Origin of the sequence: Citrobacter sp. Marseille-Q3906 (assembly GCF_916618775.1) — a bacterium.
Lineage (GTDB): Bacteria > Pseudomonadota > Gammaproteobacteria > Enterobacterales > Enterobacteriaceae > Citrobacter > Citrobacter murliniae.
This window is the reverse complement of sequence record NZ_CAKAKA010000001.1, coordinates 115,343-230,685: the sequence shown is the minus strand read 5'-3', so window position 1 is coordinate 230,685 and position 115,343 is coordinate 115,343. Positions and strand designations below refer to the sequence as shown.

The window sequence follows — 115,343 nt, the reverse complement described above, 5'->3', positions numbered from 1 at the left end:
ATAAAGAGGCTCCCACTGCTTGTACGTACACGGTTTCAGGTTCTTTTTCACTCCCCTCGCCGGGGTTCTTTTCGCCTTTCCCTCACGGTACTGGTTCACTATCGGTCAGTCAGGAGTATTTAGCCTTGGAGGATGGTCCCCCCATATTCAGACAGGATACCACGTGTCCCGCCCTACTCTTCGAGTTCACAACACGTGTGATTTTGTGTACGGGACTATCACCCTGTACCGTCGGACTTTCCAGACCGTTCCACTACCACACATGCTGATTCAGACTCTGGGCTGCTCCCCGTTCGCTCGCCGCTACTGGGGGAATCTCGGTTGATTTCTTTTCCTCGGGGTACTTAGATGTTTCAGTTCCCCCGGTTCGCTTCATTACGCTATGTATTCACGCAATGATAGTGTGTCGAAACACACTGGGTTTCCCCATTCGGAAATCGCCGGTTATAACGGTTCATATCACCTTACCGACGCTTATCGCAGATTAGCACGTCCTTCATCGCCTCTGACTGCCAGGGCATCCACCGTGTACGCTTAGTCGCTTAACCTCACAACCCGAAGATGTTTCGTAAAACACCATCGTGTTGCGAAAATTTGAGAGACTCGAACACACCGCTTATCTGTTCTTATTACGGAGAACAGACACAGTGTGTCGTTTCAATTTTCAGCTTGATCCAGATTTTTAAAGAGCAAAACTTCGCAGTGAACCTTTTCAGGTACACTCTGAAGTTTTCTTGGTATTTTTGCAGTAAGTAATGGTGGAGCTATGCGGGATCGAACCGCAGACCTCCTGCGTGCAAAGCAGGCGCTCTCCCAGCTGAGCTATAGCCCCATCGAAGTCATCTCATGTACCGATAATTTTTCCTGAGACAAGGCGTGGAATAACGAAGCATACTGAAGTATGTGAGTTATTTCACAACGCAGTATTCAGGTAAAATTTGGTAGGCCTGAGTGGACTTGAACCACCGACCTCACCCTTATCAGGGGTGCGCTCTAACCACCTGAGCTACAAGCCTGCAGAGATTTCTTACTGCTAATTTTCATCAGACAATCTGTGTGGACACTACAAGGAAAGGTTCTTTAAGGTAAGGAGGTGATCCAACCGCAGGTTCCCCTACGGTTACCTTGTTACGACTTCACCCCAGTCATGAATCACAAAGTGGTAAGCGCCCTCCCGAAGGTTAAGCTACCTACTTCTTTTGCAACCCACTCCCATGGTGTGACGGGCGGTGTGTACAAGGCCCGGGAACGTATTCACCGTGGCATTCTGATCCACGATTACTAGCGATTCCGACTTCATGGAGTCGAGTTGCAGACTCCAATCCGGACTACGACATACTTTATGAGGTCCGCTTGCTCTCGCGAGGTCGCTTCTCTTTGTATATGCCATTGTAGCACGTGTGTAGCCCTACTCGTAAGGGCCATGATGACTTGACGTCATCCCCACCTTCCTCCAGTTTATCACTGGCAGTCTCCTTTGAGTTCCCGGCCGAACCGCTGGCAACAAAGGATAAGGGTTGCGCTCGTTGCGGGACTTAACCCAACATTTCACAACACGAGCTGACGACAGCCATGCAGCACCTGTCTCAGAGTTCCCGAAGGCACCAAAGCATCTCTGCTAAGTTCTCTGGATGTCAAGAGTAGGTAAGGTTCTTCGCGTTGCATCGAATTAAACCACATGCTCCACCGCTTGTGCGGGCCCCCGTCAATTCATTTGAGTTTTAACCTTGCGGCCGTACTCCCCAGGCGGTCGACTTAACGCGTTAGCTCCGGAAGCCACGCCTCAAGGGCACAACCTCCAAGTCGACATCGTTTACGGCGTGGACTACCAGGGTATCTAATCCTGTTTGCTCCCCACGCTTTCGCACCTGAGCGTCAGTCTTTGTCCAGGGGGCCGCCTTCGCCACCGGTATTCCTCCAGATCTCTACGCATTTCACCGCTACACCTGGAATTCTACCCCCCTCTACAAGACTCTAGCCTGCCAGTTTCGGATGCAGTTCCCAGGTTGAGCCCGGGGATTTCACATCCGACTTGACAGACCGCCTGCGTGCGCTTTACGCCCAGTAATTCCGATTAACGCTTGCACCCTCCGTATTACCGCGGCTGCTGGCACGGAGTTAGCCGGTGCTTCTTCTGCGAGTAACGTCAATCACTAAGGTTATTAACCTTAATGCCTTCCTCCTCGCTGAAAGTACTTTACAACCCGAAGGCCTTCTTCATACACGCGGCATGGCTGCATCAGGCTTGCGCCCATTGTGCAATATTCCCCACTGCTGCCTCCCGTAGGAGTCTGGACCGTGTCTCAGTTCCAGTGTGGCTGGTCATCCTCTCAGACCAGCTAGGGATCGTCGCCTAGGTGAGCCGTTACCCCACCTACTAGCTAATCCCATCTGGGCACATCCGATGGCAAGAGGCCCGAAGGTCCCCCTCTTTGGTCTTGCGACGTTATGCGGTATTAGCTACCGTTTCCAGTAGTTATCCCCCTCCATCGGGCAGTTTCCCAGACATTACTCACCCGTCCGCCACTCGTCACCCAAGGAGCAAGCTCCTCTGTGCTACCGTTCGACTTGCATGTGTTAGGCCTGCCGCCAGCGTTCAATCTGAGCCATGATCAAACTCTTCAATTTAAGTTTGATGCTCGTGAATTAAACTTCGTAATGAATTACGTGTTCACTCAGAGACTTGGTATTCATTTTTCGTCTTGCGACGTTAAGAATCCGTATCATTGAGTGCCCACACAGATTGTCTGATAAATTGTTAAAGAGCAGTGCCGCTTCGCTTTTTCTCAGCGGCGCGGGGTGTGCATATTACGCCATCCCGCTTCAGAGTCAAGCATTTATTTTTGCTTTTCTCCGCGAAGTTCTCAGTGGAACCCCGCTGACCCGGCGACCTGTAGTCCGTTGTTCCGTGTCAGTGGAGGCGCATTATAGGGAGTTATTTCAGGCTGACAAGGGGAAATTTAAAATAACTTTCTGAGTGCGTGTTTTTTCACCAAAACTGATTAAACCGTCAGCTTTTCGAGCGTTTTGAAGCCATAACGCTGCAAAACGGGCAATAATTGCTCAGCTTCTGTCGTCATTGCCATGCAGAAGGCAATGTTCTCATCAGTTGATTTCGCATCAGGCGCTTCATGTTCTAATAACCAAGCCGTTCGACGCGCAATCGCTGCTCCTGAATCCACCAGTCGCGTCCCTTCAGGAAGAACCTGCAAAAGTTCTTCCTGTAATAGAGGGAAATGCGTACATCCCAGGACCACCGTATCCGGTGGCTCTGGCATCCGTAGCCACGGCCGCAGAATACGACGCAGTTCCTCCAGGGAAACGGGTTCACCGTGGAGCTTCGCTTCAGCCAGCTCTACCAGCTCAGCAGATCCCAGCATTGCAATCTGGCATTCGTTAGCAAACCGCTCAATCAGTTCGTGCGTATAAGAACGCTTTACTGTCGCACGCGTAGCCAGTAACCCGACGATGCCATTAGCCGTGAGTCTCGCCGCCGGTTTAATAGCAGGTACAACACCAACTACAGGGAAGGCGAACTTTTCGCGTAAGGCGGGGAGTGACACCGTACTTGCGGTATTACACGCGATGACAGCAAGTGAAAGGGGGTAGCGCTGCTGAACCGCAGTAACTATCTCAACGACACGCTCGACAATAAACTCCTCGCTCTTCTCTCCATAAGGAAAGGCAACGTTATCGAAAGCGTATATATAGTGGAGATCCGGCAAGAGATTCCGGATCTCATTGTAGACCGACAACCCACCGACGCCGGAATCAAACACCAGCACGGTGGGACGTGGATCAGAAGGTGTAGCTGCCAGACAAGGTGTATTCCCGTCCTGCAGTTTGGTAGCCATATACTGTCTCGTAATCTTTATCGAACAGGTTGGCGATTTTACCACGAACTGTCAGCTGTGAGGTGACCGGATATGAAAGTCCAATATCCCACAGACTAACACCACCTAGTTTAACCGGATGAGAAGTGCCGGTTGCTTCGTCATAGGCGTTGTCATTGCGCTGCCCCATATACTGGTAAGCCACATTCCAGCCGAGATCATAAATCTGCCCCGTCAGCTCATACTTCACCTGCTGTTTCGCACGGCGAGCAAGGGTCTTATTGGTTTCATCATCGCGCGGATCAACATATTGCAGCGTCAGGTGATGTTCCACCGGGCCGGTCGTCACATTCCCCGTCCACTCAAGCCCCTTAATAGTTGCCGACTTGACGTTGACATACTGGTTGAGGCCATTAGTGCTTTTATAGTCTATCAGGTTTTGAATTTCATAACGGTATGCCGAGAGACGCCAATCCAGTGGCCCGGTTAAACCATCAATCCCCGCTTCCCACTGTTTAGACTCTTCTGGCTTCAAATCCGGGTTGGCAGAGATACCAGAATAATATTCCGAAGCATAACGTGTAGCGCCAAACTGCTGACCCAGAGACGGCGCCAGGAAGCTGGTTCCGTAGGAAAGCGTTGCGCGATAGCCGTCCACAAACTCCCAACCGGCGGCGGTCTGCCACGTACCATGCCAGCCAAACTGCTCGTCGTGGTCTTCACGGCCTGAAGCTTCCAGCGTCACACTATCGATCTGCTGTTGCCCGGTCAGGTAAAGCCCGGTGGTATCGCGTTTGTAGACATCGGATTTTGTTGTGCTGCTGGATGTCAGCTTTTCCTGTTTCCAGTCAACACCACCATTAATCGCCCCATGCCCGACCTCAACGCTATTACCCCACTGGATATAGCGCTGTTCCATGTCATCCAGCGTGGCATCACCCGCATAGCGACCAAGATTATTGGTGTAGTTGTAATTTTTAAGATGTTGGTAATTAGCGATCAGTTGGGAAGAATAGATACCAGAATTGTAGCGCAGACCTGTATCCCAGGATTGGTTGTAATTCTGGCCTTCTTCATTACCTTTAGCAGAACCATATGCTGAACCCTGGTCGTAATCGCTGTTAGCGGTATAGCTATAGCCGCGGAAGAAGCCAGAGAGGTTATCGTCAAACTTGTGCTGCACGCCACCCCAGAACAGCTTATTACGGTAGCCATCACGATCGCTGTCACCGCTGTAAGGAGAATTAGGCTGGATATTAAAGCCTTTAGTGGTCTGGTACGCGCCGGCCGCTGTCACCATCGTGTCGCCAAAACGCTTGTTAACCGCACCATCATAGGTCTGGTAGCCGTGCGTTCCCATCCCTGCATTAATTTGCGCGCGCTCATCATCCGACATGGTAATGATATTGACCACACCACCAATCGCGCCAGATCCGTACACCGCTGAACGCGGTCCGCGAATGTATTCAATGCGTTGCACCAACGATACCGGAATCTGACCAATATCAATCGCGTTGCCAATACCCGCACGCGCCATTGGCACACCATCAATCAATACCAGAACATGGCGCGATTCAGTGCCACGGACATACAGAGAAGAACTACTCCCCATACCGCCACTCTGCGAGATGTCCACACCAGGAAGGCGGCGCATTACGTCATTGAGATCTTTTGACTGCCAGCGCTGAATATCTTCATGTGTCACCACATCGGTAGGCGCCAGAACAGTATTAACAGGCTGCTGAAAACGGTTCGCAGTGACGACGAGTGTATCCGGGCTAGCGTCCTGCGCCCAACCAGAAGATGCCGCGACGGAGAGTGCCGTCAACAGCAACGATTTTTTAATCATTGTAAAGCATCCACAATATAAGAAGGATGCCGCAGGCCCCACCGATAGTACGCGATGGTGAAAACCAGATGCGACGTTAGCCGGCAGGTCTTCGGGCTTGGAAGGTTATTCAGGATATAGAATAAAAAGAAATGAAGACTTCCCACCCGCAGGCAGTGTCTGCTTACGCTCTCATCTCACCTTTCTTTACCGCTGCGCGTCAGCTCCAGATTCACACTGGATTCCCTATTAACTCACAGGACCGGAACGCGGATGCTACAGTCTGTTACAACCTTGTGTCCAGACCGTATATCACAATATCGGAAATCATCAATAACTGGACATCTACTGAGCAATCCCTACAATCCCCGCGTACTTTTATTTTTCAGGATACATCATGACCCCCGAACACCTTCCGACAGAACAGTATGACGCGCAGTTAGCTGAAAAAGTGGTGCGTTTGCAGAGCTTAATGACACCATTCTCTGATCAAGCTCCGGAAGTGTTTCGCTCACCGGTCAGTCATTACCGCATGCGCGCTGAATTCCGCCTGTGGCATGACGGTGATGATTTGTATCACATCATGTTCGATCAACAGACCAAAAACCGTATTCGCGTCGACAGCTTTCCGGCGGCCAGCGAACTCATCAACACGCTGATGACGGCAATGATTGAAGGTGTTCGCAACAACCGTATCCTGCGTCACAAACTCTTCCAAATTGATTACCTCACCACCATGAGCAATCAGGCGGTGATATCTATGCTGTATCACAAAAAGCTGGATGACGAATGGCGCCAGGAAGCCAAGGTATTGCGTGACGCGTTGCGTGCACAGAATCTGAACGTGCATCTGATTGGTCGGGCAACCAAAACCAAAATCGAGCTCGATCAGGATTATATCGACGAGCGTTTGCCGGTTGCGGGGAAGGAGATTATCTACCGCCAGGTTGAGAACAGCTTTACACAACCCAACGCCGCCACGAATATTCAGATGCTGGAATGGGCGATTGATGTCACCAAAAATTCAAAAGGCGATCTGCTCGAACTTTACTGCGGCAACGGTAACTTCTCACTAGCCCTGGCACAAAATTTCAACCGCGTACTGGCAACCGAAATCGCCAAGCCATCTGTTGCAGCCGCACAGTACAACATTGCGGCCAACCACATAGATAACGTACAAATTATTCGTATGGCAGCTGAAGAGTTTACTCAGGCGATGAACGGTGTACGTGAATTCAACCGTTTGCAGGGAATCGATCTGAAGAGCTACCAGTGTGAAACCATTTTCGTGGACCCACCGCGTAGCGGTCTGGACAGCGAAACGGAGAAGATGGTGCAGGCGTATCCGCGAATTCTGTACATCTCTTGCAACCCGGAAACACTGTGTAAGAACCTGGAAACATTAAGCCAGACGCACAATGTTTCACGTCTGGCTCTGTTCGATCAGTTTCCGTATACGCACCATATGGAGTGTGGTGTATTGCTGACAGCAAAGTAGTTTGCAGTCCTGTAGGCCCGATATGCACAGCACCATTGGGCCTACAGAGCGGAGAAATTATTCAGAGATCTCCTGCTTACGGTTACGCACTTTGAAGCCGATCCAGAACACCAGAATTACCGACAGTACCGCCGGGAAGAAGTTAGAGCCGATATCCGGATATTCAGCCCGCACTACGGTACTGTACAGCAGGACGCCGAGAATGAAACAGGCAGCAGCCAGACCCGGCAATCCCACAGGCATGGTGCGATTTTGGTAACGTTGATGCAGGCAGTAAACCGTCAGCACCAGCGAAATAATCGGGAATACAGAGAATGGCACAATGGAGCTAAACAGCGCCGCGAATGTGCCATTGATCGATAAGCCAGCAACCAGCGCCAGCAGCAGAGTACCTTTATCTTGACCTGACTGTTTCATTGCTCGTCCTTCTCGTTACTCGGAGTGATGCGTCATCTTCTCTTGTTCACGGCGGTACCAATAAAATGCGCCTTTCGCGATCATGCGCAGCTGCAATACCAACCGCTCTTCCAACTGCCGGCGCTGTTCTGCGCCAACATCCAGTGCCTCTGCCCCCGCACTGAAAACAATCGTCACCATGGCTTCAGCTTGCGCTTCAGTAAACGCACGAGGCATATGGTTTTCGAGTTCCAGATAGTCCGCAAGTTCCGCAATGAAATGCTGAATTTCACGCGCTACCGCTGCACGAAACGCTGCGGAGGTACCAGAGCGCTCGCGCAATAATAAACGGAAGGCGTTGGGATTGTTGCCAATGAATTCCATAAATGTTGAGACCGAGGTACGGATCACACTACCGCCCTTGGCGATACGCTGACGCGCCTGGCGCATTAGCTGGCGCAGCATCAGACCACTCTCGTCTACCATCGTCAGGCCGAGTTCATCCACATCGCGAAAATGGCGATAAAAGGAAGTTGGGGCAATGCCCGCTTCACGAGCGACTTCTCGTAAACTGAGGCTGGCAAAACTACGTTCTGCGCTCAGTTGACTAAATGCAGCTTCTACCAGCGAACGCCGGGTTTTTTCTTTTTGTTGCGCTCTAACGCCCATCACGATGTCTGAATCCTTCCATATACCTTGCTGGCACTATACCAGAGATTAGGTTGTTGGCATGGCTTTGTGAATGTTTGTTTACGCGCAGTTTGTGCTTCGACTTCGCAAAAAAGCACAACGATAATTGGGTTATCCCGACAACGATGTTACTATTCTGTTGCTTTTATGTATAAGAACAGGTAAGCCTGACCATGTCACATTCCTACGATTACGATGCAATAGTAATAGGTTCCGGTCCCGGCGGCGAAGGCGCTGCAATGGGTCTGGTTAAGCAAGGAGCTCGCGTCGCGGTTATTGAGCGCTATCATAATGTCGGCGGCGGTTGTACCCACTGGGGCACTATCCCGTCTAAAGCGCTCCGCCACGCAGTCAGCCGTATCATTGAATTCAATCAGAACCCCCTTTACAGCGACCATTCCCGACTCCTCCGCTCCTCCTTTGCCGATATTCTCAATCACGCTGATAACGTGATTAACCAGCAAACGCGCATGCGGCAAGGGTTTTACGAGCGTAACCACTGCGAAATTCTGCAGGGGAATGCCCGCTTTGTTGATGAACACACCATTGCTCTGGAATGCCACGACGGCACAGTGGAAACGCTAACGGCAGATAAATTTGTTATCGCCTGTGGCTCACGCCCTTACCACCCTGTTGATGTCGACTTCTCCCACCCGCGCGTTTACGACAGCGATTCTATCCTCAGCCTGCACCATGAACCTCGCCATGTGCTGATTTATGGCGCTGGCGTGATTGGCTGTGAATATGCGTCGATTTTCCGCGGAATGGACGTCAAAGTTGATTTAATCAACACCCGCGACCGTCTGCTGGCGTTCCTCGACCAGGAGATGTCCGATTCGCTCTCTTATCACTTCTGGAACAGTGGTGTTGTTATTCGCCACAACGAAGAATACGAGAAGATTGAAGGCTGTGATGATGGCGTCATCATGCACCTGAAATCCGGCAAAAAGCTGAAAGCCGACTGCCTGCTGTACGCGAATGGTCGCACCGGGAATACAGATTCACTGGCGCTGGAAAACATTGGCCTGAAAACAGACAGCCGCGGGCAGCTCAAAGTGAATAGCATGTACCAGACAGCGCTGCCGCATGTGTATGCCGTGGGAGATGTTATCGGCTATCCGAGCCTTGCATCTGCAGCCTACGATCAGGGCCGCATTGCCGCCCAGGCGCTGGTGAAAGGTGAAGCTAACGCACATTTGATCGAAGACATTCCGACTGGCATTTACACCATTCCGGAAATCAGCTCTGTCGGGAAAACCGAACAGCAGTTAACAGCAATGAAAGTCCCTTACGAGGTTGGTCGTGCTCAGTTTAAACATCTGGCTCGCGCCCAAATCGTCGGGATGAGTGTAGGAACGCTGAAGATCCTGTTCCATCGTGAAACCAAAGAGATTTTAGGGATCCACTGCTTTGGAGAACGCGCTGCCGAAATTATTCATATCGGTCAGGCGATAATGGAGCAAAAAGGTGGTGGTAACACCATTGAGTACTTCGTTAACACCACCTTTAACTACCCGACCATGGCGGAAGCCTATCGGGTAGCGGCGCTAAATGGCCTAAACCGCCTGTTTTAACGCACTGTCGAAATGGCCATCCATTGCTCCACGGATGGCCTCTGCCAGCTGTTCATAACGGCTGCGCAGCGGCGAGCCAGGACGATACACCAGGCCAATCGTACGGCGTGGTTCAGGCTTAATGCACGGCAGATAGACAACACCATCACGCTTACGCTCCTGTGGAACCGCCAGCGCGGGCAGTAAGGTAATACCGCTGCCTGCCGCCACCATGTTACGCAGCGTTTCCAGGCTGGTAGCCCGGAAATGGGTATCTTCATCAGCACCCGCTTCAAAGCAGAACCCCATCGCCTGGTCACGCAGACAGTGGCCATCTTCCAGCATCAGCAGTTTTTCACCCGCCAAATCGGACATCGGAACGCACTCGCGATTTGCCCATGAATGTTCTTCATAGATCGCCAGCAACATCGGCTCATCAAATAGCGGAACTTCGATGAATGCCTCACTCTCTTTCACCAGCGCCAGAATTACGCAGTCAAGCTTACCGCTATCCAGTTGCGCCAGCAGCTGATGCGTCTGCGCTTCATGCAGGTACATTTCCAGTTTCGGGAAGGTCTGGTGCAACATAGGGATAATATGCGGCAGCAGATAAGGTCCCACCGTTGGGATCAAACCAATATGCAGAGGACCAGACATTGTCTCGCCTTGTTGGCTTGCCATCTCCTTGAGCACTTTGACCTCACGCAGCACAGTGCGCGCCTGATCCACCAGCAGTAAACCCGCCTGAGTGAACAGCACTTTACGACTCGTACGCTCCAGCAGCATGACGCCAAGCTCATCTTCCAGCTTACGGATTTGCCCGCTAAGCGTTGGCTGGCTGACGTGGCAGGAGTCCGCCGCTCGTCGGAAGTGACGATGTTCGGCTAGCGCTACCAGGTATTCAAGATCACGAATATTCATTATTCATCCTCCATTGCCACGATAGTTCATGGCGATAGGTAGCATAGCAACGAACGATTATCCCTATCAAGTTTTCTGTTTAATAATGCACCACAGAAACGGAGCGGTACCCTTTAACCCTTGAAGTCACTGCCCGTTCAGAGAGTCTCTCTCATACTCGAAATAACTAAAGCCAACGTGAACGTTTGCGGACCTCTGGTCCGCTTTTTTTTTGCGTAAAAAAGCCCGGCTTAATGCCAGGCTGGATTGATACAACAATGTGCTGTTGTTACGTTGCTACCGTGCTCAGTGCATCAGCGACACGTTTGAACCGTTCGAATCGGCTCCGCAACATACTATGTTTCGCCGCATCCGGCTCCAGGCGAATCACTGGTGGCAGGGTCGCTTTAATCGCCTGTTCAAAACCTGAATAATCACCGGTTCCCACGGCAGCACACATTGCAGCCGCCCGGCAACCGGACTGTTCAATATCAACAATCTCAATCGGCAAGTTACTGGCATCGCAAAACATTTGCATCCAGATGCGCGAATGCGTTGGACCACCGGTAAAACGAATTGATTCCGTGCCGTCACTGAGCTGCAACAATTTGTCCTGATGCAATAAATGCGAAAAAACGACACCCTGATAGATTGCGTAAACCATATCCGCAACATCGTGATGGCCTCCTAACCCGAGAAATCCACCACTCAATGAATCGCAGTAGTTTGAGCCGTACAACCAGGGGAAAAATAGAATGCAGTCCTGTTTCTCGTAGCCACGAGCCGCCCATTGGTTGAGCGTGTCATGATCGTCCAGTAAATCCGGGAAAAAACGATTAATAAACCAGGTCAAATTACTGGCAGAAGTAGGGCTTCCTTCATGGGCAAAGTATTGCCCTGGGATACTGAATTTCCCCCACACATACGGATATTCTGCTGGAATGATGTTATCAAAAACGCGGGTGGCAATAGACCATGTTCCAGCAACAGCGCTGAGTTGCGTATTGTCATACACTCCGGAGGTCATTGCTGCGCCAACAACATCAAAGACGCCGCCAAAGACCGGCGTTCCCGGTTTTAATCCACACAATGCGGCAGCGTCTGTCGTAACGACTCCTGCCAGATCGGCGGAGCCGATCACCTTAGGCATACACCCCATCATCTCTTCAATGCCAAATATCGAGAACAATTCAGGATCGAATTCATTACGTTGCAGATTGAATAACTGGCTACCCGAAATATTAGTCTCTTCACAGGTAAATTCAGCCGTAAGGCAGTAACGTATGTAATCGTGAGCCATCAAAACATAGCCCGTACGTGCGTAACTCTCCGGCTCATGCTGCTTCAACCACCCCAACAACGCGACCGGATGAGAAGGCCATAGTTGTTGGAAACTGCGTGGATAAGCCAAACGATCGATATCCTGCGCCTTCCAGGCAGTAACCAAGGGCTGGGCCCGAGAATCAGAGGACACAATACCATTGCGTACCGGGTGCCCTGACTTATCGACCAGATAAAGCCCCTTACCGTGTGAGGAAAAACCAATCCCGCGAATCTGTTCCGCTGAAAGATGGCTCTCTGTCAACGCTCGCCGGATAACTTCACAGGTTGTCATCCAGAGGTCAGTCATATCACGTTCACAAAACCCCGCCTGCGGACTCAATAATGGTAAGGTCTGGGCGGCCACAGTGATTTCCTTACCCTCGGCAGTGTAGAGCCCCACTTTGGTAACAGTGCCGCCCAAATCAATGCCCATATAGTAATGGTCCATCGTATTCTCCTTATCCGGCGATAAGCGACCGCTCGTCATACCATCCAGCCGCCTGCATCTTGCTCTCTATCCACTGGCGTGCGTGAATAATTTCCAGTAATGGCTCTGCAGATTTTTCCGTCCACATTTCTATCAAGAAGGTTCCCCGATAGTTAAGTTGGCGTAATATTTTGAATAATTTGATAAAATCTACGCAACCTTCACCAAAGGGAACATCGCGGAACTGCCCTGGGGAATCCGGTGTCACTGGAAATGTGTCTTTAAGATGGATTGCGGCAATCCGATCAATACCTTTTGCCAGTTCACTCTCCAACTCGTTGCCCCATGCAGTTAGATTGCCGACATCAGGATAAACGGCAAACCATGGAGAGTTAATTTTGGCATCCAGCAATTTCCATTTACTGATGGAGTTAATAAAAGGTGTATCCATAATTTCCACAGCGCACATAACCTGTGCAGCCGCAGCTTGTTCCGCCGCCCAAGCCATCGCATCTTCAAACCAGGCAATAGTTTCATCATTTTGCGGCTCATAATAAACGTCATAACCGGCAAGCTGGATGGTTCTAATCCCCAGATCCTGCGCCAGTCGTAGCGCTTTTTGCATAATAATTCGCGCTTGCTGTCGGGTATCACTATCGCGACTGCCAAACGGAAAACGTCGATGGGCAGAGAGGCACAAGGTTGGAATACGTACCCCTGTCTTCTGAATGGCGCTGATAATTTCCATACGATCCGCAAGGGACCAGTCCAGGCGAGCCAGCCGGTCCTCACTCTCATCCACCGACATTTCAACAAAATCAAAGCCGCATGATTTAGCCAGTGCAAGCTTCTCGACCCAACTGGTGTTCCTGGGGAGCGCCTTTTCATAAATACCTAACGGGTGGCTACGCATTATCTTCCCTCACGAGTTGCCAATTGTTGTTGAAACGCTTTCCGACTGTTATTCATGGCGCGCCGTGCCTGCCATTTTTGTTTGAAGAACTTAAATGCCAGTGCGGCAATCAATGTAATCCCCCATACAGCCAGATTAAAATGCAGGCTAAGACCTAGCAGGCTAAGCCCGGTAGCGATAACCTGGAGCACCAATAGTGCGCAAAATACATGAGCAACTTTGCCTACCCCACCGAACGGATCGGTGCCGCCCAAAACAATGGCCAGTACTGTGAGCAGAAGATAAGAATCGCCATATCCCATACGAGCGGAATTGAAGCGGGCAAGCATAATCAGCCCCGCCAGGACGCATAACAGACTGGAGATAGCATAAATAGCAATCAGCACGCGCTCGGTGCGAATGCCGCTAAACCAGGTTGCATTAATATTGCTGCCGCACATATAGATGACTTTTCCAGTGCGCGTTTTTCCAAGGAATAGTGCCAGCGCGAGAGTCGTAATGATAAAAATCACCATCGGAACCGGCATCCCATAAATGACCTCTGACCCAATGCTACGGACTATCGGTGGCATACCACTTAAGGCAGCGCCTTTAGTGAGGTAAATACCAATACCACTGATAATCGTCATACTGCCCAGTGTTACCAAAATTGGGTGTGCGCCAACACGAGAGATGATCATTCCTGTCACAGCGCCAATCGCGACAGCGATCATCATCGCTCCCACTATCGCCAAAAATAACCACCCTAACTGCATACTGGTAGAAGCATCAGCAGGTACAAATTGGATCAACAGCCAGGCCATAAACAGGCTGGTTAGATTAGCGGTACCAATAATAGCCAGATTCAGCCCACCGCTCAGCATTGGCACAAACATCGCAAAAGTGAGCAATCCCAACTCGGGTAGCTGGAAGGCAATACTCAGAAAAGTATTATCGGTAAAAAAACGTCCGGGCATCGCCAGGCTAAAAGCCACTACTGCAAAGAAACATATCGCCAGTAAGCCGGAGCTGGTGCCATCAATTGGTAAAAATGCCTTTTTTTTCATTTCACGCCCCCTGTCAGACAAATCCAACGTCCGTTTCTTTACGCTTTTTGTAATGGGTGACGCAGATAGCCGAAACAATCACCACACCGATGACGATATTGACGAAGTAGCTGGACACGCCAATCAAGTTGAGACCATTTTTAAGTATGCCGATGAGGAAGACCCCCATAAGCGTACCGATCACCGAACCACGACCACCGGATAAGCTAGCACCTCCCAGTACAGCAGCGGCCAGAACATCCAATTCACCGCCAACCAACGCATTGGGAACAACCTCGCTCATGCGGTAAGCCTGCAGAATTCCGCCGATCGCCGCCGCCGCGCCAAGATAGCCGTAGGCGAACAAATAAATCAGTGAAACCCGGATACCAATACGCCGCGCCGACTCTGTACTGCCACCCACAGCATAAAGCTGACGTCCAATATGGGTTTTCGTCATTACAATCCATGTAAAACAGGCCATGCCCAGCATCACTATCAGAGGCAATCCAACCTGATAAACCTCCCCTTCAAATTCGAAGCTAAAAAGGGAACGTTGCGTTATCCACCAGTCAGGTAAGTCATAGATGCTGTGACCATTAGTCAGCCACATCAACATGCCGAATAACAACGACTGCATACTGATGGTGATAATGATGGAAACTACGTTGAGGTAATAAATGAGGATCGCATTGATCAGGCCAAACAAAACACCCAGAGAAATAGCAACCCCGAGACATAGCAGTGGATTGGCTATTGTTTCGTTAAGCAGTAATGACGCCACCACATACTGAACAACTGAGGCTACAGCAGCGAATGAAATATCAATTCCTCCTGTCACCAGCACAACAAATAGCCCGAGGGCAAAGATCCCTGTAACGGCATAGCTTTCTGTCAGATCCAGCAGGTTTTGAATTGACAGAAATTGATCATTCATAAGAGAAAACAGTACCAGCATCAGGGCGATAACCCATCCCAGCCATCCTTCGACTGAACGTGGAAACCGTAGGTGCAATAAACTAGCCATTAATCACCTCCGCTAGCTGTTGTTCGGTATAGAGAGAAGGCTGCAGTTCGTTAATAATCTTCCCACGCCGCATATGAAAAATACGATCGCAGTTGTAATACGCTTCTGGCGCTTCATCAGTAATCAGCAAGACTGAAATACCTACACCGGAGAGCCGGTGAATAAGCTGATAAATACTGTCTTTCGCTCCTATATCGACACCAACTGTAGGGGCATCAAGAATAAGTACTTTTGGACGCGTTAAAATCCATTTCGCCAGCACCACTTTTTGTTGATTACCACCAGAAAGTGTTGAAAGTGGGTTATCAGGATTGGTGACTTTAATATCCAGATCCTGAATCCATTCTTTAACCAAGGCGTCCTGGCGTTTTTCATCAATAAATTGCCATGGTGTTTTTAACCGGTTAAGAATCGAAAGTACCATATTGTCACTGACTGACTGGGATAAAACTGCTCCCAATGTAAGACGATCTTCAGAGACATAGGCAATACCTAATTTCGCTGCCTGGGTATTATCTTTAATCACAACTTTTTTACCCTCCAGATAGATATCTCCACTATCTGGATGAGTAATACCAAATAGGCTCAACGCCAGCTCTGTTCGTCCCGAACCTAACAAACCGCACAATCCCAGAACCTCACCCTGATGAAGTTTCAGGGAAATATCTTCAAATTGTCCTTTCCTGCTCAACTTTTTCAGCTCAAGGACAACTTTACCTTCAACACTATTCGGTAATTTTTTCTGGTGAACAATGGTCCTGCCGGTCATCAGTTCTGTGATGCGTCCCGGAGACAACTGTTCAGCCGCCCAGGTACCTATAATTTCACCATCGCGAATAACCGTGATACGGTCGGAAATCTCTTTGACCTCATCCAAGCGGTGGCTAACAAAAACTACAGTGATATTTTTATGACGGAGATAATTTACCGTACGTAGTAGTTGGTTAACTTCGGTACGAGTAAGTGAAGCTGTTGGTTCGTCCATTATCACCAGTCGGGCTTCTGCGACCAGAGCACGACAAATGGCAACCTGCTGGCGCTGCGCAATAGGCAAATGCTGAACCAATGCGTCAACATCGAGGTTAAAATTTAATTCCTGTATAATCTTCTCTGATACCGCTTTCAGATGTGCTTTTTTGTGCCACCTAAAATAGCCCTTAAGGTTATATTCAAAGGCTATGTTTTCTGCCACCGTCAAATTAGGAAATAATGAGAGATCCTGATAAATAACCTGGATACCTAACTCGCGAGCTCTATCTGGTGAAAGTCTGGACCAGGATCTATTATCAATAATAATTTCGCTACCCGTATCCGGGGTATACACACCACTCAGCGTTTTTATTAATGTACTTTTACCACAACCATTTGCACCAGCAAGACAGTGGACTTCACCTTTATTTAGAGTGAGATCAATATTTTTTAATGCCCGATGACCGCCGAAGCTTTTAGTTAACGATTTTAACGTCACTAACGGTTCACCTGTATTTTGCTCTGTAATATGAGGCATCATACTGTTCCTAAACGACCAAAGGATTTCCGGGCCAGTTTAGGCCCGGTGATGCAAACTAAAATTACAAACCTAACTTCACTAAACGTTGCGTATTTTCCAGATCGAGTTTTTCAGGGTTATCGCTGAGAATGGTGTTGTTCTGAACTTTAATTTCTCCCATATCACCGATTTTTACACCATCCTTAATTGGCTCACCGTTCATCATCGCCGTGGCGACCTGAACAAACACTTTACCTGCAGTCATCGGGTTAGAAATGTAGCCGCCATCAATAGCACCTTTTTCCAGCAACTTAATGCCCTGGCCTGGGGTGAACGTACCAAATACGCAAATTGCATCATTTTTCTTACGTTTATCAATAGCACGGCCTGCACCGATTGGTCCCTGCGAACCAAAAGACATGATGCCTTTCAGATCTTTGTATTTAGACATCAGATCATTGGCTGTACGCATAGAGTCATCTACAGACTCCGCTACACCAAAGCGATCCTCAACGAGCGTCATTTTAGGATAATGTTCTTTTTGATAAGCAATGGCGGCATCAGCCCAGTCATTCACCAATGGAACCGTCAGACTGCCTACAAACATTGCGTACTTCCCTTCTTCACCCATGCATTTCGCCATGTCTTTCATGTGATTGGCGCCCATCGTTTGGGTGTTAAGCAACTCAAAGTCCCAGTCAGCATTGGCCTGGTTCGGTGACTCATGAGTAATGACTTTAATACCAGCCTCCTGGGCGCGCTTTAACACCGGTTCCAGAACTTTCGCATCATTTGGAACAACGCCAATCACATCAACTTTCTTGGCGATTAAATCTTCAATAGCTCGCACTTGCTCGGCGGGATCCGCAGTTGTCGGTCCTACTTGCCAGGCATCTACACCTAATGCTTTACCTTCTTCCTTAATGCCTTGTTCCATCACGTTAAACCATGGAATACCACCAACTTTTACCACGACGCCCATCGTAAAAGGTTTATTCGCTTTTTGCGCTGCTGCAGGTTGTTCTGCCCATACAACAGATGATGACAAAGCTGCAGTAATCAGACAGGGTAAGATTAATTTTTTCATCGTAAATTCCTTAAGAAATATTCTTCATATGTCAGGAAATCCCGATAAAAATATCAGCCTGACTTTTTATTTATTTCAACTTTCCTCTGGTATTGGCTAAATAATCGGGCACAGCCTTAATTATTTAGTTAACGACTAACATCTATTACTTATCGACTTCTACTACATTTAATTGCGGGTAAAGGCTACGATAACGTTCGTCAATACAATTATTAGTAACCATGACGTCAATTTCATCTAACATACAAATTTTACTGAATGCATACTGCTCAAACTTACTGGAGTCTACCATTAATATTTTTTGAGCAGAGACCTGAAGCATCACCTGTTTTAATCTGGCATTTATTTCGCTGCCATCTCTAACTCCATTCTCCAAATTCAGCCCCTGACATGAAAAGAAAAAGCTATTAATCTGGAAATTCCTGATCGCACTCTCTGCTACTGGTCCATGAAAGTCATCATGACGCTCTGAATACTCTCCGCCGATACCAATAATGCGAACTTTATCCCGGCACGCTAATGCCTGGATAATCCGTAACGAATTCGTCACAACCGTAATATCAATATCCGGAATCTGCCGGGCAAGAAACCAACAGGTGCTACTGTTATCCATCAAAATACAATCGCCAGAGCGAATAAACTGCAACGCCGCCTTGGTTATTTTGGCTTTAACATCGGGATGTGCTTCAGTACGCTTGCGAAATGACTCTGCGCGATCCACGCTATTTGTTTGCCAGGTTTTATCTTCTGTTATAGCCGTAGATATTAAATCAGGAGCATCCAAAGATACGGCGCCGCCAAAACTGCGGGTGAGTTTCTTTTTTTGTTCAAGTTTTGTCAAATCTCTTCGAATAGTTTCCTGGGATACCTGGCATAATTTCGACAGTTCCGTTACACGCACAGCGCCCATTTGTTGAACGTGTGCGCAAATTATTTTATAACGTTCTGCCTGCAACATAATTTCAGCCCACCAAGACAAAATTCACTGTGTCTACATAATTAATCTTTTTGCCTTAACTTAAAGTGATTGGTATCAAGAATTGCTTTACAGAAATAATACACAATTAACAGTGTGATCTAAGTTTAATTTATTGATGTAATAAATGAATTTTATAACGCAATAGTGAGATTTTCATCACAGAATTAATCTCTTTTCTTATTTAACTATCACAGCATAACGACTAAACGGGCATATACGGGCATCAATAAAATAGAAAAACACGCCCGAATACTTCCGAATTTGACCGTTTTAGCCGTTTTATACATAAGTATCGTCTGCTTGTATTTTACATCTTATGTATTCGGCGTAATTTAAATAGCAACATAATTTCCCAGCAAAATTAAAGAACTCATTTTTATAAAGCTAAATAATATTTCTGGAGTCAAGAATGGATACACTGAAGGAAAAAGTATTTAACGCTAATTTATCCTTGCCAGCCCATCATCTGGTGACGTTTACATGGGGCAACGTCAGCGGCATTGATCGTGAAAAAGGCATAATGGTCATTAAACCTTCTGGTGTCGAATATGACAGCATGAGCCTGGATGATATGGTTGTTCTCGACATACAAAGCGGGAAGGTTGTTGAGGGGAATAAAAAACCTTCATCTGATACCGACACACATCTGGCTCTGTATCGCGCCTTTCCAAATATCGGTGGGATCGTTCATACCCATTCCCGTCATGCCACCATTTGGTCACAAGCAGGAAAAGACTTAATGCCGCTGGGAACAACGCATGCGGATTATTTCTACGGTGCGATTCCCTGTACACGAACGATGCTTGATGACGAGATTAATGGGCATTATGAACATGATACCGGCAAGGTAATCATTGAAACATTTAAACAACGTGGAATATCTCCCGACCATATCCCGGCAGTGTTGGTTAACAGTCATGGTCCTTTTACCTGGGGAACTGATCCCGCCAACGCGGTTCATAACGCTGTCGTGCTTGAAGAAATTGCCTATATGAATTTGTTCACACAGCAACTGCAACCCCATTTGACTGCCATGCAACAAACGTTACTGGATAAACACTTTTTAAGAAAGCACGGTGATAATGCTTATTATGGTCAGTAAAAAATAGGTCTTTTGACAAAAAGCCTGGCACCACGCCAGGCCTTATAATGATCAATGCCGTTACGCGAGACGTGCCTTCGCGTAGTCAATCGCTTGTGCGACTTGCTGCGGTGAAACACCACCTTTTGCCGCACGTTTATCGAGACACGACTGCAGCGACAGAATCGGGTAAACATCATCGCTAATTACGCTGCTGAACTTCTGTAAATCAGCAAGCGGCAACGCTTCCAACGGTTTGCCCTGACGAATCGCCTCTACGACCGTTTCACCCACAATATGGTGCGCTTCACGGAACGGTACGCCTTTCGCTACCAGATAATCTGCCAGTTCGGTGGCGTTAGCATAGCCCTGCTGCGCCGCTTCCTGGCAGCGTGGGCGTTTCACCTGAATACCGTCCAGCACCAGTGCAGCCATATGCATGCAGTCCAGCCAGGTATCAAGAGCATCGAACAGCCCTTCTTTGTCTTCCTGCATATCTTTATTGTAAGCCAGCGGCAGTCCTTTCAGCGTCATCATCATTCCGGTCAGCGCGCCCTGTACACGACCGCACTTGCCACGAATCAGCTCTAACGCATCCGGGTTTTTCTTCTGCGGCATCAGCGATGAACCAGACGTCACGCGATCGGACAGCTCAACAAAGCCCGCTTCGCCGGTATTAAAGAAAATCAGGTCTTCGGCGAAGCGCGACAGATGCACCATACCGATAGAGGCGTCGGAGAGCAGCTCCAGCACGTGGTCGCGGTCAGACACACTGTCCAGGCTGTTACGGGTTGCCGAAGCAAAGCCCAGCCAGTCGGCCAGTTGCTCACGATCGATTTCATAGGCGGTGCCAGCCAGCGCGCCGCAGCCTAACGGGCTAACGTCCAGGCGCTTGAGCGTATCCTGCAGGCGGCTCTCATCACGTGCCAGCATTTCTACATAGGCCAGACACCAATGAGCAAACGTCACCGGTTGCGCGCGCTGCAGGTGAGTGTAACCCGGCATTACGGCGTCCTGGTTGTTCTCCGCCGTAACCACCAGCGCACTTTGCAACTGTCGGTTCGCGGAAAGCAATTCAATCACTGTGTCTTTGCACCACAGTTTGAGATCGGTCGCAACCTGGTCATTACGGCTACGACCAGTGTGCAGTTTTTTACCGAGTTGACCGACTTTATCGATCAGCTTACCTTCCACCCAGCTATGAATGTCTTCGGCATCGCTCTCAAGAATTTGCTGCGGATTCACACGAACCTCTTCCAGCAAAGTGTTCAGCGCCTCTTCCAACTGGAGTTGTTCATCCGCAGTCAACACGCCTACCGTTACCAACGCTTTGGACCAGGCGACAGAGCCAGTAATGTCCTGCTCCGCAAGGCGATAGTCGAAGCGCAAAGAGTCATTGAACTGTTTGAACCGTTGATCCGCAGCCTGTGTAAAACGCCCACCCCAAAGTGCCATAACTTTTTTCCTTAAGTTCTTCGATTTCAATGCCGCCGGATGATGCTATGTTCATCCAGCCTTCGGTCTTGTAGGCCCGGCAAGCAAAACGCCGTCGGGCATAAAGTCTTAAGCCAAAATACGTGTGCCAATCGGCGTGCCGTTAAACAGCGCCGGAAGCTGTTCTGCATGACGCCAGGAAGCGATATCCACCGGACGACCCAGCGTACGGGCAGCATCCAGCGCGGCGTTCACCTTCACTATCATGCCATCAGTAATAATGCCCTGCTCGATCAACTGTTCCGCTTTCGCAGCGGTCATTTCGCCAATACGCTGGCCTTTGCCATCGAGGATACCACTAACGTCAGAAAGCAGGATCAGATCCGCGCCCAGCGTTGCCGCCAATGCCGTCGCCGCCTGATCGGCATTGACGTTCATCAGTAACCCATCATCTGTTACGCCAATGGAGCTGACGACCGGCAAAAAACCGCTTTCCAGCAGGGTATTAATCAGCTTAGGTGAACCCGGTTGCGCCAACCCAACGTGGCCTAACTCTTTATCAAGCGGGGTTACTTTAACGCTATCACCATCGCCAAGATACAGACCCACTGAAGAAATACGATGTTTTTTCGCCCATGCCAACAGCGTTTTATTCGCGGTTCCCGCCAGCGCACCGGTGATGATGTCAATCTGATCGGCAGGCGTCACACGCAGGCCATTTTTCTTTTTCACAGGCAGGTTAAGCTGTTTCATCAGCTCATCGACCACGCAGCCACCACCGTGCACGATGACCAGTGGACGCTGATTCGACTCGCGATAATTCACCAGCGCGGTAAACAGACGCTCCAGCGCCTCTTCGCTATCCAGTAACACACCGCCCAGCTTGATAATTAATGGATTCATCATTGCACCCTTAAATAAGAGACTGCGTCTCAGCAAAGCCGAAACGGATATTTGCACACTGCATGGCCTGTGCTGCCGCGCCCTTCAATAAATTATCTTCTGTCGCTACCACAATCAGATGCTCACCCTGAACGGCGAATCCGATATCGCAGAATGGTAAACCAACCACGTTTTTCAGTGCCGGTACACCTTTGTCATACAGACGTACCAATGGCTTATTGCTATACGCCTGCTGTAACACATCGGCGACCTGGGCGTGGGTGATACCCGGCTGCAAACGGCAGGTGATGGTTTCCAGAATCCCGCGCGGGAAGTTGCCCAAATGTGGTGTGAAAATAACGTCCGCCCCCAGATGAGTAGCAATTTCTGGCTGATGGCGATGGGTAAACACGCCATACGGCTGCAGACTGACCTCGCAAAAACTGTTCGATATTGCCGCTTTACGGCCCGCGCCGCTCACGCCACTGGTGGCGTTAATCACAGGCCACTGGCTGAGATCCAGAAGATCGGCATCAATCAGCGGCTTGAGTGACAGTTGCGCTGCTGTCGGGTAACAACCGGGGACGGCAATCAGATTCGCGTCTTTCAGTTTGTCTGCGCTCCACTCAGCCAGGCCGTACACCGCCTGCTCCAGCAGGTCCGGGTGCTGGTGAGTAAAGCCATAATATTTTTCATAGAAGGCGCCGTCGTTTACACGGAACGCACCCGAGAGATCGAATACCACACAACCCGCTTGCAGAAACTGTGGCGCCAGGTCATGGCTCACTTCATGCGCTGTTGCGAGGAACACAATGTCAACCCCTGCGCTAAACTCGCTAATATCCGACATTGGCTGCAATGGTAAATCAACAATGCCCTTTAACTGCGGATGTAAATCAGAGATTAATTTTCCTGCATCATTGCTTTGCGCTGAGACAGTCAAAGCGGTTATGGTCATATCAGGATGGCGATTTACATAGGTCACAAGCTCTGCGCCAGCATAGCCACTGGCGCCCACAATCAGCGTATTCAACATCGGGGCTGTTCACCTTCTTATATTCGGTTGCCAGGTATAAGCCTTTATCACCTCACCTTACACTTGGTGGGTTTTATTACGCTTAACGTTAGTGTATTTTTATTCACAAATAATGCATGAATATTGATACTATCATGACCCGAGGTGTGTCAACAATGAAAAACAATTTACCGCCATTTATCGAGATTTACCGCGCTCTGATTGCCACACCGTCGATTAGCGCCACGGAAGAAGCGCTCGATCAAAGTAATGCAGGTTTAATCACTATGCTGGCGGACTGGTTCAAAGAATTAGGCTTCAGTGTTGAAGTCCAGCCTGTTCCCGGTACGCGCAATAAATTCAATATGCTGGCAAGTATCGGACAAGGTGCAGGTGGTCTGTTGCTTGCGGGCCATACCGATACCGTACCGTTTGATGACGGACGATGGACGCGTGATCCATTCACCCTGACCGAACACGACAATAAGCTCTATGGCCTGGGCACGGCGGATATGAAAGGCTTCTTCGCCTTTATCCTCGATGCGCTGCGCGATGTGGATGTCGCAAAACTGAAAAAGCCGCTCTACATTTTGGCGACCGCCGATGAAGAAACCAGCATGGAGGGGGCACGCTATTTCGCTGAAACCACCTCGTTACGCCCGGACTGTGCAATCATTGGCGAACCGACCTCCCTGCAACCGGTTCGTGCGCACAAAGGTCATATTTCTAATGCGATACGTATTTTGGGGCAGTCTGGTCACTCCAGCGATCCGGCGCGTGGCATTAACGCTATCGAGCTGATGCATGACGCGATTGGCCACATCATGAAGCTGCGCGATGACCTGAAAGAACGTTATCACTATGAGGCGTTTACGGTTCCGTACCCCACGCTCAATCTCGGCCATATCCACGGGGGCGATGCCGCTAACCGCATTTGTGCATGCTGCGAACTGCACATGGATATTCGTCCGCTCCCGGGCATGACGCTCAACGACCTCAATGGGTTACTAAACGATGCACTGGCTCCGGTCAGTGAACGCTGGCCGGGTCGTCTGACGGTATCCGAACTGCATCCACCCATCCCTGGCTACGAATGTCCGCCAGATCATCAATTGGTGGAAGTGGTTGAAAAACTGCTGGGCGCGCAAACGGAAGTGGTGAACTACTGCACTGAAGCGCCGTTTATCCAGACGTTATGCCCAACGTTGGTACTCGGACCGGGTTCAATTAATCAGGCGCACCAACCAGATGAGTATCTGGAAACACGCTTTATTAAACCAACTCGCGAATTGATAACCCAGGTTGTTCATCACTTCTGCTGGCATTAATTTATATTGCCCGGTGGCGTAACGCTTTCCGGGCCAACAATCGCGTGCATGCCAGCCGTGATCGTTTTGTGCTCAGTTTTGTATATTCCCATAAGCATTTCTTATCTGGCAGGTTGTGAATTAACTTTCGTAAATTCCCGCCATTTATTCGTTTGCTGAACCGATTTCGCAGCAATTGACGTCAGGGGTTTTACGTGGCTTTATAAAAGTGAATAAAGTTGAGCCTGAAAGATTTCGCAGCGCAGCAAGACGGCAAGCAAGCACATCCCAGGGAGCATAGTGACCAGGGTGAGCAAACGCAGCCAATACCGCTGTGCGTGAAAGCTACAGGGCAATCAAATTAAAGATGGGGTGTCTGGGGTCATATGAACGAACAATATTCCGCGTTGCGTAGTAATGTCAGTATGCTCGGCAAAGTGCTGGGAGAAACCATCAAGGATGCGCTGGGAGAGAACATTCTTGATCGCGTAGAAACAATCCGTAAGTTGTCCAAATCATCTCGCGCTGGCAATGAAGCTAATCGCCAGGAGTTGCTCACCACGCTACAGAACCTGTCTAATGACGAGCTACTGCCAGTTGCCCGCGCGTTTAGCCAGTTCCTGAACCTGGCCAACACCGCCGAGCAATACCACAGCATTTCGCCAAAAGGCGAAGCTGCCAGCAACCCGGAAGTGATTGCTCGCACCCTGCGTAAACTGAAAGCCCAGCCCAACCTTGATGAAGCCACCATCAAAAAAGCAGTGGAGGCGTTGTCTCTGGAGCTGGTACTGACCGCACACCCGACCGAAATTACCCGTCGCACGCTGATCCATAAAATGGGTGAGGTCAATGCCTGCCTCAAACAACTGGATAACAAAGACATCGTCGATTACGAACGCCACCAACTGATGCGCCGCCTGCGCCAGTTAATCGCCCAGTCCTGGCATACGGATGAAATCCGTAAAATACGTCCCAGCCCGGTTGATGAAGCCAAATGGGGCTTCGCCGTGGTTGAAAACAGCCTGTGGGAAGGTGTGCCGAACTATCTGCGTGAACTGAACGAACAGTTGGAAGAGCATCTGAACTATAAGCTGCCCGTCGATTTTGTCCCGGTCCGATTCACCTCCTGGATGGGGGGTGACCGTGACGGCAACCCGAACGTGACGGCGGATATCACCCGTCATGTACTGTTGCTCAGCCGCTGGAAAGCGACCGACCTGTTCCTGAAAGACATCCAGTTTCTGGTTTCTGAGCTATCGATGGTCGATGCCACTCCGGAGCTCTTAGCGCTGGTGGGTGAAGAAGGGGCGGCAGAACCTTACCGCCACCTGATGAAAATGCTGCGTTCACGCCTGATGACGACCCAGGCCTGGCTGGAAGCGCGTCTGAAAGGCGAAAAATTGCCAAAACCTGCAGGCTTGTTGACGCAAAACGAGCAGCTATGGGAACCGTTGTACGCGTGTTACCAGTCTCTGCAAGCTTGCGGTATGGGTATCATCGCCAATGGCGAACTGCTCGATACCCTCCGCCGGGTGAAATGTTTTGGCGTACCGCTGGTGCGTATCGATATTCGTCAGGAAAGCACCCGTCATACCGAAGCGCTGGGCGAACTGACCCGCTATCTGGGAATTGGCGACTACGAAAGCTGGTCAGAAGCAGACAAACAGGCCTTCCTGATCCGCGAACTGAATTCCAAACGTCCACTGCTGCCACGCAGTTGGGAACCGAGTAACGAAACCCGTGAAGTGCTCGACACCTGTCGGGTGATTGCCGAAGCACCTTATGGCTCTATTGCCGCCTACGTTATCTCGATGGCGAAAACGCCGTCAGATGTGCTGGCCGTTCACCTGCTGCTGAAAGAAGCTGGCATTGGTTTTACCATGCCGGTAGCACCGCTGTTTGAAACGCTGGACGACCTGAACAATGCTGACGATGTTATGACTCAGCTGTTAAATATCGACTGGTATCGCGGTCTTATTCAGGGCAAACAGATGGTCATGATCGGCTACTCTGACTCGGCAAAAGACGCAGGCGTGATGGCGGCCTCCTGGGCGCAATATCAGGCACAGGATGCGCTGATCAAAACCTGCGAAAAAGCCGGCATTGAGCTGACGTTGTTCCACGGCCGTGGCGGTTCAATTGGACGGGGTGGCGCACCAGCCCATGCCGCGTTACTCTCCCAGCCGCCTGGCAGCCTGAAAGGCGGACTGCGTGTGACTGAGCAAGGTGAGATGATCCGCTTCAAATACGGTCTGCCGGAAGTCACCATCAGCAGTCTGTCTTTGTACACGGGCGCAATTCTGGAAGCCAACTTGTTGCCACCGCCAGAGCCGAAAGATGCCTGGTGTCATATTATGGACGAGCTTTCAGATATCTCCTGCGAACTGTACCGTGGTTATGTTCGCGAAAACAAAGACTTTGTTCCGTACTTCCGCTCTGCAACCCCGGAGCAAGAGCTGGGTAAATTACCGCTCGGCTCACGTCCGGCAAAACGCCGCCCAACTGGCGGGGTAGAGTCTCTGCGAGCCATTCCGTGGATTTTTGCCTGGACCCAGAACCGCCTGATGCTTCCGGCATGGTTGGGTGCAGGTACCGCGCTGCAAAAAGTGGTTGAAGATGGTAAACAAAGCGAACTTGAAGCAATGTGCCGCGACTGGCCTTTCTTCTCCACGCGTCTTGGCATGCTGGAAATGGTGTTCTCGAAAGCTGACCTGTGGCTGGCAGAGTACTACGATCAGCGTTTGGTCAAAAAAGAGCTGTGGCCGCTGGGCGAAGAACTGCGTCACCGTCTGGAAGCTGATATCAATGTGGTGCTGGCGATTGCCAATGACTCACATCTGATGGCCGACCTCCCGTGGATTGCCGAGTCTATTCAGTTAAGAAATATTTATACTGATCCGCTAAACGTTCTACAGGCAGAGCTTTTACATCGGTCGCGCCAGGCGGAAGAACAAGGTAAAGCACCGGATCCACGCGTTGAACAAGCGCTGATGGTCACTATCGCAGGTGTTGCTGCCGGTATGCGTAATACAGGTTAAGTTAATCCCCCGTCACCCTCGTGCTATTGCGCGGGGGTGGCCTCGAAAACGCTTGTCATAACCACTTCATTTCAAATATATTTCCAGCCTGATTCATTCATTTCATGAATGAATCATCAACAAAACGCGATATTTACGTCGCGAAGCTTCAGTTCCTCTTAATATTTAGCCGCTACTCTTGGCGCTACGATTAAAGACAGGCTCACACTATGCAATCCTTACTACTCCAGTCTAAACCCAAATTTAGCTGGAAAGCCCTGGGTTGGGCACTCCTCTATTTTTGGTTTTTTTCCACCTTACTCCAGGCAATTATATATTTTAGCGGCTACAGCGGAACTAACGGATTACGCGACTCATTGCTGTTCAGTTCGCTGTGGTTGATTCCGGTCTTCTTATTTCCAAACCGTATTCGCATTATCGCCGCCGTTATTGGCGTGGCACTATGGGCTGCTTCACTGGCTGCGCTGAGCTATTACGTTATTTACGGGCAGGAGTTCTCGCAGAGCGTTCTGTACGTAATGTTTGAAACTAACGCAAACGAAGCCAGCGAATATCTGAGCCAATACTTCAGCCTGAAGATTGTTCTTATCGCATTGGCCTACACGGCAGTTGCTATTCTGCTGTGGACCCGTCTGCGCCCGGTCTATATTCCGTCACCCTGGCGTTATCTGGTGTCGTTTGCGCTGTTATACGGTTTGATTCTGCATCCAATGGCCGTAAATACGTTCATCAAGCACAAGCCCTTTGAGAAAACGCTGAATGGTCTTGCTTCACGTATGGAGCCAGCCGCGCCGTGGCAGTTTATCTCAGGCTACTATCAGTATCGTCAGCAACTGACCTCATTGAATAGCCTGCTGAATGAGAACAATGCGCTGCCGCCACTGGCTAACTTTAAAGATAACTCAGGTGATGCCCCGCGCACGCTGGTACTGGTGATTGGTGAATCAACTCAGCGTGGACGCATGAGTTTGTACGGTTATCCACGTGAAACCACGCCTGAGCTGGACGCATTGCACAAATCTGATCCTAATTTAACCGTGTTCAATAATGTCGTGACCTCACGTCCGTACACGATTGAAATCCTGCAGCAGGCGCTGACCTTCGCTAACGAGAAGAATCCGGATTTGTATCTGACGCAGCCGTCACTGATGAATATGATGAAACAGGCGGGGTATAAAACCTTCTGGATCACCAATCAGCAAACAATGACTGCGCGTAATACCATGCTGACCGTATTTTCTAAGCAGACGGACAAGCAGTTTTATATGAATCAGCAGCGTACCCAAAGTGCGCGCGAATACGACAGCAACGTGCTGGCTCCATTTAAAGAAGTCATGGCTGACCCGGCACCGAAAAAGTTCATCATCGTTCATCTGCTGGGTACGCACATTAAGTACAAATTCCGTTATCCGGAAGGTCAGGGCAAGTTCGATAATAATATCGACAACGTTCCTCCGGGTCTGAGCAGCGATGAACTGGAGTCATATAACGATTATGACAATGCCAATGTTTATAACGACCACATCATTGCTAGCCTGATCAAAGATTACAAAGCGACCGATCCGAACGGCTTCCTGCTCTATTTCTCTGACCACGGAGAAGAGGTATATGACACACCGCCGCATAAAACGCAGGGTCGAAATGAAGACAACCCAACTCGCCATATGTATACGGTTCCGTTCCTGCTGTGGACCTCTGAAAAATGGCAGGCCGCGCATCCACGAGATTTCTCCCAGGATGTGAATCGAAAATACAGCAGCTCTGAGCTTATCCATACCTGGTCTGATTTAGCTGGCTTCACTTACGATGGATTCGATCCGACCCGTGCTATTACCAACCCGCAGTTTAAAGAAACAACCCGCTGGATTGGTAATCCGTACAAGAAAAACGCCCTGATTGATTACGATACCCTGCCGTATGGGGATCAAATCGGGAATCAGTAATAGAATGCCTTATCCGGCCTACGATCCACTCAGTCCCGTAGGCCGGAAAGCGCAGCGCCATCCGGTAATTTATCACTTGAGACTCCCCGCTTTCGACGCTACTGTTTCCCTGTCTGCGATCTGCAAGGGATTAACATGTATCACGACATCAGCCATCTTCTCTCCCGCCTGATTAACGGCCCGACACCACTGTGCAAGGTGTATTTCCCCAGTACTAATGGTTCAATGCCAGAGCTGGCATATCAGGTTGATTTTCCGCGACTGGAGATTGTGCTGGAGGGCGAATTCACCGATAGCAGTGTTGCAGGCGCATCCACTACGTTAACGCCTTATGATGTTCTGTATATCCCGGCAGGTGGCTGGAACTTCCCACAATGGCAAACACCGGTAACGACACTAAGCATCTTATTCGGCAAACAACAACTGGGTTTCAGTGTCGTGCAGTGGGATGGTAAGCAGTATCAAAACCTCACAAAGCAACACGTCGCACGACGCGGGCCACGTATCGGTTCTTTCCTGTTACATACACTCAATGAAATGCAGATGCAGCCTCAGGAGCAGCAAACGGCCAGACTAATCGTCTCCAGTCTGCTCAGCCATTGTCGCGACCTGCTGGGAAGCCAGATCCAGACGGCGTCACGCAGCCAGGCGCTTTTTGAAGCCATTCGTGACTATATTGACGAACATTACGCCTCTCCGCTCACCCGGGAATCCGTAGCCCAGGCGTTCTACATCTCTCCAAATTACCTTTCGCACCTGTTTCAAAAAACAGGGACCATTGGCTTTAACGAATACCTGAACCATACGCGGCTGGAGCACGCAAAGACGCTGCTAAAGGGTTACGATCTGAAAGTCAAAGAAGTGGCCCACACCTGTGGATTTGTTGACAGCAATTACTTCTGTCGCCTGTTTCGAAAAAATACCGAGCGTTCACCTTCAGAGTATCGTCGGCAATATCACAGCCAGTTGACGGACAAGAAAGTTAGTCCAGAATAAGATGAGTATGTTGTGGTGCCGACAGTACTTTACGTACGGCACTCATCACCCGTTGAGGTTCCCGCAAAAAAGCGCTAATTCCCGACTGGACGTAGCGACTTTGCGTAAATCGCTCAGCACCTGCCAGCTCAATATCGGTAATCAGCAACACCACATCGGCGCGACTAATATCGTCTTCCGTCAAACGATTCTCCGTTCCCAGCGCCCCCTGAGTTTCAATCTTGATGTTCCACTTGTCCTGCTGAAAGAGTTTTTCCAGCCGCTCGGCAGCCATATAGGTATGTGCGACGCCGCTGACGCAAGCGGTCACTGCAACCAGATATCGAACAGATGCGACTGCCATATCAACCTCCTACGGTTACCTGAAATCCGGCGTCTTCTGCCATCTTACGCAACGTCGCCACCTCTTGTGCTGACGGGGCGGGCACATCCTTCATCGACCACTGCTGCCCAAGAAGGCGATATTTCGGCTCACCATACTGATGAAACGGTAGCAGATGTACTTGCTTTATATCTAATGATGACAATAAGGTCAGCGCACGCTGCATGTTCTCCACGCTGAGCGTAAAGTCCGGAATCAGCGGCAGACGAGGGATCACATTGACCCCCTCACCAACTAATAGCTGTAAATTCTTTAGTACGCGCGGCAGATTCATATTCCCCCCCTCGCGAGCCTGGCTTTCATCCATAATTTTAAGATCGAAAAGCCCCTCATCGCATAACTTTGCCAGCGGGAGCAGACGACTGGGGGGAGCATCCCCCGCCGTTTCAATCGCGCACTGCACACCGTTGCGTCGCAGACGCTGTAAAAACCGGATGGCGAAAGCGGCCTGCATCAGTACTTCGCCACCAGAAAGCGTCACCCCGCCACCAGAGGTTTGAAAGAAAATATCATCTTTCATTACCTCACGTTCCAGCGCATCAAGGGAGATATCACGACCAATGTGCTCAAACGCGCCGGAAGGGCATTCATCGACATCTCGCAGACACGGCGCGCAGTGCAGACATTTACTCTCCCGCCGTACTGTTTCAATACGCGGGGAAATAGATTCAGGATTAGCACACCACGGGCAGGTGTGCGGGCAGCCTTTAAAAAAGACTACAGTGCGGATCCCCTGCCCGTCATTCAGCGAGTAACGCTGAATATTGAAAATGCGTGCAACCTCCTCGCCGGATATCTCCACAACCTCACAGTTGATGTGCGGTCCGGCGAATAATGTCATCCTGAATCTCCTTCGATAATTCGACAAAGAAAGCGCTGTATCCAGCCACGCGAACCACTAGTCCGGCGAAGTCCTGCGGACGCTGCTGGGCTTCCCGCAACGTATCGGCATTCACCACGTTAAACTGGATATGCTGTAGTTTAAGCTGGGTAAACGCCCGCAAGAAATCCGCCAGCTTGCGCAAACCAGCCTCACCTTCCAGCGTGGCCGGTGTGAACTTCACGTTCAATAACGTGCCGTTCGACAGCAGGGTGTTGTCCAGCTTACTAACTGACTTCAGCACCGCTGTCGGCCCCTGCATATCCTGACCGAGCATCGGCGATAAGCCGCCATCAGCCAGCTGCTCCCCGGCATAACGACCGTCCGGCGTCGCCCCAACGACCGATCCCAGCGGTACGTGTGCAGATACAGTATATGAACCGGGTGTAAATTGCCCACCGCGCGGATTCTGGTATTTTTCCACCTCTTTACAATAATGACGCAGCAGTTCGGCACTGATGTTATCCACATCATCAATATCGTTACCGTATTTCTCAAATCGGTTAATCAGTCTGGCGCGAATTTTCTCGCCCTCCGTCGTAGCGAAATTACGCTTCAATACCGACAACAGCTCGTCAAAACTTAAGCGCTGCTGTTCGAATACCAGCCCATTAAGGGCATGCAGAGAGTCACTCAGGTTGGCAATACCGATCCCTTGTACGCCGGAGAAATTGTAACGCGCTCCACCATCGGTGATATCGCAGCCCTTCACCAGACAATCGTTAATAAACGAGGAGAGCAACGGTACCGGAGCCCAGTCACGATGACCGATGTCGCAAATATTACTCCCCTCCACCATCAGGGTAATGTAGTGGCTGATTTTGGCTCGAATGTGTGACAGCAGACCTCCGAACGTCAACTCGTGGTTACCCTCATTCTCATACAGGCTGATTTCCATCACTTTCAGCAAATTAAACATGGCAATATCGTGCAGACCGTAGGTTCTACCCGGGATCGACAGCTCCACACAGCCCACCACCGCGTAATCTCGCGCATCTTCCAGCGATACGCCCCGGTTCAGGAAAGCAGGCACCACCACTTCGTCGTTAAAGACTTGAGGAATACCGGTGCCCAGGCGGATGGTTTCCGCCGTTTTCATCAGGAATGGCGTATCAATTAACGCATTGGTGCGTACACCGAGATTTGGCTGTGGTAGTTGCACACTCTGGTAGGCATCAAGGCAGAGGAAAGAGAGCACGTTTACCGCACTGCGCCCGCTCTCCGTCAACCCACCAAGCAATGCGGTATACCCCGTCGGGAATCCGGCGAAGTAGCGCGCGCTACTGGTGGAACGCAGCAGCACGATGTCATTGCATTTCACCCACAGCGATTCGAGCAGCTCTTTTAAGAAGGCTGGATCGTCTCCCTGGGTCAGGGAAACCTGGTAAAACGGCAGCATATACTGATCAAAACGTCCCAGCGAGAGCGAGCTGGCATTGGATTCATACTGCAGAATGATGTTCATGTACCAGAACAACTGGCACGCCTGCCAGAAAGTTTGTGGCTTATGTTGCATGTTATGACGAGAGTTAGCAGCAATAGCGAGCAGTTCCTGACGACGATGCGCATCCGGACAGCTTTCCGCCATTTTCTCTGCCAGTGTGGCATAACGTTGAATGTGGTTTTGCGAGGCCTCAAGTAACAACAGCGCCGCCTGATAAAAATGGTTATCCGGATTCAGTCGACTATGTGTACGCATCTGCGATACCAGTTCACCCAACCCGTGTTTCAACAGGTGCGGATAATCAATAATGATATGCCCCTGTCCTTTATCCGTTTGGTTAATGCTAAAAATCTGTGTACTGACTGCCGCCTTCACCTCATCGGTCATCTGGCCGTTGATGAAATCTTTCATCGAGCGTTTTTCCCAGTAGGGAAACAACACCTCGCGATAGAGACGCTTATCTTCTTCGCTGATGTCAAAACGATCCTGCGGACGAGTCGGGAACTGATCCAGCTCCTTAAGCAACCAGTACGGGTCCATTTCCGGCGACATAATACCTGCTCGCGGCTTCACGGTACGGTTCCCGGCAATCAGCTCCTCATCACGAATCGATATTTCAACATGCTCAAGGATATATGCGGTTGCTTTAGCCCGACGCAGAATAACCGGCTCCCCCTCTGTCTGCTGATGGCTGGCGGTATACAGCTGCGCACGCTCGAGCGAAATCTCACGATGGTTTTTAAACAGAGCGGCTTTGAGGCGTTGAATACGATTCGTCATGAGGCAGGCTCCCTGGCATATAAAGTTACGCGGTTTGCGCCAAATGCGCGCCAATCTTGTTCATGATGGCATCGGCACGTTTTACCGCATCGCTAATGTTGACACGAACGATGGTTTTCCCCGCAAAGCGCTCCTCAAACTTGATACCGATATCTTTGGTCAGAATCACCATATCGGCATCTGCCACATCCGCTGCGGTCAGTTCGTTTTCCAGACCAATCGAACCCTGTGTCTCAACTTTTATCTCCCAGCCCCTGGCCTTCGCTGCGTTTTCCAGCGCTTCGGCTGCCATATAGGTGTGTGCAACACCAGAAGGACATGCTGTTACTGCGATAATTTTAGTCATAGCTCATTCCTCACTTAATTCGTTTCAAAATCCAAATCCAGATCGTCTTCATTCTCGTCAACCAGAGATACTTTCTTCCTTGCCAGGCTTTTCAGCACGTTAACGCAGAGCGCCGTCACCACTGCCCCAACCACGACCGCCGCGATATAACCCAGTTTTCCTTCCACAACGGGCAGAACGATTAATCCCCCCCAACCGGCATAACACTGTGCGCCAAACAACGCGGCCGTTACTGCACCACAAGTCGAACCGACCATAATGGATGGAATTACGCGCAGTGGGTCAGCAGCAGCAAAAGGAATCGCCCCTTCCGTAACACCAACACACCCCATCACTAATGCGGCTTTACCCGCTTCGCGTTCTTCAGAAGAGAAATTTTTACGACTCATTAGCGTCGCTAGCCCTAATCCCAGCGGTGGTACACAGATCCCCACAGCCGCTATCGCTACCACGGTATAAACACCCTGCGCTACGCAAATCAGCATGAACGCATAAGCAACCTTGTTAATCGGGCCACCCATATCAAAAGCCAGCATCAGACCCATAATGACCGCTAACATCACGACACTGCCCTGCTGCATTCCCTGCAACCATTGCGTCAAATTGGCGGTTAACGCACCGACCGGTTCACCCAGTCCCCACATCATGATGCCCGCAGTAATAAAGGTGCCGACAATAGGAATAACAAAGATGGGCATTACCGAGCGCAACACCTTATGCACCGGAATCTTCTTCAGATAGTGAACAACAATACCGCCGATGACCCCGGCAATTAGCGCGCCAAAGAATCCAGCGCCAAAGCTGTTGCCCACCCAGGCACCAATCGCACAAGGTGCCAGCGCAGAGCGCTCGGCGATCGAGTACCCGATGTACGCCGCAAGAAAAGGCACCATTAAGGTCAGCCCGGCGACACCAATATCGAATAACTTCTTGAGATTGGGATCGGTCACAGCATCCGGTACCGCTCCTTTGCCATACAGCATGACGGAGACCGCCAGTAAAATACCGCCCGCTACGACGAAGGGGATCATATGCGAAACACCTGTCATCAGGTGCTGACGGGTGTTTTTCAGGATCTGCACCAACTCTTTCATAAGTCGCTCCCGGGCTTTTTGAGGCCCATGTCCATAATGTTGTTGCGGAAACAATAGGCAATCCGATGCAGCGCAGACAGTGGATAAAAAGGCCATTTACTGGATTTTTGTAATATCAGTACAAAAATGCGATCCGCCTCATAACTTGCGGAATACCAGGAATTCTTAAATGGATTAAGACTTGTGAGGTATATCCCACTTTGAAACTTACATTACATTTGTCCAGTTTTTGACAGATTTGTCACATGGCAGGCCTGGGCATTGCCCTTTTATTCTGTAGTCAGAAATCGTTATGGGAGAGAGGCTATGGCCCTGATTGTGGAATTTACTTGTGAGCTACCCAATGGCGTACATGCCCGTCCGGCAAGCCACATTGAAACGCTGTGCAACAGCTTTATCTCACGCATTGAGTGGCATAATCTTCGCACTGACCGAAAGGGCAACGCCAAAAGCGCGCTGGCGCTGATTGGCACCGACACTCTGACAGGTGACAACTGTCAACTGCTGATCTCCGGTGCCGATGAGGAGACTGCTCACCAGAGATTGAGTCAGTGGTTACATGATGAATTCCCTCACTGTGATGCCCCGATGGAAGAGGTCAAAAACAGTGAACTGGAACTGCTTCCGAAGTCACTAACGAATCTTAATCCTCAGCTTTTTCGCGCCAGGGCAGTCTGCAGCGGCAGTGCAGGCGGCATGCTGACACTTCTCTCTTCACTGGATCTTAACGCGCTCGGCGAACTCCCCACTGCCAACGATGTGGAAGCCGAGCAATCCATGCTCGATAATGGCTTGACGCTGTTGATGAAGAATATTGAGTTCCGCCTGCTCGACAGCGATGGTGCAACCAGTGCAATTCTGGAGGCTCACCGCTCACTGGCCAGTGACACCTCCCTGCGTCAACATTTGCTGACAGGCATTTCTCGTGGTTTAAGCTGCGCCCAGGCGATTGTCGAAAGCGCCAACCATTTCTGTGATGAGTTCACCCGCTCCAGCAGCAGTTATTTACAAGAACGCGCACTGGACGTACGCGACGTCTGCTTCCAACTTCTGCAACAAGTTTATGGCGAACAGCGCTTCCCTGCACCGGGAAAACTCAGCCAGCCAGCAATCTGTATGGCTGATGAACTCACACCCAGCCAGTTCCTCGAACTGGATAAAACATTCCTTAAGGGCTTATTGCTAAAAAGCGGTGGCACGACTTCCCATACGGTTATTCTTGCACGCTCATTCAATATTCCCACGCTAGTGGGCGTGGATATTGAAGCCTTAACGCCGTGGCAACAACAAACCGCCTACATCGACGGCAACGCAGGCGCGATCGTCGTCGCGCCGACTGAACCCGTTGCCCGCTACTACCAACAGGAAGCCCGCGTACAGGAGGCCTTGCGCAAACAACAGCGTATCTGGCTGACTCAGGAAGCTCGTACTGCAGATGGTATACGTATGGAGGTTGCAGCCAACATTGCTCATTCCGTGGAAGCACAGGCGGCTTTTGGCAACGGTGCAGAAGCCGTTGGCTTGTTCCGTACAGAAATGTTGTATATGGACCGCACCAGCGCTCCCGGTGAAAATGAGCTGTACAACATTTTTTGCCAGGCACTGGAGTCCGCACAAGGACGCAGCATTATTGTGCGGACCATGGACATCGGTGGTGATAAACCCGTTGACTACCTGAATATTCCAGCCGAAGCGAACCCGTTCCTCGGCTATCGCGCAGTCCGTATTTATGAAGAGTACGCTTCGCTGTTTACTACGCAGCTCCGGGCGATACTTCGAGCCTCTGCACACGGCAGCCTGAAAATCATGATCCCAATGATCTCCTCAATGGAAGAGATCCTGTGGGTCAAAGAGAAGCTGGCAGAAGCCAAACAACAGTTGCGTAATGAACATATCCCGTTTGATGAGAAGATTCAGCTCGGCATCATGCTGGAAGTACCATCAATAATGTTTATCATCGATCAGTGTTGCGAAGAAATTGATTTCTTTAGTATTGGCAGCAACGACCTGACCCAGTACCTGCTGGCGGTCGATCGCGACAACGCCAAGGTTACGCGCCACTACAATAGCCTGAATCCAGCCTTCCTGCGCGCTCTGGATTTCGCGGTACAGGCGGTACATCGTCAGGGTAAGTGGATTGGCCTGTGCGGTGAACTTGGCGCAAAAGGATCGGTGTTGCCGCTACTGATTGGCCTGGGATTAGATGAAATCAGCATGAGCGCACCATCCATTCCTGCCGCCAAAGCACGGATGGCGCAACTGGACAGCCGCGCCTGCCGCCAGTTACTGAATCAGGCGATGGCCTGTCGCACCTCGCTGGAAGTGGAGCACTTGCTGGCCCAGTTCCGCATGTCTCAACAGGATGCCCCGCTGGTTACGGCGCAATGTATTACTCTGGATAGCGACTGGCGCAACAAAGAGGAAGTGATCAAAGGAATGACTGACAACCTGCTGCTGGCAAATCGTTGTCGCTACCCGCGCAAGCTGGAAGCCGATCTGTGGGCACGTGAAGCGGTCTTCTCCACTGGATTGGGCTTTAGCTTCGCCATTCCGCACAGCAAGTCTGAACATATTGAACAATCCACGATTAGTGTGGCGCGCCTGACAGCACCTGTACGCTGGGGTGATGAAGATGCACAATTCATCATCATGCTTACGCTCAACAAACACGCCGCCGGTGACCAGCATATGCGTATTTTCTCACGCCTGGCGCGCCGCATTATGCATGAAGAATTCCGCAACGCACTGGTTAACGCGGCATCTGCCGATGCTATTGCCAGCCTGCTGCAACACGAGCTTGAACTTTAAGAGGGTATTTATATGGAACTGTATCTGGATACCGCCAACGTGGCGGAAGTTGAACGTCTGGCCCGCATCTTCCCTATCGCAGGTGTGACCACCAACCCGAGCATTGTGGCGGCAGGTAAAGAGCCCATCTGGGACGTACTGCCACGCCTGCAAAAGGCCATTGGCGAAAATGGCGTTCTGTTTGCCCAGACGATGAGTCGGGATGCGGATGGCATGGTGAAAGAAGCCAAACGCCTGAGCAACGCGGTACCGGGCATCGTGGTGAAAATTCCGGTCACTTCCGAAGGTCTCGCAGCTATCAAACAATTGAAAAAAGAAGGCATTACAACACTCGGCACTGCCGTATACAGCGCGGCGCAGGGACTGCTGGCAGCGCTGGCCGGGGCAAAATATGTCGCACCGTATGTTAACCGTATTGACGCTCAGGGCGGCGACGGTATCCGCACTGTACAGGAGTTGCAAACATTGCTGGAGCTGCATGCACCAAACAGCATGGTGCTGGCAGCCAGTTTTAAAACGCCACGTCAGGCACTGGATTGCTTACTGGCAGGATGTGAGGCAATCACCCTGCCATTAGATGTAGCGCAACAAATGCTCAACACCCCTGCGGTAGAGTCAGCAATAGAGAAGTTTGAGCAGGACTGGAACAACGCATTTGGTCACATCAACCTGTGAAGAGGATTAAAGTATGGATCGCATAATTCAATCACCTGGTAAGTACATCCAGGGGGCAGATGTTATTACCCGTCTTGGCAGCTATCTCAAACCACTGGCAGAACGCTGGCTGGTCGTTGGGGACAAGTTTGTCTTAGGTTTTGCACAACCCGCTGTAGAAAAAAGCTTCCATGATGCCGGTTTATCACTGGAAATCGTGCCATTTGGCGGTGAATGTTCACAAAACGAAATCGACCGCCTGCGCGGTGTGGCTGAACAAGCGAAGTGTGGCGCGGTTCTCGGTATTGGCGGTGGTAAAACGCTGGATACCGCGAAAGCGCTGGCTCACTTTATGGACGTGCCCGTCGCCATTGTGCCAACCATTGCTTCAACCGATGCGCCATGCAGCGCGCTGTCCGTGATTTATACCGATGCTGGCGAATTCGATCGCTATCTGCTGCTGCCCAACAATCCGGACAGGGTTATTGTTGACACCAAAATTGTGGCGGACGCACCGGCGCGTCTGTTAGCTGCGGGTATTGGTGATGCGCTGGCGACCTGGTTTGAAGCACGCGCCTGTTCACGCAGTGGCGCCACCACGATGGCGGGTGGTCAGTGTACTCAGGCTGCGCTGGCGCTGGCTGAACTGTGCTACAACACGCTGATTGAAGAAGGCGAAAAAGCCATGCTTGCCGCCGAGCAGCATGTGGTTACCCCGGCACTGGAACGCGTCGTAGAAGCCAACACCTATCTGAGCGGCGTCGGTTTTGAAAGCGGTGGTCTGGCTGCCGCGCACGCAATCCATAACGGCCTGACGGCAATCCCGGATGCACATCACTACTACCACGGAGAGAAAGTGGCTTTCGGCACGCTAACGCAACTGGTACTGGAAAACGCACCGGTAGAAGAAATTGAAACCGTCGCCGCATTGTGTCATTCCGTTGGTCTGCCGATTACGCTGGCGCAGCTGGACATCAAACAGGATATTCCAGCCAAAATGCGCATAGTGGCACAAGCAGCCTGTGCCGAGGGCGAAACAATTCACAACATGCCTGGCGGTGCGACACCCGATCAGGTTTATGCCGCCCTGCTGGTGGCAGACCAGTACGGTCAGCGTTATCTGCAGGAATGGGAATAAAATCTGACCAAGACTCCCGGCTCACGCCGGGAGTCTTTTTGAATGCCCTTCCTGTCTCTTCATTTTCCATCCGCCTGCGTTTTCCGGCTCACAAGCGCTAACGCCAGTACAATCAGCACAATGCCGCCGCCTTCAATCGGTCCTGGATTTTCACCAAGCAACCACCAGGAAAACAGCACACCGCATACTGGCACCGCCAGCGTACTTAAACTGGCAATGCTCGCAGGAAGATTTTTCAGCACAAATAACCACAGGCTCCAGGCCAGCGCAGTGGCCAGAATGGCGCTATAGGCCAGTGCCCAAAAGACAATAGGTTGCCAGTTAACTTCCGGTTGGGGCACCCACCAGGCAACGACGCTCATGACCAGCGCGGCATACAGCATTTGCCACGCCGTGAGTGAGAGCAAATCAATCCTGGGATGACGAGCGTACATTCGCTTGGCGACAATTGCGCTCGCCCCCCAGCTCACACCGGAAAGGATCGCCAGCAACGCACTTTTCATCGAGGTGAAATCAAGCTGCCACGGTTGCATCACCAGCACCAGTCCAACAGCGGCAATGCCGATTGCCGCATATTGCATACGTCGAAACCGCTCCCCCAGAAACAACGCCGCCAGGATCACCACCCAGAATGGCATGGTATAAGTGAGGATGGCGACCTTTCCCGCCCCGCCGCTGACCAGCGCCCATTGCGCCAGTCCGATCATGCCACAGGTCTGTAACAACGCTATCGCCAGGGTAAATTTAAACGGCGTCGGTCTTAATCCACGACCACGCAAGAGCAAAACAAGAAATAAGACGAGGGTGCCGAAAATACAGCGAAGAGATGTAAAGTCGAACGCGCCAATATAGCTCGTGACTTGCTTCATGAAGATCCAGCTATAACTCCAGATAAGAGTGAGAACGAGAAGACCACTGACAGCCAGTGGGTTGCTCTTTCCTGAGGCAGACATGATAAATCCCGTAGAGTGACGTTTCCTTTATGTACTATACCCTAAATAATTCGAGTTGCAGGAAGGCGGCAAAGGAAGAAATCCCCAGGGGCATAGATAACTATGTGACTGGGGTTTCTGAATGTAGCCAACACACCGGCAACTTGAAGTATGACCGGTATATACGCCTCAAAAAAACTTCAGCGACTGCCGGGAAGCAGCCGCTGAAGTGTTAGACGTTGAGATTACAGCAGATCAAAACGGTCCAGATTCATCACTTTCACCCATGCCGCGACAAAGTCCTTCACGAACTTCTCGTGGGCATCGCTGCAAGCATAAACTTCTGCCAGTGCACGCAGTACCGAGTTAGAACCGAATACCAGATCGGCGCGGGTAGCGGTGTATTTCACATCACCGTTCAGGCGGTCGCGCCCTTCAAACAGTTCTTGCGACTCATCCACCGCTTTCCATTCGTTGCGCATATCCAGCAGATTGACGAAGAAATCATTGCTGAGCACGCCAGGACGATCGGTAAAGACGCCATGCTGGCTACCATCAAAGTTGGTTCCCAGCACACGCATACCGCCCACCAGCACGGTCATTTCCGGTGCGGTTAACGTCAGCTGCTGCGCTTTATCAATCAGCAGCGATTCGGTGGTTGATACGTCAGGACGGGAACGATAGTTACGGAAGCCATCGGCAATCGGCTTCAGCAATTCAAACATCTCAATATCGGTTTGATCCTGACGCGCATCCACGCGGCCTGGAACAAAAGGTACAGTGATACTGACGCCCGCTGCACTTGCTGCCTTCTCCACACCGACAACACCGGCCAGCACGATAATATCGGCCAACGAGGCTGTATGGGCAGATTTATAGATACCTTCCAGCACAGGCAGAACACGTGCAGCAGTGGCATTCACATCCCAACCACGTTGTGGATTCAGCGCCAGGCGAGCACCGTTAGCACCGCCACGTTTGTCACCACCACGGAATGTAGAAGCCGAAGCCCACGCCACCGATACCAGCTCGCCTACGGAAAGTCCGGATGCCGCGATGGTCGCCTTCAGGTTAAGAATATCTTCTTCGCTTGGGTTGAAGAACGCATGCGGCAGCGGATCCTGCCAAATCAGATCTTCTTGTGGTACTTCCGGTCCAATGTAACGCGCTTTCGGCCCCATATCACGGTGCGTCAGTTTAAACCACGCACGGGCAAAAGCTTCGTTGAACGCCTGCGGATCGTTAAGGAAACGACGAGAGATTTTCTCGAACTCAGGATCAAAACGCAGCGTCAGGTCGGTGACCAGCATCGTCGGCTTACGTTTTTTCGACGGATCAAACGGATCAGGAATGATTTCTGGCGCATCAACCGCTTCAAACTGGATGGCACCAGCCGGGCTGCGAGTTTGTACCCATTCGTATTTAAACAGGTTCTCGAAGAAATAGTTGCTCCACTGGGTTGGTGTTTGCGTCCAGACCACTTCCAGACCAGACGTGATAGCATCTGCGCCCGCACCGCTACCGTAGCTGCTGGCCCAGCCTAAACCCTGTGCTTCAATCGGTGCTGACTCTGGGTCGGCCCCGACATGTGACGCAGGTGCTGCACCGTGAGTTTTACCCAACGTATGACCACCACCGATCAGCGCTACGGTTTCTTCGTCGTTCATCCCCATGTTGCCGAATGTCGCACGAATAGCTGCAGCTGCAGAAAGCGGCTCACCGCTGTGATCCGGACCTTCCGGGTTTACATAGATAAGCCCCATCTCGGTCGCGCCCAATGGCGCTTTTGCCAGCTCTTCAGGGTGGCGGTGAGTCAGCCAGGCTTTCTCATCACCCCAGTTTACGTCAAGATCCGGTTCCCAGACGTCTTCACGACCAGCACCAAAACCGAAGGTACGGAAACCTGAGTTTTCCAGCGCTACGTTACCCGCAAGGATAAACAGATCAGCCCAGGAAATTTTCTGACCATATTTCTGCTTAACTGGCCACAGCAGACGGCGTGCCTTATCAAGACTCACGTTGTCCGGCCAGGAGTTCAGTGGTGCAAAACGCTGCTGTCCACGACCCGCTCCACCGCGTCCATCAATAGAGCGATAGGTACCTGCGCCGTGCCATGCCATGCGGATAAATAAACCGGCATAAGTGCCCCAGTCAGCGGGCCACCACGGTTGAGATTCGGACAGGAGGGCTCTGAGATCCCCTTTCAGGGCAGAATAGTCGAGTTTGCTAAATTCTTTGCGGTAGTTAAAGTCCTCACCCAGTGGGTTCGAACGGTTGGAATGTTGGTTCAGCAGATCTACACGGAGTTGATTAGGCCACCAGTCGCGGTTGCTCGTTCCTGCTCCCGCGCTCTGGTCGTGACCGCCTTGATGAAAAGGACACTTACCGGCAGTTGATGCGTTATGGTTATCGTCGGACATGCTCATCTATATGCTCCCTTTACAGTGTTCTGACTACGATATACACCACCAGAGATAAGATATAGTCGAAATAACCCACAGATTCGATAGCTAATTCCTTTTATATTTTAAGTTACAGAGATGTAGATCAAAATGATCAATAAAAAGCCCTCCGTAGAGGGCTGGGGCATCTGTTTAATTCGGTCTTACACCCAGCGTGTGGCAAATAGCGTAGCTCATTTCCGCACGATTGAGGGTATAGAAGTGGAAATCTTTCACCCCTTCACGACTTAAAATCTTCACCATATCCATGGCGATATTCGCCCCCACCAGCTTACGGGTCTCGGCATCGTCATCCAGGCCATCAAACATTGTCGACATCCACGCCGGAATGCGAACGTTAGTCATGTCAGCAAATTTTTTCGCTTGCTTAAAGTTGGAAACCGGCAGAATGCCCGGGATAATCTCCACATCGATCCCCGCAGACACACAGCGATCGCGAAAACGCAAATAGCTTTCCACATCAAAGAAAAATTGGGTGATCGCGCGGTTCGCTCCGGCATCGACCTTACGCTTCAGGTTGAGCAAATCAGCCTGTGCGCTTTTCGCTTCAGGATGCACTTCCGGATAAGCCGCAACTGAGATATCAAAATCTGCGACATCTTTCAGCAAGGTCACCAGATCAGAAGCGTACATATCCGGCTTACCACCACCTGCCGGCAAATCACCGCGCAGAGCAACAATATGACGAATACCGTTGTTCCAGTAATCCTGAGCAATAGTGCGCAACTCATCACGGGTAGCATCAATACAGGTCAGGTGCGGAGCCGCTTCGAGGCCCGTGCGATCCTTAATTCCCTTAATAATGCTGTGCGTGCGGTCACGCTCACCCGAGTTTGCACCATAGGTGACGGAAACAAACTTAGGTTTCAGACTGCTCAGACGATCGATGGAGTTCCACAGGGTTTGCTCCATTTCACTGGTGCGCGGCGGGAAAAACTCGAACGAAACGTTAATCTGACCCTGCACTTCTGCCAGGCTCTGATTCAGGGCTTCCCGCTGGTTGGCGTGAAAAAAGCTCATACCTTACCTCATCAATCTTTTGTCGTTATATGTTGTGTTGTGAACTGCTATACGTTTAGACGTCTAGATGTAAAAATGACGGAAAAGCGCAGTGACGTCAACTGAAAAATCATTGTGGAAGGTGAGGAATACTCAGCGAAGGTGAAATAAATTCATTCTGGTTTGCTGGCAGAAGAGATTTTATCAACGCCGGGAGCCATTTCAGGCGATCTTCCTGCCCTGGTGATATCACCAGACCAGTGTTGATACGCAAATCACAGCCATTCAGCGGGCAAAAAGTCACGCCCTGACGCTGAATAGCCGCAAAAGAGGCGGGGAGAATACTCAGGCCATCGCCATGCGCAATTCGGGCTAACAAAACATCATGTTCAAGAGGTTCTTCAATGCAGGCAGGAGAATAACCTGCGCGTCTGAATATCTGGTGGGTATAGTCGAAAAAGGCCGGATTACGCTCTCTCTTAAACCAGAACAGCGGCCTGTGATTGAGCGTCCTCAGTGACAGCGATTTCTCAGCCGCTTCTGGCCAGGAGGCTGGCAACGCGGCAATCAGCGGCTCATGCCAGGGTAAATCCGTCACCGTAACCCCCGCCGTTTCCAGCGGTAATGCCACCAGCGCAGCATCCAGTTTACCCCGGCGTACCTGCCGCACCAGTTCGGTCGACGCGTGACGTACAATGTGCAGCGTCTCGACACGCTCAACCAAATGCGACTCAAACGATGCAAATATACCTTGCTCAAACGCAGTGCTTAACCCCAGTCGTAGCGCTTGCCCATCCGCTTTCGCCAGTTGGCTCAACGCAAGATAGGTTGTGTCCTGTAGCGTCAGCAGCGGGCGAACCATCTCCAGTACACGCAACCCATCTTCCGTCAGCGAGAGTCCACGGCTATGACGGGTAAAAAGCGTCACCCCCAGGCGAACTTCAAGCTGGCGAATATGGCGACTGAGCGGAGGCTGCGACATAAACAGGCGCTGTGCCGCACGGCTCATGTTGTTCTCTTCCGCTACCACGACGAAATAGCGTAGCAGGCGGATATCCAGAGAATTAAGCGGTTGGGTTGTCATACCGAAAAGGTATCACGAAAACGGTATTATCTATAGAAACGCCCACAACCTATCCTCACGTCATATACCAGACAAACGAGGGATAAACCATGTTTTCAGAACGCTATATTACCGGACAAAAAATGCTGCAACAGGTGGATGGCAAAAGCGGCGACGCAGTGCTGGAAAGCCTGAAAGATATTGCGCCAGATTTCGCCCGCTATCTGCTCGAATTTCCTTTCGGTGATATCTATTCCCGACCGGGACTCGATTTACGCAGTCGGGAAATTGCGACCGTCGCCGCATTAACCGCTCTTGGCAACGCGACGCCACAGTTGAAAGTACACATTGCCGCTGCTCTGCATGTTGGATTAACGCAGGAAGAGATCATTGAGGTGATAATGCAGATGGCTGTATATGCAGGTTTTCCAGCCGCGCTGAATGGCCTTTTCGCTGCAAAAGAGGTCTTTTCAGCTCACGAATAGCGAAGCTGCCCGCCGGATAAGATGCGTTAACATCTTTATCCGGCCTAACAATCACACTGGCCGGATAAACTCAGCGTCATCCGGCAACAAAACTACAGCAGTTGCGCCAGGCGATTGATATCCGACTGAATAGCGCCAGCAGTCACATCGCGACCCGCCCCCGGTCCGCGAATCACCAGCGGGTTATCGCGATACCAGCGACTTTCAATGGCGAACACGTTATCGCACGGCAGTAGCGCCGCCAGCGGATGTTCTGGTCGCACCGCTTCAACACCGACGCGTGCTTTGCCGTTAGCATCAAAACGCGCCACGTAGCGTAGCACCAGCCCCATTTCACGGGCGGCTTCCAGACGCTGTACCATCTGCTCGTTCAGCTCATCGCCATTTTCAAAGAAATGATCAATGGAGCCTTCTTCACAGTGCGCAGGCACCAGTGACTCCACGCGTACCTGATCTGGTTCGATATCGTATCCCGCCTCACGCGCCAGGATCACCAGCTTGCGCATCACATCTTTACCAGAAAGATCCACGCGCGGGTCAGGTTCAGTCAGACCCTGCTGCCACGCCTGATCCACCAGATCGGTGAACGGGACAGAACCATCAAATTGCAGGAACAACCACGACAACGTGCCGGAGAAGATCCCGCTGATCGATAAAATGGTGTCTCCACTGTCAATCAGATCGCGCACGGTATGGTTGATCGGCAATCCGGCACCCACGGTGGCGTTATACAACCAGTGGCGACCCGTTTTCTCGAAGGCATCGTGAATTTGGCGATATTTATTACTGGTGCTAGCTCCCGCCAGTTTATTGGCGCTGATAACGTGAAAACCGTGGCTGGCGAAATCCAGATACTGATCCGCCAGCTGTTCGCTGGCGGTCACGTCCAGCACAACTAAATCATCATACGGGTGGGCGCGCATCCACAGGAACAGCGACTCTTCATCCTGTTCCACTGCTTCGTCATCGAAGAAGGCTAATGCGCGGCTGGCATCCAGTCCTTCATAGTTCAGCAGGCTACGGCGGCTATCCACCACGCCTGCCAGCACAAACTCAAAACCAGTACGTGCAGAAAGCGTGCTTTGTTCACGGGCGAACAGTTCCAGCCAGCGAGAACCAATATTCCCCTTCCCGAACAACACCAGACCAATACGTTTTTCTGCGCGGAAGATAGACTGGTGCAGTCCCTGAATCAGGCTTTCAGTCGGACCGGTACGCAGTACGGCAACCAGACTGATGCCCTCTTCCGACTGCCAGGTAAACTCTACCGGCTGACCTTTCAGTTGCTGCCAGAAACGGTGGCAGTGCAGCGGATTGCGTGTCACGCCAGCCCCAACCATCGCCACCAGCGCCAGCCCCTGACGTAAACGCAGCTCGCCAGGTAAACCGGCCTCATCAAGAATTTTCAGTGCGCCGTCAGCGACTTCTGAGGTGTAGCAAAATTGCAGGAGTTGGCGATCGGGATGCACGCCAACCGCCAGCGGACGCACCTGTGTGCGTTTTAAAATCTGATCGATCTCTTTATACGCCAGCTTAAAGTCCTGGCCGCCTGGAACCAGGAATTCAATCAGGCAGACATCGTCATGGCTGGTCACAATACGCGCTCCGGTACCGGAAGCCAGCACGCGTTCAATGCGCGTCGATCCCTGATCCGGCGTATAGCTGCAGCGCAACTGAAGGTCGATATCGCTGCCAGAAACCGGCTGTAAAGTCCGGGCATGCAGAACCGGAGCGGCCAGACGAGCCAGTTCGCTGGCTTCGTCCAGACGCAGCAATGGCAACAGACAGGCATCCTTCACTTTTCGTGGGTCCGCACTGTATACCCCGGCGACATCGCTCCAGATGGTCACCCGGGAAACACCCGCCAGCGCACCGACTTGCGTCGCAGAGTAGTCAGAGCCGTTACGCCCCAGCAATACCGTTTCGCCCGCATTGCTGCGACTGATAAAACCGGTCACTACCAGGCGCTTGCCCGGATGCTGAGCCAGCAGTTGTTGTAATAATGGGTAAGAGAGACCTTCATCCACCTGCGGTTGAGCGCCGCGCTCAGCACGCAAAAACTCACGCGCATCCAGCCAGGTCGACTCCAGCCCCTGCTGATTAAGCACGGCAGACATCAGGCGTGCCGACCACACTTCGCCATGCCCTACGACTTCGGCGTAGACCGCATCGTTCACGCCACTGTCGAGCAAACCGGCCAGGCGCTCCAGATCGTTGATAAACGCGCCGATCAACCCATCGGCCACGTCTGGCGGCAATAAGCCGCTAATAAGTTCGCTCTGATAGCGGCGTAACGCCTGCTGAACCTGATGCGCAGAAAGACGATCGGTCTGGCTTAACTTCAGCCAGCTAATCAACTGGTTAGTGGTGCTGCCTGCAGCTGAAACAACCATCATATCGTCAGGCTGCGAGTACTCCGCCATAATACCTGCGACACGCAAATAACATTTCACGTCTGCCAGACTACTACCACCAAATTTGTGCAGTTGACGACCCTTCGCCCCTGCCTGCGCAATCACACTCATGTTTACCCCTTGTTTGCAGCCCGGAAGCCATTTTCCAGGTCGGCAATTAAATCTTCGCCATCTTCAATACCGGTGGAGATACGCAGCAGCGTTTCAGAAATTCCGGCAGCAGCACGCGCTTCTGGTGCCATACCCGCATGTGTCATGGTTGCGGCGTGGGAGATCAGACTTTCAACTCCCCCTAATGATTCCGCCAGCGTAAACAACGACAACCCGCCCAGGAAGCGACGCAGCGTTTGCTCATCACCATCCAGTTCAAAACTCAACATCGCGCCAAAACCTTTTTGTTGGCGCGCGGCAATCTCATGCCCCTGATTATCCGGCAGTGACGGGTGATACAGTTTTTTCACCAGCGGCTGGGTTTGCAAATAGTCCACAATCGCCTGAGCATTACGTTGTGCCACTTCCATACGCGGTGACAAAGTACGCAGGCCACGCAACAGCAGATAGCTATCAAATGCGCCGCCGGTTACGCCAATATTATTCGCCCACCATGCCAGCTCAGTGACCGTTTCAGGATCTTTCGCAATCACTACGCCAGCCACCACATCAGAGTGACCGTTTAAATATTTCGTGCATGAATGCAACACCAGATCGGCGCCCAATGCCAGTGGATTTTGCAGTGCAGGGCTTAAAAAAGTGTTATCCACAACACTCACCGCGCCAGCTTCACGCGCCAGCTGGCAGATTTTCGCAATATCCACCACGCGTAACAGGGGATTACTCGGGCTTTCCACCAGCACTAACTGCGGTTTTTCCGCCAGTGCCGCCTTGAGTGCCTGCTCATTACCCTGATCGACAAACAGGACGCGATAACAACCGCGCTTCGCCAGACTGTCAAACAGACGATAGCTGCCGCCGTAACAGTCGTGTGGCGCCACCAGTAAATCACCAGGCTTCAGGAACACCGTAGTCACCAGATGGATCGCCGACATGCCAGTATTGGTCAGCACTGCACCAGCCCCTCCTTCCAGCTCAGCCAGCGCGCGCTGGACGACATCACGCGTCGGGTTGCCGCGACGTGAATAGTCATGGGCTCGCGGCTCATTAAAACCGGTAAAGTTATAGGTACTGGAAAGGTGAATCGGCGGGACAACGCAACCGTACTGCTCGTCGTCATTTAATCCGCTACGCACTGCGATGGTGGCCTGTTTACGCGTCATATTGAGGAGTTCCTGGCTGAGCCGGTGAAAAGTCAGGCACCAGAGTAATCATTGTTACAATAGCCGTCAATACATCTGGACATCTAAACTTCTTTGCGTATAGATTGAGCAAACTGGAAATAGCCGTTAAAATTATATGCATTAGCGCACATCTGCGATGGCTAACTTCGTGTCAGGGCCTCGCCACTACGATAAACTACGCGCAATGAAATTATGGCTCGGGCTCAGTTTCCGGCCTCAATATAAATGACAAAGAGGATTAGGTATCTCATGGCTGAATGGAGCGGCGAATATATCAGCCCATACGCTGAGCACGGTAAGAAGAGTGAGCAAGTCAAAAAAATTACGGTTTCCATTCCTCTGAAGGTGTTAAAAATCCTTACCGATGAACGCACGCGTCGTCAGGTGAACAACCTGCGCCACGCCACCAACAGCGAACTGCTGTGTGAAGCGTTTCTGCATGCCTTTACCGGGCAACCGTTACCCAACGATGATGATCTGCGTAAAGAACGCAGTGATGAAATTCCTGAAGAGGCGAAGGTAATTATGCGTGAACTGGGGATCGACCCGGAAACGTGGGAATACTAAACGCCGGATACAAAAAAAGCGCCGTAAGGCGCTTTTTTTTGACAGCAGAAAAACTTATTTGCTGCCCGGGATGCTGAAACGCTTGTTGAAGCGATCAACACGGCCACCGGTAGCAACATCACGCTGCTTGCCAGTATAGAACGGGTGGCACTGACCGCACACGTCCAGGTTCAGATCGTGACCGACGGTAGAGCGGATTTTCATGACGTTACCGCAAGAGCAGTTTGCAGTAATTTCTTCGTATTTCGGGTGAATATCTTTTTTCATGGGGAAACCTCGGTTTAAGGCCGCGTCGCTCTTCCAGCCCTAACGCCAGACACCACGCGATGTTAATAGTATAGGTCAGTGATACAAATTTGTATCAAAGGCGGCGAATCATACAGAAATTAACCTGCTCATGCAAACTGATCCGCATTCCGCTTCTCACTAATGTGTATACTAACCCGCCAGAATTCAAGTCAGGATGATTAAATGCCCGTTGCGCACGTTGCCTTACCCGTCCCGCTACCCCGCACCTTTGACTACCTCTTGCCGGAAGGCATGAACGCCAAAGCCGGGTGTCGCGTACGTGTGCCCTTTGGCAAGCAGCAGGAGCGTGTCGGCATTGTCCTGTCGGTAAGCGAGCAAAGCGAACTGCCGCTGAATGAATTAAAAGCCGTGATTGAGGTACTGGACAGCGAACCGGTCTATTCCTCCTCCGTCTGGCGTTTACTGCTGTGGGCTGCTGATTATTACCACCACCCTATTGGCGACGTGCTGTTTCATGCTTTGCCTATTCTGCTACGCCAGGGCAGACCTGCCACTAACGCGCCAATGTGGTACTGGTTTGCCACCGAAGAAGGTCAGGTTATTGATTTAAACAGCCTGAAGCGCTCCCCCAAACAACAGCAGGCGCTGGCAGCGCTACGCCAGGGAAAAATCTGGCGTGACCAGGTGGCTGAACTCGAATTTAATGACGCCGCATTACAAGCACTGCGTAAAAAAGGTCTCTGCGACCTGGCGAGCGAAACGCCAGGTTTCAGTGACTGGCGCACGCACTACGCCGTTTCCGGTGAGCGGTTACGGCTAAATACCGAACAGGCCACTGCCGTTGGAGCGATTCACAGCGAATCAGACTGTTTTAGCGCCTGGCTACTAGCAGGCGTGACGGGTTCTGGCAAAACAGAAGTCTATCTGAGCGTACTGGAAAATATCCTCGCCCAGGGCAAACAGGCGCTGGTGATGGTGCCGGAGATTGGTCTGACACCACAAACCATTGCCCGCTTTCGCGAACGCTTCAATGCTCCGGTAGAAGTATTGCACTCCGGTCTGAATGACAGCGAACGTCTTTCTGCCTGGCTGAAAGCGAAAAATGGTGAAGCGGCGATTGTCATCGGTACGCGTTCATCACTGTTTACACCGTTTAAAAATCTCGGCGTAATTGTCATCGACGAAGAGCATGACAGCTCCTATAAACAGCAGGAAGGCTGGCGCTATCACGCCCGCGATCTGGCGGTTTACCGCGCCCACAGCGAGCAGATCCCCATTATTCTCGGGTCGGCCACTCCGGCGCTGGAAACGCTGTGCAACGTGCGGCAAAAAAAATACCGTATGCTGCGCCTGACGCGCCGCGCCGGAAATGCACGTCCTGCCATTCAGCACGTACTGGATCTAAAAGGTCAGCAGGTACAGGCCGGACTGGCTCCTGCGCTTATCACCCGCATGCGTCAGCATCTGCAGGCGGATAATCAGGTAATTCTCTTTCTTAATCGCCGGGGATTTGCCCCTGCACTGCTATGCCACGACTGCGGCTGGATTGCCGAATGCCCGCGCTGCGATCACTACTACACGCTGCATCAGGCGCAGCATCATTTGCGCTGCCACCACTGTGACAGTCAGCGTCCCATACCGCGTCAGTGTCCTTCCTGCGGTTCTACGCATATGGTACCGGTCGGACTCGGCACCGAACAGCTTGAACAGGCTTTAGCCCCCTTCTTCCCAGGTGTACCGATTTCGCGTATTGACCGCGATACCACCAGCCGTAAAGGGGCGCTGGAGCAGCATCTGGCAGAAGTGCATCGCGGCGGCGCACGAATTCTTATCGGCACACAAATGCTGGCAAAAGGTCACCACTTCCCGGACGTCACACTGGTGGCATTACTGGATGTGGACGGGGCGCTATTCTCGGCAGATTTTCGTTCAGCAGAGCGCTTCGCCCAGCTTTACACACAGGTATCCGGGCGTGCAGGCCGTGCCGGTAAACAGGGTGAAGTGGTGCTGCAAACGCACCACCCTGAACATCCACTGCTGCAAACCTTACTGTATAAAGGTTATGACGCCTTTGCCGAACAGGCACTGGCCGAACGCCAAACGCTGCAGCTTCCACCGTGGACCAGTCATGTGATCGTACGGGCAGAAGACCATAACAATCAGCATGCGCCGATGTTCCTGCAGCAACTGCGCAATCTGATTCAGGCCAGTCCGCTGGCCGACGACAAACTCTGGGTGCTCGGCCCGGTTCCTGCACTGGCACCCAAGCGTGGCGGCCGTTATCGCTGGCAAATTTTGTTGCAACATCCGTCACGCATTCGACTGCAACATATCGTTAGCGGGACACTGGCGTTAATCAATACGCTGCCTGATGCACGCAAGGTCAAATGGGTGTTGGATGTCGATCCCATTGAGGGATAGCCCCCTCATGATGCGAGGCGGATCGTAAAATTAAATATCCATCACACTTTTTATGAAAATTCTGTAACTGCTTCTATTCACTATCTGATAAAAATATTTCAAATGAAGGTTACCCAGGGACAGGTCTGCGCCAGCAGCTCTCTGGCGAGGAGAAAGAGTGAAACCGAATAAGCAGGTCGCTGCCGCTACGATGAAAGATGTTGCCCTGAAGGCGAAAGTCTCCACGGCAACCGTCTCCCGTGCATTAATGAACCCGGACAAAGTCTCTCAGTCCACCCGTAGCCGGGTTGAGCAGGCCGCGCTGGAAGTGGGATATCTCCCCCAATCGATGGGGCGCAACGTTAAGCGCAATGAATCACGTACCATTCTGGTGATTGTTCCGGATATTTGCGACCCGTTCTTTAGTGAAATTATCCGGGGCATTGAGGTCACCGCCGCAGAGCAGGGTTACCTGGTGCTGATCGGTGATTGCGCGCACCAGAACCAGGAGGAAAAGACTTTTCTTAACCTCATTATCACCAAGCAGATCGATGGCATGGTACTGCTTAGCTCACGTCTGCCGTTTGATGCCAGCGTGGAAGAGCAACGCAATTTGCCACCGATGGTGATGTCCAACGAATTCGCGCCAGAGCTGGAGCTCCCCACCGTTCATATTGATAACCTCACCGCTGCGTTTAATGCGATGAACTATCTGCTTGAACTGGGTCATCAGCGTATTGGCTGTATCGCCGGGCCAGAGGATATGCCACTGTGTCACTACCGCCTGCAAGGTTACGTTCAGGCGTTGCGCCGCAGCGGGATTACGGTCGATCCACATTTTATCGCGCGCGGTAATTTTACCTATGAAGCAGGTGCAAACGCACTGAAACAGCTGCTTGAGCTACCACAGCCGCCTACCGCTGTTTTCTGTCACAGCGATGTCATGGCGCTGGGCGCACTCTCATATGCCAAACGTCAGGGCTTAAAAGTACCTGACGATTTATCCATTATTGGCTTTGATAACATTTCACTCACAGAATTTTGTGATCCACCCCTGACAACCGTTGCACAGCCGCGTTTCGATATCGGACGTGAAGCTATGCTGTTACTGCTCGATCAATTACAAGGGCATAACGTCAGTAGTGGCTCACGTTTACTGGACTGTGAGCTTATTATTCGGGGCTCTACGCGGGCATTGACTTAAAGTAAAGTGCTTTCGGACTCCCCTGTCTGGTCAAAGGCCCGCCGCTTAAGTAACATGGCGGGCTGACGAACGAATAAATACAGCGAAACGATAGTGGCACAACGAGATTATGTACGTCGCGGCCAACCGGCACCTTCGCGGCGCAAAAAGAGCACTTCACGGAAAAAGCAACGCAATACGTCAGCGGTATCCCCCGCGATGGTCGCTATTGCGGCAGCCGTACTTGTGACCTTTATCGGTGGTCTGTACTTCATTACGCATCACAAGAAAGAAGAGTCCGAAACGCTGCAAAGCCAGAAAGTCACCGGTAATGGGATCCCACCGAAACCGGAAGAACGCTGGCGATACATCAAAGAGCTGGAAAGCCGCCAACCGGGCGTGCGTGCGCCAACCGAACCTTCTGCTGGCGGTGAAGTGCTTAACGCCGATCAGCTTACCAATGAGCAGCGTCAGCTCCTGGCGCAAATGCAGGCTGATATGCGTCAGCAGCCCACGCAGCTCAATGAGGTACCGTGGAACGAACAAACGCCTGAACAACGCCAGCAAACGCTGCAGCGCCAGCGTCAGGTGCAGCAACAGCAGTGGACCAACGCACAGCAACAGGCTCAGCAGCCGCGTACGCGGGTAACGGAACAACCTTACCAGCAACAGCAACAAACGCGTACGGTACAGGCTGCGCCGGTACAACAGCCGCGTCAAACGCAGCCAAAACCGGCGGCCCAACAGCCGTACCAGGATCTGTTGCAGACGCCAGCGCATACCACAGCTGCTCAGCCGAAAACGCAACCAGCCGCGCCGATTACGCATGAAACAGAAGCGCCAAAACAGACGGCAGAGAAAAAAGATGAACGTCGCTGGATGGTTCAGTGTGGATCATTTAAAGGGGCTGAGCAGGCAGAAACTGTGCGTGCACAGTTGGCCTTTGAGGGCTTCAATTCCCGCATAACCACCAACAACGGCTGGAATCGCGTGGTCATTGGCCCGCTCAAAGGCAAAGAAAATGCCGACAACACTATCAGTCGTCTGAAAGTGGCTGGCCACACAAACTGCATTCGACTCGCTACCGGGGGTTGAAACCCCCAAAATCCCCCCCATCTATACTTGCATTACGCCCCGTACACTGTGCGGGGCCTGTATTCTGCATTTGTAACCAAGGGGTCTGCTCGTGACAACAATAGTAAGCGTACGCCGTAACGGCCATGTGGTAATCGCCGGTGATGGTCAGGCCACACTGGGTAACACCGTAATGAAAGGCAACGTGAAAAAAGTCCGCCGTCTGTACAACGACAAAGTCATTGCGGGCTTTGCGGGCGGCACTGCGGATGCATTCACGCTGTTTGAATTGTTTGAACGCAAACTGGAAATGCATCAGGGTCATCTGGTGAAAGCTGCCGTTGAACTGGCGAAAGACTGGCGAACCGATCGTATGCTGCGCAAACTCGAAGCATTGTTGGCCGTTGCAGATGAAACTGCATCGCTCATCATCACGGGTAATGGCGATGTCATCCAGCCAGAAAACGATCTGATTGCCATCGGCTCCGGCGGTCCCTACGCCCAGGCTGCAGCACGCGCTCTGCTGGAAAACACCGAGCTTGGCGCACGCGAGATTGCTGAGAAAGCGTTGGATATTGCAGGGGATATCTGCATTTATACCAACCACTTCCATACCATCGAAGAATTGAACTCCAAAGCGTAAGGATCCCCCATGTCTGAAATGACCCCACGCGAAATTGTCAGCGAACTGAACAAACACATTATCGGCCAGGATAACGCCAAGCGTTCCGTGGCGATTGCCCTGCGTAACCGCTGGCGCCGTATGCAGCTCGACGAAGAGCTGCGCCATGAAGTCACGCCAAAAAACATTCTGATGATTGGTCCAACCGGTGTCGGTAAAACCGAAATTGCCCGCCGTCTGGCAAAACTGGCCAACGCACCGTTCATCAAAGTTGAAGCAACGAAATTCACCGAAGTAGGCTATGTTGGTAAAGAAGTTGACTCCATCATCCGCGATTTAACCGACGCAGCCATTAAAATGGTTCGCGTTCAGGCTATCGAGAAAAACCGCTTCCGTGCAGAAGAAATGGCGGAAGAACGTATTCTCGATGTGCTGATTCCTCCAGCCAAAAATAACTGGGGACAGTCAGAACAGCCGCAGGAACCTTCCGCTGCACGTCAGGCGTTCCGTAAAAAACTGCGTGAAGGCCAACTGGACGATAAAGAGATTGAGATTGATCTCGCTGCTGCACCGATGGGCGTAGAAATCATGGCGCCTCCGGGAATGGAAGAGATGACCAGCCAGTTGCAGTCCATGTTCCAGAACTTAGGCGGCCAGAAACAAAAACCGCGTAAGCTGAAAATTAAAGATGCGATGAAGCTCCTGATTGAAGAAGAAGCGGCGAAACTGGTCAACCCGGAAGAGCTGAAACAGGAAGCTATCGACGCCGTTGAACAACACGGGATCGTGTTTATCGACGAAATCGACAAAATCTGTAAGCGCGGTGAATCTTCTGGTCCGGATGTGTCCCGTGAAGGCGTACAGCGCGACCTGCTGCCGCTGGTTGAAGGCTGCACCGTCTCCACCAAGCACGGCATGGTGAAAACCGATCACATACTGTTTATCGCCTCCGGCGCGTTCCAGGTGGCGAAACCGTCTGACCTGATCCCAGAACTGCAGGGTCGTCTGCCAATCCGCGTCGAGCTACAGGCGCTGACCACCAGCGATTTCGAGCGTATTCTGACTGAACCGAATGCCTCTATCACCGTGCAATACAAAGCGCTGATGGCGACCGAAGGCGTGAATATCGACTTCACTGAATCAGGTATTAAACGTATTGCCGAAGCGGCCTGGCAGGTCAACGAAACCACCGAAAACATCGGTGCACGTCGTTTGCATACCGTTCTCGAGCGTCTGATGGAAGATATTTCCTATGATGCGAGCGATTTGAACGGCCAAAGCATCACAATTGATGCCGAATATGTGAGCAAACATCTGGATGCGCTGGTCGCAGATGAAGATCTGAGCCGTTTTATCCTATAATCGCGTTCAATGCATTTTCATCACTGTTGATGGGGCTGATAAAGCCCCATTTTTATTGGCGCTAAATATGACTGAACAACAACAAATTAGCCGCTCACAAGCCTGGCTGGAAAGTTTACGACCTAAGACCTTACCGCTCGCCTTCGCGGCGATCATCGTCGGTACGGCATTAGCATGGTGGCAAGGGTATTTCGATCCGCTGGTTGCTCTGCTGGCATTAATCACGGCAGGACTGCTGCAAATTCTGTCCAACCTTGCGAACGACTATGGCGATGCTGTCAAAGGCAGCGACAAGCCCGACCGCATAGGGCCGTTACGTGGAATGCAAAAAGGGGTCATCACGCAGCAGGAAATGAAGCGCGCGTTGATTATCACCGTGGTCTTAATCTGCTTGTCCGGTCTGGCGCTGGTAGCAGTGGCCTGCCACACGCTGACTGATTTTGTCGGCTTTTTGATACTCGGCGGCCTGTCGATTATCGCCGCTATCACTTATACCGTAGGTAATCGTCCTTACGGCTATATTGGCCTGGGCGATATTTCCGTGCTGGTCTTCTTCGGCTGGCTCAGCGTTATGGGGAGCTGGTATCTGCAGGCGCATACGCTTATTCCCGCGTTGATTTTGCCGGCAACGGCCTGCGGTCTGCTGGCAACCGCCGTGCTCAATATCAATAACCTGCGCGATATCAACAGCGACAGAGAAAATGGCAAAAACACGCTTGTTGTACGTTTAGGCGCCGTCAATGCCCGTCGTTACCATGCCTGCCTGCTGATGGGTACGCTGGTCTGCCTGGCACTGTTTAACCTGTTCTCGCTGCAAAGTCTGTGGGGATGGCTGTTTATTCTGGCCGCTCCGTTGCTGATCAAACAGGCAAGATATGTGATGCATGAGATGGATCCTACAGCGATGCGCCCAATGCTGGAACGCACCGTGAAAGCTGCGCTATTAACTAACTTACTGTTTGTTGTTGGGATTTTCTTAAGTCAGTGGTCCCTTTAACTGACAAATATCAATTAACAATTGATGATTTTGCCAACAGTACACATAGCGCGATATACTAAAAATTCTCGCAGCAACTGAACGTTAAGCCTATGAAATACGATACATCCGAGCTTTGTGACATCTATCAGGAAGATGTCAACGTCGTGGAACCGCTGTTCTCTAACTTTGGGGGACGGTCGTCGTTTGGCGGACAAATCATCACGGTAAAATGTTTCGAGGACAACGGGTTGCTGTACGATCTGCTCGAACAAAATGGCCGTGGTCGAATTCTGCTGGTCGATGGCGGCGGTTCTGTCCGTCGTGCGCTGGTCGATGCCGAACTGGCTCGTCTGGCTGTACAGAATGAGTGGGAAGGTCTGGTCATCTACGGCTCAGTCCGCCAGGTGGACGATCTGGAAGAACTGGACATCGGCATTCAGGCGATTGCCGCTATTCCGGTGGGTGCCGCAGGTGAAGGAACCGGGGAAAGCGATGTGCGCGTCAACTTTGGTGGCGTGACGTTCTTCTCCGGCGACCATCTGTACGCCGACAATACCGGGATAATCCTTTCCGAAGACCCGCTCGATATCGAGTGATCAAAAAAGGCACCGCAAGGTGCCTTTTTTATGCGTTATCGCTGAGTACCGGAAGCAGCTTGCGCCTTATCCAGCCTACACGTAGGGGCGATTACGCGAGAGATTTCGTGTTGTAGCAAGGCGGCAAACGAAGGTATCCCCAGGAGCGTAGTAAACTACGAGACTGGGGGTAACTAAGCGCAGCCAACGCTGCTACGGCGCGAAAGATAAAGCGTAATTAGACTTCTTCCATACGGCCGAGCAGAGCATGCAGACGATCCTGCCAGCCATTCTGCTGTTCTTTCAGGCTGTTATTCTCACGCTCCAGCTCTTCACGCTGCTGCTGTGCAGACTGAACTTCCTGCGACAGTGAGTTATTCTTTTCTTTCAGCTCTTCGATTTCCATCTGCAACAGCGTGATGGTATCAATCGCCTGCTGTACTTTTGCTTCCAGTTTCTCAAACACTTCTAATGACATCGTCATACCTCTCCTGAATTGCAAGGCGTTGATGGATAAAAATCCTCGTCCCGATAACCGGCGACGCCTTAATAAAAACGAGCGCACTCTACTTAGCTCCGATTGTATGAAGCCGCGCCATCCCTGTCCAGCAGCATCCCGCGCAGATTGCGGTTTGCAACACTTTTAATCTTTGTCCTGGTGACAGACAGCGCATAACTCAAAAGTGTTAACATATTGGTTAATGAAATGATTCAGCTCACACTCTTTTTGTATAACAAATACCTCGTTATGGCGCGATAACGCTCATTTTGTTGATGCAGTACACACATTTCAATTTCGATATTTCTCGTTTTTGCTCGTTAACGATAAATTAACAGTGTGCCTACCGGCTCCGGGGATGTCAGTGACCTTCTCGAACACAATAAACATTAAACTCTCTTCAGGATCCGATTATGAGTCAAACATCAACCTTAAAAGGCCAGTGCATTGCTGAATTCCTCGGTACCGGGTTGTTGATTTTCTTCGGTGTGGGCTGTGTTGCTGCACTTAAAGTGGCTGGCGCTACTTTTGGTCAGTGGGAAATCAGTATCATCTGGGGTCTGGGGGTAGCGATGGCTATCTATCTGACGGCAGGCGTTTCTGGTGCACACCTGAACCCAGCAGTCACAATCGCACTCTGGTTGTTTGCGTGTTTTGACAAACGCAAAGTAGTACCTTTTATTATTTCGCAAATTGCCGGCGCCTTTTGCGCAGCGGCATTGGTTTACGGGCTTTATTACAATCTTTTCATCGATTTCGAACAAACTAACCATATCGTGCGCGGCAGTACCGAGAGCCTGGGTCTGGCTGGTACTTTCTCCACCTATCCGAACCCGCATATCAATTTTGTGCAGGCCTTCGCGGTTGAAATGGTCATTACCGCTATTCTAATGGGGCTGATTCTGGCACTGACCGACGATGGTAACGGTGTACCTCGTGGTCCGCTGGCACCCCTGCTGATCGGCTTATTGATTGCCGTTATTGGTGCCTCCATGGGTCCACTGACCGGTTTTGCGATGAACCCGGCTCGTGACTTTGGGCCGAAACTATTCGCCGGGCTCGCAGGATGGGGAGAGATTGCCTTTACGGGTGGTCGCGATATTCCTTACTTCCTGGTACCGGTGTTTGGCCCGATTACCGGCGCGATTTTGGGCGCATGGGCATATCGCAAACTGATTGGTCGCCATTTACCGTGCGATGTCTGCGCGATTGAAGAGAAAGACATTGCGGCCAACACTCAACAAAAAGCTTCGCAGTAATGTGACTACGGGACAAAAAATTATGACTGAGAAAAAATATATCGTTGCGCTCGACCAGGGCACCACCAGCTCCCGCGCGGTCGTGATGGACCACGATGCAAATATCGTTAGCGTTTCACAACGCGAATTCGAGCAAATCTACCCGAAAGCAGGTTGGGTAGAACACGACCCAATGGAAATTTGGGCGACCCAAAGCTCCACGCTGGTAGAAGTGCTGGCGAAAGCCGATATCAGTTCCGATGAAATTGCAGCGATTGGTATTACTAACCAGCGTGAAACCACTATCGTCTGGGAGCGTGAGACCGGTAAACCTATCTATAACGCCATTGTGTGGCAGTGTCGTCGTACCGCTGATATTTGCGAGAAACTCAAGCGCGACGGGATGGAAGATTACATCCGTAACAACACCGGCCTGGTAATTGACCCGTATTTCTCCGGCACCAAAGTAAAGTGGATCCTTGACCACGTAGAAGGTTCTCGTGAGCGCGCTCGTCGCGGTGAACTGCTGTTCGGTACAGTGGATACCTGGCTTATCTGGAAAATGACTCAGGGACGTGTACACGTAACGGATTACACCAACGCCTCACGTACCATGCTGTTCAACATCCACTCCCTGGACTGGGACGACAAGATGCTGGATGCGTTGGACATCCCGCGCGCAATGCTGCCGGAAGTTCGTCGTTCCTCCGAAGTCTACGGTCAGACCAACATCGGTGGTAAAGGTGGCACACGTATTCCAATCTCCGGTATCGCAGGCGACCAGCAGGCTGCGCTGTTCGGCCAACTGTGCGTGAAGGAAGGGATGGCGAAAAACACCTACGGCACCGGCTGCTTCATGCTGATGAACACCGGTGAGAAAGCGGTTAAGTCCGAAAACGGACTGCTGACCACCATCGCCTGTGGCCCAACCGGAGAAGTGAACTACGCGCTGGAAGGTGCGGTGTTTATGGCTGGCGCATCCATCCAGTGGCTGCGTGATGAAATGAAACTCATCAGCGATGCTTTCGACTCCGAATATTTTGCCACCAAAGTGAAAGACACCAACGGCGTGTACGTTGTTCCGGCATTCACTGGTCTGGGTGCACCGTACTGGGACCCGTATGCCCGTGGCGCGATTTTCGGTCTGACCCGTGGCGTAAACTCTAACCACATCATCCGTGCAACGCTCGAGTCTATCGCTTACCAGACCCGTGATGTTCTGGAAGCGATGCAGGCCGACTCCGGTATTCGTCTGCACGCACTGCGTGTTGATGGCGGTGCGGTTGCCAACAACTTCCTGATGCAGTTCCAGTCAGACATTCTCGGCACTCGCGTTGAGCGCCCGGAAGTCCGCGAAGTTACCGCACTGGGTGCCGCATACCTGGCAGGCCTGGCCGTAGGTTTCTGGCAGAATCTGGATGAGTTGCAGGAAAAAGCTGTTATTGAACGTGAATTCCGCCCTGGTATTGAAACCACAGAGCGTAACTTCCGTTACAGCGGCTGGAAAAAAGCGGTCAAACGCGCCCTTGCGTGGGAAGACCACGAAGAGTAATGCTGAAATGCCGGATGGGGCTAACGCCTTATCCGGCAAAACCTTCTCAACCCTGCACACGCACACACATCAATAATCCAGCCCCTTACCCTGTGCTACACTTCGCGCCATTCCTTTCTGCTACGAGTTTGCAATGAGACGAGAACTTGCCATTGAATTTTCACGCGTGACCGAAGCAGCCGCACTGGCTGGCTATAAATGGCTGGGTCGCGGCGATAAAAACATCGCTGACGGCGCGGCGGTGAACGCCATGCGTATTATGCTCAACCAGGTCAACATCGACGGCACTATTGTTATTGGTGAGGGCGAAATCGATGAAGCACCAATGTTGTTTATCGGTGAGAAGGTTGGGACCGGTCTCGGCGATGCCGTGGACATAGCTGTCGATCCAATCGAAGGCACGCGCATGACAGCAATGGGCCAGGCGAATGCCCTGGCAGTACTGGCTGTCGGTGATAAAGGCTGCTTCCTGAACGCGCCGGATATGTATATGGAAAAGCTGATTGTCGGCCCTGGTGCGAAAGGATCAATCGACCTGAATCTGCCGCTGGAAGCTAACCTGCGTAACATTGCTGCCGCACTCGGTAAACCACTTGGTGAGCTGACCGTCACCATCCTTGCAAAGCCTCGTCATGATGAAGTTATCGCTGAGATGGCGAAGCTGGGCGTACGCGTGTTTGCCATTCCTGACGGCGATGTCGCCGCCTCAATTCTGACCTGCATGCCAGACAGCGAAGTCGACGTACTGTACGGTATCGGCGGTGCACCGGAAGGCGTAGTTTCCGCTGCCGTAATCCGCGCACTGGATGGCGACATGCAGGGCCGCCTGCTGGCACGTCACGACGTCAAGGGCGACAGCGAAGAGAATCGTCGCATTGGCGAACAGGAACTTGCTCGTTGCCAGGCAATGGGCATTGAAGCAGGCAAAGCGCTGCGTCTGGACGAAATGGCGCGCAGCGACAATGTGATTTTCTCAGCGACCGGGATCACCAAAGGCGACCTGCTGGAAGGGATTAGCCGTAAAGGCAATATCGCAACCACTGAAACACTGCTGATCCGCGGGAAATCGCGCACGATCCGCCGCATTCAATCCATTCACTACCTGGATCGCAAAGATCCTGATGTGCAGGCGCACATCCTGTAACAGATTTGTTTGATTGAGCTTTCCAGTCCTCCGGGACTGGAATTTTTTTGTTCAGCGAACGAAGATAAGGCAAGCAAATCAGACAGGAGAAAACCATGGCAGATTGGGTAACAGGTAAAGTCACGAAGGTACATAACTGGACCGATGCCCTGTTTAGTTTGACCGTGCGAGCTCCAGTTCATCCCTTCACTGCTGGTCAGTTTACTAAGCTTGGCCTTGAGATCGACGGTGAGCGCGTCCAGCGCGCCTATTCCTATGTGAACGCGCCTGATAATCCTGATTTAGAGTTTTATCTGGTGACCGTTCCCGACGGTAAACTCAGTCCACGTCTGGCTGCGCTGAAACCTGGCGATGAAGTGCAGGTCGTAAGCGAAGCCGCAGGATTTTTCGTGCTGGATGAAGTTCCCGATTGTGACACGCTGTGGATGCTGGCAACCGGCACCGCTATCGGCCCATATTTGTCGATTCTGCAGTTGGGTAAAGATCTTGATCGCTTTAAAAATCTGGTGCTGGTCCATGCTGCCCGTTATGCCGCCGATTTAAGCTACCTGCCGCTGATGCAGAGGCTGGAAAAACGCTACGAAGGTAAATTACGTATCCAGACCGTCGTCAGCCGTGAAACGGCTACAGGCTCGCTTACTGGACGGGTTCCCGCGCTAATTGAAAACGGCGAGCTGGAAAAAGCAGTTGGGCTGGCAATGGATACCACCACCAGCCATGTGATGCTTTGTGGAAATCCACAGATGGTACGCGATACCCAGCAGTTACTGAAAGAGACCCGGCAGATGACCAAACATCTGCGTCGTCGACCGGGCCATATGACTGCCGAGCACTACTGGTAAGACATTGCCGTGGGTTTATTGATTTTGTAGGTCCGATAAGCGTAGCGCCAGCGGGCGATCTGCCGGATGGCGGCAACGCCTCATCCGGCCTACGCTTTACCCTTTATACTTCACATCCAGCGTATCTACGCCAAATTTGTTTTCACCCTGAGTGCCAACAAACGCACCCAGATCGATAATCATACCGACCAGAATCAGCGTAGGAATAAAGCGACCTACCACCCACTGCCAGATGCCTGGCAATATCGCCCAGTTTCCGGCCAGCAGCATCCACGCCAGAATCATCAATAGCGCCCACAATCCAGAGCGCCCCCGGTCATGCAGGCGTTTTACCGTCACTGCCGCCGTCGGCCAGAGCAGACAGACCAGGCAAAACGCAGCCGTCTGGATATCGAGTAATTTTTTACTCGCCAGTGAGAACAGAACCAGCATACCGACAATCCAGAGGCCGACCCAAATCCAAAAATCACGGCGTCCGATACGCCCTTTAAATGAGAATAACCACTGCTGTATGGTCATGTAGGTTCCTTTAAAATTGGCCTTCAGAACAGTTTACCCTTTTGACAAGCCCGACAGTTATCGTTTTAATCGTGGACAGTCATAACGAAAGGTACGATTGATGAAGCAAGGATTTACTCTGTTTTTATTATTGTTTTCAGCCCTGTCCGTAAACACTACGGCACTGGCGGAAGAGCACTCGACAGCAACCACAGCCCCCTACCTGCTGGCGGGTGCGCCGACGTTTGATCTGTCGATCAGCCAATTTCGTGAAAACTTTAATACGCAGAATCCAAAACTTGCACTGAATGAGTTCCGTGCCATCGACAGCAGCCGTGATAAGGCAAACCTCACCCGCGCCGCCAGTAAGATCAATGAAAACCTGTATGCGTCATCTGCTCTTGAGCGCGGTACGCTGAAAATCAAAAGCATGCAGGTAACCTGGCTGCCGATTCAGGGGCCGGAACAAAAGGCCGCCAAAGCGAAAGCGCTGGAATACATGAGCGCCATCATCCGCACCGTAGCCCCTTTACTGACCAAAGAACAAAGCCAGAAAAAGCTGCAAAAATTGCTCACCGCAGGCAAAGGTAAGCATTACTACGCAGAAACTGAGGGTGCAATTCGCTATGTTGTTGCAGATAACGGCGAAAAGGGGCTGACCTTCGCTGTTGAACCGATTAAGCTGGCATTATCTGAGAGCCTGGAGGAGTCGAATAAATGACAAAAAGCAAAGCCTTTCCAGGGATGAATCTCTATACTGTTTCACAGACCATGCTGCCCTGACGGGCGGCCATATTCCTTAATTCGCTGATAAAGCGTGGAGAAATGAAATGCGACATCCTTTAGTGATGGGTAACTGGAAACTGAACGGCAGCCGCCATATGGTAAACGAACTGGTTGCTAACCTGCGTAAAGAACTGGCTGGCGTAGCTGGCTGTGCAGTAGCAATCGCTCCACCGGAAATGTATATCGACCTGGCAAAACACGCTGCTGCCGGTAGCCACATCATCCTGGGCGCGCAGAACGTTGACCTGAACCTGTCTGGCGCATTCACTGGTGAAACTTCAGCTGAAATGCTGAAAGACATCGGCGCGCAGTACATCATTATCGGCCACTCCGAGCGTCGTACTTATCACAAAGAGTCTGACGAGCTGATCGCTAAAAAATTCGCTGTGCTGAAAGAACAGGGTCTGACCCCGGTTCTGTGCATCGGTGAAACCGAAGCAGAAAACGAAGCAGGCAAAACTGAAGAAGTTTGCGCACGTCAGATCGACGCCGTTCTGAAAACTCAGGGTGCTGCAGCATTCGAAGGCGTGGTTATCGCTTACGAACCTGTATGGGCTATCGGTACTGGCAAATCTGCAACTCCGGCACAGGCTCAGGCTGTTCACAAATTCATCCGTGACCACATTGCTAAAGCTGACGCGAAAATCGCTGAACAAGTCATCATCCAGTACGGCGGTTCCGTAAACGCAGCTAACGCAGCAGAACTGTTTGCCCAGCCGGACATCGACGGTGCGCTGGTTGGCGGTGCTTCGCTGAAAGCTGACGCCTTCGCGGTGATCGTTAAAGCAGCTGAAGCCGCTAAACAGGCTTAAGTCGTTGCGACGGGAGGCATGCTCCTCCCGTCACATCCGGCGATTCCGTTTTACCAGTATCCCAGCCAGTGCCACCAAAAGGCTCCGGTCACTCCCCAGATAGTCAGGTTGACCACGCTCATCACTAGCCCCGTTTTCCACCACTCCGCCAACGTGACATAGCCCGAACCAAAGATGATGGGTGCAGTACCCGTACCATAATGCGTGAGCGACATCATCAGTGAGGAAGAGAAACCCAGCATCAGTCCAAGCAGTGCCGGGGGAGCGCCGAGACCTAATCCCGCAGCGAAGAACGCCGCGAACATGGCCGTAATATGCGCGGTGGTACTGGCGAAAAAGTAGTGTGAATAGACGTAAAGCAGGATCAGCAGCAGTGTCGCGATACTCCAGTGGACACCGAGATGATCAATTGCACTGCCCACGCTCGTCGCCAGCCAACCCACCAGACCCAGTTTGCTCAGGAAGTCCGCCATCATCACCAGAGCGGCAAACCAGACTATCGTATCCCATGCACCGCGGCATTTAAGAATATCGTCCCAGTTTAATACCCCCGTCACGAGCAGAATGGATAGGCCAATTAACGCCGCACTGGTGGGGTTAACAGCCCAGCCGTTGCCCATCAGCATCGCAGGAACACCCGCCCACAGGCAAAGCAACAAAACGAAAACTGCGAGGGTGATTTTTTCTGCCAGCGATAGCGGGCCAAGCGCGCCCAGCTTTTCCCGGGCAAACTGCGGCGCATTCGGCGTACGCGTAATGGCCGGTGGATAGAGCCACCAGATAACGATGGGCATCACGATCAATGAGACGACAGCAGGAAGGAGCGCCGCGATGGCCCACATCCCCCAGGTCATATTCAGCACCCCATCTGACCCTTTAGTCAAAAAGCTAACAATTAAGGGGTTAGGTGCAGTCGCTGTGATAAACATTGCTGAACTGATCGGGTTAATGTTGTAGTTCACCAGTGCAAGATATCGCCCCGTTGAACCATTTTCCTTGTCGCCGGGTTGAGACCCGAGACTTTCTGCAATCGCCCGCATCACCGGATGGATAATGCCGCCGCCGCGCGCGGTATTGCTCGGCGTTACGGGCGCGATCATCGTTTCCGCCAGCGTTAATGCCCAGGCGATACCCAGTGTTCTTTTGCCGAACAAGGCAATAAACCCATAGCCGATACGCGCACCCAGCCCCGTTTTCAACAGACTTTGCGACAGCATGATGGATAACCCAATCAGCCAGATCAGTTGGTTCGAGAAACCGCTTAGCGCGTCGTTCAACGCCGCTGAGGGTTTACCAGGGTTGGTAACGCCTGTCATAGCCACCAGCATAATCGCCACAATTGCGATAGCGCCGATGGGCATGGCCTTGCCAATAATCGCCGCGATCGTGCCGATAAACAGCGCCAACAGATGCCACGCCTCAGGAGTTACGTCAGGGGGGCAAGGAATAATAAACCAGATTGTCAGCGTAATAACGATCGAGATAATGGCAGGCCAACAGCGGATGGGGGTCAATCTGTCCATGAATCAATCCTTGAGTTTCCAGTGCGCAAGTACGCGCTCCGGTATTAACCGGTATCAGCACAAATAAAACAATTCATCATCTCACAAAACAAAAAATTAACACCACGATGAAACTATAATTTCCCTAATACGCTAAACCACACGTAATCCAGCGGCAACAGTACCAGATACGTCGCCACCGCCAGCGTAATACACAGCAACATCCCTGCTCTTGCGGGCACTTTCCCTAACGCCATCGCCACCACAATCGGTGATGCCTGATACGGCAACAACGGGGTGGAATAACCCAGAACCTGAATCATAATCACCGACAACAGCGGGAACCCGGTCGCATCGGAAAAGCTCTGGGCCAACGTGGTATACAGTGCCGGAACGCCATTAGCCGTCATAATAAAATTGAGCGCGGTGGTGATACCGGTCAACGCCAGGAAGCTGGTAAACGGTTTATTCGCATCCAACGGCATCACCTGTAACAGTGCTTCGCCCACCGCACTACCAATACCGGTCTGCGTCACAGTGATCGCCAGCCCCAGGATACCTGCCACATATATACAGGTGCGGATATTTACGCCACTGGAAAACTCCTCCCCATTAATAAAACCAACACGGGGCAACAGCGTAATGACCGCTGCCGTCAGGCCGGTCCAGGCTGGACCAATGCCGTGCCAGCTTTCACTCACCCACATAATCAGCACGACCGTCAACATCCAGGCCAGACGTTTCTCATCACCACTCATCGGTTCAGGTGGCGTCAGATCACGCGGTGCATGAGGCTTGCCGGGGAACAGCCAGCAAATAAGCACAATAAGTACCGCGCCTTTCAGCCAACCCAGCACAGGCGTATGTAACAGCAAATAGGGAAGGTAATTCAGATGGATACCGTAAGAGCCTTCTGCTGCACCACTCATTACCAGGTTAGGTACGTTCGCGGGTAGAATTGTGGCGGAAAGCTGGAAGGTGCCAAAACCAACGGCTAACGCCAGGCCGTACCAAGCGCGGGTACCATCGGCAATTCCGGCACGTTTCGCCATCGCCGCAACAATCGGCATCAACAACGCAATGCGCCCCATATTGGATGGCATTACAAACGCCAGCGCATAGCTAAGCAGCACCACGCTCGCAACCATTAACGGCCAGGAGTCGGTCAGCCGGGACGACAACGCACGCGCAGCCCGATCCGCCAGTCCCGTTTTACGAATCGCGATACCCAGTACGAAACCGCTAAAGACCAGCCAGAACGCTGACGATGCAAAGCCACCAAAGATCACATCCGGTGGAGCAATTTTGGCCACCATCGCCACAGAAAAGAACAGCAGAGCGGTTATAAACTCCGGTAACAGCGACGTTGCCCAGAGCAGAATGGTGATGCCAACCACCAGAGAAGGAATAAACAGAGGGTGCGTAAGCCAGATCGACATGCCTGTCTCCTGTTGTTTTTTTCAACAAGAATACGGGGACAGGCAAAGAGAGTAAACGCCAGATTAGGTGGGGTTACTTCAGAATATCACATTGATGATCCTGAATTTCCTCGGCGGAGGCGAGATTCAATGACAGCAGATCGCGCTGCGTCGCCAACAGGACAAAGGAGTCATCGCTCTGGCGTGCCATCGCCAGCGCATAGCTGCCCATGTGCTCACGCGCATCAGGAACTTCTTCCGCCAGCATCATAAACGGGCTACGTTGTACCAGCTCGCTTTCCGTCACGCGGCGCGCCAGATACTGGTGTCCGCGTAGCCCACCGGGCAAAGGCAGCCAGCGAGTACCGATCTTCGCCAGATTGTCATCCAGTTGCGTTCTGACATCAGGACGCAGACAAGAGATATGAATATGAAAGTGGTTTTGCGTGCGACCAGTGACTGAGTTGATCGCCAGTGATACTGCCTTGTCGGGAATTTCCTGACCATATTTCTGACTCATAAAGCTACGCGCCTGCCAGGCGAGCCAGAAAAAGTTTGGCGTGCCCGATTTCAGCAACAGCGGGCTTTCCATCCCGTTAATACGGTAGCCAGGCATCAACAGATATTGCAGAGGGCCGTTACGGTCCTTGAACACCACGTATCCGGCATCCGGCTTAACTTCAGCGCACGGTGCAGGATTTTGGTGTTGTAACTGGTTCGGCAGACATTGCTCAAGCACAATCTGGCGTAACGCGTCCGGATTAGCGGTAAACTTCCAGTAGCCAATACCCGCCGTCGCAGCGATAACGATCACCACCAGTAAAAAATAGCCTGCTTTTTTCATTGCGCGTTCCCTGTATCTTATTGAAGTGGAAGAGTAACGCAAAATGATGACAAATAAAAAAGCCCGGTCGCATTATGCCACCGGGCCTGAAAACGACATCCGCACTTACCGTTTACTAATCTGATCGAACGTGCCGCCGTTAGAGAAGTGTTCTTTCTGCGCCTTTGTCCAGCCGCCAAACTCCTCGTCGATGGTGAACAGCTTCAGCTTCGGAAACGCATTTTCGTATTTCTTCGCAATTTCAGGATCGCGTGGACGATAGTAGTTTTTCGCTGCAATTTCCTGACCCTGCGGGGAATAGAGATACTTCAGATAAGCTTCTGCCACTGCTTTGGTATCTTTCTTTTCGACCACTTTGTCGACAACAGAAACGGTCGGTTCCGCCAGGATAGATTCGCTCGGAGTGACAATTTCGAACTTATCTTTACCCAGTTCATTCGTCGCCAGCAGCGCCTCATTTTCCCAGGCAATCAGCACATCACCGATCCCGCGCTCGACAAAAGTATTGGTTGAACCACGTGCGCCGGAATCCAGTACTTCAACGTTTTTAAACAGAGCCTTGACGAAGTCCTGTGCTTTGGCCTGATCGTTGTTGTTGTGGTGCAGCGCGTAGCCCCACGCGGCCAGATAGTTCCAGCGGGCGCCGCCTGAACTTTTCGGGTTTGGCGTAATAACCGACACGCCCGGTTTAACCAGATCGTTCCAGTCATGAATTTGCTTTGGATTTCCTTTGCGGACCAGGAAGACGATGGTGGAGGTGTAAGGCGCAGAGTTATCCGGCAAACGCTTAATCCAGTTTTTATCGATACGACCACGTTCAGCGATGGCATCAACATCATAGGCCAGCGCCAGGGTTACCACATCGGCTTCAATACCGTTAATAACGGAGGTTGCCTGTTTGCCGGAGCCACCGTGTGACTGGCGGATCACGACATTATCACCCGTTTCTTGTTTCCAGTGCGCGCTGAATGCTTTGTTGTACTGTTCGTACAGTTCACGCGTTGGATCGTACGATACGTTAAGTAACTGAATATCCTTTGCCAGAACGCTGGTCGATGCCAGCAATAATGTTAACCCCACGCTCCATTTGTTCATCGCCCAGCTCTCTTATGTTGTGTTGTGATGAGCAAAGCGTGCCAGAAAGCGATCCAAACATTAAAGAATAAAAAAAGATTTGCTATAACTTGGGGGAATAAAAGCGAGAGGATGTACCGGATGGCGACTAACGCCCTATCCGGCCTACAAGTCTCTGCAACCTGTAGACCTGATAAGCGTAGCGCCATCAGGCGCGGAAAAAACAATCAGTACAGTTTTTTCGCGCAGTCCAGCCAGTCACCTTTGAACGGACGCTTCATGTTTTCAATTGCGTCAATGATGTCGTGGTGAACCAGTTGTTCGTTCTGAATGCCGACGCAACGACCGCCATGACCTTCCAGCAGCAGTTCAATGGCATACGCGCCCATACGGGAAGCCAGGATACGGTCGTAAGGCACCGGAGAACCACCACGCTGGATGTGGCCCAGTACGGTTGAACGCGTTTCACGACCTGTTTCTTTCTCGATGTAATGCGCCAGTTCGTCAACGTCACACATGTGCTCAGTGATGGCGACGATGGCGTGTTTTTTACCTTTCGCGATCCCAGCTTTGATTTCAGCGACCAGATCGTCACGGCTGAATTCCACTTCCGGTACCACAACAAACTCACAGCCACCCGCGATTGCTGCCGCCAGGGTCAGATCGCCACAGTAACGGCCCATCACTTCAACGATGGAAATACGCTGGTGAGAAGAAGAGGTATCACGCAGGCGGTCAATCGCTTCTACCACGGTACCCAGTGCAGTGAAGTAGCCGATAGTGTAGTCAGTGCCTTTAATATCGTTGTCGATCGTGCCCGGCAGACCGATGCACGGGAAACCCATTTCAGTCAGGCGTTTTGCACCCAGGTAAGAACCGTCACCACCAATAACAACCAGTGCATCAATGCCACGTTTCTTCAGGTTTTCGATAGCCACTGCACGCACATTTTCGTCGCGGAATTCAGGGAAGCGAGCAGAACCGAGGAAAGTACCGCCACGGTTAATCATGTCGGATACGCTGTAGCGGTCAAGCTGGACCATACGGTCTTCATACAAACCCAGGTAGCCATCATGGATCCCCATGACTTCCAGTCCTTCCGACAACGCTGCACGTACAACACCACGGATTGCTGCGTTCATGCCCGGCGCATCACCGCCGCTTGTCAACACACCGATTTTCTTAATCATGACTACCTCTGAACTTTGGAATGCAAAATGAAATCTGCTGCCGGAAGTCGATTCCGCATATCGAAACGATCCAACGAATATGCAGATAGTATAACAATCACTTCCTGCTGAATTGATTCAGGTCAGGCCAAATGGTGGTAATTTATACACAAAATGCTGGCCTGGCACACTTTTTACAACGAATTAAACATCTTGCCTTCCCTGGGTACGACGGAACAGGGATCCTGGTGAATAATCACATCCGATCCCGGGAAACGCCGCAAAATTGCCTGCTCAACCTGTTCAGCCACTAAATGCGCCTGAACGAGCGGCAGATTATCTTCCATTTCCAAATGAATCTGAATAAAGCGGGTCGGCCCTGACTGCCGCGTGCGAAGATCGTGAGCGCCGCTGACTCCCGGCCATGACGTCACAATATCAATAATTTCCTGACGTTCCCCATCGGGTAAAGCGCGATCCAGTAAGGATTGCACCGCCTCATACCCCATACGTAATGCGCTATATAAAATATAGATGCCAATTCCGAGGGCAAACAAGGCATCCGCACGATGCCAGCCATACCAGGCAAGGCCAAGCGCAACGAGGATCGCTCCGTTCATCATAACATCAGACTGATAATGAAGCATATCTGCCCGGACAGCCTGACTTTGCGTACGTTTCACAACCCAGCGCTGAAACGTGACCAGTATGATAGTACAAATTAACGCAATGACGGTGACGATCACCCCTACGCCCGGATCTTTCATCGGCGTCGGCTGGACCAGATGCTGAATACCGGTCAAAAACAAAAACAGCGCCGAGCCTGAAATAAACATACTTTGTGCCAGCGCCGCCAGCGATTCTGCCTTCCCATGTCCGAAAGTGTGCTCATCATCAGCCGGTTGCAATGAATAACGCACCACCAAAAGATTGGTCAACGACGCGGCGATATCTACCAGAGAATCCACCAGAGCAGCCAGAATACTCACCGATCCGGTGTACCACCACGCAAAAATTTTGATCAAAAGTAACAGCGATGCCATCACTGTCGCGGCGATTGCCGCCCGGCTCACCAGCCGCCCATAGGTTTGATTCATAAACACTCCTGCCAGGATATGCCGCTAGTATAACGGATGAAGTAAAACAGTCAGGCAATAACAGAGTGTCAAATTTTGGGCAAAAAAAACCCCCACATCATGTGGGGGAAGACAGGGATGGTGTCTATGGCAAGGAAAACAGGGTTACTACTGGGAACGTGAGTTGCTACTACTCAATAAATTCAACGATGAGCTTTTTTGCCATTGCGCCATGTCGCGCAGTTGCTCCATTCGTTGTTCATGTTTCTCATTTAAAACCGCTTGCTGCTCGGGCGTTAACAGGCGATACATCTGGTTGCGAACCTTGGCTATTTCAACCTGGCGGGCAACCTGCTCTTGTGCCATTTTTTCTGCCTGAGCGCGCACAGCGCTTTCATCAAATTTCTCTGCGGTGACAAGGCGATGCATTGTCTCCATTTCGCTAACATTAACAGGAGGCTGCTCATGTCTTGCCTGCTGCATTAAATCTCGCATCTGTTGGCGTTGATGTTCGGTTAAACTGATACCGTCGAACATGTGGCTCTGCGCATTACGTTGCGAGCCGCTTTCTCCCAGGTGCCAGTGATCGCCTGTGACGACTTCAGCTGCATGGCTTAAAGTGCTGAGTGCCAGCGTTGAGGCCATGACGGCAGCGGTAACTTTGCCCATCACTTGCTCCCAAAATCTTTTCTGTCGCGATTCAACGAAAGACAGTTTACGATTCGGGCTGCAAACATGCGTCAGGGGGTGTAAAACAACGTAAAGTCATAGATTAGCGCCGCCTGATGACGTAATTTCTGCCTCGGAGGTACGTAAACAATGAATAAAATCCTGTTAGTTGATGATGACCGAGAGCTGACATCCCTGTTAAAGGAGTTGCTCGAAATGGAAGGTTTCGATGTGCTGGTTGCCCATGACGGGGAGCAGGCACTTGAGCTTCTGGATGACAGCATCGATTTACTTTTGCTCGATGTCATGATGCCGAAGAAAAACGGCATTGATACGTTGAAAGCGCTTCGCCAGACACACCAGACACCTGTAATCATGCTGACCGCACGCGGCAGCGAATTGGATCGCGTACTCGGCCTTGAGCTGGGCGCGGACGACTATTTACCGAAACCGTTTAACGACCGTGAACTGGTCGCGCGCATCCGCGCTATTCTGCGCCGCTCACACTGGAGCGAACAGCAGCAGAACAGCGACAACGGTTCGCCGACGCTGGAAGTGGATGCGTTAAGCCTCAACCCAGGTCGCCAGGAAGCCAGCTTCGATGGACAAACCCTGGAGTTAACTGGCACCGAATTCACCCTGCTCTATTTGCTGGCACAGCATCTCGGTCAGGTGGTTTCTCGTGAACATTTAAGCCAGGAAGTGCTGGGCAAACGTCTGACACCGTTCGACCGTGCTATCGATATGCATATCTCTAACCTGCGTCGTAAGCTGCCAGAGCGTAAAGACGGACACCCGTGGTTTAAAACCCTGCGCGGTCGCGGCTACCTGATGGTCTCCGCTTCATGATAGGGAGCTTAACCGCACGCATCTTTGCCATCTTCTGGTTGACGCTGGCACTGGTGTTGATGTTGGTACTGATGTTACCCAAGCTCGACTCACGCCAGATGACCGAGCTACTGGACAGCGAACAGCGCCAGGGGTTGATGATCGAGCAACACGTTGAAGCTGAACTCGCGAACGATCCACCCAATGATTTGATGTGGTGGCGTCGCCTGTTCCGTGCAATAGACAAGTGGGCACCGCCGGGACAACGTTTATTGCTTGTTACGACGGAAGGACGCGTGATCGGTGCAGAACGCAACGAAATGCAGATCATTCGTAACTTTATTGGTCAGGCGGATAACGCCGACCACCCACAAAAGAAAAAGTACGGTCGCGTTGAGATGGTCGGGCCTTTCTCTGTCAGAGATGGCGAAGATAACTACCAACTGTATCTCATTCGACCTGCCAGCAGTTCACAATCAGACTTTATCAACCTGCTGTTTGACCGACCGCTGTTACTGCTGATCGTCACCATGCTGGTCAGTTCCCCGCTGTTGCTCTGGCTTGCCTGGAGCCTGGCGAAACCGGCACGTAAGCTGAAAAATGCGGCGGATGAAGTGGCACAGGGTAACCTGCGTCAGCATCCGGAACTGGAAGCAGGTCCGCAGGAATTTCTTGCAGCAGGCGCCAGTTTTAACCAGATGGTGACCGCTCTGGAACGGATGATGACCAGCCAACAACGGCTGTTGTCGGACATCTCCCACGAGTTGAGAACGCCGCTGACGCGCCTGCAACTGGGTACCGCTCTGCTACGCCGTCGTAGCGGTGAGAGCAAAGAGCTGGAACGTATTGAAACGGAAGCACACCGACTGGACAGCATGATCAACGATTTACTGGTCATGTCGCGTAATCAACAGAAAAACGCGCTGGTCAGTGAAACCGTGAAAGCAAACCAGTTGTGGGGCGAAGTGCTGGACAACGCCGCCTTTGAAGCTGAGCAGATGGGTAAATCGTTAACGGTAAACTTCCCGCCAGGGCCGTGGCCGCTGTACGGTAACCCGAATGCGCTGGAAAGTGCGCTGGAGAACATTGTTCGCAACGCCCTGCGTTACTCGCACACCAAGATTGAAGTGGGCTTCGCGGTGGATAAAGACGGGATTACCATCACCGTAGACGATGATGGCCCGGGGGTGAGTCCCGAAGACAGAGAACAGATTTTCCGTCCGTTCTATCGTACCGATGAAGCGCGTGACCGCGAATCCGGCGGTACCGGTCTGGGTCTGGCGATTGTCGAAACCGCTATTCAGCAGCACCGTGGTTGGGTGAAGGCCGAAGACAGCCCGTTGGGTGGTCTGCGTCTGGTTCTCTGGCTGCCGCTGTATAAACGCTCGTAATTAAACCTGTTGTGCCGGGCGGCGACTTCGCCTTACCCGGTCTACGTTTCTGCTGGGGGGAATTATTTCCCCCACAATCTCCGCGAATTGTCTTCGATTTTGCCGCTTAAACGGCGTTTCTGCATCGTTCTGGTCCAGCTTTTCGATAACCCCGCAGCCGACAGCAAACGGTGGTACTGCTCATCATCGAACGGCATATGCCAGGCAATAGCAATTGCCTCCTGCACGCTGACGTCGCTGACACGTGAAGCCAGAATCAAGGGGGCATCCGCCGACACCATCCCTGGCGCGATAACGCTGTACAGCCAGCCGGTTTTGCCTGCGTTTTGCATCTGGCTGGCCATATCACTGATGCCAAAATGGTAGTTAAGCTTAAAACACGGCGAGCGCGGCTGCGTGACCTGAATCAGTGCCTCTCCCCAATGGAAGATATCACCGATATAAACATTCTCTTCCGTCATTCCTTCAGTTGAGAGGTTCTCACCAAAGGCGGGGGCAATAAATAACTCTGACTGTTCGGGGAATTCTTGTCTCCAGTGCAGATAGTGTTCACGCGGATAGTGGCACAGCGCTCGGTCCGGTCCACCGTGAATTTTCGTTTCCGCCTGCTCATCGCCTGCCAGACCCAGTTCAGTCAATATCAGCTCGCCATCGACCTGAACTTTCGCAATCGCGCTGGGACGGCTTCCTATGTAGTCCCGAATCTTGCCTGTAAAAACATCAACCGGATATCGCATCTGTTCCCTCTCCCGATAAATTTCCCCCATTACACCATATTTATTTTACCCCAGTCGCTCAAAATGAGAGCACGGTTCACATGAAAATTAGGTACACATGCTATCAATGTAAACTGGTTTTGAAACATCATTTCAATTAAGGAGTCAACAACGTGACTGGTCAATCGCAATTTGCTGGCGTCTGGTGTCCGTCCATTACGCCGATGGACAATGATGGCAAGATCGATCTCAACGGTCTGAGTCAGCATCTCAAACGCCTTACCGAGGCAAAGATCGACGTTATTTTACTGATGGGCAGCATTGGGGAATTTGCCTCCTTTACGCTGGAAGAGAGACTGTTGCTGATCCGTGAGGCCCGGGCCATGAGCTCGCTGAAGATGGTCGCAAATGTCTCATCCACATGCCAAAATGATGTTCTGCTGATGGCGCAAGAAGCGTTTCACTCAGGATATGATGCCGTCATGATCCTGCCACCTTACTACTACGGACAAACATCGAAACAGTTGCTGAGCTACTTCCGCCAGCTAGGACAGAAGCTCAGTGGAAAATGGTTTGCCTATAACTTCCCGGCACGTACCGGCTGTGATTTAACGCCTGAACTGGTTGCCACACTCGCCGCTGAGTTCCCGAACTTCGCCGGTATTAAAGACACCGTGGACTGCCAGTCGCATACCCGCAGCATGATCCAGACAACCCGCGCCGTGCGGGAAGATTTTGCTGTGCTCTCCGGCTACGACGAATACTACATTCCTAACCTGCTGGCAGGTGGTGCAGGGATTATCTCAGGGTTGAACAACGTCATGCCGGAACTGTTTGTCAGCGCGCGCGAGGCATTTAAGCAGGGCGACCTGGCTGCGCTACGCGACATTCAGGATAAGATTGGCACGTATATGTCCATCTACGCGATTGGCGAGGATTTTGTCACCACCATTAAAACTGTAGTGTCACGTAAGTATGGTTATTGCTCAGGGGTTTCACGTAATGCAGGTGGGGAACTGAACGAGAGTGAGTGTCGGACAATTGACGAGGTCTTTGTCCTTTAGTTTTGCACCTGTGATGCCCGGTAGCGCGAACGCTTACCGGGCCTAAACTGGCTGGATAAGCGCAGCGCTATCCGGTAAAAAATATTTACTTCACCGTGCCGCGAATATCAATTTCCGCCGCTCTGGCTTTAGCTCTTTTCGACCAGATAGAAGTGATAATCGGCACAAGAATTGATGTCACAATCACCGAGGTTGCCACCAGAGAAGTCGCTGCCGGAGCCATTGGTTTAAACGCTGGAACCATTTCGGCAATCAGCACCGGCGTGGCAACTGCCGCACCTGCAGAGCTGGAAGCCGCAACCCCCGCCGTACCATCCCCGCCGCCAATCAGTTTATCGGCGATAATCAATGGGATACCGGTGACGATAATCACCGCTACGCCCAGCAGTATACCCAGCACGCCGGTCTGAGCAATCACGCTCAAATCAATGGTGTTACCCAATGCGAAGGCAAAGAAAGGTATCAGCGTTTGCACCGCTTTACTGAAGAACTCGCGAAGCTCAGGGTCCAGATTTCCCAGTGCAAAACCAATCAGGAACGGCAACACCGCACCGACAAACACATGCGGTTCAAACGAAGCAATCCCCGCAGTTCCCAGAATGACCATGGTCATGAGCGGGCCGGACTCCAGTGACATCAGGACAAACGCCCCAGCCTCTTCCTTGGTGCCGTATTGCTGCATGATCGAGGCATACAGCCCGCCGTTGGTCATATCCATTGCAGCCACCAGCGCCAGCGTGGACAACCCGGCAAAGAACCCCACCTCCACTCCATGTTCTGGAAGAATGCGCGAAGCGATCGCCGCCACTACCCATGCCACAAGAATCTTGGTTATTACTAACGTGCCAGATTTACGCAGTACGGTTCCGGTGGCGCTTAGCTTAATCGACGCCCCCATGCAAAAGAACCAGACAGCCAGAATCGGCACTGTGCCAGTGATCATACCGTTGGTGAATGAGCCGAAGTATTTTCCGGCGCCGGGTGAAAAGGTGTGACATAACGCGCCCAGAAATAGCGGCACCAGCATCATACCGCCTGGGATTTTCTCTATCGTACGTTTGATATGCATTTCCATCACCTGTAGACATAAAAATGGGGCATTTTTATGGGCGATTGCATCTTGCTTATGAGATGCGCCCGTCTTGATGGAAAGAAGATAGACACTCAGAGGACAGATAAAAGTGATCCTAATCGCACAATAAAACATTGTTTCAATTTAAATGGATCAATGTTCCCATATTGATTTTGATCACAAAAAAGCCCCCACAAGCATGACTTGTAAGGGCTGTATCAGGTCATCAGATCCCGGCCTGATAATCGTAACGCTATCAGGTTTCAGGCATCATCAAACTTATTTTTTCGCCGCAAAACGCGCTGCTGCTTCGTCCCAGTTCACCACGTTCCAGAACTCTTTGATGTAGTCCGGGCGACGGTTCTGGAATTTCAGGTAGTAAGCGTGTTCCCATACGTCCAGACCCACGATCGGGAAGCCAGAAGCACCAGAGATAGCTTCGCCCATCAGTGGGGAATCCTGGTTAGCAGTGGAAACAACAGCCAGCTTGTCACCTTTCAGAACCAGCCACGCCCAGCCAGAACCGAAACGGGTTGCTGCCGCTTTTTCAAATTCAGCTTTAAAGTTATCAACAGAGCCAAAGTCGCGCTCAATAGCGGCTTTCAGATCGCCCTGCAGCGTGGTACCGGTTTTCAGCCCTTTCCAGAACAGGCTGTGGTTAGCGTGACCGCCAGCGTTGTTACGCAGTACGGTTTTCTTATCCGCAGGCAGTTGATCCAGTTTGGTGATCAGCTCTTCAGCAGACAGGTTGGCGAATTCAGGCAGGCTTTCCAGCGCAGCGTTAGCGTTGTTTACATAGGCCTGGTGGTGTTTGGTATGGTGAATTTCCATCGTCTGCTTATCAAAGTGCGGTTCAAGGGCATCATAAGCGTACGGCAGGGATGGCAGTGTATAACTCATAATCATCTCCAGTATTGTCGGGCGGCCAGTGTTAACGCCGCGTAAGCAGTTGAGTCATTATAGTTAATTAAATGATATTGAAAATGATTATCAATGCCGTACTTTTTACATGGCTATTATGAGATGAAAATGTGAGCATTAGCGGAATAATCAGGCGAATTTTGCCAACACGCAGAGAAAACAGGCAACGACATAAAGGACACGGGAGACAAAGCAAGAGATAGTCTCTGGATTATCTCACGAGGAAATATTGCTATGTCTGTCAACATCGCCCTTTTCGGTATCGGCCTCGACACATACTGGCCCCAGTTTACTGGCCTGGAGTCACGACTTCAGGGCTATCTGCAAACAATTGACGAGCGTCTGACGGCGCAACAAGCCACCGTAATTAACGGCGGCCTGATCGATAACGTCGACAAAGCCGACGCCCTTATCAGGCGGTTGCAGCAGCAGCCTGTCGATGCTGTCTGCCTGTACATCAGCACCTATGCCCTCAGCGCAACGGTACTGCCTTTGGTGCAAAGCATCAACAAGCCGGTCATTATTCTGGCCTTACAGCCAGAGCCTGGCCTGCCCTATTCGACGATCCGTCAAATCCCGGATCGGGGCGGGCGTACCGGAGAATGGCTGGCGCACTGCCAGGCCTGTAGCGCGCCCGAACTGGCAAACGTGTTTAACCGCGCGAATATCCGCTTTCAACTGATTGTGGGTGCATTACAGGGCGATGAGTACGTCTGGCAACAAACTGCGCAGTGGCTACAGGCCCTGAACGTACGCCAGATGCTGTCAAACTGTCAGGTCGGCGTACTCGGACACTATTATGACGGTATGGTGGACGTTTACAGCAATATGACGAATTTATCCGCCAGATTGGGCGTACGTTTTAAGCCGCTGGAAATGTGTGAGCTGGCGGAATATCGCGAGCAGGTCAGCGAGACGGACCTCTGCGCTAAACGGCAAGAGACGAACCGCGTGCTACAGGTGGAAGCAGCCTGTGAACCCGCTGAACTTGACCGCGCGCTCACCACGGCCTGCGCCATGGATAAACTTATTGCCCGGAATACCCTTGGCGCACTGGCCTATTACTACGAAGGTCGAAGCGGTAATGCTTACGAAAATATCATCACCTCAATCATCCTCGGTAACACGCTGCTCACCCACCGCGGTATTCCCGTGGCAGGAGAATATGAAATCAAAAACGTGCTGGCAATGAAGATCCAGCAACTCCTGGGGGCCGGAGGTTCGTTCTCTGAACCCTATGGAATTGAATTTAATGACAATGTTGTACTGTGGGGGCATGACGGCCCGGCACATCCGCTGATGGCGGACGGCCCGGTTAACCTGGTACCGCTGCCGGTTTATCATGGTAAACCCGGTAAAGGTGTATCTATCCAGATGACCGTAAAACCCGGCCCGGTAACCTTTCTTTCGGTTGTTGAAGATGCCGAAAACGGCGTGCGTTTGCAGTATGCCGAAGGTGAAGCTGTGGCGGGTGAAGTGCTGGATATCGGCAACACCAACAGCCGCTATCGTTTCCCTTTATCGGCTCGCGAATTCACAACGCAGTGGTGCCTGGGCGGTCCAGCCCACCATTGCAGCATTGGCCTTGGTCATCATGGCGACGTGCTGGATAAACTCGCCTGGCTGCTGGGCATTCAGGCAGTAAAAATCTGCTAACCCGCGACATTTCCGCCCTTCTCAAAAAAGAGGGGCGGAAGATCAATTTGTGATCAACATCCCTATCATCCCCTGAATTTTGCCAGCATTGCCAATCCTGCGGCAGCATGCTGAAGGTTAATTTATTGCTCACTCTTTAGACTTTCGATCATCAAAACGGGAGATTTTTATCCAGCCAGATCGATAATTTAAAAGGAAACAGAATGGGTAACGCAATTACGATGGGGATATTCTGGCATCTTATTGGTGCCGCAAGTGCCGCTTGTTTCTACGCCCCTTTTAAAAAGGTACAACACTGGACCTGGGAAACCATGTGGTCCATAGGCGGTTTTGTTTCATGGCTAATCCTTCCCTGGCTCGTCAGTTCGATCCTGCTACCGGACTTCTGGGCCTATTACCGTTCTTTCAGCGCTTCCACACTGCTGCCGATATTTTTATTTGGCGCGATGTGGGGGATCGGTAACATTAACTATGGTCTGACCATGCGCTACCTCGGCATGTCGATGGGAATCGGGATCGCCATCGGCATTACGCTGATTGTCGGCACCTTAATGACGCCTATCATTGCCGGTAAATTTGATGTGCTCGTCGGCACACCCGGTGGCCGTATGACCCTGTTCGGTGTGCTGGTCGCCCTGATCGGCGTAGCAATTGTCACCCGCGCCGGGCAGCTAAAAGAGCGCAAGATGGGCATCAAAGCGGAAGAGTTCAACCTGAAAAAAGGTCTGATACTGGCGGTGATGTGCGGCTTTTTCTCCGCCGGGATGTCCTTTGCAATGGATGCGGCAAAACCGATGCACGAAGCCGCTGCCGCACTCGGTATCGATCCGCTGTATGTTGCCCTGCCAAGCTACGTGGTGATCATGGGCGGCGGTGCGGTAATCAACCTCGGCTACTGCTTCATTCGTCTGGCAAAAATGAAAAACTTGTCGATAAAAGCCGACTTCTCGTTAGCAAAACCGCTGATTATCAGCAATATCCTGTTTTCGGCGCTCGCCGGGCTGATGTGGTATCTCCAGTTCTTCTTTTACGCCTGGGGCCATGCCAAAATTCCGGCGCAGTATGACTACATGAGCTGGATGCTGCACATGAGTTTCTACGTCCTGTGCGGCGGTATTGTAGGCCTGATTATGAAAGAGTGGAGCAATGCGGGCCGACATCCGGTCAGCGTGCTAAGCCTCGGTTGCGTGGTGATTATCGTCGCGGCCAATATTGTCGGTATGGGAATGGCAAGCTAATCGTTTTGATTACCGAGATGACGCCACTGGCTGGGCGTCATCCCGGTTTCCCGTGTGAACACCACCGAAAAATAGTTACTGTCCTCAAAGCCACAGCGCATAGAAATTTCACTGATCATCAACCGACTATGCTGAAGCAGATACTGAGCATGGCAAATTCGCACTTGCCGGAGGTACTGGTTGATAGTCATTCCTGTCTGGTTACGAAACTGCTGGCGCAAAACACGTTCGCTGCACTGCTCACGGTCGCAAAATTTGTCCAGTTCAAAGGCGTGTTCATGGCTCCCGGCCAGAGCGGTGATCAGTTTATCCAGCAGCGTTTCGCTTGATGTTGCCGGAAGCGTGTCCGTGGCATAACGATGCCGTTTCAGGATCATCACCAGTTGTCCAAATAACAGCTCTGCCAGGTCAAAAGCCTGCGGGTCGCGTTGATGGCTCTCATGCTCAAGCTGGCTAATGACCTGCCGGGCTTGGGTCATCCCGGCGCTGCCCAGTCGCCAGTGCGGCTGTCCCGCCGAGTCATTAAATCCTGGGATCGCGCTTTCCCAGCCCAGATTCAACGTCAGCCGTTCCGGGCAGTAGATAATATTCTGCAAAACGAGGTCGTTAACTGAGGTGTAGGAATGTTTATCTTCAGCACGAATATAAAACAGATCGCCACGGGTGATGCGGTACGGGCGATCGTTGAGAACATGCAGGCCATTGCCTCGCCAGACCATAACCAGTTCGCAAAACTCATGGGTGTGCTCAGCAAAGACGTTTTGCGGATAGCGATCGGCAACGGCGACCGCCTGCCGGGCATTGGCAAAAAAGTCTGACTTTAGAAGAATTAACCGCTCAGTCACCGTACCACCTCGATGCTTTGTTGCCTGATGGCGATACGCTTATCAGGCCGACACTGCGCCCTTGTAAGCCGGATAAGACGAAACTGTCATCCGGCGTTAAGGAACGTGATTATCTGAGAACTGGCGGCAAAAAACGTTGATAGCATTCGCGTTACTGGAGGCTGCTTCCCGCAGTGCGGTCACGTCCCTGGCGAATATCGCGTGGCGACCAGTCGAACTCCCGGCGAAACAGCGTCGAAAAGTGGTTACTGTCGCCAAAACCACAGCGATAAGCGATGTCCGTAACACTATCATCGCTGTGGCGTAATAAATGCCGGGCCTTAATGAGCCGCAGACGATTTAGATAGCGCTGCGGCGTCAATCCGGTTTGCTGTTTAAGCTGGCAGTGCATAGTGCGTAAAGAGAGCGAAAACTTTTCGGCTACCGCTTCCCAGCACACCTCATCGGCAAAGTGATCTTCCAGCCACGCCATCAGCTGATTAAGCCGCGCATCATTATCTGTAGCCACTTCCATCAGGCTACTTTTGCGTAACAACACCAGCAGTTGCATAAACAGGATCTCGCGATTTGCCGCCGACGGCGTGTCCATCTCATCACCGAGTTTTTCCATCTGCCCCACCAGCAAACGAACCTGTTGCAACACGCCCTGATTTACCCGCCAGTGGGACGGATACTGACCGTTCAGTTCCTGGGGCAAAAGCTGATTCAGTCCGGCCAGAAACTGAAACGCATCCGGGGAACGATACAGAATATTTGTCAGACACAGGTTGTCAGTATGTTCATATAAGTGTCTGTCATGATCGCGGACAAAACAGACTGTTCCGCCGCTGATGGTGTAGGGCTGTCCGTTGAACACATGGATACCTGTCCCATGCTCAACCACCACAATTTCATGAAAATCATGGTGATGCTCAGGGAATGCTGACTGAGGAAGCCGCGGTTCAATCGTGAGGGTTGCTTTACCTGTCGGAAAAAAATCCACGCAATGCAGTACGGTCATGATGACATCCTTCCCGATCAAATGAACATGGCTGAATAGTAATTAAGGGTTACCACCCTCACCTTAAATTTTTGACGCCAAAGCGCGTAAACAGAGTTAATTCTTCAAGAAATAGTGGGAAAAAACGGGAATTGCGGAAGGGGTCACACCAGGCAAAATCACCGCCATTACCAGGAATTGTGAACACCATCACGTTCACCTTTGCCAGGCTGCCAGCCGCTTATTGAGGCTGTCACTAACAAGAAGGTACACCTTTCCGGGAGTTCTTAGACTGAGCGTAATAAAACTCAGAAGGACCTCGCTATGACTCTTCGCCATTGTGTCGCTGTCGATCTCGGCGCATCCAGTGGACGCGTAATGCTGGCGCGTTACGACAGTGAACACCGCACCCTGACGCTGCGTGAAATCCATCGCTTCGTTAACTGTCTGCAAAAAACAGACGGTTTCGACACCTGGGACATCGACAGCCTGGAAAACGACATTCGCCTTGGTCTGAAGAAAGTCTGCGATGAAGGCATTCGGATAGACAGCATCGGAATTGATACCTGGGGCGTGGATTACGTTCTGATCGGCAAAAACGGTCAGCGTGTCGGACTCCCCGTCTCTTATCGCGACAGCCGCACAACGGGCGTTATGGCACATGCCATAGCGCAGCTTGGCAAAAGCGAGATCTATCGCCGTAGCGGTATTCAGTTTCTCCCCTTCAACACCTTGTATCAGCTCCGTGCCCTGACAGAACAACAGCCAGAACGGGTCTCCCAGGTGGCCCATGCCTTGCTGATCCCCGATTACTTCAGCTATCGCCTGACCGGTGAACTGAACTGGGAATACACCAACGCCACAACCACCCAGTTAGTCAATATCAACACCGACGACTGGGATGACACTCTGCTGGCCTGGACCGGTGCAGCAAAATCCTGGTTTGGTCGACCCACACATCCGGGGAACGTTATCGGCAACTGGATTTGCCCGCAGAAAAATCAAATCCCTGTGGTTGCCGTCGCCAGCCACGACACTGCCAGTGCGGTGATCGCGTCACCGCTGGCCGATCAAAACAGCGCGTATCTCTCTTCAGGCACCTGGTCACTGATGGGGTTTGAGAGCAGAACACCGTATACCAACAATACGGCGCTGGCAGCCAATATCACTAACGAAGGCGGTGCGGAAGGACGCTACCGCGTGCTGAAAAATATCATGGGGCTGTGGCTGCTCCAGCGCGTGTTAAAAGAACGGAACATCACCGACCTGACGGCGCTTATCGCCCAAACGCAAGCCTTACCGGCCTGCCGTTCCCTGATAAACCCTAACGACGACCGCTTTATCAATCCTGACGATATGTGCGCGGAAATTCAGGCGGCATGCCGCGAAGCAGGCCAGGCCGTTCCCACGCAAGACGCTGAACTGGCTCGCTGCATTTTCGACAGCCTGGCATTGCTGTACGCCGACGTCCTGCAGGAACTGGCGGACCTTCGGGGTGAGGCATTCAGCCAATTACATATTGTCGGTGGCGGCTGCCAGAACGCGTTACTCAACCAACTTTGCGCTGATGCTTGCGGTATCCGCGTCATGTCCGGGCCAATTGAAGCCTCTACCCTCGGCAATATTGGCGTTCAACTGATGACGCTGGACGAGCTGAACAACGTCGATGATTTCCGCCAGCTAGTGATAGCCAACTATGACCTGACGACCTTCATTCCAAATCCTGAAAGTGAAATTGCCCGCTACCAGGCGCAGTTTCAATCAATACGACAGACAAAGGAGCTTTGCGCATGACCACTCAACTTGAACAAGCCTGGGAACTGGCAAAACTACGTTTTGCAGCGGTAGGTATCGATGTCGAAGAGGCATTACGCCAGCTCGATCGCCTGCCAGTCTCTATGCACTGCTGGCAGGGCGATGATGTCGCTGGATTCGAAAACCCGGAAGGTTCGCTCACGGGCGGTATTCAGGCTACCGGCAACTATCCGGGCAAAGCGCGTAATGCCGTCGAACTACGTGCCGATCTGGAGCAGGCGCTGAGCCTGATCCCTGGTCCAAAACGTCTGAACCTGCATGCTATCTATCTGGAATCCGATACGCCAGTTGCCCGTGACCAAATCAAACCCGAACACTTTAAAAACTGGGTTGAATGGGCGAAAGCAAACCAGTTAGGCCTGGACTTCAACCCATCCTGTTTCTCTCACCCGCTGAGTGCCGACGGCTTCACGCTGGCACATGCTGACGACAGCATCCGTCAGTTCTGGATTGACCACTGCAAAGCCAGCCGCCGCATTTCGGCCTATTTCGGCGAGCAATTGGGAACACCATCGGTGATGAACATCTGGATCCCGGATGGCATGAAAGACATTACCGTCGACCGTTTGGCTCCGCGTCAGCGCCTGCTGGAAGCGCTGGATGATGTCATCAGCGAAAAACTCGATCCGGCGCATCACATCGATGCCGTGGAGAGCAAACTGTTTGGCATCGGCGCAGAAAGCTACACCGTCGGCTCCAACGAGTTCTACATGGGCTATGCCACCAGCCGCCAGACTGCGCTGTGCCTGGATGCGGGTCACTTCCACCCGACTGAAGTCATTTCCGACAAGATCTCCGCTGCCATGCTGTACGTACCTCGCCTGCTGCTGCACGTCAGCCGTCCGGTCCGTTGGGACAGCGACCACGTGGTGTTGCTGGATGATGAAACCCAGGCGATTGCCAGCGAGATCGTCCGCCACAACCTGTTCGACCGTGTACACATCGGTCTCGACTTCTTCGATGCCTCAATCAACCGCATCGCGGCCTGGGTTATTGGCACCCGCAATATGAAAAAAGCCCTGTTGCGTGCGCTGTTAGAGCCGACTGAACAGCTTCGTCAGCTCGAAGCCAGTGGTGACTACACCGCACGTCTGGCCCTGCTGGAAGAGCAGAAATCTCTGCCGTGGCAGGCGGTCTGGGAGATGTATTGCCAGCGTCATGACGCTCCGGCAGGCAGCCAGTGGCTGGACAGTGTCCGCGCCTATGAAAAAGAGATTCTGAGTAAACGTAAATAACCCTGATTGCCGGATGGCGCTGCGCTGATCCGGCCTACGGAAACGACATACATCGTAGGCCCGATAAGGCGTAATCCGCCATTGGGCAACAAAACAGACAGGAACACCAAACATGCAGAACATAACCACATCCTGGTTCGTTCAGGGAATGATCAAAGCCACTTCTGATGCCTGGCTGAAAGGCTGGGATGAGCGCAACGGAGGCAACCTGACGCTGCGCCTGGATGAAGCGGATATTGCGCCCTTTACCGCCGATTTCCACAAAGAACCACGTTATATCGCGCTGAGTCAACCGATGCCGCTGCTGGCGAACACGCCTTTTATCGTCACCGGCTCCGGCAAATTCTTCCGCAACGTCCAGCTCGATCCGGCAGCAAATTTGGGCGTAGTGAAAATCGACAGCGACGGTGCGGGCTATCACATTCTTTGGGGGCTGACCCACGAAGCCGTTCCAACTTCCGAACTGCCAGCTCACTTTCTTTCCCACTGTGAGCGCATTAAAGCCACCCACGGTAAAGACCGGGTGATCATGCACTGCCACGCGACCAACCTGATTGCCCTGACCTACGTGCTGGAAAACACCACCGCGCTGATCACCCGCAAACTGTGGGAAGGCAGCACCGAGTGCCTGGTAGTGTTCCCGGATGGCGTCGGCATTCTGCCGTGGATGGTGCCTGGCACCGATGAAATCGGGCAGGCCACCGCGCAGGAAATGCAAAAGCACTCACTGGTACTGTGGCCGTTCCACGGCGTGTTCGGCAGCGGCCCTACACTCGACGAAGCGTTCGGTTTGATAGATACCGCAGAGAAATCTGCTGAAGTTTTAGTCAAAATTTATTCGATGGGCGGTATGAAGCAAACCATCACGCGTGAAGAGCTGATTGCTCTCGGCAAACGTTTCGGCGTCACCCCGCTTGCCAGCGCATTAGAGCTGTACTGATACCTCCCACCGTAGGCCTGATAAGGCGCGCCAGCGTCGTCATCAGGTAATAACACAATGCCGGATGGCAGTTCGCTTTATCCGGCCTACAGGACATTACTTTTAAGGAGAATATTCATGAGCTTTATGTTGGCACTTCCTAAAATCAGTCTTCACGGCGCAGGGGCAATTGGCGACATGGTTAATCTGGTCGCTAACAAGCAATGGGGTAAAGCGCTGATCGTTACCGATGGTCAACTGGTCAAGCTGGGCCTGCTGGATAGCCTGTTTGCCGCGCTTGATACGCATAAAATGTCGTATCACTTATTCGACGAGGTGTTCCCTAACCCAACAGAAGAACTGGTGCAGAAAGGCTTTGCGGCGTATCAGGACGCACAGTGTGATTACATTATCGCTTTCGGCGGCGGCAGCCCAATCGATACCGCCAAAGCGGTGAAAATTCTGACCGCAAACCCTGGTCCGTCTACCGCGTATTCCGGGGTGGGCAAAGTGAAAAATGCGGGCGTACCGCTGGTCGCAATTAACACCACCGCAGGCACAGCGGCAGAAATGACCAGTAATGCGGTGATCATCGATTCCGCGCGCAAGGTCAAAGAGGTCATTATCGATCCGAACATTATTCCTGATATCGCCGTGGATGACGCCAGCGTCATGCTGGAAATTCCGGCCTCTGTCACCGCGGCCACCGGTATGGACGCCCTGACTCATGCGATTGAAGCCTATGTTTCCATCGGCGCGCATCCACTGACCGACGCCAACGCGCTGGAAGCCATTCGCCTGATCAACCTGTGGCTGCCAAAAGCGGTTGACGATGGTCATAACCTCGAAGCGCGTGAACAAATGGCGTTTGGCCAGTACCTGGCGGGCATGGCGTTCAACAGCGCCGGCCTCGGGCTGGTGCATGCGCTGGCACATCAGCCGGGCGCAACGCATAACCTGCCGCACGGCGTTTGCAACGCCATCCTGCTGCCCGTTATCGAAAACTTTAACCGCCCGAACGCCGTGGCTCGCTTTGCTCGCGTAGCGCAGGCAATGGGTGTCGATACCCGAGGGATGAGCGATGAGACCGCAAGCATGGAAGCCATCAACGCTATCCGCGCGTTAAGCAAACGTGTCGGTATTCCTGCTGGGTTTAGTTCGCTTGGCGTCACCAAAGAGGATATCGAAGGCTGGCTGGACAAAGCACTGGCCGATCCGTGTGCACCATGTAATCCGCGCACCGCCAGCCGCGACGAAGTCCGCGAGCTGTATCTGGAGGCGTTATGATCCGCAAAGCCTTTGTGATGCAGGTGAATACTGATGCACATGAAGAGTATCAGCGTCGTCATAATCCCATCTGGCCGGAACTGGAAGCCGTACTGAAAGCCCACGGCGCACATCACTATGCCATTTATCTCGACCAGGAACGCAATTTACTGTTCGCCACCGTTGAGATTGAGTCCGAAGAGCGCTGGAATGCGGTAGCCAGTACCGACGTTTGTCAGCGCTGGTGGAAGCATATGCGTGACGTAATGCCTGCCAATCCGGACAACAGCCCGGTAAGTGCAGAGCTAAAAGAAGTGTTTTACCTGGAGTGATGTGTACATCGGATGGTGCTTGCGCTTGACCGGCCTACGGCGAATACAGTCCACAGGCCGGATAAGGGTGCAAGCACCATCATCCGGCACAACGTCATTTTGAGATCAGTTCTGCTCTGCCACCAGAATTGCCTGCGTGTCAGGCTCCAGCGCTTTAAAGATATGTTCCTGATCAGCGGGGTAACAAATGTAGTCCCCTTCTGCCAACTCCTCGGGGGCTTCGGTCAGTCCCACCAGCGCCTTGCCCTGCGTCACAATAATGTGCTCGACCGATCCCGGCGGATGCGGGTGAGAAATACGATCTGCTCCCGGTTGTGTCAGCAGCAAATAGATATCCCTTCTTGCACCCGGTGGACAGGCTGCCAGTAAAATCGCCTGATAATGAGCCTGCTCAGCTACCACTTTTGTCCCTTCGCCGCGACGTATCACCTGGGTTTTTTGCTCCAAAGGCTCCAGCAGCCGTGCGAAGGGAATATCCAGCGCCACACACAGCGACCACAGCGTTTCCAGGCTAGGATTTCCATTGCCCGCTTCCAGTTGCGAAAGCGTGGATTTTGCAATCCCCGCGCGTCGAGCAATCTCTGCCAGTGACAGACCGGTACGCTGACGTTCGCGCACCAGGCTTTTCGCAATCATACTGATGGGTTGGGTCATACATGACTCCATGTTTTTTATATCGAACGAATCGTTCGACTTGTAAAGCAAATCTGTTACGTTCATTATAATGGAAATTCGTTCGATATAGCCAAAACAGTATGAAACATTATTTTTCCAGTCTTAAAGGCGACACGATAAAAGCGATACTTTTAGTGTGTCTGGCGGTCGGTGTGGTGGGGATGTCTTACGGCTCACTGGCAATGGCTTACGGATTTCCACTTTGGGTACCGTTTGTACTCTCCATTACTGTGCTGGCTGGCGCATCCGAATTTATGTTTATCGGCATTGTCGCCAGCGGGGGTAACCCGCTGGCCGCAGCGGCAGCCGGGCTGCTGGTTAACGCCCGTCACGTCCCGTTTGGCGTTACGGTGCGCGACCTGGTTGGAACACGTGCCGCCAGTTTCCTCGGCTGCCATATCATGAACGATGAAAGCGTGGTGTTTGGCCTGTCGCAAAAAACACCGGAGCAGCGTAAAGCGGCCTACTGGCTGTGCGGTTTGGGCGTCGCCATTATCTGGCCATTGGGCACGCTGCTTGGGGCGATGGTTGGCAAGCTATTGCCAGCACCAGAAACCATCGGTCTGGACGCCGTATTTCCCGCCATTCTGCTGGCCTTAGTTGTTCCGGCATTTAAAAACCGTACCACACTGGTCCGCGCCTGTAGCGGTGCTGCGCTGTCGCTCGTCGCCGTACCTTTTGCCCCGGTGGGACTGCCGGTGTTGCTCTCACTGTTTGGCCTACTGACGAGGAAAAAATAATGGGTAACATGACGCTGTTTATCGTCGGTATCGCTATCCTGTCTCTGGGAACGTATCTAATGCGTTTAGGGGGAGCAAAACTGGGTAGCCGCCTGGCGTTCTCCGAGCGTTCCCAGGCGCTGCTTTCAGATGCTGCAACGGTATTACTGTTCTCCGTCGCACTGGCAACCACCTTTTATGAAGGCGAACATTTTGCCGGTATGGCGCGCCTGCTGGGTGTTGGCTTCGCCGTATTTCTCGCCTGGCGTAAGATGCCACTAATTGTGGTGATTATTGCCGCGGCGGTCGTGACAGCACTGTTGAGAATGGCAGGAATAAATTGATTCCCCCTTTAACCTGATGACGACAAATTCATCAGGTTAATTTTCCATATGATTATGTGTAGCACCCCGCAAAAACAGTACCCGACTCAGCGGTGTATTGTCACATTTCCCCGACATATTGCCGCTCATCTCTTCACCGTCCCACCGTTAAAATCAAATCAAACAGGTTTTAATGGAGTCTTACCATGGCAGCCCTCACCGCAAACTGTCTTGATCTGAATATTCAGGGCAATAGCGTTTATTCCATTCTAAAGCAGTTCGCAAATATGGCATTTAAGAACGGCTATATCACCGATCGCCCCCTGTTCCTGCAAACGCTGCTGCTACGAGAAAAATTGCATTCCACCGGATTTGGATCGGGTATCGCTGTTCCCCACGGCAAAAGCACCTGCGTGAAGCAGCCCTTCGTTCTGTTTGCGCGTAAATCCGAAAGCGTGGACTGGAAAGCCAGCGACAGTGAGGACGTCAACTGCTGGATATGCCTCGGTGTACCGCAAACCGGCGAAGACTCTCAGGTCCAAATCATCGGCACCCTGTGCCGAAAAATTATCCATCAGGATTTTATCAACCAACTGAAACAGGGCAACGCTGAACAGGTTCTTGCCTTGCTAAATCAGACCTTAACTTCATAAGGAAGCGGCTATGGAGTCATCCTTACGTTTAGTGGCGATCACCAACTGTCCTGCGGGAATCGCCCACACCTACATGGTGGCAGAAGCGCTGGAACAGAAAGCGCAGTCACTTGGCCATACGATTAAAGTCGAAACTCAAGGCTCAAGCGGCGTCGAAAACCGCCTGACCAGCGAAGAAATAGCCGCTGCGGACTACGTGATTCTGGCAACGGGACGCGGATTAAGCGCCGAAGATCGGGTTCGGTTCTCCGGGAAGAAAGTGTATGAGATCGCTATTTCCCAGGCGCTGAAAAATATCGATCAGATATTCACGCAACTTCCTTCACATTCGCAGCTGTTTACAACAGATAGCGGCATGAAATTAGGTAAACAGGATGTTCAGCAAGGCAGTGTGATGAGTCATCTGATGGCGGGAGTTTCCGCCGCGCTGCCGTTTGTTATTGGCGGCGGTATTCTGGTTGCGCTCGCCAATATGCTGGTGCAGCTCGGTTTACCGTATACCGATATGTCGAAAGGTGCGCCGTCGTTTACCTGGGTAGTCGAGTCTATCGGCTATCTCGGCTTCACCTTTATGATCCCGATTATGGGCGCATACATCGCATGGTCGATTGCTGATAAACCCGCTTTCGCTCCGGCATTTCTGGTTTGCTATCTGGCGAACGATAAAGGATTGCTGGGCACCCAGTCTGGTGCGGGTTTTCTCGGCGCGGTGGTGCTGGGACTGGCGGTCGGCTATTTCGTGCTGTGGTTTCGCAAAGTACGCCTCGGCAAAGCGCTCCAGCCGCTGCTCGGCTCAATGTTGATCCCATTCGTGACTCTGCTGGTGTTTGGGGTATTGACCTGGTATGTCATTGGCCCGGTGATGTCCGACATCATGAGCGGATTACTGCACTTCCTGAACACTATTCCCCCATCAATGAAAATGGGTGCAGCCTTTCTTGTCGGAGCGATGCTGGCATTCGACATGGGCGGACCAATCAACAAAACTGCATGGTTCTTCTGCTTCTCACTCCTGGAAAAACAGATCTACGACTGGTACGCCATCGTCGGTGTAGTGGCACTGATGCCCCCCGTCGCAGCGGGTATCGCTACATATCTGGCGCCTAAACTGTTTACTCAACAGGAGAAGGCCGCCGCCAGTAGTGCGATTGTGGTAGGCGCAACGGTTGCGACTGAACCCGCAATCCCTTACGCGCTGGCCGCACCGTTACCGATGATCACTGCCAATACGCTCTCTGGCGGTATTACTGGCATGCTGGTAATCGCCTTCGGAATCAAACGGCTGGCGCCGGGATTAGGTATCTTTGATCCGCTGATCGGCCTGATGTCGCCGGTTGGGTCGTTTTATCTGGTGCTGGCAATCGGTCTGGCACTGAACATTGCGTTAATCATCATCCTTAAAGGACTGTGGCTCAAACGGAAAGCTAAGGCCGCGCAGCAGGAGCTTGCACATGAACAATGAATTACTTCAGCAGTTATGCGAGGCCAGTGCCGTCAGCGGCGATGAGCAGGAAGTGCGCACCATCCTCATCAATTCGCTAGAGTCCTGCGTGGATGAAATTACCTTTGACGGTCTGGGTAGTTTTGTCGCCCGCAAAGGACATCGGGGACCGAAAGTTGCAATCGTCGGCCATATGGATGAAGTCGGTTTTATGGTGACGCATATCGACGCTAGCGGTTTTCTGCGTTTTACCACTATTGGTGGCTGGTGGAACCAGTCGATGCTCAACCATCGGGTAACCATTCGCACCCGCGAAGGATGTAAAATTCCTGGCCTCATTGGCTCCGTAGCGCCCCATGCTTTAACGGAAAAGCAGAAACAACAACCACTGAACTTTGACGAAATGTTCATTGATATTGGTGCGAAAAGTCGTGAGCAGGTGGAAAAACAGGGCATCGCCGTCGGTGATTTCATCAGCCCGGAGGCGAATTTCGCTCGTTGGGGTGAAGATAAAATAGTGGGTAAAGCGCTGGATAATCGCGTCGGTTGCGCTCTGATGGCGGAGCTGTTGCAGACGGTGGATAACCCTGAAATTACCCTGTACGGCGTCGGCAGCGTGGAGGAAGAAGTTGGGCTGCGCGGAGCGCAAACCTCAGCCGAGCACATTAAACCTGACGTGGTGATCGTGCTCGATACCGCCGTCGCGGGCGACGTGCCGGGAATCGACAGCATCAAATACCCGCTGAAACTGGGTGATGGGCCAGGCCTGATGCTGTTTGATAAACGCTATTTTCCTAACCAGAAGTTGGTCGCCGCGTTAAAAGAGAGCGCGGAAAGCAGTGGTGCCCCGTTGCAATTTTGCACCATGAAAACCGGCGCAACGGACGGCGGTCGCTACAACGTGATGGGCGGCGGTCGCCCCGTCGCGGCATTGTGCCTGCCCACCCGCTATCTGCACGCCAACAGCGGCATGATTTCTGCAACAGACTATGACGCCCTGTTTACGCTGGTGCGAGAACTGTTGTGTTCACTGACTGCAGAGAAGGTCGAAGAGTTTACCCACTTTCGCCAGGATATCGATACACGAACTCGTTCGGGTTACATCAAAGCGGCAAATGAATGAATCCACAGGAGCGTACAGGTAGTACGTAACCGGGGTGAATGAATACGGCCAACGCAGAAGCAGCCTGAAAGAGGAAATGTATATGTTGAACGACCGCCAGTTAAAGATCGTGGACATTCTGGAACAGCAGGCCAGCCCGCTTAGCGAGCTGGCACGACAAACTGGCGTTTCGGGCAGAACCATCCTGCGTGATATTGATTACCTTAATTTCACTCTGAGCGGCAAAGCGCGTATCCAGCCAGGTGGCAGCGCGGGATATCAGTTGGATATTGTTGACAGACGTAGCTACTTCCAGCTTCTGCAACGACATGATAATGATGACCGGTTGCTGGCGTTTCTATTACTGAACACCTTCACGACCCGCCTGCAGCTGGCGTCTGCGTTAAACTTACCCGAGACCTGGGTGGCCGACAGATTACCGCGCCTGAAGCAACGCTATGAGCGCACATTTAGCATTTCCAGCCGCCCGGGCGTGGGGCACTTCATTGATGAGCCGGAAGAAAAACGTATTATTCTGCTGGCGAACTTGTTCAAAAAAGACATGTTCCTGATCCCGCTACCAGGCCTCACACATGACAATATTGAACGGCTCAACGTTGCATGTGAAGGCCTCGATGAACTCCCCCTGATATCAGGTGAATACCTCGCCAGCCTGGTACTGGCGGTCTATGCCTTGCGCAATCAGCTCACCGCCTGCTGGCCCGAATGTCGGCATACGTCGCTGAAAAATACCGTGGAACAGAGTGGGATCTACCTGGGAGATAACGCATTCAGAACGCTGAGTGGGTTGCTGGAAATGCAGCAACAGCAAGCCGCGGCGATAACCCCCGGTGCTATAATTTCAGTGCTACAAAAGTTACCGGGCACCACCTCACTCAACATTATCGATAGCCAGTTGGTTGATAACATCACCGGACACTTACTGAGATGTGTTGCAGCACCTGTCTGGATACCTGAACATCGCCAGAGCAGCATGAACAATCTAAAAGCAGTCTGGCCAGCCGCCTTCGATATGAGTTTGCGTTTTATTGCCCTGTTGCGTGAGCAGTTAAATACTCCACTTTTTGATAGTGATCTGACCGGGCTGTATTTTGCCTGCGCACTGGAACGGCATCAAAATGAGCGTCAGCCCATTATGTTGTTATCTGACCAAAATGCGATTGCCACGATTAACCAGCAAGCCATTGAACGGGATGTATTAAATTGCCGGGTAATCATTGCGCGTACGCCTGGCGAACTGAATGCAATTTTCCAGGAAGTAAAACCGTTACTGATCATCAATAACAGCCATTATTTACTTGATGATTCAGTAAAAAATGTCATCACCATTAAAAGCATCATTACCTCGGCAGGAACAGAGCAGATCAAAAACTTTCTTGCCACGGCCTTTATTCGCCAGCAGCCGGAGCGTTTTTTTTCAGCGGCGGGTAGCTTTCATTATCCGAATACACCGGACGAAAGCTGGCGGAGCATTATTGTGAAAATTTGCGCACAGCTCGTGACGCAAGAACATATGACTGATGATGAAGCGCGGCATATCTGCGCTCGTGAGAGCGAAGGTGAAAATCTGATTGTCAACCGGCTGGCGATCCCCCATTGCTGGAGTGAGCAGGAACGCCGCTTTCGCGGTTTTTTTATTACTCTTACCCATTCGGTGCAGGTTAACAACGAACCGGTCAGCCATGTCCTTATCGCATGTGCCGCCGCCGACGCACGGCATGAATTAAAAATCTTCAGTTATCTGGCCAGCGTGCTGTACCGCCATCCAGCCGAAGACATTATCGAATTAACTGGCTATGAAGCATTTATCTCGCTACTAAAAGAGTAACCACAGAAATGAAAAAAGCGCCCTGAGGCGCTCTTTCAACAATGGTCTGCAATATTATTTCAGCAGTTCAGCGGTCATATGCACGCGGTTACCGGTGTATGCCTGAGTAATTTTATAATCGCTGGCACCTGCACGTTCAGCTTGTGCAGCGATTTTTGCTTCAGCGCTGTCCAGTGTAGAACCGGTTGCAGTAACTGATTGAGCAGCGAAAGAACCGAATGAAGTAGCGAGAGCGATAACTGCGACAAAAGTTTTGATGCTTTTCATGATATAAACCCTTTAACTTAGTTGTTTGAATAAGGCACCGTGCCTTGATGTGATAAATAATAGCCCTCACATCACACAACTAAAAGCGGAAGGATTTGCCAGTCTTGTTCAATTTTTTTGAATTTATATCATTCAGCAATAAGACGCTGTGGGTGCGTATAAATTGTCGCCCTACCCGGTTTGCAAAAACCCACCAGCGTCAGGTTACAACGTTCGGCAACTTCAACGGCGAGCGTCGTAGCCGCAGAAACAGCGAACAGGATCTCAACACCACACATCGCTGACTTCTGCACCATCTCATAGCTGGCACGACTGGAAACTAATACCGCCCCCTGCTGCCAACTTTCCCCTTCGATTGCGCGCCGCCCCAGTAATTTATCCAGTGCAACATGGCGGCCAACATCTTCATGCCCGCCCGCCAGAATCCCCGACGGCTGTACCCAGGCCGCCGCATGCGTGCAGCCAGTACGTTGACCTACGGGCTGGAAATCATTCAGATGCGTTAATGCGCGATCGAGGTCCGCCAGATCAAATGTCTGCGTAAACGGCAGAGGCTGGACCGGCTTACCAATGTCATTGAGTTGTTCCACGCCGCAAACGCCGCAGCCAGTGCGACCTGCCAGTGCGCGACGACGCTCCTTCAACCCCATAAAACGGCGGCTGGAGAGTTCAACCTGCACCTCAAGTCCGTTACAGGAAGGAACCACTTCCATCCCGAAGATATCCTGTGGGCTCTCAATAATGCCTTCAGAAAGCGAAAAGCCCAGCGCGAAATGCTCAAGATCTTTCGGTGATGCCATCATCACCACGTGTGAAATCCCGTTGTAAACCAGCGCAACAGGCACTTCTTCAGCCACCTCATCCGGCTGAGGATGTTGCAAATCCTCACGTTTCCAGAGGGTCAACTGACGTGATCCCGTAACAGTCGTCACATTTTGGTTGTTTTCTTGAATAATCTTATTCACTTTCTTTTAACCATATTGGAACACACATACCAACATTGTGGTATTCTTTACAAACCCCTCCTGGACGGAGGGAAATTCACCCAATTCTGGACCTTTGCGGTCCCGTCCGCAAAGAAAAATAACAACCACTTCCCTCGCGTTCGCGTTACAAAAAACGAAGGGAACGTGACAATGTCGAAACAAGGAGCGAACCATGCAGGTCAGCAGAAGGCAGTTCTTTAAGATCTGCGCTGGCGGTATGGCAGGCACCACGGCAGCGGCACTGGGCTTTGCACCCGGCGTAGCGCTAGCGGAAACACGGCAATATAAATTGCTGCGCACCCGCGAAACCCGTAACACCTGCACTTACTGTTCCGTTGGCTGTGGACTGTTAATGTACAGTCTCGGTGACGGAGCAAAAAACGCCAAAGCATCCATCTTCCATATCGAGGGTGATCCGGACCATCCGGTCAACCGTGGTGCGCTTTGCCCTAAAGGGGCCGGTCTGGTGGATTTTATCCATTCCGAAAGCCGCCTCAAATTCCCGGAATACCGCGCGCCTGGCTCCGATAAATGGCAACAAATCAGTTGGGATGAGGCATTTGACCGCATCGCTAAACTGATGAAAGAAGACCGCGACGCAAACTACGTTGCGCAGAACGCCGAAGGCGTTACCGTTAACCGCTGGCTTTCAACCGGGATGCTGTGTGCTTCCGCTTCCAGTAATGAAACCGGCTACTTAACGCAAAAATTCTCTCGCGCGCTCGGTATGCTCGCGGTCGACAACCAGGCGCGTGTCTGACACGGACCAACGGTAGCAAGTCTTGCTCCAACATTTGGTCGCGGTGCGATGACCAACCACTGGGTCGACATCAAAAATGCCAACCTTATCGTGGTGATGGGCGGTAACGCCGCTGAAGCTCACCCGGTCGGATTCCGCTGGGCGATGGAAGCCAAAATTCACAACGGCGCGAAGCTGATTGTGATTGATCCGCGCTTTACGCGAACTGCTGCGGTGGCTGATTTTTATGCCCCAATTCGTTCTGGTACTGACATTGCATTCCTGTCAGGCGTTTTGCTGTACCTGCTGAATAACGAAAAATTTAACCGCGAATACACCGAGGCCTATACCAACGCCAGCCTGATCGTGCGTGAAGATTATGGCTTCGAAGATGGCCTGTTCACCGGCTATGACGCGGATAAACGCAAGTATGATAAAACCAGTTGGAACTACGAGCTGGATGAAAAAGGCTTCGCCAAACGCGATGTCACCCTGCAACATCCGCGCTGTGTCTGGAACCTGCTGAAAACACACGTTTCCCGCTACACGCCGGACGTCGTAGAAAACATCTGCGGTACGCCGAAAGCCGACTTCCTGAAAGTCTGCGAATATATCGCTGAAACCAGCGTGAAAGATAAAACCGCCTCGTTCCTGTACGCGCTGGGCTGGACACAACACTCCGTTGGTGCGCAGAACATTCGTACCATGGCGATGATCCAGTTGCTGCTTGGCAATATGGGTATGGCTGGCGGCGGTGTTAACGCCCTGCGTGGTCACTCCAACATTCAGGGGCTGACTGACTTAGGTTTGCTGTCACAAAGCCTGCCAGGCTATATGACGCTGCCAAGCGAAAAACAAACCGACCTGCAAACCTACCTTGCTGCTAACACACCAAAACCGTTGCTGGAAGGTCAGGTAAACTACTGGGGCAACTACCCGAAATTCTTCGTTTCGATGATGAAGGCCTTCTTTGGCGATAAAGCGACAGCGGAAAATAGCTGGGGCTTCGATTGGCTGCCGAAGTGGGACAAAGGGTATGACGTTCTGCAGTACTTCGAGATGATGAACCAGGGCAAAGTGAATGGCTACATCTGCCAGGGCTTCAACCCGGTTGCCTCATTCCCTAACAAAAACAAGGTAGTGGCTTCACTGTCAAAACTGAAGTTCCTGGTAACTATCGATCCGCTCAACACCGAAACGTCCACCTTCTGGCAAAACCACGGTGAGTCGAACGATGTTGATCCCTCGAAAATCCAGACTGAAGTTTTCCGCCTGCCGTCCACCTGCTTCGCGGAAGAAAACGGTTCTATCGTTAACTCTGGTCGCTGGCTGCAATGGCACTGGAAAGGTGCGGATGCCCCAGGGATTGCCGCCACTGACGGTGAAATCCTCGCCGGTATCTTCCTGCGTCTGCGTAAAATGTACGCCGAACAGGGCGGCGCAAACCCGGAACAGGTGCTGAGTATGACCTGGAACTACTCCACACCACATGAACCGGCTTCGGAAGAAGTGGCGATGGAGAGTAACGGTAAAGCGTTGGCCGACATCACCGATCCGGCTACCGGCGCGGTTATCGTCAAGAAAGGCCAACAGCTTAGCTCGTTTGCCCAGTTGCGCGATGACGGTACGACCTCCAGCGGTTGCTGGATTTTCGCCGGAAGCTGGACGCCGGAAGGCAACCAGATGGCGCGTCGCGATAACGCCGACCCGTCGGGCCTTGGCAATACGCTGGGCTGGGCATGGGCATGGCCGCTCAACCGGCGCATTCTGTATAACCGTGCCTCCGCTGACCCACAGGGTAACCCGTGGGATCCGAAGCGCCAGATCCTGAAATGGGATGGGGCGAAATGGAGCGGGATGGATATTCCGGACTACAGCGCCGCCGCACCTGGCAGCAATGTCGGACCGTTTATCATGCAGCCCGAAGGTATGGGACGTCTGTTTGCTATCGATAAAATGGCAGAAGGCCCATTCCCGGAACACTACGAGCCGTTTGAAACCCCACTGGGGACTAACCCGCTGCACCCGAACGTTATCTCTAACCCTGCCGCCCGTATCTTTAAAGGCGACGAAGAAGCACTGGGGAAAGCAGATAAGTTCCCGTACGTCGGGACAACGTATCGCCTGACCGAGCACTTCCACTACTGGACCAAACATGCGCTGCTGAACGCCATCGCCCAGCCAGAACAGTTTGTAGAAATTGGTGAGAAGCTGGCGAATAAGCTCGGTATATCCCACGGCGATACTGTCAAAGTCTCCTCTAACCGCGGCTACATTAAAGCCAAAGCAGTGGTGACAAAACGCATTCGCACGCTGAAGGCAAACGGTCAGGATATCGACACTATCGGTATTCCTATTCACTGGGGCTACGAAGGCGTGGCGAAAAAAGGCTTTATCGCTAATACGTTAACGCCATTCGTCGGTGATGCGAACACGCAGACACCGGAATTTAAGTCCTTCCTCGTGAACGTGGAAAAGGTGTAACGGAGACGACCTATGGCTTATCAATCGCAAGACATCATTCGTCGTTCCGCCACTAACGGTTTCACGCCCGCGCCTCAGGCGCGGGACCATCAGGAAGAGGTGGCAAAGCTTATCGACGTCACCACCTGCATCGGCTGTAAAGCATGTCAGGTGGCGTGTTCGGAATGGAACGATATCCGTGATGAAGTGGGTAACAACGTTGGGGTATATGACAACCCGGCTGATTTAACCGCCAAATCCTGGACGGTGATGCGTTTCTCGGAAGTGGAACAAGACGACAAACTCGAATGGCTTATCCGTAAGGATGGCTGTATGCACTGCGCCGATCCGGGCTGCCTGAAGGCATGTCCGGCTGAAGGCGCAATCATTCAGTATGCCAACGGTATCGTCGACTTCCAGTCCGAGCAGTGTATTGGCTGCGGTTACTGCATCGCGGGCTGCCCGTTCGACGTGCCACGACTCAACCCGGACGATAACCGCGTCTATAAATGTACGCTGTGCGTTGACCGTGTCGTGGTCGGGCAAGAACCGGCCTGCGTGAAAACCTGCCCAACCGGCGCGATTCATTTCGGTACCAAAGAGTCGATGAAAACGCTGGCAGGCGAGCGCGTGGCGGAGCTGAAAACTCGTGGTTACGACAATGCGGGTCTGTACGATCCAGCGGGTGTTGGCGGTACGCACGTAATGTATGTATTGCACCACGCCGACAAGCCGAATCTGTATCACGGCCTGCCGGAGAACCCGGAAATCAGCGCCACCGTGAAGTTCTGGAAAGGCATCTGGAAACCCCTCGCAGCCGTCGGCTTTGCAGCGACATTTGCGGCCAGTATCTTCCATTACGTCGGTGTCGGTCCGAACCGTGCGGAAGAGGAAGAAGACAATCTGCATGAAGAAAAAGACGAGGTGCGCAAATGAAACGACGTGACACCATCGTGCGCTACACGGCGCCGGAACGCATCAACCACTGGATCACCGCCTTCTGTTTCATCCTGGCGGCAGTGAGCGGGATGGGCTTTCTCTTCCCGTCTTTTAACTGGCTGATGCAAATTATGGGCACTCCACAACTGGCGCGAATTCTGCACCCGTTTGTCGGTGTGATCATGTTTGCCTCGTTTATCATCATGTTTTTCCGTTACTGGCACCACAATCTAATCAATCGGGATGATATCTTTTGGGCGAAGAATATTCGTAAGATCGTCGTCAACGAGGAAGTAGGTGACACGGGACGTTATAACTTCGGCCAGAAATGCGTATTCTGGGCGGCGATTATCTTCCTGGTCCTGTTGCTGGTGAGTGGAGTGGTCATCTGGCGTCCATATTTTGCGCCTGCTTTCTCAATCCCGGTGATCCGATTCGCGTTAATGCTGCATTCATTTGCCGCAGTAGCGTTAATTGTGGTTATCATGGTGCACATTTACGCCGCCCTTTGGGTGAAAGGCACCATTACCGCGATGGTGGAAGGATGGGTCACCAGTTCATGGGCGAAGAAACATCACCCACGCTGGTACCGTGAAGTCCGCCAGAAACAGGAAAAGTCATCTGAATGAGTATTCGCATAATCCCGCAAGATGAGCTGGAGAAGAGCGATAAACGCACGGCGGATATGATTCCGCCGTTATTATTCCCCAGGCTCAAAAATTTGTATAACCGCCGTGCTGAACGTCTGCGCGAGCTGGCTGAAAACAACCCGCTGGGTGATTACCTGCGCTTTGCCGCGCTGATCGCCCATGCACAGGAAGTGGTGCTGTACGACCATCCGCTGCAGATAGACCTGACCGCACGCATCAAAGAAGCAAACGATCAGGGCAAGCCGCCGCTGGATATCCACGTCCTTCCACGCGATAAGCACTGGCAAAAGCTGCTGCAATCGTTAATTGCTGAGCTGAAACCGGAAATGAGCGGTCCAGCTTTGGCAGTGATCGAGAATCTGGAAAAAGCCTCAGAGCAAGAGCTGGAACTGATGGCCAGTGCGCTGTTTGCTTCTGATTTTGCGTCTGTCAGCAGCGATAAAGCGCCGTTCATCTGGGCCGCTCTGTCACTCTACTGGGCACAAATGGCAAGCCTGATCCCCGGAAAAGCGCGTGCAGAATACGGTGAGCAACGCCAGTTCTGCCCAGTGTGCGGTTCGATGCCAGTTTCCAGTATGGTGCAAATTGGTACCACTCAGGGGCTGCGCTATCTGCACTGCAACTTGTGTGAAACCGAGTGGCACGTCGTGCGCGTGAAGTGCAGCAACTGCGAGCAAAGCCGTGATTTGAACTACTGGTCACTGGATAACGAGCAGTCAGCTATTAAAGCTGAAAGCTGTGGCGACTGCGGAACTTACCTGAAGATTTTATATCAGGAAAAAGACCCTAAAGTAGAAGCTGTTGCCGACGACCTCGCCTCACTGATGCTGGACGCGCACATGGAACAAGAGGGTTTTGCCCGCAGTTCCATCAACCCGTTCCTGTTTCCGGGAGAGGGAGAGTAAATTCTCTGTTGTACCGGGCGGCGTAAGTCGCCCAAGTTACCATTCGTATGGCGTCGTCACGCCCGGTATTCCGGCAAAGTCCCTGGTGTTACGCGTGACCAGTTCAAGGCGATGAACCTGCGCTGTCGCCAGAATAATGGCATCCGGAAGTTTCATCCCATACTCCTGGCGCAAAGCAACACTTCGCTCGGCAATTTCCTGCGATACACCGATAACATTAAATGCGCTCATCGCAACGCGCGTGCGGTGCTCCTGATTGTACTTTTTGGCACCAACCATCACTTCCATCCAGGTAATAAGGCTAATCGCATTCTGCGGCGGCCATGCATCTAACGCTTGTTTTGCTTCGCGCCGCCCGCTGAATAAGTCGATTAAAATATTGGTGTCAAAAAGTGCCGATCCATTAGCCATTACCACTCCTCACGCAGTTTGCGCTGGTATTCCACACCGTCTTCTTCACAGCCCTGCCATAAGCCAAGTGCGCTGGAAATCGTGGTTTCTGCCTGCTCCTGTCTTTCCAGATATTGCTCAACCGCCTCTCGCAACAGTTCCGCGCGGGGAAGATTGCGCTGCACTTTGAGATCGTCCAGTCGTTTAATCACTTCATCTGATAAATCGAGTAAAATTCGGCCCATACCAAGTCCAACCATCACGCTCATATATATCTCCAGTATATCACTCAAGATTAAAACACGAGCAATTTATACCCGGTAAATTCTAAAGAGAAGAGCTCTGCGAGTGGTTAATTTACTTTTGCGAGCCGCTTTCCAGAATCACTGTCCAGACAAAATTCTCCATTTTCTTTTGCTAATATCCAGGCTATAACACTGTATATTCACACAGGTTAAAGACAAAAAAATGGCACTGGAAAATGGAATTGCACAGCTGGTTGAAGAGTTTATTGCAGCGGGTCGCCCTTCTTCACGCACACAGAGTATTGATGACCGGAGAGCAGGGTACATCGCCAGTACCGTGCTCGCCGGGGAAACAGAAACCCACGTACAGGTTGAAGATATTGAACTCGATGCCATGACATTTCGCGTCGTTTCGCCGCCCGGCGTCTCGGGTTTACTGCCCTGCGTCATCTATTATCATGGTGGTTGCTTTATCAGCGGTGGATTTACGACACATGATAACCAACTGAGGCAACTTGCCTGGTACAGCGGCTGCCGGGTGATTGCGGTGAAGTACCGCCTTGCGCCAGAACACCCTTTCCCGGCAGCACATGATGATGCCGAAAGAGGGTCTAATATCATCTGGAAGTATGCCGAGAAACTGGGTGTAGACCGCAATAACATCACGCTTACTGGCGATAGCGCGGGCGGGCATCTGGCGCTGGTCACCGCACTACGCCTGAAAGCCAAAAATATCTGGCAACCCGCCAAGCTTATTCTGATTTACCCAATGCTGGATGCAACCGCCAGGTTTGAGAGTTATACCCGTAATGGGCAGGATTACATCATTACTCGCGACACGCTGCTGTCTGGCTATGAGATGTATTTGTCGCATACCGATCCTCTCCACCCTGAGGCCAGCCCATTGTGGCGGGATGATTTCAACGGTTTACCACCCACACACATCATTACTGCTGAATTTGACCCACTACGCGATGAAGGTGAAGCCTTGTATCAACGGTTCCTGGAGCAAGATGTGGAATGCACCTGCCAGCGTTATTTCGGTGTCATCCACGGTTTTTTTCAGCTTGCAGGTATTAGCCATGCGGCACGCAATGCTATACGTGACGTGGCCTGGAGGGTGGGATACCTTCAATGATGCAGTAAAAACTATTTCTTTGTGAAGCCAAAGGTGCAGCGAAGCCGAGCATCACAAGGCGCTCGCAGCACCCTGTAATTTTCCGGCAGACGCGTTCATCGAATAAAAAGGAATCCCTTTCTGATTACTCTTCCTCGTTGCCGCCCTCTTCCAGCGGTCCGAAGGGTTTCGCAGGCAACACGATGTACGTGCCTTCAAATACCACGCCCGCCGTATCATCGCCAAACAGCTCTACCTGCATCTGAACTCGCGCCTTGCGGCCTCTCGCCAGACGGTCGAGGTCTCCACTCAGTGAGCCCAGATCAGCGATGGCAGTGGGTTTCCCGGTGATAGGCCTGCTGTATCGGATATGTGCGTCGGCGAGGATAATTGTCCCGCCCAGATGGCGCTCGCGTAACATCAACCAGATGAGTCCCCAGCCGGTTAATGTCGCCAGTGAAAACAGGCTTCCCGCGAACAAGGTATGGTGAGGATTCTGATTGCCGGTCTCGGGCATCGTCGTAATAAATTTTTGCCCGGTATACTGCTGAATACGCACACCCATCTTCTCACTCAACGGAATATGCTCGTACCAGGCTTGCTGTAACTGCCCACACCAGTCACCACGATGGAGAATATCATCCAGCGTAGCGATGGGTTTAATCATCAAAAAGTGGCGCACTGGCGTGGTCTGCGGCGTGGTAATTTCTCCCTGACTCACAAATCCCAGCTTGGCGAAAAATTCGACTGCGTCTTCACGGGCGCTGCAGGTTACGCGCTTAACGCCTTCCTGACGCGCCACAGACTCGAGGGTCATCGCCATTAGCGTTCCCAGTCCCTTCTCCTGTACTGACGGATCAACCGCCATAAAGCGTATAGAGGCTTCGTTATCCGCATTGATGTACAGACGGCCTACAGCAACTAGATTACCCTCTTCATCCACCACCATCTGGTGATGAGCCATGGCATCCCAGGCATCCCGTTCTGAGCCTTTTGGCTGGTGCAGCGGTTTACGCAGCATCTCCCAGCGGAACTGGTAGTAACGCTCCAGTTCTTCTTCTGTTTGCGGTACTCGAAGGTGATACATAGTTGTATTCTCTCTTGTTACCCGCGACCACGCCGGAAGCTGGTTCATACCTGTAACCAGAACGTCACGGGGCCATCATTAACCAGTGAAACCTGCATATCAGCAGCGAATCGTCCGGTCTGCGTGTTCATTTCCTGCTGACGGCAGCGCTCAACGAAGTACTCGTACAGCGCCTCTGCCCGATCGGGTGCCGCACCCTTTGAAAATCCGGGGCGCATACCGCGTTCGGTATCTGCTGCCAGCGTAAACTGTGATACCACCAGCACACTGCCACCGGCCTGCTGCACGTTCAGATTCATCTTACCTTCGGAATCACTAAAAATTCGATATCCGAGCACGCGTTCACACAGGCGGTTCGCTTTCTGTTCATCATCATCCTTTTCGACACCTAATAAGACCAAAAGTCCTGGGCCGATTTCACCCGTCACCTCGCCCTCCACGGTGACGCTGGCACGGGTTACGCGCTGAATTAATGCAATCATGGTTGCTCTGCTTCTTCTTGTTCTGCGGCTTGTTTAAGTTTGCGGTATTCCCCGAGAGTGACAGTTATTTCCGCGCCTAGCAAGACGATACACCACGTCCAGTACACCCAGACAAATAAAATGGGGATCACCGCCAGGACACCGTAAATAAGCTGATAAGACGGGAACATAGTGATGTAGAGCGCAAATCCTTTTTTCCCGGCTTCGAACAAAACGGCGGCGACAAATGCCCCGATCACCGCATCGCGATTGGGTACGCGCGTCGTGGGTACGATGCTGTAAAGCAGCCAGAATGAGAGCCAGGAGAGCACCAACGGAAAAATGCGCAGTACATCATCAATGACTGAGTTGAGATCGCTGGCCCAGCGAAGTGACAACAGATACGAGCTGATTGCCAGGCTGGCCCCTGCCAACAGCGGACCCAACGTTAAAATCATCCAGTAGACAGCAAAAGAATACACTTTAGGCCGTGTACGCTTGCTACGCCAGATGGTATTCAACGCGCTGTCTATGGCATACATCAGCAATAGCGCCGTCACAATCAGCCCACACGCGCCAACCGCCGTCATTTTGTTTGAGTTTGCGACAAACTGTTCGATATAACGCTGAATGACGTCACCCGTCGCCGGGATAAAATTAGCAAAAATAAAATGCCGTAGCTGGATGCTGACGTCAGAAAACATCGGAAATGCGGCGAAAAGAGCAAAAACAACGGCGATAAGCGGCACTAATGAGAGCAATGAAACGTAGGCAAGATTTCCTGCCAGCGTCGTCATATTGTCCTCATCAATGCGATGCCATAATAGCTTAAGCCAGGCCCATACAGGACGCGTATGATGCCGGGCTTTTTGGTGTACATTTTTTAGCATAACAACTTCGCGAAATAGTCAGGAATGGTCGTTTTATCGACGACCTGGATACTGGTGATCCCTAGCCGGTTAGCCCCTTCAATATTATCGGCGTTGTCATCAAAAAAGACCGCATCCGCAGCGGAAAAACCTTCAGACTGCAGGACATGCTGGTAAATCCGCGCTTCCGGTTTACGCATGCCGAGTTCCTGGGAAAGATAAATATGGTCAGCGGCCTGACGAACTTCAGGATACTCATCCGGCCAAAACGTCGTGTGCAAGCGGTTGGTATTCGAGAGCACGACCACGCGATGCCCTTGCTCACGCAGTTTATGCATAATGTCGATCACTTCAGGTCGTAATGCGACGAAAACAGCCTGCCAGCCATGAGAGAACTGCTCATAACTCAACGGAAGCGCCATGTCATGGCACAGAGCCTCGGCAAAGGCCTCATCCGTTATTTCACCCCGTTCATGCTGGTGAAAAGCATCTCCCATGGTAAAACTTTGCTTCAACGAAGCCAGCGGTACACGACTCAGATCGCTCCATGTACCTAACACGCGATTGAAGTCGATATCGACAATCACATTACCCAAATCAAAGATATAGAGCATGCCCTTCTCCTTACTCGCCGTGGATGAATAACTGTAGCGGGAAAGGAGAAGTTTGACTATGAGAGCGTGAAAGCTTTGGACTTACCTGGCCAGCAAAGGATTGGGTAACATCTATAGAGCATCATCCTGAGAAGGGCTCACTTGCACAATTTCAACCTGCTGCGACTGGAGCAGATTGTGTAATGCCGGACCAGGATATTCATCGGTAAACAACGCTGTCACCTGAGAAACGTTGCCAATCTCAACCGCTGCGGAAGCCGTGTATTTCGTATGATCAGCAGCAAGGAGGATTTGCCGGGAGTGGGACATCATCGTTTTAACGACGCTGGCTTCATTAACATCAAATTCCAGCAACGCACCATCGCTATCAATTGCCCCTACGCTGGTCACCAGATAATCGGCACGAAAATCTGCGACGAATGCCGTAGCTGAAGGACCAATAATGCCACTGTTATGTGGGCGAAGCGTTCCCCCAGGAACCATCACTTCGAAACGCGGATTATTATAAAGAATATGCGCCACGCGCAGGCTATTGGTAATAATGCGTAAATGGTTGTGGTTTAATAGCGCTCGCGCCACCTGCTCCACAGTGGTACCAATAGTAATGAACACCGTCGAGCCGTCAGGAATGTAGTCTGCCACCGCTTCCGCGATGGCTTTTTTCTCTTCCGTCCAGGAGACTTCACGCTGCTCGAATGCCGTATTCACCACGCTGGAGGCTCTACCCGCCCCACCGTGATGACGCGTAATCAATCCCTGCTCGCTTAATTTACGAATATCGCGACGTACGGTCTGCGTGGAAACATCCAGCAGGCTGGCCAGCTCGTCAATATTCATATAACCGCGCTCGCTGATCAGCATAAGCAACTGATCGTGTCGCGGGTTACCGGTCAGTTCGGTAAGGCTCATGAAATTTCCTCGAAAAACCATTGCCCTGGCATTTTATACAAAAAGTGACAGAAAAGATCGCGTTTGATCACAGTCAGGGATCCCCGCACGTCCCCCCGGGCGCGTACACTTCAGCGCCGCAACCCCGCTGGCGAACCTGACGGCATCATTCTGAGCGATACCGGAAGCCAGACCAAATGCCAGTGCACCATGAAAAACATCCCCGGCTCCCGTGGTATCAACCACATCGACTGAGAATCCAGGCTGATGCTGTAATGCATTATTCTCTATCCAGTCACATCCTTCACTGCCGCGAGTCACATAGACATGTCCATTTGTGAGCATTTGCGCTTTTTTTAGTGCGGTATCAATATCTTTCGTTCCCGCCAGACGCGCCAGGCCCGGCTCAGAAAATGCAGCATGATCGCTTAATGCCACCAACTCACTGATGTCCTGTGGCGTTACATCGCCATCCAGTACTGTCATCACGCCAGCCCGGCGCGCCAGCGTGAATGCCTGCTTCGCCCCCTCATGCCAGCGAACATCTGCCAACACCACATCCCACTGGGAAAAGTCGATCTCATTTAGCCAGTCGGCATCTGGCAGTAAATCCGGGCTGGGGTAATTGATGATAATCCGCTCCCCTTGCACATCGACCATAATCGCCGATTGTGAAGAATTAGCCCCTACGTAGCGCCGGGTATAGCGAGTATTTACCCCCAGCGATTCAAGTTCCCCCAACAGACTATTTCCGGTGTCGTCATCGCCAACACGACCAATAAAGTCTACCTGCGCCCCCAACTTCGCCGCGGCTACTGCAGCCGTTGCAGCGGGCCCCCCGCCCACTTCCGTATAGCGCTTCGCCACATATTTACCACCTTCAGTTGGTAAGCCTTCCACGTAATAGATGCGATCCATCACGGTAATACCCACACAAGCAACACGAATCATGGTCATTCCTCAAACGTTTCGGATGGGATCATTTTAATTTCACAAAATGTTTAAAAAGTGACGGCTGTCAATTTTTTGACCATAAATTACAAATACGATCAAAAACAGACAGAAAAAACCGATTTTAAATGACAAAAAATGACATCCACGTCTCAGGAGAACGTTATGGCAGTTATAGCATTTATCGGATTAGGTCAGATGGGTTCCCCCATGGCGAGTAATTTGCTGAAGCAAGGCCATCAGCTCAGCGTCTTTGACGTTAACCCGGATGCTGTTCAGCGCCTGGTAGCGCAAGGAGCACAACCTGCCAGCAACCCAGCTCAAGCCGCAAAAGATGCAGAGTTTGTCATCACGATGCTGCCAAACGGCGATCTGGTGCGCAACGTATTGTTTGGTGAGTCTGGCGTCTGCGAAACCCTTTCCTCGCAGGCACTGGTTATTGATATGTCCACTATTCACCCACTGCAAACCGACAAGTTAATTGCCGATATGCGTGCTAAGGGCTTCAGCATGATGGATTGCCCGGTCGGGCGCACTTCCGATCACGCGATCGCTGGAACATTACTGCTGCTGGCAGGTGGTTCAGCCGAGCAGGTTGAACACGCTACGCCGGTACTAATGGCAATGGGTAATGAATTGATCAATGCAGGCGGACCAGGTATGGGGATCCGCGTGAAGCTTATCAATAACTATATGAGTATTGCCCTGAATGCGCTTTCCGCCGAAGCAGCCACGTTATGTGAAGCGCTCGATCTTTCTTTTGATGTGGCTTTAAAAGTCATGAGCGGAACACCTGCCGGAAAAGGCCACTTCACGACGTCCTGGCCAAACAAAGTACTGAAAGGCGATCTTTCCCCTGCCTTTATGATCGATTTGGCCCACAAGGATCTTGGCATAGCGCTGGATGTTGCCAATCAGTTGCATGTACCAATGCCACTCGGTGCCGCGTCCCGAGAAGTTTATAACCAGGCGCGCGCAGCGGGTCGTGGTCGGGAAGACTGGACCGCAATTCTTGAGCAGGTACGTAACAGCGCCGGGCTTACTGCCAAAGTAAAAATGTAACGACTGTATAAAGGAAAATTGAATGAACAACTACTCCATCAAAGACATTACGCGTGCATCCGGCGGTTTTGCCATGCTGGCAGTCGACCAACGCGAAGCTATGCGTTTAATGTTTGCCGCTGCAGGAGCGAAATCCCCGGTAAGCGACAACGTTCTGACCGATTTCAAAGTGAATGCAGCGAAGATTCTTTCTCCTTATGCATCGGCCGTTTTGGTCGATCAGCAATTCTGCTATCGCCAGGTGGTGGAACAAAACGCGGTAGCCAAAAGCTGCGCCATGATTGTTGCCGCCGATGCATTCATTCCAGGCAATGGTATCCCTGTTGATAGCGTGGTTATTGATAGGGCGATCGATCCGCAAGCCGTGAAGCAGGACGGCGCGAAAGCGTTGAAACTGCTGGTGCTGTGGCGTAGCGATGAAGATGCCCAGCAGCGCCTGGATATGGTGAAAGAATTCAATCAAATGTGCCACTCCAATGGTCTACTGAGCATTATCGAGCCAGTGGTACGCCCGCCGCGTCGTGGCGATAAGTTCGATCGCGAACAGGCTATTATCGATGCCGCTAAAGAACTGGGTGACAGCGGCGCCGATCTCTACAAAGTAGAAATGCCACTGTACGGCAAAGGTTCGCAACACGAACTCCTCACTGCATCCCAACGCCTGAATGAAAACATCAATATGCCGTGGGTCATTCTCTCTTCCGGCGTTGACGAAAAACTGTTCCCTCGCGCCGTCAGCGTTGCAATGACAGCGGGAGCCTCTGGCTTCCTGGCTGGACGTGCAGTCTGGTCTTCAGTAGTGGGTCTGCCAGATACCGAACTGATGCTGCGCGATGTCTCTGCACCGAAATTGCAGCGTCTGGGTGAAATTGTCGATGAAATGATGGCCCGCCGCCGTTAATACGAGGATCAAAGAATGAAATGGTTTAACACCTTGAGCCACAACCGTTGGCTGGAGCAGGAGACCGACCGAATCTTTAATTTCGGTAAGAACGCGGTGGTGCCAACTGGCTTTGGCTGGCTGGGAAACACTGGTCAGGTCAGAGCGGAGATGGGAACGCATCTGTGGATCACCGCGCGTATGTTGCACGTCTATTCTGTTGCGGCATCCATGGGGCGTCCAGGAGCATACCAGTTAGTCGAGCACGGTATTAACTCTCTGAACGGTGCACTACGTGATAAACGCTACGGTGGCTGGTATGCCTGCGTGAACGACGAAGGAGTAATGGATGCTTCCAAACAGGGCTATCAGCATTTCTTTGTGTTACTCGGTGCGGCAAGTGCGGTCACTACCGGTCACCCGCAGGCCAGAATACTGTTGGATGATGCCATTGAGGTGATCGAAAAATACTTCTGGAGTGAAGATGAGCAGATGTGCCTGGAGTCCTGGGACGAAGCCTTCAGCCAGACGGAAGATTACCGTGGTGGCAACGCCAACATGCATGCGGTTGAAGCCTTCCTGATCGTTTACGACGTCACACATGACCGTAAATGGTTGGATCGGGCGCTGCGTATCGCTTCGGTGATTATTCACGACGTAGCCCGCAGCGGCGAATATCGGGTCAACGAACACTTTGATTCCCAATGGAACCCTATTCGCGATTACAACAAAGATAACCCCGCCCACCGCTTCCGCGCCTACGGAGGTACACCGGGACACTGGATTGAGTGGGGTCGCCTGATGCTACATCTGCATGCCGCTCTGGAAGCTCGCTTCGAAACGCCGCCCGCCTGGCTACTGGAAGATGCCAAAGGTCTTTTTCATGCCACCATCCGCGATGCCTGGGCACCGGACGGTGCTGACGGATTTGTCTACTCGGTGGGCTGGGACGGCAAACCAATCGTACGTGAAAGAGTGCGCTGGCCGATAGTCGAAGCCATGGGGACAGCTTACGCCCTTTATACCCTCACTGGCGATAGTCAGTACGAAGCCTGGTACCAAAAATGGTGGGATTACTGCATCACTTATCTGATGGACTACGAGACCGGCTCGTGGTGGCAGGAGCTGGATACCAATAACAAGGTGACCACCAAAGTCTGGGACGGCAAGCAGGATATTTATCATCTGTTGCATTGCCTGGTGATCCCGCGTCTGCCGTTGGCTCCGGGATTAGCCCCGGCGGTCGCCGCCGGTCTACTGGACGTTAACGCCAAATAAGTCACGAGGATAGCAGCCATGCACAGCGGCGGAAAAACCATTCATCTTAAGGCAGGTCACTACCAGGCGGTAATCGTCACGGTAGGTGCGGGTTTGGCTGAACTAACGCACCATGCTCGTCATGTCGTCATTCCGCATAAGCCGGATGAGATGCCACTGGCCCATCTGGGAAAAGTCCTTATTCCCTGGCCAAATCGCGTGACGGATGGCTGCTATCGATACAACAGCAAGACGCTTCAACTTGCTGTTAACGACCCTGTTTCGCATACCGCCATTCATGGGTTGCTAGCATGGCGGGACTGGCAAATTAACCATCAGTCGGCATCAGAAGTGTCGCTGACTGTTTTTCTGCCGCCCTCCTATGGTTATCCCTTTGCGCTGATGTCAGAGGTGATTTACCGACTGGATGCCACCAGCGGACTGCACGTTTCTATTTGTACACAGAATGTGGGTGATGAAACGGCCCCTTATGGTGCAGGAGCGCACCCCTATTTGACCTGTAACCTTCAACACATCGACAGCTGCGAATTAACACTTCCGGCTAGTGAGGTAGTCCACGGCGAATTGAATTTTTCTGTGCCACGCATCGTAGCAAGTACTGCTATCGACCATACGTTCAAAAGCGCTTTATCCCCAGAGGAATGGGAAGTCAGGATGAGCAGCCATTCACAAAAAATGTCCACCTTTCTACGCAGCAACCAGCCCTGGCTACAGGTGTATACGGGCGAAAAATTAGCAAGGAGAGGCTTGGCAGTAGAACCCATGACCTGCCCACCCGACGCCTTTAATTCCGGGATTAGCCTGATTCATCTCGCCCCCGGAGAGAAACATCAACTGAATTTTTTAATCGGCAGTGAATAACCGATTTCCGACAGATTACCGAATTACCCTATTTTTACGGAGACTATAATGAATTCGCTACAACAACGGTCAACCGCATTAGAGCTCGCCACGTTTCAGGATGGCTTTACTCTCACCTGGCAAAATCGCCTAATTTTACGTCACAGCACAGAAACCCCTTGCCTGTGGATTGGGGCTGGCGTTGCCGATATCGATATGTTTCGTGGCAATTTCAGTATTAAAGACAAACTCAATGAGAAGATTGCACTCACGGATGTAACGGTCAGCAAATCACCTGAAGGCTGGCTGGTGCATTTCAGCCGCGGCGGTGCCATCAACGCCACCTTGCAAATCTCCACTGATGAACAAGGCCGCCTGAAGCTGGATCTGCATAACGACGATCTTAACCACAACCGTATTTGGTTACGTCTGGCCGCCACCCCGGAAGACCATGTCTACGGCTGCGGCGAACAGTTCTCTTACTTTGATTTACGCGGCAAGCCGTTCCCGCTGTGGACCAGCGAACAGGGTGTAGGCCGCAACAAAAATAGCTATGTCACCTGGCAGGCAGACTGCAAAGAGAATGCGGGTGGCGACTATTACTGGACCTTCTTCCCGCAGCCAACCTTCATCAGCACACAAAAATACTACTGCCATGTTGATAACAGCTGTTATATGAATTTCGATTTCAGCGCGCCG

General features: G+C 51.9%; 103 protein-coding genes, 2 tRNA genes, 2 rRNA genes and 1 riboswitch (2 of these 108 running past the window's edge). Of the genes, 51 read left to right on the top strand and 56 right to left on the bottom strand.

Features of this window, described 5'->3' with window-relative positions; translation table 11 throughout:
- From LG384_RS01085 to btuB, 6 genes are all read right to left on the bottom strand, one after another.
- Window positions 1-548, bottom strand: a 23S ribosomal RNA gene (locus LG384_RS01085); it reaches 2,359 nt to the left of the window's first position.
- Window positions 549-756: 208 nt separating this feature from the next.
- Window positions 757-832 (bottom strand) — tRNA-Ala (locus tag LG384_RS01080).
- Between the two features lie 107 nt (window positions 833-939).
- Window positions 940-1,016, bottom strand: a tRNA-Ile gene (locus LG384_RS01075).
- A 70-nt stretch (window positions 1,017-1,086) separates the two neighbouring features.
- Window positions 1,087-2,628, bottom strand: a 16S ribosomal RNA gene (locus LG384_RS01070).
- Together the 16S and 23S rRNA genes with 2 tRNA genes alongside form the textbook arrangement of a ribosomal RNA operon.
- 374 nt (window positions 2,629-3,002) lie before the next feature.
- Window positions 3,003-3,854 (bottom strand): glutamate racemase, encoded by an 852-nt coding sequence (gene murI, locus LG384_RS01065; protein WP_045449386.1) that lies wholly within the window; start codon window positions 3,852-3,854, stop codon window positions 3,003-3,005.
- The gene (btuB, locus tag LG384_RS01060; protein ID WP_045449384.1) at window positions 3,799-5,682 is read right to left on the bottom strand and encodes a TonB-dependent vitamin B12 receptor BtuB; all 1,884 of its coding nucleotides are present in this window, start codon (window positions 5,680-5,682) and stop codon (window positions 3,799-3,801) included. Before btuB ends, murI begins: the two co-directional genes overlap by 56 nt.
- Before the next feature lie 64 nt (window positions 5,683-5,746).
- Window positions 5,747-5,943, bottom strand: a riboswitch (cobalamin riboswitch).
- Window positions 5,944-6,058: 115 nt separating this feature from the next.
- On the opposite strand from btuB, the gene trmA reads away from it, so the two are divergent.
- The gene (gene trmA, locus LG384_RS01055) at window positions 6,059-7,159 is read left to right on the top strand and encodes a tRNA (uridine(54)-C5)-methyltransferase TrmA (protein WP_225760346.1); all 1,101 of its coding nucleotides are present in this window, start codon (window positions 6,059-6,061) and stop codon (window positions 7,157-7,159) included.
- 57 nt (window positions 7,160-7,216) lie between these two features.
- Here the strand turns inward: trmA and LG384_RS01050 are convergent, their stop codons facing one another.
- The gene (locus LG384_RS01050) at window positions 7,217-7,576 is read right to left on the bottom strand and encodes a YijD family membrane protein (protein ID WP_045449381.1); all 360 of its coding nucleotides are present in this window, start codon (window positions 7,574-7,576) and stop codon (window positions 7,217-7,219) included.
- Window positions 7,577-7,591: 15 nt separating this feature from the next.
- The gene (gene fabR / locus LG384_RS01045) at window positions 7,592-8,227 is read right to left on the bottom strand and encodes an HTH-type transcriptional repressor FabR (RefSeq protein WP_003028862.1); all 636 of its coding nucleotides are present in this window, start codon (window positions 8,225-8,227) and stop codon (window positions 7,592-7,594) included.
- A gap of 191 nt (window positions 8,228-8,418) precedes the next feature.
- Between fabR and sthA the strand changes: the two genes are divergently transcribed.
- Window positions 8,419-9,819, top strand: a complete 1,401-nt coding sequence (gene sthA, locus LG384_RS01040) for a Si-specific NAD(P)(+) transhydrogenase (protein WP_048223440.1) — start codon at window positions 8,419-8,421, stop codon at window positions 9,817-9,819.
- Here sthA and oxyR read toward each other — a convergent pair.
- From oxyR to LG384_RS01000, 8 genes are all read right to left on the bottom strand, one after another.
- Window positions 9,802-10,719, bottom strand: a complete 918-nt coding sequence (gene oxyR / locus LG384_RS01035) for a DNA-binding transcriptional regulator OxyR (RefSeq protein ID WP_225760345.1) — start codon at window positions 10,717-10,719, stop codon at window positions 9,802-9,804. The genes sthA and oxyR overlap by 18 nt on opposite strands.
- 268 nt (window positions 10,720-10,987) lie before the next feature.
- On the bottom strand, window positions 10,988-12,469 hold the full coding sequence (locus LG384_RS01030; protein ID WP_225760344.1) for an FGGY-family carbohydrate kinase: 1,482 nt from the start codon (window positions 12,467-12,469) through the stop codon (window positions 10,988-10,990).
- A 10-nt stretch (window positions 12,470-12,479) separates the two neighbouring features.
- A complete protein-coding gene (locus tag LG384_RS01025) occupies window positions 12,480-13,361 on the bottom strand; it encodes an L-ribulose-5-phosphate 3-epimerase (protein ID WP_048223436.1) in 882 nt (293 codons plus the stop codon).
- Window positions 13,361-14,407: an ABC transporter permease gene (locus tag LG384_RS01020; RefSeq protein ID WP_225760343.1), complete on the bottom strand. Its 1,047-nt coding sequence runs from the start codon at window positions 14,405-14,407 to the stop codon at window positions 13,361-13,363. Before LG384_RS01020 ends, LG384_RS01025 begins: the two co-directional genes overlap by 1 nt.
- Before the next feature lie 13 nt (window positions 14,408-14,420).
- On the bottom strand, window positions 14,421-15,413 hold the full coding sequence (locus LG384_RS01015; protein ID WP_225760342.1) for an ABC transporter permease: 993 nt from the start codon (window positions 15,411-15,413) through the stop codon (window positions 14,421-14,423).
- Entirely contained in the window at window positions 15,406-16,923 is a 1,518-nt protein-coding gene (locus LG384_RS01010) for a sugar ABC transporter ATP-binding protein (protein WP_370637003.1), read from the bottom strand. The genes LG384_RS01015 and LG384_RS01010 overlap by 8 nt, the downstream gene beginning before the upstream one ends.
- 61 nt (window positions 16,924-16,984) lie before the next feature.
- Window positions 16,985-17,989 carry a substrate-binding domain-containing protein gene (locus tag LG384_RS01005; protein ID WP_048223427.1) on the bottom strand — a complete coding sequence of 335 codons (1,005 nt, stop codon included), beginning with the start codon at window positions 17,987-17,989 and terminating at the stop codon, window positions 16,985-16,987.
- 145 nt (window positions 17,990-18,134) lie between these two features.
- A complete protein-coding gene (locus LG384_RS01000) occupies window positions 18,135-18,947 on the bottom strand; it encodes a DeoR/GlpR family DNA-binding transcription regulator (protein ID WP_048223424.1) in 813 nt (270 codons plus the stop codon).
- A 430-nt stretch (window positions 18,948-19,377) separates the two neighbouring features.
- Here LG384_RS01000 and araD point away from each other — a divergent pair, with 430 nt between their 5' ends.
- Window positions 19,378-20,070: an L-ribulose-5-phosphate 4-epimerase gene (araD, locus tag LG384_RS00995; protein ID WP_225760341.1), complete on the top strand. Its 693-nt coding sequence runs from the start codon at window positions 19,378-19,380 to the stop codon at window positions 20,068-20,070.
- A 60-nt stretch (window positions 20,071-20,130) separates the two neighbouring features.
- Here the strand turns inward: araD and argH are convergent, their stop codons facing one another.
- The 3 genes from argH to argC form a co-directional block, all read right to left on the bottom strand.
- Window positions 20,131-21,504 carry an argininosuccinate lyase gene (argH, locus tag LG384_RS00990; protein WP_048223418.1) on the bottom strand — a complete coding sequence of 458 codons (1,374 nt, stop codon included), beginning with the start codon at window positions 21,502-21,504 and terminating at the stop codon, window positions 20,131-20,133.
- Window positions 21,505-21,612: 108 nt separating this feature from the next.
- On the bottom strand, window positions 21,613-22,389 hold the full coding sequence (argB, locus tag LG384_RS00985; protein ID WP_136345564.1) for an acetylglutamate kinase: 777 nt from the start codon (window positions 22,387-22,389) through the stop codon (window positions 21,613-21,615).
- A 7-nt stretch (window positions 22,390-22,396) separates the two neighbouring features.
- Window positions 22,397-23,401 carry an N-acetyl-gamma-glutamyl-phosphate reductase gene (argC, locus tag LG384_RS00980; protein WP_048223413.1) on the bottom strand — a complete coding sequence of 335 codons (1,005 nt, stop codon included), beginning with the start codon at window positions 23,399-23,401 and terminating at the stop codon, window positions 22,397-22,399.
- Window positions 23,402-23,556: 155 nt separating this feature from the next.
- On the opposite strand from argC, the gene argE reads away from it, so the two are divergent.
- From argE to LG384_RS00960, 4 genes are all read left to right on the top strand, one after another.
- Complete coding sequence (gene argE / locus LG384_RS00975) at window positions 23,557-24,708, top strand: acetylornithine deacetylase (protein WP_225760340.1); 1,152 nt, start codon at window positions 23,557-23,559, stop codon at window positions 24,706-24,708.
- Between the two features lie 365 nt (window positions 24,709-25,073).
- Window positions 25,074-27,725 (top strand): phosphoenolpyruvate carboxylase, encoded by a 2,652-nt coding sequence (gene ppc, locus LG384_RS00970; RefSeq protein ID WP_045449361.1) that lies wholly within the window; start codon window positions 25,074-25,076, stop codon window positions 27,723-27,725.
- 209 nt (window positions 27,726-27,934) lie between these two features.
- Window positions 27,935-29,668, top strand: coding sequence for a phosphoethanolamine transferase CptA (locus LG384_RS00965; RefSeq protein WP_225760339.1), 1,734 nt, complete (start codon window positions 27,935-27,937; stop codon window positions 29,666-29,668).
- A gap of 135 nt (window positions 29,669-29,803) precedes the next feature.
- Window positions 29,804-30,664 carry an AraC family transcriptional regulator gene (locus LG384_RS00960; RefSeq protein ID WP_045449357.1) on the top strand — a complete coding sequence of 287 codons (861 nt, stop codon included), beginning with the start codon at window positions 29,804-29,806 and terminating at the stop codon, window positions 30,662-30,664.
- Here LG384_RS00960 and LG384_RS00955 read toward each other — a convergent pair.
- The 5 genes from LG384_RS00955 to LG384_RS00935 are packed head-to-tail and all read right to left on the bottom strand — an operon-like array spanning window position 30,651 to window position 35,590.
- Entirely contained in the window at window positions 30,651-31,007 is a 357-nt protein-coding gene (locus LG384_RS00955) for a PTS fructose-like transporter subunit IIB (RefSeq protein WP_045449354.1), read from the bottom strand. The two genes, LG384_RS00960 and LG384_RS00955, sit on opposite strands and share 14 nt — an antisense overlap.
- 1 nt (window position 31,008) lies before the next feature.
- Complete coding sequence (locus LG384_RS00950) at window positions 31,009-31,887, bottom strand: [formate-C-acetyltransferase]-activating enzyme (protein ID WP_225760338.1); 879 nt, start codon at window positions 31,885-31,887, stop codon at window positions 31,009-31,011.
- Complete coding sequence (locus LG384_RS00945) at window positions 31,853-34,150, bottom strand: formate C-acetyltransferase (protein ID WP_045449351.1); 2,298 nt, start codon at window positions 34,148-34,150, stop codon at window positions 31,853-31,855. Before LG384_RS00945 ends, LG384_RS00950 begins: the two co-directional genes overlap by 35 nt.
- A 25-nt stretch (window positions 34,151-34,175) precedes the next feature.
- Window positions 34,176-34,496, bottom strand: coding sequence for a PTS fructose-like transporter subunit IIB (locus LG384_RS00940; protein ID WP_045449349.1), 321 nt, complete (start codon window positions 34,494-34,496; stop codon window positions 34,176-34,178).
- Window positions 34,497-34,510: 14 nt separating this feature from the next.
- The gene (locus tag LG384_RS00935; RefSeq protein ID WP_225760337.1) at window positions 34,511-35,590 is read right to left on the bottom strand and encodes a PTS fructose transporter subunit EIIC; all 1,080 of its coding nucleotides are present in this window, start codon (window positions 35,588-35,590) and stop codon (window positions 34,511-34,513) included.
- 306 nt (window positions 35,591-35,896) lie between these two features.
- Between LG384_RS00935 and ptsP the strand changes: the two genes are divergently transcribed.
- The 3 genes from ptsP to LG384_RS00920 are packed head-to-tail and all read left to right on the top strand — an operon-like array spanning window position 35,897 to window position 40,190.
- Entirely contained in the window at window positions 35,897-38,398 is a 2,502-nt protein-coding gene (ptsP, locus tag LG384_RS00930) for a phosphoenolpyruvate--protein phosphotransferase (RefSeq protein WP_225760336.1), read from the top strand.
- Window positions 38,399-38,410: 12 nt separating this feature from the next.
- A complete protein-coding gene (gene fsa / locus LG384_RS00925) occupies window positions 38,411-39,073 on the top strand; it encodes a fructose-6-phosphate aldolase (RefSeq protein ID WP_045449343.1) in 663 nt (220 codons plus the stop codon).
- Window positions 39,074-39,086: 13 nt separating this feature from the next.
- Window positions 39,087-40,190 (top strand): glycerol dehydrogenase, encoded by a 1,104-nt coding sequence (locus tag LG384_RS00920; protein WP_045449341.1) that lies wholly within the window; start codon window positions 39,087-39,089, stop codon window positions 40,188-40,190.
- 59 nt (window positions 40,191-40,249) lie between these two features.
- Here LG384_RS00920 and LG384_RS00915 read toward each other — a convergent pair whose 3' ends face one another.
- From LG384_RS00915 to LG384_RS00900, 4 genes are all read right to left on the bottom strand, one after another.
- Entirely contained in the window at window positions 40,250-41,143 is an 894-nt protein-coding gene (locus LG384_RS00915) for a DMT family transporter (protein ID WP_045449339.1), read from the bottom strand.
- A gap of 224 nt (window positions 41,144-41,367) precedes the next feature.
- Window positions 41,368-43,548, bottom strand: coding sequence for a catalase/peroxidase HPI (gene katG, locus LG384_RS00910; protein ID WP_048223404.1), 2,181 nt, complete (start codon window positions 43,546-43,548; stop codon window positions 41,368-41,370).
- Window positions 43,549-43,716: 168 nt separating this feature from the next.
- Window positions 43,717-44,604 carry a methylenetetrahydrofolate reductase gene (gene metF, locus LG384_RS00905; RefSeq protein WP_045449335.1) on the bottom strand — a complete coding sequence of 296 codons (888 nt, stop codon included), beginning with the start codon at window positions 44,602-44,604 and terminating at the stop codon, window positions 43,717-43,719.
- Window positions 44,605-44,713: 109 nt separating this feature from the next.
- Window positions 44,714-45,667: a LysR family transcriptional regulator gene (locus LG384_RS00900; protein WP_045449333.1), complete on the bottom strand. Its 954-nt coding sequence runs from the start codon at window positions 45,665-45,667 to the stop codon at window positions 44,714-44,716.
- An 89-nt stretch (window positions 45,668-45,756) separates the two neighbouring features.
- Here LG384_RS00900 and LG384_RS00895 point away from each other — a divergent pair, with 89 nt between their 5' ends.
- Complete coding sequence (locus LG384_RS00895; RefSeq protein WP_045449331.1) at window positions 45,757-46,131, top strand: carboxymuconolactone decarboxylase family protein; 375 nt, start codon at window positions 45,757-45,759, stop codon at window positions 46,129-46,131.
- 92 nt (window positions 46,132-46,223) lie between these two features.
- Here the strand turns inward: LG384_RS00895 and metL are convergent, their stop codons facing one another.
- Together metL and metB are read right to left on the bottom strand one after the other, a co-directional pair.
- A complete protein-coding gene (gene metL, locus LG384_RS00890) occupies window positions 46,224-48,656 on the bottom strand; it encodes a bifunctional aspartate kinase/homoserine dehydrogenase II (protein ID WP_045449329.1) in 2,433 nt (810 codons plus the stop codon).
- 2 nt (window positions 48,657-48,658) lie between these two features.
- Complete coding sequence (metB, locus tag LG384_RS00885; RefSeq protein WP_045449327.1) at window positions 48,659-49,819, bottom strand: cystathionine gamma-synthase; 1,161 nt, start codon at window positions 49,817-49,819, stop codon at window positions 48,659-48,661.
- Window positions 49,820-50,089: 270 nt separating this feature from the next.
- Here metB and metJ point away from each other — a divergent pair, with 270 nt between their 5' ends.
- A complete protein-coding gene (gene metJ / locus LG384_RS00880; RefSeq protein WP_003862042.1) occupies window positions 50,090-50,407 on the top strand; it encodes a met regulon transcriptional regulator MetJ in 318 nt (105 codons plus the stop codon).
- 54 nt (window positions 50,408-50,461) lie between these two features.
- On the opposite strand, the gene rpmE is transcribed toward metJ, so the two are convergent.
- Entirely contained in the window at window positions 50,462-50,674 is a 213-nt protein-coding gene (gene rpmE / locus LG384_RS00875; protein ID WP_008787040.1) for a 50S ribosomal protein L31, read from the bottom strand.
- 204 nt (window positions 50,675-50,878) lie between these two features.
- Between rpmE and priA the strand changes: the two genes are divergently transcribed.
- The 7 genes from priA (at window position 50,879) to rraA (ending at window position 58,872) form a co-directional block, all read left to right on the top strand.
- Window positions 50,879-53,077 carry a primosomal protein N' gene (gene priA / locus LG384_RS00870; protein ID WP_048223394.1) on the top strand — a complete coding sequence of 733 codons (2,199 nt, stop codon included), beginning with the start codon at window positions 50,879-50,881 and terminating at the stop codon, window positions 53,075-53,077.
- A gap of 157 nt (window positions 53,078-53,234) precedes the next feature.
- Window positions 53,235-54,260, top strand: coding sequence for a DNA-binding transcriptional regulator CytR (cytR, locus tag LG384_RS00865; RefSeq protein ID WP_045449321.1), 1,026 nt, complete (start codon window positions 53,235-53,237; stop codon window positions 54,258-54,260).
- A gap of 93 nt (window positions 54,261-54,353) precedes the next feature.
- Window positions 54,354-55,334, top strand: a complete 981-nt coding sequence (gene ftsN, locus LG384_RS00860) for a cell division protein FtsN (protein WP_071829066.1) — start codon at window positions 54,354-54,356, stop codon at window positions 55,332-55,334.
- 91 nt (window positions 55,335-55,425) lie between these two features.
- Entirely contained in the window at window positions 55,426-55,956 is a 531-nt protein-coding gene (gene hslV / locus LG384_RS00855) for an ATP-dependent protease subunit HslV (protein WP_003028805.1), read from the top strand.
- A gap of 9 nt (window positions 55,957-55,965) precedes the next feature.
- On the top strand, window positions 55,966-57,297 hold the full coding sequence (gene hslU / locus LG384_RS00850) for an HslU--HslV peptidase ATPase subunit (protein WP_045449318.1): 1,332 nt from the start codon (window positions 55,966-55,968) through the stop codon (window positions 57,295-57,297).
- A gap of 67 nt (window positions 57,298-57,364) precedes the next feature.
- A complete protein-coding gene (gene menA, locus LG384_RS00845) occupies window positions 57,365-58,294 on the top strand; it encodes a 1,4-dihydroxy-2-naphthoate polyprenyltransferase (protein WP_045449316.1) in 930 nt (309 codons plus the stop codon).
- Window positions 58,295-58,386: 92 nt separating this feature from the next.
- Window positions 58,387-58,872, top strand: coding sequence for a ribonuclease E activity regulator RraA (rraA, locus tag LG384_RS00840; protein ID WP_045449315.1), 486 nt, complete (start codon window positions 58,387-58,389; stop codon window positions 58,870-58,872).
- 217 nt (window positions 58,873-59,089) lie between these two features.
- Here rraA and zapB read toward each other — a convergent pair whose 3' ends face one another.
- Window positions 59,090-59,335: a septal ring assembly protein ZapB gene (gene zapB, locus LG384_RS00835; protein WP_005121725.1), complete on the bottom strand. Its 246-nt coding sequence runs from the start codon at window positions 59,333-59,335 to the stop codon at window positions 59,090-59,092.
- 428 nt (window positions 59,336-59,763) lie between these two features.
- On the opposite strand from zapB, the gene LG384_RS00830 reads away from it, so the two are divergent.
- From LG384_RS00830 to fpr, 4 genes are all read left to right on the top strand, one after another.
- Window positions 59,764-60,609, top strand: coding sequence for an MIP/aquaporin family protein (locus tag LG384_RS00830; protein ID WP_045449313.1), 846 nt, complete (start codon window positions 59,764-59,766; stop codon window positions 60,607-60,609).
- A 22-nt stretch (window positions 60,610-60,631) separates the two neighbouring features.
- Window positions 60,632-62,140, top strand: coding sequence for a glycerol kinase GlpK (gene glpK, locus LG384_RS00825; RefSeq protein WP_045449312.1), 1,509 nt, complete (start codon window positions 60,632-60,634; stop codon window positions 62,138-62,140).
- A gap of 133 nt (window positions 62,141-62,273) precedes the next feature.
- Complete coding sequence (glpX, locus tag LG384_RS00820) at window positions 62,274-63,284, top strand: class II fructose-bisphosphatase (protein WP_045449305.1); 1,011 nt, start codon at window positions 62,274-62,276, stop codon at window positions 63,282-63,284.
- A gap of 95 nt (window positions 63,285-63,379) precedes the next feature.
- The gene (gene fpr, locus LG384_RS00815) at window positions 63,380-64,126 is read left to right on the top strand and encodes a ferredoxin--NADP(+) reductase (protein ID WP_048223389.1); all 747 of its coding nucleotides are present in this window, start codon (window positions 63,380-63,382) and stop codon (window positions 64,124-64,126) included.
- Window positions 64,127-64,222: 96 nt separating this feature from the next.
- Here the strand turns inward: fpr and LG384_RS00810 are convergent, their stop codons facing one another.
- A complete protein-coding gene (locus LG384_RS00810; RefSeq protein WP_045449302.1) occupies window positions 64,223-64,645 on the bottom strand; it encodes a DUF805 domain-containing protein in 423 nt (140 codons plus the stop codon).
- Between the two features lie 100 nt (window positions 64,646-64,745).
- Here LG384_RS00810 and LG384_RS00805 point away from each other — a divergent pair, with 100 nt between their 5' ends.
- Window positions 64,746-65,345, top strand: coding sequence for a YiiQ family protein (locus LG384_RS00805; protein WP_045449300.1), 600 nt, complete (start codon window positions 64,746-64,748; stop codon window positions 65,343-65,345).
- A gap of 109 nt (window positions 65,346-65,454) precedes the next feature.
- Complete coding sequence (gene tpiA / locus LG384_RS00800; protein ID WP_003028783.1) at window positions 65,455-66,222, top strand: triose-phosphate isomerase; 768 nt, start codon at window positions 65,455-65,457, stop codon at window positions 66,220-66,222.
- Between the two features lie 50 nt (window positions 66,223-66,272).
- Here the strand turns inward: tpiA and LG384_RS00795 are convergent, their stop codons facing one another.
- From LG384_RS00795 to cpxP, 7 genes are all read right to left on the bottom strand, one after another.
- Window positions 66,273-67,745: a DASS family sodium-coupled anion symporter gene (locus tag LG384_RS00795; protein ID WP_048223382.1), complete on the bottom strand. Its 1,473-nt coding sequence runs from the start codon at window positions 67,743-67,745 to the stop codon at window positions 66,273-66,275.
- A gap of 113 nt (window positions 67,746-67,858) precedes the next feature.
- Window positions 67,859-69,163, bottom strand: coding sequence for an SLC13 family permease (locus LG384_RS00790; protein WP_045449292.1), 1,305 nt, complete (start codon window positions 69,161-69,163; stop codon window positions 67,859-67,861).
- A gap of 73 nt (window positions 69,164-69,236) precedes the next feature.
- Complete coding sequence (locus LG384_RS00785) at window positions 69,237-69,986, bottom strand: CDP-diacylglycerol diphosphatase (RefSeq protein ID WP_045449291.1); 750 nt, start codon at window positions 69,984-69,986, stop codon at window positions 69,237-69,239.
- Between the two features lie 105 nt (window positions 69,987-70,091).
- Window positions 70,092-71,081, bottom strand: coding sequence for a sulfate/thiosulfate ABC transporter substrate-binding protein Sbp (gene sbp / locus LG384_RS00780; RefSeq protein ID WP_045449289.1), 990 nt, complete (start codon window positions 71,079-71,081; stop codon window positions 70,092-70,094).
- A 206-nt stretch (window positions 71,082-71,287) separates the two neighbouring features.
- Window positions 71,288-72,250: a 6-phosphofructokinase gene (gene pfkA / locus LG384_RS00775; protein ID WP_045449287.1), complete on the bottom strand. Its 963-nt coding sequence runs from the start codon at window positions 72,248-72,250 to the stop codon at window positions 71,288-71,290.
- A 173-nt stretch (window positions 72,251-72,423) separates the two neighbouring features.
- Window positions 72,424-73,326 carry a CDF family cation-efflux transporter FieF gene (gene fieF, locus LG384_RS00770; RefSeq protein WP_045449286.1) on the bottom strand — a complete coding sequence of 301 codons (903 nt, stop codon included), beginning with the start codon at window positions 73,324-73,326 and terminating at the stop codon, window positions 72,424-72,426.
- A gap of 147 nt (window positions 73,327-73,473) precedes the next feature.
- Window positions 73,474-73,974 carry a cell-envelope stress modulator CpxP gene (gene cpxP / locus LG384_RS00765; protein WP_045449284.1) on the bottom strand — a complete coding sequence of 167 codons (501 nt, stop codon included), beginning with the start codon at window positions 73,972-73,974 and terminating at the stop codon, window positions 73,474-73,476.
- Between the two features lie 150 nt (window positions 73,975-74,124).
- Here cpxP and cpxR point away from each other — a divergent pair, with 150 nt between their 5' ends.
- Together cpxR and cpxA are read left to right on the top strand one after the other, a co-directional pair.
- Window positions 74,125-74,823: an envelope stress response regulator transcription factor CpxR gene (gene cpxR, locus LG384_RS00760; RefSeq protein ID WP_005121756.1), complete on the top strand. Its 699-nt coding sequence runs from the start codon at window positions 74,125-74,127 to the stop codon at window positions 74,821-74,823.
- Complete coding sequence (gene cpxA, locus LG384_RS00755; RefSeq protein ID WP_045449282.1) at window positions 74,820-76,193, top strand: envelope stress sensor histidine kinase CpxA; 1,374 nt, start codon at window positions 74,820-74,822, stop codon at window positions 76,191-76,193. The genes cpxR and cpxA overlap by 4 nt, the downstream gene beginning before the upstream one ends.
- A gap of 62 nt (window positions 76,194-76,255) precedes the next feature.
- Here cpxA and yiiM read toward each other — a convergent pair whose 3' ends face one another.
- Window positions 76,256-76,930 (bottom strand): 6-hydroxyaminopurine reductase, encoded by a 675-nt coding sequence (yiiM, locus tag LG384_RS00750; protein WP_045449280.1) that lies wholly within the window; start codon window positions 76,928-76,930, stop codon window positions 76,256-76,258.
- Window positions 76,931-77,082: 152 nt separating this feature from the next.
- On the opposite strand from yiiM, the gene LG384_RS00745 reads away from it, so the two are divergent.
- Window positions 77,083-77,973 (top strand): dihydrodipicolinate synthase family protein, encoded by an 891-nt coding sequence (locus LG384_RS00745; protein WP_045449278.1) that lies wholly within the window; start codon window positions 77,083-77,085, stop codon window positions 77,971-77,973.
- A gap of 85 nt (window positions 77,974-78,058) precedes the next feature.
- On the opposite strand, the gene kdgT is transcribed toward LG384_RS00745, so the two are convergent.
- Entirely contained in the window at window positions 78,059-79,042 is a 984-nt protein-coding gene (kdgT, locus tag LG384_RS00740) for a 2-keto-3-deoxygluconate transporter (RefSeq protein ID WP_225760335.1), read from the bottom strand.
- Between the two features lie 282 nt (window positions 79,043-79,324).
- A complete protein-coding gene (gene sodA / locus LG384_RS00735) occupies window positions 79,325-79,945 on the bottom strand; it encodes a superoxide dismutase [Mn] (RefSeq protein WP_045449275.1) in 621 nt (206 codons plus the stop codon).
- A 255-nt stretch (window positions 79,946-80,200) separates the two neighbouring features.
- Between sodA and LG384_RS00730 the strand changes: the two genes are divergently transcribed.
- Together LG384_RS00730 and rhaT are read left to right on the top strand one after the other, a co-directional pair.
- Complete coding sequence (locus LG384_RS00730) at window positions 80,201-81,622, top strand: L-fucose/L-arabinose isomerase family protein (protein ID WP_045449273.1); 1,422 nt, start codon at window positions 80,201-80,203, stop codon at window positions 81,620-81,622.
- A gap of 203 nt (window positions 81,623-81,825) precedes the next feature.
- Entirely contained in the window at window positions 81,826-82,860 is a 1,035-nt protein-coding gene (rhaT, locus tag LG384_RS00725) for an L-rhamnose/proton symporter RhaT (protein ID WP_045449272.1), read from the top strand.
- On the opposite strand, the gene rhaR is transcribed toward rhaT, so the two are convergent.
- Entirely contained in the window at window positions 82,857-83,705 is an 849-nt protein-coding gene (gene rhaR, locus LG384_RS00720; protein ID WP_045449271.1) for an HTH-type transcriptional activator RhaR, read from the bottom strand. The genes rhaT and rhaR overlap by 4 nt on opposite strands.
- A gap of 151 nt (window positions 83,706-83,856) precedes the next feature.
- On the bottom strand, window positions 83,857-84,705 hold the full coding sequence (gene rhaS, locus LG384_RS00715) for an HTH-type transcriptional activator RhaS (RefSeq protein WP_225760334.1): 849 nt from the start codon (window positions 84,703-84,705) through the stop codon (window positions 83,857-83,859).
- 303 nt (window positions 84,706-85,008) lie between these two features.
- Between rhaS and rhaB the strand changes: the two genes are divergently transcribed.
- From rhaB to rhaM, 5 genes are all read left to right on the top strand, one after another.
- Window positions 85,009-86,478, top strand: a complete 1,470-nt coding sequence (rhaB, locus tag LG384_RS00710; protein WP_225760333.1) for a rhamnulokinase — start codon at window positions 85,009-85,011, stop codon at window positions 86,476-86,478.
- Window positions 86,475-87,734, top strand: coding sequence for an L-rhamnose isomerase (gene rhaA / locus LG384_RS00705; RefSeq protein WP_200012965.1), 1,260 nt, complete (start codon window positions 86,475-86,477; stop codon window positions 87,732-87,734). The genes rhaB and rhaA overlap by 4 nt, the downstream gene beginning before the upstream one ends.
- Window positions 87,735-87,846: 112 nt before the next feature.
- Complete coding sequence (gene rhaD / locus LG384_RS00700) at window positions 87,847-88,674, top strand: rhamnulose-1-phosphate aldolase (protein ID WP_045449266.1); 828 nt, start codon at window positions 87,847-87,849, stop codon at window positions 88,672-88,674.
- 117 nt (window positions 88,675-88,791) lie between these two features.
- Window positions 88,792-89,940, top strand: coding sequence for a lactaldehyde reductase (gene fucO / locus LG384_RS00695; RefSeq protein WP_045449259.1), 1,149 nt, complete (start codon window positions 88,792-88,794; stop codon window positions 89,938-89,940).
- The gene (rhaM, locus tag LG384_RS00690) at window positions 89,937-90,251 is read left to right on the top strand and encodes an L-rhamnose mutarotase (protein WP_225760332.1); all 315 of its coding nucleotides are present in this window, start codon (window positions 89,937-89,939) and stop codon (window positions 90,249-90,251) included. The genes fucO and rhaM overlap by 4 nt, the downstream gene beginning before the upstream one ends.
- Window positions 90,252-90,356: 105 nt before the next feature.
- On the opposite strand, the gene LG384_RS00685 is transcribed toward rhaM, so the two are convergent.
- Window positions 90,357-90,905, bottom strand: coding sequence for a helix-turn-helix domain-containing protein (locus LG384_RS00685; protein ID WP_045449256.1), 549 nt, complete (start codon window positions 90,903-90,905; stop codon window positions 90,357-90,359).
- Between the two features lie 101 nt (window positions 90,906-91,006).
- Between LG384_RS00685 and LG384_RS00680 the strand changes: the two genes are divergently transcribed.
- The 6 genes from LG384_RS00680 to LG384_RS00655 all read left to right on the top strand — a co-directional run bounded on the left by LG384_RS00680 (window position 91,007) and on the right by LG384_RS00655 (window position 97,013).
- Window positions 91,007-91,666: an AzlC family ABC transporter permease gene (locus LG384_RS00680; RefSeq protein WP_200042387.1), complete on the top strand. Its 660-nt coding sequence runs from the start codon at window positions 91,007-91,009 to the stop codon at window positions 91,664-91,666.
- Window positions 91,666-91,989 carry an AzlD domain-containing protein gene (locus LG384_RS00675; protein ID WP_045449252.1) on the top strand — a complete coding sequence of 108 codons (324 nt, stop codon included), beginning with the start codon at window positions 91,666-91,668 and terminating at the stop codon, window positions 91,987-91,989. Before LG384_RS00680 ends, LG384_RS00675 begins: the two co-directional genes overlap by 1 nt.
- Window positions 91,990-92,174: 185 nt before the next feature.
- The gene (locus LG384_RS00670) at window positions 92,175-92,621 is read left to right on the top strand and encodes a PTS fructose transporter subunit IIA (RefSeq protein WP_045449250.1); all 447 of its coding nucleotides are present in this window, start codon (window positions 92,175-92,177) and stop codon (window positions 92,619-92,621) included.
- A 10-nt stretch (window positions 92,622-92,631) separates the two neighbouring features.
- Complete coding sequence (locus LG384_RS00665; RefSeq protein ID WP_045449249.1) at window positions 92,632-94,083, top strand: PTS fructose-like transporter subunit IIBC; 1,452 nt, start codon at window positions 92,632-92,634, stop codon at window positions 94,081-94,083.
- On the top strand, window positions 94,073-95,185 hold the full coding sequence (locus LG384_RS00660; RefSeq protein WP_200012960.1) for an aminopeptidase: 1,113 nt from the start codon (window positions 94,073-94,075) through the stop codon (window positions 95,183-95,185). Before LG384_RS00665 ends, LG384_RS00660 begins: the two co-directional genes overlap by 11 nt.
- 82 nt (window positions 95,186-95,267) lie before the next feature.
- Window positions 95,268-97,013: a putative frv operon regulatory protein gene (locus LG384_RS00655; RefSeq protein ID WP_045449245.1), complete on the top strand. Its 1,746-nt coding sequence runs from the start codon at window positions 95,268-95,270 to the stop codon at window positions 97,011-97,013.
- Window positions 97,014-97,067: 54 nt separating this feature from the next.
- Here the strand turns inward: LG384_RS00655 and LG384_RS00650 are convergent, their stop codons facing one another.
- Both LG384_RS00650 and fdhD read right to left on the bottom strand, forming a co-directional pair.
- Window positions 97,068-97,280: a YdgH/BhsA/McbA-like domain containing protein gene (locus tag LG384_RS00650; protein ID WP_045449244.1), complete on the bottom strand. Its 213-nt coding sequence runs from the start codon at window positions 97,278-97,280 to the stop codon at window positions 97,068-97,070.
- A 128-nt stretch (window positions 97,281-97,408) separates the two neighbouring features.
- On the bottom strand, window positions 97,409-98,245 hold the full coding sequence (gene fdhD, locus LG384_RS00645; RefSeq protein ID WP_045449242.1) for a formate dehydrogenase accessory sulfurtransferase FdhD: 837 nt from the start codon (window positions 98,243-98,245) through the stop codon (window positions 97,409-97,411).
- Window positions 98,246-98,438: 193 nt separating this feature from the next.
- On the opposite strand from fdhD, the gene fdnG reads away from it, so the two are divergent.
- The 4 genes from fdnG to fdhE are packed head-to-tail and all read left to right on the top strand — an operon-like array spanning window position 98,439 to window position 103,962.
- Window positions 98,439-101,489 (top strand): formate dehydrogenase-N subunit alpha, encoded by a 3,051-nt coding sequence (gene fdnG, locus LG384_RS00640; protein WP_144243092.1) that lies wholly within the window; start codon window positions 98,439-98,441, stop codon window positions 101,487-101,489.
- Window positions 101,490-101,501: 12 nt separating this feature from the next.
- Entirely contained in the window at window positions 101,502-102,404 is a 903-nt protein-coding gene (gene fdoH, locus LG384_RS00635) for a formate dehydrogenase O subunit beta (protein ID WP_045449238.1), read from the top strand.
- Complete coding sequence (gene fdoI / locus LG384_RS00630) at window positions 102,401-103,036, top strand: formate dehydrogenase cytochrome b556 subunit (protein WP_045449236.1); 636 nt, start codon at window positions 102,401-102,403, stop codon at window positions 103,034-103,036. The genes fdoH and fdoI overlap by 4 nt, the downstream gene beginning before the upstream one ends.
- On the top strand, window positions 103,033-103,962 hold the full coding sequence (gene fdhE, locus LG384_RS00625; RefSeq protein ID WP_045449235.1) for a formate dehydrogenase accessory protein FdhE: 930 nt from the start codon (window positions 103,033-103,035) through the stop codon (window positions 103,960-103,962). The genes fdoI and fdhE overlap by 4 nt, the downstream gene beginning before the upstream one ends.
- 36 nt (window positions 103,963-103,998) lie before the next feature.
- Here fdhE and LG384_RS00620 read toward each other — a convergent pair whose 3' ends face one another.
- Together LG384_RS00620 and LG384_RS00615 are read right to left on the bottom strand one after the other, a co-directional pair.
- Window positions 103,999-104,373, bottom strand: a complete 375-nt coding sequence (locus LG384_RS00620) for a type II toxin-antitoxin system VapC family toxin (RefSeq protein ID WP_045449233.1) — start codon at window positions 104,371-104,373, stop codon at window positions 103,999-104,001.
- The gene (locus tag LG384_RS00615) at window positions 104,373-104,621 is read right to left on the bottom strand and encodes a CopG family transcriptional regulator (RefSeq protein WP_048223351.1); all 249 of its coding nucleotides are present in this window, start codon (window positions 104,619-104,621) and stop codon (window positions 104,373-104,375) included. Before LG384_RS00615 ends, LG384_RS00620 begins: the two co-directional genes overlap by 1 nt.
- 199 nt (window positions 104,622-104,820) lie before the next feature.
- Here LG384_RS00615 and LG384_RS00610 point away from each other — a divergent pair, with 199 nt between their 5' ends.
- On the top strand, window positions 104,821-105,735 hold the full coding sequence (locus LG384_RS00610) for an alpha/beta hydrolase (RefSeq protein ID WP_225760331.1): 915 nt from the start codon (window positions 104,821-104,823) through the stop codon (window positions 105,733-105,735).
- A 124-nt stretch (window positions 105,736-105,859) separates the two neighbouring features.
- Here LG384_RS00610 and fabY read toward each other — a convergent pair whose 3' ends face one another.
- The 6 genes from fabY to LG384_RS00580 all read right to left on the bottom strand — a co-directional run bounded on the left by fabY (window position 105,860) and on the right by LG384_RS00580 (window position 110,584).
- Window positions 105,860-106,801: a fatty acid biosynthesis protein FabY gene (fabY, locus tag LG384_RS00605; RefSeq protein WP_045449228.1), complete on the bottom strand. Its 942-nt coding sequence runs from the start codon at window positions 106,799-106,801 to the stop codon at window positions 105,860-105,862.
- A 44-nt stretch (window positions 106,802-106,845) separates the two neighbouring features.
- Entirely contained in the window at window positions 106,846-107,283 is a 438-nt protein-coding gene (gene dtd, locus LG384_RS00600; RefSeq protein WP_045449226.1) for a D-aminoacyl-tRNA deacylase, read from the bottom strand.
- On the bottom strand, window positions 107,280-108,152 hold the full coding sequence (locus LG384_RS00595; RefSeq protein WP_045449224.1) for a virulence factor BrkB family protein: 873 nt from the start codon (window positions 108,150-108,152) through the stop codon (window positions 107,280-107,282). The genes dtd and LG384_RS00595 overlap by 4 nt, the downstream gene beginning before the upstream one ends.
- The gene (yihX, locus tag LG384_RS00590) at window positions 108,146-108,745 is read right to left on the bottom strand and encodes a glucose-1-phosphatase (RefSeq protein WP_048223344.1); all 600 of its coding nucleotides are present in this window, start codon (window positions 108,743-108,745) and stop codon (window positions 108,146-108,148) included. The genes LG384_RS00595 and yihX overlap by 7 nt, the downstream gene beginning before the upstream one ends.
- A 111-nt stretch (window positions 108,746-108,856) precedes the next feature.
- Window positions 108,857-109,654: a DeoR/GlpR family DNA-binding transcription regulator gene (locus LG384_RS00585; protein ID WP_225760330.1), complete on the bottom strand. Its 798-nt coding sequence runs from the start codon at window positions 109,652-109,654 to the stop codon at window positions 108,857-108,859.
- Between the two features lie 33 nt (window positions 109,655-109,687).
- Entirely contained in the window at window positions 109,688-110,584 is an 897-nt protein-coding gene (locus tag LG384_RS00580; protein ID WP_225760329.1) for a sugar kinase, read from the bottom strand.
- Between the two features lie 165 nt (window positions 110,585-110,749).
- Here LG384_RS00580 and yihU point away from each other — a divergent pair, with 165 nt between their 5' ends.
- The 5 genes in view from yihU to LG384_RS00555 are tightly spaced (at most 48 nt apart) and all read left to right on the top strand, a layout consistent with a single transcriptional unit that may run on beyond the window.
- Entirely contained in the window at window positions 110,750-111,646 is an 897-nt protein-coding gene (gene yihU, locus LG384_RS00575) for a sulfolactaldehyde 3-reductase (protein ID WP_225760328.1), read from the top strand.
- Window positions 111,647-111,668: 22 nt separating this feature from the next.
- Window positions 111,669-112,547 carry a sulfofructosephosphate aldolase gene (yihT, locus tag LG384_RS00570; protein WP_225760327.1) on the top strand — a complete coding sequence of 293 codons (879 nt, stop codon included), beginning with the start codon at window positions 111,669-111,671 and terminating at the stop codon, window positions 112,545-112,547.
- A 15-nt stretch (window positions 112,548-112,562) separates the two neighbouring features.
- Window positions 112,563-113,804: a sulfoquinovose isomerase gene (yihS, locus tag LG384_RS00565; protein ID WP_225760326.1), complete on the top strand. Its 1,242-nt coding sequence runs from the start codon at window positions 112,563-112,565 to the stop codon at window positions 113,802-113,804.
- Window positions 113,805-113,822: 18 nt separating this feature from the next.
- Complete coding sequence (locus tag LG384_RS00560; protein ID WP_225760325.1) at window positions 113,823-114,665, top strand: aldose-1-epimerase; 843 nt, start codon at window positions 113,823-113,825, stop codon at window positions 114,663-114,665.
- A gap of 48 nt (window positions 114,666-114,713) precedes the next feature.
- Window positions 114,714-115,343, top strand: the start of a protein-coding gene (locus tag LG384_RS00555; RefSeq protein ID WP_225760324.1) for an alpha-glucosidase. It continues 1,407 nt past the right edge of the window; only the first 630 of its 2,037 coding nucleotides appear in the window; it begins with the start codon at window positions 114,714-114,716; the stop codon falls past the right edge of the window.

What these genes read in the sequence shown, in the direction of transcription:
- murI (WP_045449386.1), bottom strand. Translation starts at nt 3,854, where the DNA reads ATGGCTACCAAACTGCAGGACGGGAATACACCTTGTCTGGCAGCTACA.
- btuB (WP_045449384.1), bottom strand. Translation starts at nt 5,682, where the DNA reads ATGATTAAAAAATCGTTGCTGTTGACGGCACTCTCCGTCGCGGCATCT.
- trmA (WP_225760346.1), top strand. Translation starts at nt 6,059, where the DNA reads ATGACCCCCGAACACCTTCCGACAGAACAGTATGACGCGCAGTTAGCT.
- LG384_RS01050 (WP_045449381.1), bottom strand. Translation starts at nt 7,576, where the DNA reads ATGAAACAGTCAGGTCAAGATAAAGGTACTCTGCTGCTGGCGCTGGTT.
- sthA (WP_048223440.1), top strand. Translation starts at nt 8,419, where the DNA reads ATGTCACATTCCTACGATTACGATGCAATAGTAATAGGTTCCGGTCCC.
- oxyR (WP_225760345.1), bottom strand. Translation starts at nt 10,719, where the DNA reads ATGAATATTCGTGATCTTGAATACCTGGTAGCGCTAGCCGAACATCGT.
- LG384_RS01030 (WP_225760344.1), bottom strand. Translation starts at nt 12,469, where the DNA reads ATGGACCATTACTATATGGGCATTGATTTGGGCGGCACTGTTACCAAA.
- LG384_RS01025 (WP_048223436.1), bottom strand. Translation starts at nt 13,361, where the DNA reads ATGCGTAGCCACCCGTTAGGTATTTATGAAAAGGCGCTCCCCAGGAAC.
- LG384_RS01020 (WP_225760343.1), bottom strand. Translation starts at nt 14,407, where the DNA reads ATGAAAAAAAAGGCATTTTTACCAATTGATGGCACCAGCTCCGGCTTA.
- LG384_RS01015 (WP_225760342.1), bottom strand. Translation starts at nt 15,413, where the DNA reads ATGGCTAGTTTATTGCACCTACGGTTTCCACGTTCAGTCGAAGGATGG.
- LG384_RS01010 (WP_370637003.1), bottom strand. Translation starts at nt 16,923, where the DNA reads ATGATGCCTCATATTACAGAGCAAAATACAGGTGAACCGTTAGTGACG.
- LG384_RS01005 (WP_048223427.1), bottom strand. Translation starts at nt 17,989, where the DNA reads ATGAAAAAATTAATCTTACCCTGTCTGATTACTGCAGCTTTGTCATCA.
- LG384_RS01000 (WP_048223424.1), bottom strand. Translation starts at nt 18,947, where the DNA reads ATGTTGCAGGCAGAACGTTATAAAATAATTTGCGCACACGTTCAACAA.
- araD (WP_225760341.1), top strand. Translation starts at nt 19,378, where the DNA reads ATGGATACACTGAAGGAAAAAGTATTTAACGCTAATTTATCCTTGCCA.
- argH (WP_048223418.1), bottom strand. Translation starts at nt 21,504, where the DNA reads ATGGCACTTTGGGGTGGGCGTTTTACACAGGCTGCGGATCAACGGTTC.
- argB (WP_136345564.1), bottom strand. Translation starts at nt 22,389, where the DNA reads ATGATGAATCCATTAATTATCAAGCTGGGCGGTGTGTTACTGGATAGC.
- argC (WP_048223413.1), bottom strand. Translation starts at nt 23,401, where the DNA reads ATGTTGAATACGCTGATTGTGGGCGCCAGTGGCTATGCTGGCGCAGAG.
- argE (WP_225760340.1), top strand. Translation starts at nt 23,557, where the DNA reads ATGAAAAACAATTTACCGCCATTTATCGAGATTTACCGCGCTCTGATT.
- ppc (WP_045449361.1), top strand. Translation starts at nt 25,074, where the DNA reads ATGAACGAACAATATTCCGCGTTGCGTAGTAATGTCAGTATGCTCGGC.
- LG384_RS00965 (WP_225760339.1), top strand. Translation starts at nt 27,935, where the DNA reads ATGCAATCCTTACTACTCCAGTCTAAACCCAAATTTAGCTGGAAAGCC.
- LG384_RS00960 (WP_045449357.1), top strand. Translation starts at nt 29,804, where the DNA reads ATGTATCACGACATCAGCCATCTTCTCTCCCGCCTGATTAACGGCCCG.
- LG384_RS00955 (WP_045449354.1), bottom strand. Translation starts at nt 31,007, where the DNA reads ATGGCAGTCGCATCTGTTCGATATCTGGTTGCAGTGACCGCTTGCGTC.
- LG384_RS00950 (WP_225760338.1), bottom strand. Translation starts at nt 31,887, where the DNA reads ATGACATTATTCGCCGGACCGCACATCAACTGTGAGGTTGTGGAGATA.
- LG384_RS00945 (WP_045449351.1), bottom strand. Translation starts at nt 34,150, where the DNA reads ATGACGAATCGTATTCAACGCCTCAAAGCCGCTCTGTTTAAAAACCAT.
- LG384_RS00940 (WP_045449349.1), bottom strand. Translation starts at nt 34,496, where the DNA reads ATGACTAAAATTATCGCAGTAACAGCATGTCCTTCTGGTGTTGCACAC.
- LG384_RS00935 (WP_225760337.1), bottom strand. Translation starts at nt 35,590, where the DNA reads ATGAAAGAGTTGGTGCAGATCCTGAAAAACACCCGTCAGCACCTGATG.
- ptsP (WP_225760336.1), top strand. Translation starts at nt 35,897, where the DNA reads ATGGCCCTGATTGTGGAATTTACTTGTGAGCTACCCAATGGCGTACAT.
- fsa (WP_045449343.1), top strand. Translation starts at nt 38,411, where the DNA reads ATGGAACTGTATCTGGATACCGCCAACGTGGCGGAAGTTGAACGTCTG.
- LG384_RS00920 (WP_045449341.1), top strand. Translation starts at nt 39,087, where the DNA reads ATGGATCGCATAATTCAATCACCTGGTAAGTACATCCAGGGGGCAGAT.
- LG384_RS00915 (WP_045449339.1), bottom strand. Translation starts at nt 41,143, where the DNA reads ATGTCTGCCTCAGGAAAGAGCAACCCACTGGCTGTCAGTGGTCTTCTC.
- katG (WP_048223404.1), bottom strand. Translation starts at nt 43,548, where the DNA reads ATGAGCATGTCCGACGATAACCATAACGCATCAACTGCCGGTAAGTGT.
- metF (WP_045449335.1), bottom strand. Translation starts at nt 44,604, where the DNA reads ATGAGCTTTTTTCACGCCAACCAGCGGGAAGCCCTGAATCAGAGCCTG.
- LG384_RS00900 (WP_045449333.1), bottom strand. Translation starts at nt 45,667, where the DNA reads ATGACAACCCAACCGCTTAATTCTCTGGATATCCGCCTGCTACGCTAT.
- LG384_RS00895 (WP_045449331.1), top strand. Translation starts at nt 45,757, where the DNA reads ATGTTTTCAGAACGCTATATTACCGGACAAAAAATGCTGCAACAGGTG.
- metL (WP_045449329.1), bottom strand. Translation starts at nt 48,656, where the DNA reads ATGAGTGTGATTGCGCAGGCAGGGGCGAAGGGTCGTCAACTGCACAAA.
- metB (WP_045449327.1), bottom strand. Translation starts at nt 49,819, where the DNA reads ATGACGCGTAAACAGGCCACCATCGCAGTGCGTAGCGGATTAAATGAC.
- metJ (WP_003862042.1), top strand. Translation starts at nt 50,090, where the DNA reads ATGGCTGAATGGAGCGGCGAATATATCAGCCCATACGCTGAGCACGGT.
- rpmE (WP_008787040.1), bottom strand. Translation starts at nt 50,674, where the DNA reads ATGAAAAAAGATATTCACCCGAAATACGAAGAAATTACTGCAAACTGC.
- priA (WP_048223394.1), top strand. Translation starts at nt 50,879, where the DNA reads ATGCCCGTTGCGCACGTTGCCTTACCCGTCCCGCTACCCCGCACCTTT.
- hslU (WP_045449318.1), top strand. Translation starts at nt 55,966, where the DNA reads ATGTCTGAAATGACCCCACGCGAAATTGTCAGCGAACTGAACAAACAC.
- menA (WP_045449316.1), top strand. Translation starts at nt 57,365, where the DNA reads ATGACTGAACAACAACAAATTAGCCGCTCACAAGCCTGGCTGGAAAGT.
- rraA (WP_045449315.1), top strand. Translation starts at nt 58,387, where the DNA reads ATGAAATACGATACATCCGAGCTTTGTGACATCTATCAGGAAGATGTC.
- zapB (WP_005121725.1), bottom strand. Translation starts at nt 59,335, where the DNA reads ATGACGATGTCATTAGAAGTGTTTGAGAAACTGGAAGCAAAAGTACAG.
- LG384_RS00830 (WP_045449313.1), top strand. Translation starts at nt 59,764, where the DNA reads ATGAGTCAAACATCAACCTTAAAAGGCCAGTGCATTGCTGAATTCCTC.
- glpK (WP_045449312.1), top strand. Translation starts at nt 60,632, where the DNA reads ATGACTGAGAAAAAATATATCGTTGCGCTCGACCAGGGCACCACCAGC.
- glpX (WP_045449305.1), top strand. Translation starts at nt 62,274, where the DNA reads ATGAGACGAGAACTTGCCATTGAATTTTCACGCGTGACCGAAGCAGCC.
- fpr (WP_048223389.1), top strand. Translation starts at nt 63,380, where the DNA reads ATGGCAGATTGGGTAACAGGTAAAGTCACGAAGGTACATAACTGGACC.
- LG384_RS00810 (WP_045449302.1), bottom strand. Translation starts at nt 64,645, where the DNA reads ATGACCATACAGCAGTGGTTATTCTCATTTAAAGGGCGTATCGGACGC.
- LG384_RS00805 (WP_045449300.1), top strand. Translation starts at nt 64,746, where the DNA reads ATGAAGCAAGGATTTACTCTGTTTTTATTATTGTTTTCAGCCCTGTCC.
- tpiA (WP_003028783.1), top strand. Translation starts at nt 65,455, where the DNA reads ATGCGACATCCTTTAGTGATGGGTAACTGGAAACTGAACGGCAGCCGC.
- LG384_RS00795 (WP_048223382.1), bottom strand. Translation starts at nt 67,745, where the DNA reads ATGGACAGATTGACCCCCATCCGCTGTTGGCCTGCCATTATCTCGATC.
- LG384_RS00790 (WP_045449292.1), bottom strand. Translation starts at nt 69,163, where the DNA reads ATGTCGATCTGGCTTACGCACCCTCTGTTTATTCCTTCTCTGGTGGTT.
- LG384_RS00785 (WP_045449291.1), bottom strand. Translation starts at nt 69,986, where the DNA reads ATGAAAAAAGCAGGCTATTTTTTACTGGTGGTGATCGTTATCGCTGCG.
- sbp (WP_045449289.1), bottom strand. Translation starts at nt 71,081, where the DNA reads ATGAACAAATGGAGCGTGGGGTTAACATTATTGCTGGCATCGACCAGC.
- pfkA (WP_045449287.1), bottom strand. Translation starts at nt 72,250, where the DNA reads ATGATTAAGAAAATCGGTGTGTTGACAAGCGGCGGTGATGCGCCGGGC.
- fieF (WP_045449286.1), bottom strand. Translation starts at nt 73,326, where the DNA reads ATGAATCAAACCTATGGGCGGCTGGTGAGCCGGGCGGCAATCGCCGCG.
- cpxP (WP_045449284.1), bottom strand. Translation starts at nt 73,974, where the DNA reads ATGGGCAAAGTTACCGCTGCCGTCATGGCCTCAACGCTGGCACTCAGC.
- cpxR (WP_005121756.1), top strand. Translation starts at nt 74,125, where the DNA reads ATGAATAAAATCCTGTTAGTTGATGATGACCGAGAGCTGACATCCCTG.
- cpxA (WP_045449282.1), top strand. Translation starts at nt 74,820, where the DNA reads ATGATAGGGAGCTTAACCGCACGCATCTTTGCCATCTTCTGGTTGACG.
- yiiM (WP_045449280.1), bottom strand. Translation starts at nt 76,930, where the DNA reads ATGCGATATCCGGTTGATGTTTTTACAGGCAAGATTCGGGACTACATA.
- kdgT (WP_225760335.1), bottom strand. Translation starts at nt 79,042, where the DNA reads ATGCATATCAAACGTACGATAGAGAAAATCCCAGGCGGTATGATGCTG.
- sodA (WP_045449275.1), bottom strand. Translation starts at nt 79,945, where the DNA reads ATGAGTTATACACTGCCATCCCTGCCGTACGCTTATGATGCCCTTGAA.
- LG384_RS00730 (WP_045449273.1), top strand. Translation starts at nt 80,201, where the DNA reads ATGTCTGTCAACATCGCCCTTTTCGGTATCGGCCTCGACACATACTGG.
- rhaT (WP_045449272.1), top strand. Translation starts at nt 81,826, where the DNA reads ATGGGTAACGCAATTACGATGGGGATATTCTGGCATCTTATTGGTGCC.
- rhaS (WP_225760334.1), bottom strand. Translation starts at nt 84,705, where the DNA reads ATGACCGTACTGCATTGCGTGGATTTTTTTCCGACAGGTAAAGCAACC.
- rhaB (WP_225760333.1), top strand. Translation starts at nt 85,009, where the DNA reads ATGACTCTTCGCCATTGTGTCGCTGTCGATCTCGGCGCATCCAGTGGA.
- rhaA (WP_200012965.1), top strand. Translation starts at nt 86,475, where the DNA reads ATGACCACTCAACTTGAACAAGCCTGGGAACTGGCAAAACTACGTTTT.
- rhaD (WP_045449266.1), top strand. Translation starts at nt 87,847, where the DNA reads ATGCAGAACATAACCACATCCTGGTTCGTTCAGGGAATGATCAAAGCC.
- fucO (WP_045449259.1), top strand. Translation starts at nt 88,792, where the DNA reads ATGAGCTTTATGTTGGCACTTCCTAAAATCAGTCTTCACGGCGCAGGG.
- rhaM (WP_225760332.1), top strand. Translation starts at nt 89,937, where the DNA reads ATGATCCGCAAAGCCTTTGTGATGCAGGTGAATACTGATGCACATGAA.
- LG384_RS00685 (WP_045449256.1), bottom strand. Translation starts at nt 90,905, where the DNA reads ATGACCCAACCCATCAGTATGATTGCGAAAAGCCTGGTGCGCGAACGT.
- LG384_RS00680 (WP_200042387.1), top strand. Translation starts at nt 91,007, where the DNA reads ATGAAACATTATTTTTCCAGTCTTAAAGGCGACACGATAAAAGCGATA.
- LG384_RS00675 (WP_045449252.1), top strand. Translation starts at nt 91,666, where the DNA reads ATGGGTAACATGACGCTGTTTATCGTCGGTATCGCTATCCTGTCTCTG.
- LG384_RS00670 (WP_045449250.1), top strand. Translation starts at nt 92,175, where the DNA reads ATGGCAGCCCTCACCGCAAACTGTCTTGATCTGAATATTCAGGGCAAT.
- LG384_RS00665 (WP_045449249.1), top strand. Translation starts at nt 92,632, where the DNA reads ATGGAGTCATCCTTACGTTTAGTGGCGATCACCAACTGTCCTGCGGGA.
- LG384_RS00660 (WP_200012960.1), top strand. Translation starts at nt 94,073, where the DNA reads ATGAACAATGAATTACTTCAGCAGTTATGCGAGGCCAGTGCCGTCAGC.
- LG384_RS00655 (WP_045449245.1), top strand. Translation starts at nt 95,268, where the DNA reads ATGTTGAACGACCGCCAGTTAAAGATCGTGGACATTCTGGAACAGCAG.
- LG384_RS00650 (WP_045449244.1), bottom strand. Translation starts at nt 97,280, where the DNA reads ATGAAAAGCATCAAAACTTTTGTCGCAGTTATCGCTCTCGCTACTTCA.
- fdoH (WP_045449238.1), top strand. Translation starts at nt 101,502, where the DNA reads ATGGCTTATCAATCGCAAGACATCATTCGTCGTTCCGCCACTAACGGT.
- fdoI (WP_045449236.1), top strand. Translation starts at nt 102,401, where the DNA reads ATGAAACGACGTGACACCATCGTGCGCTACACGGCGCCGGAACGCATC.
- fdhE (WP_045449235.1), top strand. Translation starts at nt 103,033, where the DNA reads ATGAGTATTCGCATAATCCCGCAAGATGAGCTGGAGAAGAGCGATAAA.
- LG384_RS00620 (WP_045449233.1), bottom strand. Translation starts at nt 104,373, where the DNA reads ATGGCTAATGGATCGGCACTTTTTGACACCAATATTTTAATCGACTTA.
- LG384_RS00615 (WP_048223351.1), bottom strand. Translation starts at nt 104,621, where the DNA reads ATGAGCGTGATGGTTGGACTTGGTATGGGCCGAATTTTACTCGATTTA.
- LG384_RS00610 (WP_225760331.1), top strand. Translation starts at nt 104,821, where the DNA reads ATGGCACTGGAAAATGGAATTGCACAGCTGGTTGAAGAGTTTATTGCA.
- fabY (WP_045449228.1), bottom strand. Translation starts at nt 106,801, where the DNA reads ATGTATCACCTTCGAGTACCGCAAACAGAAGAAGAACTGGAGCGTTAC.
- dtd (WP_045449226.1), bottom strand. Translation starts at nt 107,283, where the DNA reads ATGATTGCATTAATTCAGCGCGTAACCCGTGCCAGCGTCACCGTGGAG.
- LG384_RS00595 (WP_045449224.1), bottom strand. Translation starts at nt 108,152, where the DNA reads ATGCTAAAAAATGTACACCAAAAAGCCCGGCATCATACGCGTCCTGTA.
- yihX (WP_048223344.1), bottom strand. Translation starts at nt 108,745, where the DNA reads ATGCTCTATATCTTTGATTTGGGTAATGTGATTGTCGATATCGACTTC.
- LG384_RS00585 (WP_225760330.1), bottom strand. Translation starts at nt 109,654, where the DNA reads ATGAGCCTTACCGAACTGACCGGTAACCCGCGACACGATCAGTTGCTT.
- LG384_RS00580 (WP_225760329.1), bottom strand. Translation starts at nt 110,584, where the DNA reads ATGATTCGTGTTGCTTGTGTGGGTATTACCGTGATGGATCGCATCTAT.
- yihU (WP_225760328.1), top strand. Translation starts at nt 110,750, where the DNA reads ATGGCAGTTATAGCATTTATCGGATTAGGTCAGATGGGTTCCCCCATG.
- yihT (WP_225760327.1), top strand. Translation starts at nt 111,669, where the DNA reads ATGAACAACTACTCCATCAAAGACATTACGCGTGCATCCGGCGGTTTT.
- yihS (WP_225760326.1), top strand. Translation starts at nt 112,563, where the DNA reads ATGAAATGGTTTAACACCTTGAGCCACAACCGTTGGCTGGAGCAGGAG.
- LG384_RS00560 (WP_225760325.1), top strand. Translation starts at nt 113,823, where the DNA reads ATGCACAGCGGCGGAAAAACCATTCATCTTAAGGCAGGTCACTACCAG.